The sequence below is a fragment of the Pseudoalteromonas luteoviolacea H33-S genome, from assembly GCF_001625695.1.
GTDB classification, from domain to species: Bacteria; Pseudomonadota; Gammaproteobacteria; order Enterobacterales; family Alteromonadaceae; genus Pseudoalteromonas; species Pseudoalteromonas luteoviolacea_B.
This window is the reverse complement of record NZ_AUXY01000078.1, coordinates 1-104478: the sequence shown is the minus strand read 5'-3', so window position 1 is coordinate 104478 and position 104478 is coordinate 1. Positions and strand designations below refer to the sequence as shown.

The following is a 104478-nucleotide window of genomic DNA, read 5'->3' as shown; positions in this document are numbered from 1 at the left end:
CAGGCTAGGTATGCCTGAATATCAGTAAAAATGACAGGGCCGTTAAGAGAGGGCTATTTGATCAACAAGGCCGCACAAAACCAAAAGCACAACCTTAATTAATATAAAACCCACCAAGGAAGCTAAATACGGCTTCCTTTTTCTGTTTTTAAACGCACCCACTGCAATCTCCTCCCCCGACAAACTCCCTTAGTACACAAGATGCAGTTTAAAAATAACTCAGGCCACAATCACACTTTAATTAAATACGCACATGACTGAACTGATGAACCCAATCTGACTTACGTTCAGGTGTTACCCAAATGAGGAGATCATGATTGAAGCGACTGCTATTCTTTAACGTGTGCCTTATATCGATGAACGTTTTTAGCACAAGGCAAGCTGCAACCCATCACTCGACCAAGGCTGGCATCAATACGATGATCAATAAACATCGACAAAAAATAAAAACATTAGCATTAATAAACATAGGCTTATACGTAATCAGATTAAATAGTTCCAATGAAATGAGCACAATAAAATAAAGGTAAACCAACTTCCAACAGCTTGATGACAAAATTAAAGCGTCACGCTGAAAAGTTCGCTCACAGATATCGAATTACTTTTGTCCCAAATGGCCTCCGACCGAAATAGATTCTTGTAAGCCATTCATTGGTATAACCCTGAATTTAATTAAAAGTGACAGTGCAATGTACATTGAACGCTAACAAATGATTTGTCGGCATTTCATCGAGAGTAAACAAACACCTTAAGAAATTCGTGTAAGCCATTCATTGGTACAACTCTGAATTTAATTAAAAGTGACAGTGCAATGTACACTGAACGATAAAAACTGGTTTGTCTACATTTCATCGAGAGTAAATAAACCCCTTTTATAACTTACTAATAAATATACGAATAAAAAGAACGAACGGGCCTATTAGGACGAACTGAGCACAATTTACGACAACAATAGACCCATCTTAAAAACGCACTGTCGACATGCACACTTAAATAAAGCATGTCGGTAAGCAAACAAATAAAAGGGTTTTATTTATGTCTACTTTACTTGCTACACGCATTGCCGGATTACTTATCCTGATCTCAACCAGCTCATTTATGTATGCCGACTCCATCATTTATGAGCTACTCACTAAGCCAGACTTTTTAGAGCAAGCGGCGCTTAACAGATCATCTCTGGCGTTTGCGGCACTATTAGAGTTTATTAACTGTGCTGCGGTGATTGGCATGTCCATTCTGATTTACCCGACTATCAGACAATACAGTGAACGCATTGCCATCGGGTATGTAAGTGGTCGTTTAATTGAAGGCGCAACCTTGATCACCGGTGCAGTAACGCTGATGACATTGATTGCCATGGGTAAACAGGTTATTGAAAACCCTGATGTATCGAGTGAATACCTTTATATGATGGGCAGTGCACTCAAATCTGAGCGTTGGTTTGGCTTTTTAATGGGCATGTTTTCTCTTGGCTTATGTGGCTTTTTACTGAACATCACTTTATACCAATACCGTCTAATTCCAAGAGCCATCTCAGTACTTGGCATGATTGGTTACGCAGTACTCCTACTAAAAGTCGCTTTTGATTACTTCGGTCTAGATTTCTCAGGTGCTTGGATGTATATCCCAGGTGGCTTATACGAATTAATCTTCCCATTATGGATGATTTTCAAAGGCTTTGATTTAAGCGAAAAACCAAAAGTGAACATTTAATAAATATATTAGTGGCAATAATATTACCCACAACACCACCAGCAGTAAAAACACCTTAAAAAAACAATTGAACAAATTAAAAAAACATGCTTTTATAATCAAGTTAAAATAAACTAAAGGAATAATAAAAATGATTAAACTTAATAAAAAAACCGTGTTAAAGGTTATTGGAGGCTCTAAATCTAGTGGCCCTCATACAACAGCTCAAACAGAAGTTGTATTTGGAAGCGCTTCTCAGTGCCGCACCTGTCACGAGCCACCTGAAACAAAATAAAAACGCATAAAATCATACAAATAGAAGGGGTTTAAATCAAACCAAGATCGCCTTTTAAAACCTTAGGCTCAGATCAATTTTAACCCCTTTAAAATCAATCATAAAAACAACAACCGACCAATAAAAATCACTTTACAATAATATAAAATAAAAACAACTATATTATTAAATTTATAAAAATCACACTTTACTAGTCCATCAAGACTAATTACTAAAGCCATCAACTATTATTTAGAATCCAAAAAGCAATAAACAGCTAATAGATAAGGTTATAATAGCACCTAAACTGCCCAAAAATGGTTCCACTTACTCTGCAAAAAATAAAAAATTAGGTATGACTTTTTGCTTACCATAATACAAAATTAATTATACGTTTTATGCCCTTCATAGAACGCCATTAAAGTGAACCACCTTTTGAAAACACTATTTCGAAACAAGCCCCCTTTTTGTCATGTGGGCAATATCGAATGCTGCCTCGCAAAACATACGTGACCAGGTTAAAAACCATGTATAGCCCCAACCCTACCTTACCCTGATGTCGTGCCGTGGTATAAAACGGTTCAAACATATGCGCTATCGCTTGCTGCTCAACCCCTCTTCCATTATCAGTAAAGCGTAAGAACACTTGCTCTTGCTCAGCTGTGACATCTATTGATATGTGTCCCGCTTTTCCTTCAAACCCATGTAGCAGTGAATTGAGATACAAGTCCTCAAAAATTTTACCGAGCGCTTGAGAGTCACACTGCACCATGCAGTTATCTGGACAATCTATCTCAACAATGACATCACTGTCCTTACCATGAAACCCAATAACCCCTTCAATGCAGGCTTTAAGATCAATCTGACTTTCACTACTAACATATTCGTGGGCTGATGCTTGCTTAAAGCGCTTAATGAGTTGAGCAGCTCGCTCAGTATTGCTGTCTATCAACTCAATACTCGATAAAGATACATCAATAAACGATTTTGTATCACTGAGCGTTAACTTACTGGCTTCTAGTTTAGACTTAAACTCATACAACTCTTTAAGCAATATCGAGCTAGCGGTAACCGTCGTGCCAAGCGGTGTATTTAACTCATGAGAGACCCCTGCAACTAAACGCCCTAAAGACGCCATTTTTTGTGCTTCAACTAAGTTGGCTTGTGTTGATGTCAGCTCTTCGAGTATCTCTGCCAATTCATCTCTTGATTGCTTTAAGCTTAAAGTCCGCTCTTCAACTCGTTTCTCAAGCGTTGCGTTTAATTCAGCCAATGCCAGCTCCGATGCTTTAATTTCAGAAATGTCTTTAATCGTGCCACTGACTCTGAGCACAGTGCCATCTTTTGCTCGGGAAGTGACCTTCCCCCTGTCTGAAACCCACAGCCATCGTCCACTTTTTGTCATTACGCGATAATTCACTTCGTAAAAGTCACTGTCGCCTTCAAGGTGGCGGTTAAATTTACTGTGCAAACGTTCATAATCATCGGGATGAACACTGGATTTTATGGCTTTTAAATCGGCGCCAATTTGCTCACATGGCAAACAGAGCTTATTCATCTGGTTATCTCTGGTTATTACACCTGTTTGTAAATCCCAATCCCACAACTCATCACCACTCCCCCAAAGGGCATGGCTTAACCTTTCTTTTACTTCACTAACTTGCTTTAGTGCCGCTTGTTCGACTCTGAGCTGTTTATTTTTGGTGCGCCAAAAATAACTAAAAGACAAAAAGCAAAACACAAATAGCATACCGATTAAAAAAACCACTTGTTGTACAGCTTGCTTTTCAATTTCAAGGTCTTTGATGCGATTTTGTTGGACTAAACTGGCTATTTCTCGCTCTTTTTCTCTGACACCAAACTCAATCGCCAACGCACTGATCCGGTATTGATTATTCTTCTCTTCCCATATATTTTTTAACGTTAAATAGTCTTTGGTGTACGCCAAGGCTTGCATGTGCATGCCTTGTTGTTCAAATATAGCGGCGACTTCAAGCTGGCACTCCATGAGTAAAGCCTCTCTTTGATGTTCTTGAGCAATCTCTATCGCCCGCATATAAGCATCAATGGCACTTCGTGGCTGTTGTCTAACCAAGTGCAGTTTCGCCAGCGCCTGATGGATCTCTGCAATTCTATCTTCCCAAGGAGAGCCTTGATAGAGCGAAATACTCTGTATCAAATAACGCTCAGCTAATTCCAGTTGCCCTGTTTCAATGTATAGACGCCCTAAGTCTAGGTAAGTGGAAATATTTGGATCAGGTCTATTTATTTCTTTTTTCAAAGCAACCGCTTCTTTGAGCATTTGCTCTGACTTTTTAAAATCACCCGCTTCTCGATACACGCTACCAAGCCGATTATAGGTGTGGATCATGCCAAGCTTATACCCAAGCTCTTCTTTCAGCGCTAAAGACTTCAGGTGCATCTCTATTGCTTTTTCAAACTTACCCACTTCATCAAAATAAGTGCCCATGTTGCTGTAAAAAATGGCTTGTTGATTCGGGTTATCGAGTGTCAACGAGATTTGGATCGCTCTTTTTTGATGAAATAAGACCTTTTCGTATAAGTTCATTTTCCTGTAAAGAGACGCCAAACTTTGATGAATAGATGCAGACATAACAGAGTCGTTAAGCTTGCGATATAAGCTCAAGCTTTGTAAATAACTGCCAAGAGCTGCTTCATAATCTCGCGTTTTACTGTCTAAATGCCCAGAAATACGATGCGCATTTGCTAAGTGAACCTTAAACTCTCCCTGCTTCGCCTGCTCTATCACATCAATTAATCGCGCTCTGGCTAAGTCATATTTGCGCTGGCGAATGGCAATATCTGCAAGCACAATTTGCACACGCAGCTCGTTTGCCATGACAGTGCTCTTTTGAGCAAACTGCTGTGCTTGTAAAGCGACTGTATTCGCCTTGTTTAAATCACCATAAGAAATATAGGCACGAGACAGGTGATTAAGTAATCTTGCAGACTGATCATGGCTTGGGTGTAGTTCTAAAAGTTGAAGCCCTTCATCGGCATATTCAAGCGCTTGTGATGTGTTGTAGTGAAAGTTTGTTTGTACATAATCGATTATCGCTTCGATTTTTGCGGTGCCTTGGCTATTTTCAATGTTTTTAACAAGTTGCTCATTGGACAAGGTGGCAAACGCAAAGCTATTGAAAAATAGCACGATAATACAAAATACAGCAGCATGTTTGTTCAAGGCTAATTCAGACATCGTTACAACCTGTGTTTTGTGCTCAAGCAACTAAAAACAAATCTTATCTGCTGAGCGACTCCATGGGGTTAAGTTTAGCTGGTTGTGAAAATTCTGTTTAAATGCCGCCGATTTGTACCCAATTTATTGAAATAAGATAAAAAACCCTCATATAAATTCCACAGCAAAAATAAAATTAAATGGAGTACAGCCCAACTGGGCTGGTATTTAATAATGATGAGTAACACGGACTCAACCTTGTCTTTTAAATCGTTAATGTCGGCAACACACAATGAACTTGAAAGACTCACACAAGGCGTCATTGATACCTATGACACCAAATCATTGCAAGGTTTTGACATAAACGCTGCGATAGCAGCAGAAAGCAAAGATCTCATAGCTAGATGTGATGACTATAAAAATGGCTTTGCCGAAGTAAGAGCCCGCCGAAAAATTGCAGACACTGTTCCAGACAAACATTTACACGACCAGGTAATTAAATTGCCCTGTGGCACACTTTGGTTAGTTGGAATTTATCGCAACAACCTAGATCAAACATTAATAGAAGTCATTGGCGAAAAAGCGGTTAAATTTGCAGATCTCAAGCTTTACCTGCCTGAGATTTTAGCGTTTTTTAGTTGGTGTAAGCCTGAAATGGTTTCTATATGGTCAAAGCCAAACAGCGCTCACTTTAACGCCCTTAAACAGGTAAAGGGTGCCGAATTAGAAGACTGTTTTTGGGGCGCTAAGATTGAACATATTAGCAAACTAAACTCAAATGAAATCGCCCTTAAACCATTTGATATGGCGAATGACTGGTCTTGGTATAAAGATGAATACCACACTTTTCATAAAGACGTTCCGCAGTTAAAAGATCGCCTAGAAATCGAAGATAAAGAATCTGTTGCTGAGTCAATAGAAAACAACTTGTGTTATGTCGCTTACAAAGCACACCAACCAACACAAAAAATAGGTGCATTAATACTAGAACCTTGTACTGAACTAGGCTATAAGGGCGTTCTTATCTGTGATTTTATCATTGCAAAACAGCACAGAGGGCAAGGCTTTGGCCCTAAGCTCCAAGCTGAGCTACTCCGCCAAATTAGTGCACGTTTTGAGTTTATATGCGGCTATATTTACGCTGGCAATCAAGCTTCAATGAATAACGCCAAACACACTAGAACACTGCTTAGAACTGAGATCACACTGCCAATTGAGCACTTCGTTGGCAATAATGACGCTGACTAAAAATAAAAAAGCCACTATGCAATTGCAATAGTGGCTTTTTAAAATCAACTTTGTGAGTAATTAGTTGCAGTCACGAACCCACTGCCACACTTCCCATTTAGATGAGTGCTCTGCAGGTGACGCGCCTTTGTTCCACCACTGCGCCTCATAAATGCTGCCATTTTGTGACGCTTGGTCGCCTTTTAAGTACACTTTACCCGCAGACCACGCATCAACCGAACAGCCACCACCTAGAGAAATAGATACCTGTTGAGTCTTGGTTGACTGTAACCCCTCAGCATCCTTTACAGTTAAAGACACGCTGTAAGTGCCCTCAGAACCATATGTATACACAGGGTTTCTCAATTGACTCGTAGTACCATCGCCAAATTGCCAGTTATAGCTAACCACGCCTTTGTCATCAAAGGAAGTATCAGTAAAAGTCACAGCCAAACCACTTTGTGTGAAAGAGAAGTTTGCAACTGGTGCAGTGTTATCAACAGGGCCATTATCTCCTCTCGGAATTACACCGCCAAAGTGTGTTGCTACTTCTGGCCAGATCAATTCAATGCGGGTACCGCGGTTCAGCTTTGTTGTACATTGCGTGCTATTACCATAATGGTGCAGTGCAATGACATTATTGTCATAAGCAGACACAACTGGCGAACCTGAAGAGCCGCCTATGGTGTCACATTTATAACCCATATCAGTATCTGATCCGCGACCTGCTGTCACTGTTTGGTCAATTTGACAGTAACCACCCGTATTTTGATCACTCTCAATCGCTAGCTCTTTTGGATTACCGCTACCATGCTGTGGAATGAAAATACGCTGGCCTTTTTGTTGGGATGATACATCTAAACCAAAATGACCGAACTGTCTGATTTTTTCAAAATCATTGACTGTAAACAACGTGTAGTCCAGTCTGTAATCTGTCGCAAGCAGCTGATCTGCCATAACTTTAACAGTGCCATTTGTACTACCTGTACCACATGCTGAACGTTGATAGTTAAACCATACCTCCACGTTTTTCGCATCTGCTGCCGAGTCAAAGCAGTGGTTATTGGTAAACATATGATTACCGGCACCGACACGCCAAGCGGTACACAAACTACGCCCACCAATTAGTAAGCGTGCAACTGGGCGACTTCGCTCATACTCAACTGGATGAGAAGTTTCCCAGCATGCGACATCTCTGCGTTCGTTAATACCACAAGTAGAATTAGGCTCAATCATGTCAAAACCTGACATAACTTCATTCGCTGCAATCTCAGTATCAGAGTACCCAGCAAAGAAGTCGGCAATTTCAATACCATGTCCTTGCTCCCAAAGACTTGTATCACTCACAACCAATTTCAGCTTGATCGTATCTGCTGAGACTGACATAGATGAAAAGACACCGCTGTCATTTTGGTCATAACGATATACTTCCGTACCTTTCAAGTCACTGACTTCAAGGTAAGCACCTTTTGGCAGAGAAAACTTAGCGAAATTCACTTTGATGAAGTGCGCGTTAGGGTAATTAATAACATGTTCAAACTCATTATTGGTAGAGTTAGCTATGCTATTAAGGCCTAAATTTAGTTGATAAGAAACCGCTTGGGCGATCTCAGTCTTTTGGGCAACGCCAGTATCTTGAACGCTTGCTTGCGTGCCACTAGCAAGTACTAGCGCGCACACAGGAAGTATTGATTTGATTACTTTACATGATGTCATAAGGTTAAAATCCTTTAATTGTAATTATTGTGCTTTTTTAATAAAAAGCTTATGAAATCTATGTTATTGCAAAGTTAAATTCAAGGTAAAACTTTAAATCACCATGTAAACAAATCATGACAGGAAACTTTAAACCTCGCGGTTCTTGTCACTATCTATCTCATGTTTAAACCTGTCAATCTACGATTAAACCATTAAAAATGCAGCATTGAAGAACGTCATTTTGCCAATCAAAAACTCGAATAATAATAGTTTTTAAACCAAATATCATAACCTTAAAAAATAAACCGGAAGATCTGCCAGCTTACTATCAAAAAAGTCAAATGCTAAGTTATGTAAGTACCTATATTCATACGTTTAACATCCAGTTGTTAACTGGCATTCGTCTCCAAACAATACTTAATAACATTAAAAGAGAAATCAAAATAATGAAAAAACAATTAGCAATGGGCTTACTTTTTGCCTTCGGCTCTATCAATGCTTTCGCACAAGAATGTAAAACTGAAGTCGAAACAAGCAAAATCAATTATTATCAAGGTTTCGCAAACTGTAGTGCTTTAGTAAACGGTTCATTTCAAAATATCAGCAGGTTTATCAATTTAACGACAAACCATACAGCATTCATCGGAGATTGGGTTTATAACCCTGCAACCAAACATCAAGTCTATGCCACTTGCTTGGCAAACGTGCCTTTTGCGTATTCCGAGACAAAAACAACAAATGTGAGATATTGCAAAGATAAAGTCCTTATCGAAGCGCGAGGTGGTTCACCTGAGCACGCTATGTCAATTCTGAGACAACGCGGTGCAACTGAAGTGGGCGGCTGCAGACCAGACTTTACCGATCAACCAATGCACTTTGTTTGTGTTGGCTATATCGTAGATTGGGTTAAACAATAATCTTCACTATTTGTTTAACAAATCCTTTTAAATGCGTACCTACAGATCGGGCACGCCACATCATTAAGGAAAACAGATGAAAATTAAACTAAACAAGAAAAAGATCAAAGCATTAAGTAATGACACACTCGCATTACCGGTAAAACTCACACCTAACATTGCAGGTGGTGGCCGCAGAACATATGGCCCAGATCACTGTAACAATCAGAGTATTGCACAACGCATGTGTACTGAAGAAATTTAATGTATGAAAGATGAGTCTCGTTGCTTTAAAAAGTAGAGACTCACTTATGATGAATTGCCTACATTCAATAATTACATATTCATAATCGTACTCAGTCTCTTTTTAATCACCGGATTGGATTGCGATTGATAAAGACCATCTAAGCGCTCTATATTCATAGCTGATAATTTATAGTTTGCTTGCTGATATACACGAGCGAAGGCATCAATCGAAGCCATTTCAGGAGATGCTAACAAGCTCGTTATCACCTGATCCTGATAATCTGCCATTTGCCCTAAAGATTTAATGGTATTCTTTCTAACTTGCACATCCGAGTGCTGAAGCAAGGCTGGGAGTTTTGCAATCAGCTTAGGGTTTTTACTATTGGCCACCGCTAACACTGCGGTTGAAAGGTGAACTGGACTGCGCATTTTATCAGCCAAATAATCGGCCACTTGGTTGGATTGCGCTGGAGAAAACTTACTCATTGTGCCCATGTTAAGTAGCGCCATATCGGAAATCGCCTCATTTGATCCTTGCTCTACCACATGCCTTAAGCTAGAGAAACCAATATCCGATGCATTTTCAAAGCGTCCTAACGCCATCACTAACTTTTGCTGTACCTGCACGCCTAACTCATCATCAGTCAAAAGATCTGAGATCATTTGCTCAGCCTGAAGAGTCTGTGCTTTTTGTAACGCGTAGATAAATGCAGAAGTTAAATTTTCATGCTGCACGAACAAGCCTTTTAAACCACTTTGGTCAAAATTATTAAGCATATATAGCCCAATCGCTTTTGCTAAGCTAGGATCTAAATTACCTTTTAGCGACTGTATATACTCCAAAAAGTTATCCCCTGTGACCTCGATACCTGTGCTCTGTGCGATATCATCAGGCAGAATATGTGTGTTGTGATTAGCTTGCCAATCAACGGGTTCAAAAGGCGTGTGTGTAATAGGCTTAACTGACACAGTTTGTACAACTTCATAGCGTTGTCCACTGCGCTGCCAAATTTGATTATTATTATATTCTAGAGTCAATGGTGTGCCTGGACGGGATAAATGCAAAGTGATCTGCCACTGTTCTTCTTCTGTGTTGTCTGCATGTTTTTGATGGGCTGTCACTACTCGTTCTATCACATTATCTTGTTGAACATACTGAAATGTTTTTACGCCCAACGCATCTTCAAAAGTAAGCGGTGAGTCCAATGAGTAACTCATTAAATCAAGTACTTTAGATAGCACAGATAATGGATGCTGCTCACTTAACCCAAGCATATCAAGCTCTGAAAATTGTCGAGACTGATACTTCACCAAAAAAGGAATTTGCGTGGGCATTGTTTGTAACTTATTGTCTGCCATAAACACAATATCACTCAGCATGGCGGCTGACTTGATCGATGCAGACGCATGGGGTTGGAAATTCATTTTCCAACTCAACTCAGAAAATGTCATCGCGCTACCACTTTCACTCAACACAGCAGAATGAATATCGACTTGATAGGCAAAAAAATACGATTTTTCAGCCAGTGTTTTTGACTGCCCTTGTTTAACTGCTTCAGGCTCAATTAATGTTTTATCATTATTGCTCAAAGAGTTGAGTATCGCCAAGCCAACTACCACTGCTACAGCGGCGCATATATAAATTGTTTTTTTCATGGACTCATCTCAAAAGTGGTGGCTAGGCCACCACGTTTTACAGTTTATAGATTTTCCCAGACAGGGCTAGCGTATTCGTATAGCACTGTCTCACGCGTATATAGTGGATCCCACTTCATGACGTCCACATTAAATTGCAGTAGGCCCCATAGCTTTTTGCAGTAAGCTTGTATTTTGCCATCACCGCCTGTCAGCTTGGTGCTGATTTTGAGCTCTAAGAAACCTTGCTCAACAACTTGCGTATCTTGAACCACACGGCGGATCCCTGCTTCTACATACCCCTTACCTTTGACTTTAAGTAAATTTAATTTACCTTTTACGCCCGCCTCAGAAATACCGTGACCAAAGGAGCCGTAGGCAGAGCTAGATACCAGACCGCCAACATAAGGTTCAACAGATGCATACACATAGTCTGGACGCCTTATGCCGTCAACTTCATATGGCTCCTCGTTCCCATGACCACCAATTACACCGCCAACCGTAAATTCTGCACCGGCTTCAACACCTGCACCAAATTTAACACCTACTTTTAATAACCCTAATGGATCAAGAGGTAGCTCAACTTTAGGCTTGATAGGCTCAGGAATTAAATCAAAATAATATTCGATTGGATAAGTGATAGAAGCATTCAGTAAGTCATCACAATTTGGTTTAAAGCTTGCTACCGTGTCATCGCCAACAGTAAAGTTAAAGCTCATGCCTTGTGTACAATCCAGCTTGCTTGGATCAAAGGAAAACTCTAATTCTCCGATGGACATTTTAAAATTACGGTTATGTAGTTTTATCCAATTTCCAGCCTGATACGCCCCTTGCGTCGCGCCATTACTGACCTGATCGACATACATCCAGCCCTGCTGATCACGATATTGGTGCGACTGACCAATCACATTATTCTTTTGAATAGTTCTCACATTGCGTTCTACATAGCCTGGGTCTTTATAAAGGTAAGCGTTTGCAGCAGGTGACAATGTAATCGCAGAGACAACACCTAGCAATGCAGCGTATTTAAATTTCATGGTTATCCTCATATATCTTTTAAGTTTTTAAATGTATATATGTTGCGCAACAAGACCAAGATAACACACTTTTTTTACAATTAACTTTCATTTTTACCTTTTTCAGATAAATAAAAGCGGGAAAATTATCAGAAACCCTCACAAAAATACGTATTTTAAACTTCACTAATACATTATTTAGAATAATAAGGAATGGTATTATTGTTATAATTTAATTAAAAAGTTAGAGGGAGAAATAAAATAAAACCAAAAATCCTATTAAAATAAAGCTTGAGACAATAGATGATGCAAAATCCAACAATTCACAATATAGAAATAAAAGTATGCTACATGCATAAATTTCATTTGAATTAATAAAACAGACACAATACTGTTTAATTTTCAAACAGCAAAAGGAGCTTAGATATGTCATCTAAAATAAAATCGGCCTTAATCACAGCCATTGCGGCAACAACACTATTTGCATCGTTAACTTCCACAGCATCTGCAAGGTATATATATTACTCAAAACACTACACATATGTGACTCAAGATGAAGCCACTGCTAAATTCAGAGCTGAATTTAAAGCAAAATACCCGGGTATTCAGATCACCTATGCATATTGCTATTACCCAGGTGGTGGCATGCCTGTTTTTATGTGTAATGGAAAGGGAATAAGATAAATCAGGGACTAGAACCGAAATTTAAGCGGTATTTCGGTTTGTTGCATTTAAGAATAAAGCTGAAACCTTTTAGGATATAGAATTTCACACTTGGATGCGTAACCTCATTGATGTACTGCAGCCATATGCACAGGATAAGATTAATCGTTACGGGCAATAATCGACTGTAAGTACAGCATCATAAGGTTACCTAAGTAGAAACCCCACACCACTACCATTATACATATATCATCTATTTTACGGTCTGTTAGACCTTTTAAACTAATGAAACAGACGTAACGACTTACAACTTTAAATTAATAAAAGGAGCTTAGAGATGTTATCTAAAATAAAATCAGTATTAATTACAGCCATTATGGCGACAACATTATTTGCATCGTTAACTTCCACAGCATCAGAGAGAGAGGTTTTCTATAGAACACACTATACTTATGTCCCTTTGAGTGAAGCTATGGTTAAGTTTAGGAATGACTTTGAAGCTAAATACCCGGGGGTTCAGATCATCTATACAAGCTGCTATTACCCACCAGGAGCCATCTATAGTTTATTTATTTGCGAAGGAAAGGGAAGAATATAAAACCAGAAACTAAAACCGAGAATGCAGTGGTATTTCGGTTTGTTGAAGTAGATAATAAGCCTGTAACTAGTGAAAAAATTTCACACTTGAGCGTATTCACATTGATATACTTAAGCCTATACAACAGATAACATCAATCTTTATGACCAATAATTGACTGTAAACTCAGCGTCACAAAGCCACCTAAGTAAAGACATCACACCATTTTAATTATACATGCATCATTCATTTCACGATCTATTCCCCCTCCAGCAGCGGCTTATAAGCAAGATATTGAACTGATAATAATGATAGCTAAATTATTCAACAAGTTCACAGCTAACTTTTACTTTTGACAGTTAAATTAAAAGCACTTTTCTTAAGAAATATGGAAACTAAGGAAATGGCAAGGTACCCTTAAATACTCTCATTTTTAGTCAAAAACAATGTCAAAACCACCTTGAGAAGTCAAAGTGGCTTAATTTGTAAGTACCCAAGTGACACTTGTAATTAAATTACTCTACCTTTTCAAGTAACTCGTTAATCTGCCTGCGAACTGGTGATACTGCATCTGATTGATTCGCTAAAATTACTACTACATATCCCGTATCTAAATGAATATCAAGACGTGCATCAACTCCTAAATAAGCGCCACCATGACCAACAATACGATTACTAGGCTGGCCACCAATCGAAAACCCGTAGCCATACCATTTTGCCGAATTGTAGGCAGACTTCTCACTGTAAGCTTGCTCGGTTAGTTCTTCATTGAGTAATTTATAATTTGTCAGTGCAAGTGCAAAGCGATGTAAATCTTTACTTGTCGAAAATCCGCCACCAGCTGGGCTGCCTTTTACAGCGCGTGTATAAGTACTTTTCACCCAATTATCACTGTGCATACGCTTCAAATAACCCGTTGCTAATTTCGGTGTAGTTGAATCTAACTCAAAGCTGCCAGAGTCAGCCATATTGGCCTGGTCGTAAATGTATTTTTGAACAAAGTCGTAGTATGACAAGTCGCTGGCTTTTTCAATCACAAGGCCAAGCATCAACATCCCTGAGTTACTATAGCGGTTACGTGAACCTGGAGAAAAGTGCAGTGGTGTTCCCGCAATGAGTGGTTTATAGCTCTCTAAGTCTCGGTATAACTCTTTGTTACTGTCATTAAATTCATCATTGAAAAAGTTACCCAGCCCTGAAGTATGCGTCATTAAGTGACGCACAGTAATCTTTTCTACTTCCCCTTCAGGCAACCAACTGCGGTCGACATAATCAACAAGTTTGTCGTCCAACTTTAATTTACCTTGCTCAACTAATTTTAAAGCAGCCAATGCCGTAAACATTTTATTGATTGAACCAAGCGCAAACCGAGTATCTAATGTGTTTTTAACTCGCCACTCTCTGTTTGCAAAACCAACAGCTTGGTTAAAAATGACCTTTTCTCCTTTTGCAACCAATACCACGCCAGAAAAAGCATCATTATTACCCAAGCGCTCCATCAAGATGGCAAGCTCACTCGCAACTTTTTGGTTCGATAGTCCCGCTTTAGTCTTCTCTTTGTCTGGCATATCACGTAAATAGAAATAGTTCATGCCGTGAGGCTTTTGTGCTTCTCGATTAATCATCAACGTATAAGTAAGCTGATGATTTTCTGACTTTACTAACAGGCGTTCGTTGTTATTTTCCTCTGAGAGCTCCTTAATTAACGTCAACTTACCATGCGTATTTTGTATATTTAAAAATGCACCAACGTGCGCTTCAATCCCATAGGTTTGAATACGACTTTGTGACATGTTTTTTGACAGATAGTCCTTTGCGTCATGCCTGTCACCTTTATTAAATAACTGTAAGAACGAATTAGACAGCGCTTCCTTGGCCAACAATTGACCAGAGAAAACCAAAAGAAGTAGAAGTATGAAACTTTTCAAAGTAAATCCTTTATTATTATTGATGAATATTCCCTGCCTTTATGAAGGCCAGCAAGCAATTAATCTACATCAATATTCAAATAAAAAACATGACTTTGCATATAAAATTTCAAACAGAAAATTAAACAAAAAAATATAACCCTTTTTTCAGACATTGGGATCTGCAGCCTAAAAAAATACAACCTTAATTTACTGCGATACGTTTGAAAAAGATAAAGTGATGCTTGATGAACTTTGAAGAGTGAAAAAAGGGGTTATATTAACTTTGGTAACAACCTAAGAAATATAACTCCCTATTTATTAAATTTCCTATATTGAAAGACAGAGGACTTTGGGCAACTTAAAGCCCTAGTCAAAACCTAAACATGGCTCCATAAAAGCCTCTCACCAATAGGTTATTGATTAAATCTAATGCACCTTCAATCAACCATATTTACTTTATATCAATGGATGAAAGCCCATATAAGTTGACTTTCTCCGTTTCCATAAGAGTATCTAAAAGCTGACGTTTAATAGTACTATCACTTAGATAAATATTTAAAAATCTATCTATGTTTTCTAGCCCTTGAAGGTCGCTCAACGTATTACTTTCTAAAATTAGGTACCTTAAATTATTATTAGCAGGAATGGTTAGCTCTGTCATTGGTATTGCTCGAGCCGTTAAACCACTCAAGGTGGCTGGTATATCTATAGATGCAATATTTGTTAAGCTAATATCTAGACTTGTTATCGCACCAAATGGCGTTAAATCTAACTCTGATAACGACGTATTTGAAACGTCCAAACTAGAACCTAATTTGCCAGAACCAGAGAGCCTGTTCAGCGCATTTTTCGATAAGTTCAAGTTATGGAATTGAGCACCCTCAGGTATTGAAAATGATGTTAGCTGGTTATCCGATAGATCTAGGTTTACGATCTCCCCTGAAATATCAACCTGCGTTAGCTGATTTCCTGAAAGGGACAAAGAAGTCACCTTTGAATCATAATGTATCGACACAGTCTCCAATAAGTTGTTTTCTGCATAGACACTACTCGGCGTACCCAAAACAATCAGTTCAGTCAGCAGGTTATTATTTACATCTATCCTTGTATTATTAGAGTTAGCTGGAATCACCAATCGTTCAATTTTATTTGCTTGCAGTGAAAAATTGCCATCAAATGCATCTTCATTGTCTGGTAACAGAACACTCTTGAGTGTGCCTTGCCATGCTGACACGCTTTGCAAGTCCTGATGTTGAGACAAATCCAAATACGTTAGGGAATTTTTTACTAGGTCCAAAAACTGTAATTTTGGCATCATCTCAGCACTGAGCTCTGTCAATGGCGTCTCTGATAGATTTGCGAACGTAACACCTGAAACATTGGCAAAATTCATTGTATGTAACTGAGATCTATCTGCTTTAAAGCTTTTTAACCTCGGCGCTTTTGATATATCTATTTCTTTTAACCTCGAAACAGCCAACTCTAACCTAGTTAGGTTATCAAACCCAGTTAAATCCAAGGTTTCAAAATGTGTTCTATCTAAATAAGCAGAATCAAGGATATGCTCCGCTGTGACACCCGTAATATTTTGCAGCGAAGAGCTACTCCCATTTAAACTATACAACGCTTTATTATTTGATAAATCCAGCGAGCTAATTTTTGAATAACTCACATCTAAATATCTTAATCCCGTTAACCCAGATACATCGACTTCTGCTAGCCCTGTAAGCGACAAGGACAACTTTCGCAAGGTTGGTGTATTTGGCAAAGTTATGCTGGCCAAAGGCATATACTTAGTCTCTAAGGTTACTAGATTCGTGAGTTGTGATAAATCCAACTCGAGGTCGCCAAATGTGTTATCTGAGGAGTTCGTATCCCAACTGATAGACTGTAAATTCGTTAAACCTGCTAACCTTCGAGCACCTTCTTTACTAATTGTGACCCCTCTAAAATTAAGCTGAGTTAGATATGTCAGCTTTTCTATCCCTTCCAAGTTGGTCATATCACCAAGATCTAACCCACCGCGCTGGCAAAACAGTGCATTTTGATACTCGACATACTCGTTGAACGATTTATTTATACAGTGACTTATCACCTTATCCTTGATACCTAACCTTTGCGAATTTGAGTCAGGAATTGGTGCCGCGGTCATCTGTAATGAACATGACTCTGTTAACGTATCCGATAAAAAAGACACATAACCACTACTTATCTCTTCAGGTCGTGTAATACCACATCCAGAAAATGAATCCGCGTAATGGCCTTGCATTGGCCGTGCAATCTTCACCTCTAATTGCGTACCGTATTTCAGTTGACCAGAAACTAAGTTATGTTTGGGTTCAAGTATTTCAGGTATATCCAATGAGACAGCGACATGTGGTACTTGGAAAAACAGCCTAGTTTGCATATCTTGCTCACAGGCTCCCTGACTCAGCTGGCAGAGTGTAAGACCTTCTAATGAAACCTCAATCAAACGATAAGATAACGCCTCATCATCTATCGTGATTTCCAAATTACCTTGTGACAGCTCAACAGCTGACGCGGGGTATACACCATCAAAAGTAACTGAAAGTTCCCCGCGCCAATTTCTGAGGAAATTCCAAGTGCGGACTTTGCCTGCTCTTTTCTCATAATAGGTTGTATTTGAGACATGGTGAGTCTCAATTCCCTGAGAAACATTGTCACTGCTATCAATATTGATGGCTTTGAAAACATGCTGATCATTTATTTCGTCAACAAAACGAATATAAGCAGTTTGCCCATTCAACGCGATAATGTGGTATTCCCCAATAACACGCTCCGTACATTCATAGCGCGTTGTATCACATAAATGCTCAAACTTTCCTCTGTTCGAATTGTAGCCTGCAGAAACCCTGAGCGTATTATCATCAAGTACCGCAGATGCAGCACCATTAAGCAGACCATTTCGGACTTCGCCATCAGCAAAAAGATAAAAAGCACTCAGCTCATGGTTGCTAACAGGCCACATCCCCGTTATGTCTGATAAGCCAATTGCTTGCTCTTGTTGTTTGATAAACGACCATGTACCACTTCTTAGCCAGCTAGGATTTTGACCATCATTGCTTTCAACCAACTCATTTGCCAAAAACGTATAAACTGTATCCGTTTTTTTGATCAGTTGTAGCGAAGAGAATGCCCCCGTTTCATCCGTGATTTCAAGCTTATCATCAGCGCTGATAGCCCAATTGATATAAAGTTGTTCTTCTCCACCAACATGGTTTAATGTTGTGAGTGTCCCCGTACTGTCGGCATTTAAAATGAGTTGATACCAATTAAGGGAGGTATCAAAATTAAAATACCACTGACCCACAAGCTCACTGCTTTCAATTTCAGCCACTGGCTGCTGCGATGCTAACTCAACTGCGGTACAAACCATGCTCTCAAATTGGAAGATGGCATCTACTGAACCATCCGATTTGGCACCGTACCAGCACGCTGTTGTGCCGTTAACATCGTACTCAAGTGAAAATTTAGCTGCAAAAAAGTCGTCACCATTGACGCGAGTTCGAATGTAATCATCAAATATAAATTGGTAATTAGATAGCCCTAAACTTTCAATATTGAAGCCAACTTGCTTATCTAGTCCGTAATATGTGCCTGCATTGTCTGAGTCAATTGTATAGAACCAACTATCCATCAATTCAGACCGTGTCGCATCTACTAAAACAGCGCTTTGCGTATGCATAGCTTTAGGAACAAACTCAGCCTTAATCTCACAAGCTGTGGTAGGATTTGTGATTTCATATATGACGTGTTCACCAACGGTTTTTAGCTCCCCGGCACACCCTGAAATCGAGTCAAGAATATACCCATCGACTTCTTCGATAAAAACAGCAAAGTGCTCTCTAAAGTAGAACTTATCTGTCGAAGTAATCAGTCGCCCTTGACCTGTTTGTGTGACAACGACGTCAAGCTCTGGCTTTATAAACGTGAAATCAAGTCTTGTACCGTTTGTACAAATGCTTTCGTGGGCATAGAGACACATTGAAATCGCATTGTCAGACTCATTTATGATCTCCATATATGAAATTTCACCGCTCGGATACGCTTCAAGCTTCAGCTTCTGATTTTCTATCGAAGATTTATAAACAGTGCCATTCAATGCAATTGAGTCGAAACAGCCTTCATTTGATGAGCAAAAATACTGGCTACTCAACTGCGAGATCTCATTGCCTCTTACAGAATATAAATTGGTTTGGGCAGAAAAAAGTTGCTCAACTTTATTGGTACTAAACAAGGCTTGAGTAAACTCACCATGCTGCCACTTATGATCAGATAACGTATAAAACTGTATCTCTGTCGGTTTATCTGACACAGCGAGCTTGTCTCTATGATATGAAACAGCAATGGTATTACCCACCTGAGCCAAGAGTTTAAAGTGATGCGTTGTTGAAATCTCACACCCAATAAACTCAACATTGCAATATTCAGTTTTAAGGTCATTTAATGCATATTCAAATCGCTTTAAAACGCCCTCATCATTACTACCTTGAATATGACGGTGCCATTTAAAGTTAAAATTATCATGCTCATCCACATAAAAGGCAGACTGTGACTTGTTACTGTGTGTTTTTCGCCATGTTTTTTGATAGTCAATATCAGTAAAGTTAACAGTTTGATGCTTAACAAAAGTGCCTTGCTGATATACCGCACCGTGATATACAACACTTTGATAGCCCAAGTTAAACGCTCTTATCAAGCTGATTTTAAAACTCTGCAACCCATCATCAATTTCAATATTGCCTTGGCTTAAACGCCACTCAACTTGACGAGTCCCAAAACCTTCGCTTATCTCGACAATGCCATTTTCACTGAATGTCAGGTCGACAATAAAATGCTCATTCGTAGTCGCAAAGTCTAAGCTCCACGTACCTATAAGCATCTCCTCAGTTACTGCTTGTAGATCATCTTTTGCAAATAACTCAGCGACTGTCGAATACTGCCCTGACGGTAGCTCATCTAATGGTTGAGATAAATCAAATTCAACTTGTACTGCTAAAGACTGTTGATTTCGTTCATAATGTTTAATCGAGAATGATGAAGTGTAAAAGCCAATGTGTTGTTCTAATCCTGCATTTTTTACCAATAACTCTTCATTGAGATCGACGCGCGTATTGATGCCATTTTGTTGCCAATTGAAAAAGATGCGTTTGCCTGACAGGGTTAAAAAGCCGGTATTATTTTCATTAAAATCTAAATGAACATTCAGGCCATCGAAAAACTGTGTTTCGGCCAAAATATATTCGCCTTCTGGCAAAAACGCAGTGCTCTCAACCAAGGTCTCATCATTGAGTATATCGCTCTCAATTTGAGTAAATAACTCAGGATAATTTGCTTGCAAGCGTGTTATTAACTGCTCGGTCAATTCAAAGTTTTGGACAAGTTCAAGTGTTGTAGCACTTTCTTCAGGCAATTGAATTTCGTGATCAATGATTGCTTTAAGCATCACCGCAATCGTTAATTTTTGTTGTGACGAAATTCGTGATTTTGCCTCATTTAGCTCATCATCATTGCTATAGCCATTTAGATCTTGACCTAAAAGTGAATATTCTGCTGTCGTTACATTCGTAATATTGACATCAAACAGCTCCAGCGCGGTGACAATTTTATCAGCACCAGCTTGCTCAGCAATAAAGCCGACAGAGTTCAACTGAGAAACCAATACCACATTACTCTGATCATCAACCCCTGTTGCCTTTAATGTCGCTAACTCCGAGGTATACGCCTCATCGACATCGATTTCTAAAGCATAATCACCATTTTCATCTGCAATCGCTGTCCATAGCCCAGTACCGACCTCAAAATCAACTTTAGCATGTGCAATTGGCGCATCAGTGACCTTACCTGCAAGCGTAAAAGTTACTGTCAAAGGCTCCATTGAGATCAGCTTAGAGACACTGGTGCTATCACCTTGATTATCAGTCACTGTATAGGTAAATAAGACTTCATGTGATGATTGAATATCGGGGCTTGTCACCGTTAAAGTGCTACTATTTTCACCCGCAAGAACTAAGGCCAGCGCTGAATTATGAGTCCAAAGATGCTCTACAACTTCGCCATCAACGTCATCTGCCACGCCAATTAACTCAAACGCTTGGCGCTCAACGGGGGTTTCATCAATTTGAATAGAGGCCTCTGGTGGGACGTTATCACGCGCATTGATAAAAACAACATGTTCATCAGTCGCAGAAGTGCCATCTTGAAGCAATAACTCAACTAAAAAAGTTACTTTTTGACTTTCTATTATATCGGGAGATATCACCGTTAATGTCGATGAATCATCACCTGAGATGTTTAGCTCAATATCGGCGTCATATGACCAAGTGATACGTACATCAGCACCGACATTAGCATTAAAAGTGAGTTTAAACTCTTCCTGCTCATCAATATGCGTAACACCATAAATATCAACTTGGGGTGCTGGGTTTACTGCTTCAGGCCCACTATTCCCTTCTTGAGGATCGGCTGAACCTTCCTCCTCTCCTGCTCCCCCGCATGCAGCTATGCTTAATAAAAAAACAATTGAAATAAATGCTCTAAAAAAAGCGTTAGATCGCCTAAAAGAAATCAACAGACATCACTCCCTAATTTAAAAATCGACTAAATAAGATCAACTACTTGTCGGTCTGCAAAATAAAACCCGGGCAATGCTATATTAAAAAGGAAAAAACAAAAACATATAAATCATAAACTTACAAAAATAAAACCTATAAAAAAGATAAAATTAACAAAACCTTGAGGTTAATTTTTATTGCGAATATATATTCACCAACTTCATCATTTTAAATTCATTTAATACGCTTGAAATTTGATATAAACATGGCTAAAAGGACATATTAAATTAACAACTGAAGCGTTGACTTAGCGACTTTGATAATCTGACCTATACGGCAAAACCAGAAACCCTTAGCTGGTTAGGGTTTCTAAAAATCGAATAGTACTTGCTCGCTTGATTGACTCCTTGCATTCCTTACAGCCGCTATTTAAGTAAAACGCTGTTGTATTTACACATCAGACTTATAAAGAGAATAAACATCAGTTAACCGCATACCTATTCACAAACTAGGTAAAATATTCTAAAGTACGCTCACTTTCGTCACTGAGAATCGTATGCTTAAGCACTTATCACACATCTTTGTTATTGCTGCTGTGTTAGTCGCCTTTGTTGGCCAGTCGCTCGCATATAATTTCGTGATGTCTTATGAACAAGACTCAGTACTTGTTTCTGATGTGCATACCCCTGCTTCAATTTCTTTAGACACTGCCAAACAAAACGCGCAAAGTGAGGATGATTGTTGTGAGGTTGACTGCTGTGAAGATGAATGTATTTGCCCTGCAAATGCCTGTATGACTTTCGCCTATGTGAAACCAGACAATCAATCAGTATCGTTATCTAAATACCATCATTTGGCACATACTATTGCCCATCAGCACCCGATTGACATGAAGGATTTACTCTTTCGTCCCCCTATTTTTACCTCTTAAGGATCAGTGCGCCTGTAATTCGCACATTTTTTAAAATTCATTTTATTTATACGCATTGTGCGTATCGCTTTTGCATATTTAGAGGTTAAAATGCTTAACACCTATTCTACTATCGCCATCTCTGCGATGCTCCTGCCGTTTGTATCATATGCAGGTGAGCATCATCATGAAGACAGCCATGGCGATCATCACCACGACCATAACAATAATCAGGTTGAAAAAATCCAAGTTACTGCATCTAGACTTGGCCGTATCGTTACAGAATCAGCCACACGCACCGAAGTCATCAATGCAGAAGAGGTGCAAGAAAAAGCCCTGATGAGACCGGGCAACATTTCAATGCTCGTCGCCGAAACAGGAGGAGTCAGAGTACAAAATACATCACCGGCGCTCGGCAGTGCCAATATTAGATTACAAGGGTTATACGGCCGTTATACCCAGCTATTAAGCGACGGCTTACCTTTATATGGCGGCCAAAGTGCGTCAATCGGGTTACTTCAGATCCCACCAACTGATCTGGCCAACGTCGAAATCATCAAAGGGTCGGCATCGTCGCTCTATGGTGGCTCGGCACTGGGTGGCGTGATCAACTTAATATCGCGCACCCCTTCAGACCAATTTGAAGGGGAAGTTTTATTTAATGCGACCTCTAAAGATGGTCAAGACATCACAGCTTATGTCGCTTCGCCAGTAACAGAAACACTCAGTACATCTATCACTGCAGGGGCGCACCATCAAGCAGCAAAAGACCTTGATAATGACGGCTGGGTAGATATGGCTGCTTACAACCGGGCGACTATGCGGCCTCGACTTTATTGGTCTAGTGACAGTGGTGCAAACTTATATGCCACATTTGGTGCCATGACTGAGCAGCGTACAGCGGGAACTCTTGAAGGTGCACTCATGCCTGATGGACAACCCTATGTTCAGGCACAAGATACCACTAGGCTCGACAGCGGTTTTATCTTTGAGCAACCACTAGACGACGTGCTCAACCTCAATGTCCGAGGTTCTGTCATGCATCAAGATCACGACCATCAATATGGCCAAATACTAGAAAACGACACGCATGAAAGCTACCTGCTTGAAACGAGTTTATCTGGCTATACGGACGATGCAGCTTGGCTTGTGGGCATTGCGCATCAAAGCGATGCGTTTTCATCAGAAAGTTACCCTGACTTTAACTACCAATTTGAAGTTCCGGGCCTATTTTCACAATTAGATTACGACATCACCCAAGATGTCGCGATGTCACTTAGTGCCCGAGCGGACTGGCACAGTGAATATGGCACGCAATTCAGTCCACGCATTTCTGTACTCTACAACCCAAGTGATTGGACGGTACGTGGCTCATACGGCAAAGGATTCTATGCCCCCACGCCCTTTATCGAAGACATTGATGATACGGGCCTTTCACGACTTGCGCCGATGACAGATTTAGAAGCTGAGCGCGCAACGACCGCATCCATTGATCTTGGCTATACGTTCAATGGCATCGAAGCCAGCATGACCTTATTTGCTTCTGATGTGGATAACGTCACAGAGCTTGAAATGCTAGATAGTGCTAGTACGCTTTCGGGTAAAACGGTGCGTATTGTGAACGCGCTTGGGCAAAGTGAAATTCGCGGTACTGAATTACTACTGCGTTATCGTTGGCATGACATTAAATTGACCGCCAGCTACTTATATACAGATGCCAGTAAAGCAACATCGACAGGTTTTGGTCGCGAACCTCTTGCTTTGACACCAAGACACTCTGCTGGTGCGGTGATCATGTGGGAAGAACATGGTAGTCATTTAGTTGGATTTGAAGCCTATTATACTGGCACGCAAAAGCTAGAAAACAATCCCTATCTGGACAACAGCAACCCATATTGGCACCTTGGACTGCTGGGCCAAATCACGCTGGGCAATGTCAGTTGGTTTTTAAATGCTGAAAACTTACTGAATATCCGTCAAACCAAAGATTACTCACTCTTGCTGCCGCAACAGGCAAAAAGTGGACGCTGGACAACCGATATTTGGTCTCGCAATGACGGATTTACTGTCAATGCAGGAGTGAGAGTCACGTTTGGTTAAGGCGCTTTAGTAATAAATAAGGGAAATAGACTTAACTCTATTTCCCCTTTTCACCTACTTAGAGGGTGGCGAGCGTAGTAGATTGTGAATTACTGTACGCGGGTAAATTCCATCTTCCAGTTCACTTCCCATGTTTCGCCATCATCTTTAGAAAATGCTTGCTGCCAAGTTGGCATATCAGGGTTTGTTGAGTCCCATACAAATCTGACCTTAACAGCCACACCATTGTAGGTTTCATCAGCATAAAAACGCCCTACGCCATCCGTGAACTGTCCTACAACAGGGGTATCCATTGCGCCGGGGTTTCTCCCATCAAGCCACCAAATAGACCACTCATTGGTCTCACTGTTGTAAGAGCGAACTGCTTTTGCTCTTATTGACTCACTTGGCATGTGCAAATGATTATCTTCGACATTACCAAACCCACCCAGTGTTTTCACTGTGGATGATTGGCCATCAAATTCAATCCATTCTTGCGAGCCATTTAAAATATCTTTTAAACGACGGTGTTTTACTTGCCATTCGCCAATAATAAAATCGAAATCCTTTGGTTCATTGTGCTCACGTGTTTGAAGCATGGGTCTTCCTGTTGATTGTTTTTAGTTTCGAAACACGACACCACAAATACTGTGTATTTAAACAGTGTTAAATGTAAAGTATTTAAGAAAGTGATTGATTTAAAAATGTTTGGGGAAGTAAGCACACAGAGCCGCATGCTTACTTGGTAGCACGTTTTATCGGACAGTTGATCGCAGTAATGCGGCTTCCATCACCTGAAATACGCTGGTGTTGTCAACGTAGTTACCATTCCAATTATAATGCTCGCCCCAAAGCTGCCCAGCTTTTGGATCTGTGCGAGAAAATTCCTTAAATCTGTCAGCACCTTTACCCAGCACCCAAAGAGGGACTAACTCATTGGTATGGTTACGCGAAGCCCATTGATACCCAGGGATATTACCTTTACCTCTGTTTTGAACCGCTAAGAAAGCGTTAAATTGATCTTCTGCTGGGTTAAAACGTGCCGTTTCTAAAGACGCTTTACTTCTATCCATTGCAACTGCACCACCTTGGCCATTTGTCCAAGTGCCCTCTCCCCAGATCCCACCGCATTCGTGATCTGAGGTGATAATCAGCAAGGTTTCGTCCCAACTAGAATTAGTTTCAACCCACTTGATTACTGCGTCCACAGCTTGGTTGAAGTCAACTTGCTCTTCGATGAACCTCGGCATATTGTTGGCGTGCCCCATCCAATCCACTGCACCACCTTCAATCATGGCAAAAAAACCGTCTTGGTCTTGGTTCAATACATTTAATGCCCCCAAGCTCATGGTTGCTAGGCTTGGCACGCCCTCGTTAAATGCCATACCTGAGGGCGTATTTGCACTATTTAAACCAGATCGACTCGCTTGCAATGTCGAACCTGAACGGACAATCCCGACGACGCGCTTAGGAAGAGACTCTCCTTGCGCCAACGCTTCAAATTCAGGTTTAGACTCGATATACGCAGCAGCACTTCCTTTCTCGTTAGCACGTAACGCGTTATATGTTTGCTCACCGCCCACGTATTTGTATGTTTGCTTGTCTTGTGGTTTTAACTGTCCGCTGGCGTCATAAATTGGGTGTCCTGCGCCCATGATCACAGACAGGCCAGAGTCATGCATTTCGTTGAAAATCTCAGCGTAATTATTGCGAGATACATTGTGTGCCACCGCAGCAGCAGGCGTCGCGTGAGAAACCATCACAGATGTCACAGTACCCGCAGATAGTCCCTGTTTCATTGCAATTTGCGCAATCGTATCGAATTGCTCACTATTGCTCCAATCCATATTCACCCGACCAACAGCTGTTTTACGGCCACTCATTAACGCCGTACCCGCTGCGGCACTATCGGTATAAGAGGTATAACTTCCTGATTCGGTGTAATCATTTAACATCGCATTTTCAAAGCGCTGCCAACGGGTTTGCGGATCATAGCCTTGCTCTACAGCACCTGCTGCTGTTGATAAATCTGCACCTCTGGCTAACGTATTGCCATCTTCATCCACTAAATTTAATGCGCTATGTGCCAATCCAAAAACTAGAGGTTGTGTCCCATCAGGACGTGTCACCTGGTAAGTTTGTTGACCCGCAAGGCCTTGATAATAATCGGCTGCTAACCACCCATTAAAGCCAATGCCATCTGACACCATTAAAATAATATTTTTAGGGCCACTTGACTCTGTTATTTCTTGTTTTTTATTAGGTTGTATTGCACATGAGGTTGATAACATCACTGTGGCAATTAGCGATAATTTAAATAATTTTTGCATCTTAATTCAGTCACTCAGTTAGTTAACAGCTGAAAAATATACCAATGCGCTGCTACCTTTTTGAGACACATGCGACAGAGCGTATAACAAAACAGCTGAAATACGTTATGTTATAAGATAACATTATCACCGACTAAGTTGATAAAAATATTTCATCGCTAAATTTAGGAAAATAACTAAATCAACATATTTAGTGCGTTTAACATCCATTTTCGATATTAAGCGCCGAAAATGAGAGGAAGTTACGTATAAAACACAGTTCATCAAACGCCGTTGAACAACAGAAAAAACCGCCACCATTAAGCATGATTTGTACCTTTTACGTGGATTTTCGGTTCAACTGTAAGTTTTATGCGATAAATGCCAACAATGCAGTATTGTTATTATGTATCATCTAAGCACAACTAAAAATATTAAATTTCACTACCTTTACCTAGGGGATATACAGTGTTAAGAAAAACGCATTTGGCGCTAGCAATTTCAGCAGCCATGTTTCTGAACGGTTGTTCAGACGCACCAGAACAGCAACAAGCAACGCAAGTAGAAGCAACTGAATCAGCATCAGCAAACGCGGCCGCTGGCAACATTGCTCAAAACCCATTTTTCCAAGAGTGGAACACACCATTTGGTGCTCCACCACTTGGCGACATCAAAACAGCACACTTTTTACCAGCTTTCAAACAAGCTATTGTTGAGCACAAAAAAGAAATTGACGCGATCACAGAAAATGAACGCCCTGCTGATTTTGACAACACCATTGCAGCAATGGAGTTGGCAGGTTCAACACTAAACCGTGTTTCACTTGTATTTGGTAACCTTGCAAATACTGAATCAAACGATGAAATGCAGTCGTTACAGCGTGAAATTTCACCTATGCTAACACGTCATCGCAGTGACATTCGTATGAATGAAGCACTATTCAAGCGTGTAGCTGCGGTATACGACAACCGTAAATCAGCACTATTAAATGCTGAGCAAACACGTCTACTTGAGCGTGTTTACAATAGCTTTGTTCGCTCAGGTGCAAAACTGACTGGCGAAGAACGTGCTGAATTTGCAAAAATTAATGAGCGCCTTTCTGCACTAACAACTGAGTTTGGTCAAAACTCACTGAATGACTCTCGTGCGTTCACTTTGGTATTAGAAGAGTCGGACTTAGCAGGCTTACCTCAAGCACAACGTGATGCAGCAGCAGCGGCAGCAGCGGCAAGAGACCTACCTGGTAAATACGTTATTACACTGAACCGTTCTAGCGTCCAGCCTTTCTTACAATTCTCTGACAGACGTGACCTACGTGAAAAAGCCTTTAAAGGCTGGGCTAATCGCGGCGACAACGACAATGAGTTTGATAACAAAGCCATCATTGCAGAAATCGTTGAACTTCGTGCAAAGCGTGCGCAACTACTAGGTTACAAACATCACTCAGAGTATGTACTAACTAACTCAATGGCAAGTAAGCCTGAGACAGCGATGGACCTACTATTAAAAGTGTGGGAACCAGCTGTTGAAAAAGCAGAGCAAGAGCGCGAATGGATCAAAGAGCTAATGGCTGCAGAAGGCGTGACTCATGAGCTAGAAGCGTGGGATTGGCGCTACTACGCAGAGAAAGTGCGTAAAGCTAAATTCGACCTAGACCAAGGTCAAATCGCTGAATACTTCGAACTAAACAACATGATCGAAGCACAGTTCTACACAGCTGAGCGTTTATTCGGTCTGAAATTTGTTGAGCGTACTGATATTCCAGTATACAACCCAGTTGTCCGTGTTTGGGAAGTACAAGACAAAGCAGGTAAAGCAATTGGCTTGTTCTATGGTGACTACTACGCACGTTCAACGAAGCGTTCTGGTGCTTGGATGAGTTCATTCCGTTCTCAGCAGAAACTAGCTGGTGACGTGAAGCCACTTATCCTGAACAACATGAACTTAAATAAGCCAGCTGAAGGCGAGCCAACGCTAATGAGTTACTCAGATGCAGTAACTTTATTCCATGAGTTTGGTCACGCACTACACGGTTTATTGTCAAACGTAACTTACCCAACACTTGCAGGTACTAGCGTACCCCGTGACTGGGTTGAGTTCCCGGCACAGTTATTTGAGCACTTCATAGCACAGCCTGAAATGCTTAAAAAGTTCGCGCTACATTACAAAACAAATGAGCCAATGCCAAAAGAGCTACTTGATAAGATCAAACAAGCTGGCACGTTCAACCAAGGTTTTGCAACTGTAGAATTTACAGCGTCTGCGCTAGTAGATATGGCTTACCACCAGCTAACAGATGTGAAAGATTTAGATGTTCGCGCATTTGAAAACAAGATCTTAACTGGATATGGCAAACCTGAAGAAATCATCATGCGTCACCGTAGTACACACTTCGGTCATATTTTCGCAGGTGGCTACTCGTCAGCTTACTACGCATACATGTGGTCAGAAATCTTAGATGCTGACGGTTTTGACGCTTTCCTTGAGAAGAAAGACATCTTCGATAAAGAAACTGCTGAGCGTTTATACCAGTTTATCTATAGCCGTGGTGACACATTAGACTACTTTGAAGCTTATGAAGGCTTCAGAGGCAGAAAGCCAACAACTGATGCACTACTACGTAACAGAGGCTTAGATTAATCTAGCCTGTTAATACAAGCCGAAGTCATGTACTTCGGCTTTTTTACTTATAATCTTCTTTATCCTATCGACCCGCTTTTTATTATCTACCAAGTATTTAACCAAACCAACCAAGCGCTTTACCACCGACGCATTAGGTTATGTTATATTGTACCAAAACAAACCCATTATTCTGTTACTGCTTAGCTTCAAAACCAGAAACATCGAAGCATATTAGGAAAATTTAATGTCTATTCCAGTTACCATTTTGCACGGCTTTTTAGGTTCAGGTAAAACCACTTTACTGCGTAGTATACTTTCTCAGTCTGTTGAGCATGACTGTGTACCAGGCGTGGTTGTAAACGACATGAGTGAATTGGATGTCGACGGCGTTTTGATTAAAAACACCGAGGTCTTTGATGATGATAGTAATGACTTTTTTACCATCAGTGGCCACAGTATTAGCAGTGCAAAAGGCCTTAAAGAACTTAAAGTGGCATTAAAAACGCTGAAAAAAAATGCGCAGCCACCTTGGATCATTATCGAAACTTCTGGCAGCAGCCACCCTTTGCCTTTGATTGAGTTCTTCAAAAATAATCGCGACTATGCGTTAAAAGGCGTTGTCACACTCGTTGACTCAACCTGGTTAAAAGACGATTACCAATTTGCACAATCGCTTGTACCTAAATGGCAAGAAAACCTGAGCAATCAAATCAGAGGCATTGAAAACTTACTGGTTGAGCAAATCTTATTTTCTAATCAAATCTTTTTGACCAAAACGGATAAAATAACCGCAAAAGCGGTAGAGACCATAGCGCAAGCACTGCACCCAATTAACCCTTATGCGGCTATCTCTGGGACTGCTTGGGGCAATATGGATGTGACGCAATTTCACCAATTTGAAGACTATAACTTCTTTTTAGTTGAACAGTTGATCACTGAGCTGCGCAGCACCGTCAATGCTCCTTTAACGCTATCAGGAAAACAAAATCAAAAAATTGTATCTAAAGTCATTAGAGATGATCGACCGTTTCATCCGACACGTTTATGGGAAGTGTGTCATAACCATCTAACCCATGGTGTTTTTCGCAGTAAAGGGTTCTTTTGGCTACCGACCAGAGATGAGATGTCTTTATTATGGAGCCAAGCTAATGGCAGCGTTGGGCTAGAATTTGTTGGTTTCTGGCGCGCGCCCATTTTAAAAGACGAAAGCCATAATTTTACCCAAGAGCACTATGATATTTTAAAGAAGAAAGTCGATAAAATAGAGAGTCGATTTGGTGATAGGCGCTGCCGACTGACAGTCATTGGTCAAAAAGATGAGGCGTCGAGTTTCGTAAAAGCACTTGAAGCATGTTTTTTAACGGATGAAGAACTTAATTTTTGGCGAAATGGCGGCACTTTTGAAGATCCGTGGCCAACCAATGTCGCAAAGATCTAATCTCTTTAACATGGCAGGAAGGCTAAGATACTTTCCTGCCCTTACCTACTGTGAGTTACCTGTCATCGTTACATCACGTTAAGCTTTGGCCAATGTACTAACCAACCTTTTGAACGCACTCTTGTATCAAAAACTGCCCTTTTCCTTTTTGGGTTATAGGTTAACTGCCCCCGAAAAAGCGACTCAAAGCCAAAAGCCGCAATGCATTCATATTGATGCTTTGTGACTTGAGTAATCGCGACTGCCGTTTCTTTTTCAGGCCAATAGCTCATCGCATGCAAGGTGCTGGTGTATGGCTCATCTTGATTTTTAATATGCATTCGAGCCTGATTACGCACTTGCCAGTTAAGCTCAGGCATGCAATTAGACAGCTGTTTTTCATATTCTAAATACCGATTTGAATCGACCTCATCAGCATCAAAATAAACCACGTCCACATCATTCAAAGGCGTAAACTCACTAAAATCATGGAGTGAGTCCCAAATTAAATTACGCACAAACCCTGCGGCTATATAACATTGTGGCAACGCTAACTGGGCAACCACATCAAGTGCTTTTAGCCTTATAGGATCTCGTTTAACCAGCTCGATAACTTTATCCATCTTGGCTCATAAAATGTTTTAAAGCATCATAGTAAAGATAATCGAGGTTTTTGCCTATTAACTCTTTTAAATTGGGAGCCATCGCTCCCATGAATTAACAGCTGACTTCAGGTCTATTACTGATACAGCCTAAGTAACTCATGCAATACCACGCTGGCTGAGTATGAGGGCAGTTAAAAGGACTTCTTGACTGAGCACCACCCGCAATTTGATTTGTACGCTCAACTAAAATTGTTTGCCCTTGCAACTTTTTGATCGCTTTCTTTTTTAAATGTAATTTCATACAAACTCTCCTTATTATTGACTGAAAGTCCAATATACTCGTTACACTAGAAAACACTCAATTGACTAAAATTCAACCACCCAATTAACTCTGCGCACTTAACGATAATCTATTGCCCTCAAAGCCAAGGTGATAAAGCTGTGGCTCAGAGGGCATGTTTAAACACTTTCTATTGTTTGCTATCAACTAGCCTTACTTTTTGCATCATACCTTGATCTTCATGATCAAGAATATGACAATGCAATACAAAATCACCTGTATACTGCTGTTTTACATTACCTTTAAATCCCGGTAAGGAGTTAGGGTAACGATATTTACTGTAAATCACGATATGCGGCGCTTTCCCCTTTTTTTCAGAGACATACTTCTCAATATCATGATAATCTTTTATATATACTTGCTTGCCAATATCATGAAATGGCACACCGGAATACTCATCTTTCTCTATGGCTAAGGTGTCTCTCCACACCCATTGCGGGTTACCATCAGGGCCTTTCCTCTGCGCATAAAACGGATTGACATGAATATGAAATGGGTGCATCGGAGCAAGGCCTCTCGTACATAAGTGCCATCGCTGCCATTGGCCAAGCTCTAACTCTCGTGTTTCAATTTGCCCATAAGGCTTGCCATCAACTGAAAAAATCACATCACCACCTTTGCTCCCAGGTGGCGCATTACCATCATTCAAATCAGCATTGCTGACATCTTGGCAACTTATATTATCTCGCCCTTTAATTGATGCGCGCTCCCCCAAATAAAACATCATATTTTCAATATAGGTATCATGTGTCATTTGTCTAATTTCTTGCTCGGTAGGCGCTTTGTGTGCTTGATATTGCAATAGACTATTGCTTGTTGGCAGTTTGGCTTGTGCAGTGCCTACTGGGCTGCCTTCAACAACAATTTGTAACAGCTCAGCGGTATCCTCTGGCACCCCTTGTAAAGACTTATGAGACGCAGAGTCCAAATCCACTAACCAATAAACTCCCGCTTTACTGGGCGCTTGATACAAATAGTCTGCACGATAACCTGGCTGCAACGGCTCAATCGAATAATCTTTATTGGCTAAATCCCATCTATCCAATCGACCCGTATTTAAACCATCCACTGAGATTTGGTTAAGAAAGCCAAGCGGTTTTGGATTCAGGCTTTTATTCCAATGAGATTCAACAACTGACAGCTTTACTGTTTCTCGTACTCCAGCATGAATAAATCGCCAACGCTGAATTTCATTGGGTTTCATCTTAATTTGAGGAACAACCAATCCATTAATCAGTGTTCTGCGCTGCATTTTTTGCCAACTGCCCGGCCCAAATATGCTGAGCTTTTCAAATTTCCCCGGCTGACCAGGAATTTCTTTGGTACACACTGACACATCGGCAGGTGTATCACCTACTTCATAGTATTCGATTATCCCATTACAATCATATGCCACTTGCTGTAGCACAAAAATGTTGTCCGCTTTTCCTTTAATCTGAGGCTGCGTCGCAATGTTTTTTTCCGATGTATCACTTTCAATGATGATGGCGCCTGCCATCCCACTTGATACTTGTAGCGCTGTAGAGCCGTGAACATGCGCGTGATACCAAAACGTCCCTTGTGGGTGATCTTCCGGTATTCTGATTTCATATTCAAACCCTTTCCCGGGTTGGATCTCTAACAACACATTATCACTGCGCTTACTCGGTGAAACCCACAAACCATGGGTATGAAAGTTAGTGACATTAAAATTATGCGGTGTATTCATTTTTTTTGTTTGCGCATCACTCAATAGTTCGTCCGAATGATGTGAACCATGCCCACTGCCCGCGCATAAATAATCAGGTGCCTTATCACAGCCAGGTAACCGGTTTTCTAACCTAAACCGTAAAATTTCGCCAGGCGCAAGCCTTAATGTTGGACCCACCAAAGCACTTTTAAATTTATCATTCGGATTTTGTTTATATGCATAATTTCGTAACCATGTATTACATTTTGCGATTTCCCTTTGCTGATACTGAACCGCCATTGTAAAACTGAGTTCACCCTTTATAGAACTAAGTACCTCTGGGTTCTCAAACGGCGCCAGCTCAGGAGGAATATATTCATATTCACAGTCTTTCGATGACGGCATCGATGATGGTAGATATGCTGTGGGGTTATAATCTTTAACATCAAAATAGGTTGGCTGCCACTGAGACTGTTTATGATGTGTGTGAACAGGCTCTAAAGAGGAGCACGAGGCAGATAAAATCGCACTTAAAGCAATGAACACCGACTTTTTCATACGCATAGAGTAATCCTTTGGTGATTGTATGTCTTTGCATATTGTCAAATCTGTATATTGAGAAAGCCATTACACTGCATTACACATTTGGATTATACATGTCCCGCTACTTCGGCCTGTTAATGTATAAATTAATTACGCTATGAATTTATATAAGTGTAAAAAAGAAAGGAAACCTTGTTACCTATTACACAAAACTAAGCACCAAAAGAGAGGAAATAAGGGAGAAATACTCCCTTAAAAATCATAAGAAATACTAAACCTTGCGTTTAAAAGCTCTCGCAAGAATTATAATACGGTGTGCCACTTTTATTTTTACATACATCATAACCAGCACCACCATAATAAAAATCACCAGCAGTACCGCCTTCTAAATAATCATCTCCATTACCACCGTAAAGTCGGTCAGATGCGGTGTCTCCATACAACTTATCATTCCCGTTACCACCATAAAGAATGTCACTACCGGTTTTGCCATAAAGACGGTCGTTACCATCATAACCATAAATGATATCAGTACCTGTGCTACCAACGATAATATCATCACCACCAGTACCATAGTGAGTGCCACGCGCTTCAGCAGAACTTGCAAAAGAAGCCGCAGCTATCGTACCCACTACCATAAGTAAATTTACTAGTTTCATCATTTTTTCCTTAATTATAGTTGATTGTTTGGAAAATTAATCCCAAATCCTGTCTATTCTGCTACCGACTACAAAGCAGCATTTTTAACTGTGATATCAATTTGAATCATCACGTATATCGCTATGCATCAAACGTAATTTTGTTATTTCAGTGTCGTTTAAGGCGTATCTGGAAAGTGATTTAAGTGCATACAGTCGAATGGGAGGTGGCTCATTTTCATCATCCACAACTTGCCAAAGCACACTGCGATTTTCATCTGATTTAAAAGGGCTGTCTCCCAAAGACATGACCGCGCGCGCACGTGTATTAACATCGGGATCGGTCAAAGCCAGATTTCTCACGCCTTTTAAATCCTCGTTGCTGGTCGCCCATTGAGCCATTTGATAAACCCCGTGGCGACGCACATTTTTATCTTCTGCAAGTACTACTTTTGACAAGGTTTGGTGTACGCGGTGATAGTCTTCTGCTGAACTTGGGGCTGGTTTTAATGCCATCAATGCAAACTGCTGTAGATCGGAACTGAGGTCATTCCCAGCATCAATATGTGCCAAAACGCGATCTCGTGTCTCACCTGTGACTTCGTCCATTTTCGCTACGAGCAAAAGACCAGCTGATCTTACTTGTTCATCATTCGATAGATCCAGCGCCATATCGAGCGCTGCGACTTGCGCCATCGGATGCCCAGACTCAGATAGCACCGCACTGAGCTCCCTGCCAAGCAAGCTATTTGGGTCATTGATAAATGTATCAATCAATTCAGTAACTAAATGAGGATCTTGCTCAAGCAACATCAAAAGCTGTGTACGCATCGCGATATGCTTATTACTCGGACCCATAATGGCATGCTTAAGAGGTTCGGGGTTTTGTGTGATGCTGGCTTTAAGCTGCTCCAACGTATTATCAAGCTTGTCACTGGCTGTGATATTTAAATCGTTTTTTAACGTGATATCTTTTGTTTTACTGTCGGCATATGAAACTAACCTCTGATCTTGTACTTGATTATTTTCGCTGCTGTCAGATAAAAAATCAGTTTGAACGATTTTTTTTTGCGCCGACTTTTGTGGTTCTGATTGATTTGATTTTGATGAAAAACCCAGTTGTGAAAAATAAATACCTGCTAACAAAATAAAAATGACTATCGCAACTAGGTATCTATTCAAAAAATGCTTTTTATGCAGCACCCTAACACTCTTTTATTGTTTTATTTTTAAGCTAAATTAAATGACTTGCGTGACGGTTATGTTGCATAAAAGAGAATATTTTTTGACCAGAAAAGCCTTTGAATTAAGAAAAGAAGTTTAGTGAAAGTACAGCTTTTACGTAGCAATATAAGAACAGAAATGTGAAAAGACTGACCTTAAAAAGTCAGTCTTTATAAATAAACACGGTGAAAATTAAAACTGACAGAGCCGTTACCCTTACTCCCCTGCACCTTGTAAGCGAACAACCACAGTGCCTGCAATCTTGTCATGAAAGCCTTGTTTTTTAGCATCCCAAGCAACCCAGAAAAATCCAAGGCCAAAAGGAAGCATTGAAATATAATAGGCAACATACCTAATAATAGACTGCTTTTTAGATAAGTTTTCTCCTGTTTTTTCATCAACAATTTTCGCTTTAATCACCATTTTTCCGGGTGTTGCTGATTTATAAAGCCAGAACAAAATAATAACAATCAGCGGGAGCATATAACTTATTAAGAAGTCCGCTGTTCCATGCATGATATCCGTGGATTGCCAATATGCTTTACCATAAATCATATAAATTAAAGGCACTGTAAGCAACATAAGAAAAACAGTATCAATTAGGCTTGCACCAAAGCGAGCCCAAAATCCAACATAGCTTGGATGCTCATTCTCAATTTTATTCATAAACTAAACCACTTCAAAAGAGTAGGGTTTATCATAGCTACCCATAAAAAGAACTACTAGTACTAAATCCCACTATGATGCTACATATACCATAAAAAAGCCGCGAAAAGTCGCGGCTGTATTGGTGACAGTGCTTTCAAACCAGTATCTATCATTCACGTCTTAAGGGTCAACATTATTTGAACTACCTGTTAATTCACAATGTTAATTAAACTTCAAACTCCCCAACCATCTCGCTTAATTGCTGAGACATCTCACTCAATTGACGGCTAGATGAATTCGTATGTTTTGCGCCTGCTTCAGTTTGTTGAGATACCGCCACAATGCCATTGATATTATCAACAATGCTATTCATTGCATCAGACTGTACTTTCGCAGAGTTTGCAACGCCCTGACCAAAGCTTTGAATTTGCTTCACTGCACTGTCTATTTCCACCAAAGTTTGATCACATTGCTTGCTTGTTATCAAACCCTTCTCTGTTGATTCCTTACACTTTTCCATTTCGCCTACCGTTTCTGACACGCCAGCATGTAGCTGCTCAATAATAGATTGAATATCCTCTGTAGATTCATGGGTACGAATGGCTAAAGTTCTGACTTCATCAGCGACAACAGCAAACCCTCTGCCCTGCTCTCCCGCACGTGCTGCCTCTATCGCCGCATTTAATGCCAACAAATTAGTTTGCTCAGCAACTTTTTGTATCACATCCAACACTTCACCAATTTGTGCTGAACTCTCTTCAAGCTTCTTTACTGACATAGAGGTCGATTCAACTCGCTGTGCGACCTGCTCAATCTGATGGGCATTATCAGCAATGTGCTGTTTACCTTGCTCAGTGAGCCCGCTTGCGTTATCAATTAACACCAAAGCATTTTGGCTCTGATCAAACACGCTGTTCGCAGACTCTTTCAAATCAAGCACCTTGTCTTGAACTGATTCTGTCTCTCTATTTTGTTGAGCAAGACCCAATTGAATTTGTTGAGTGACTGCTGACAATTCTTCAGCATGTGAAGCCAAAGACAGTGTATTCACATTGATGTTGTCGATTACTTGCCTAAACTGCGCATTACTTGCGTTGAACGCAACTGCCATTTCAGACAACTCATCCTCACCGCGATGTTTCAGCTCAATGGTTAAGTCTTTTTGGCTTGCAACCAATGACATGGTGCGTGTCAGCTTGTTTAAAGGCTTAGAAATATTTTTCGCGACCACCCCTGACACAATCATTAATAAAATAATATACAGTAGCAGTTCAAAAGCGATGAATATCAGCTCATCTTTATACGCGTCTTCAATATCGGTTAAGTAAATACCAGTGCCAATAACCCAACCCCAGTCAGACTGGCGCTTGATATAAGACACCTTACTGGTGACCTCTCGAGAGTTGGGCTTAGGCCAAGTATATTCAACAAAGCCCGCCCCCTGCTTTTCCACCTTGTCAACGAATGCGCGAAATGCAAAAGAAATAAACGCCTCTTTATGATTTGTCATAGACAAGCCATTTAGCTGTGGCTTAATCGCGTGGGCTACCATGTCCCCATTTGTATCGAATAAAAAATAATAACCAGAATCAGCATAGCGAGCGCTATTAACCAGCTGCTTAGCTTGAGCTTGGCGCTCTTGTTCACTCAAATTTGGTAAACTTGCGATTGCACTCACCTGTGAGCTAAGTGTTTCAACGAGATTTATCGCTTGATCTTTACGCTCAGAGATCATGTTTTCTCTCAGCTTATTAGCCGCTGAAAACTGAATACCTATGATAATTGTAATGGCCACTAAGGTGCCTAGTCGTAATTTATTTGCAACCTTTATGTTGCTTAGTAGTCGGTTGATGTTCAAAAGTACTGCCCTCAAATCTAACGAAAATCTACCTGTGTTCTGTGTAGAATATTTGTTCGAATCATACACAAAACGCAATACAAGAAAAACAATTTTCAGCATCGTTCCAAAATGATTTTGATGAAAAAGCATACTCATCTGATTTGTATGGAAAAGAAATTGAGGCCCCATTTCGAGAACAACCACCAGTAAAATCAAAAACCAGCACTTAAGTATTTATTTTTAGGTTTATATTAAAGGTACAGATAAAATAACCACGATAAATCTAATGATTTATTATGTAAATAAGAAATGTAAAACTCGTGTTTAAACGTTATAACTTTGCGCTATTTTTCCTCATGGGAGCCAAATTCAGGTGGAAGTGGAGCATTCTTTATCACTAGTGTAAGGGGAATTCTCACACTGATATTTATTCCAAATTAATCAATAATTATGGAGAACGAAAAACTCTATAGACTGCCACCTAATATTGATAGTAAACGAGGAAAATTGTATAGAGGCTTACGAGAGGCATATCAAAAACACTACAACATTTCTACTAAAATGCTAATGGCAGATACAACAAGCTTAGGATCATCCAGTGGTATATTATGACTGACTGAACTCGACACAAGATGCATCGAATTTGGATTCTCAACAATAAGTGATGCGTGCAAAGTCCGCCACACAGTTTTCCCTGCGGTGCTGTGCCCTATCCACCAATCGCTTTCCCCTTCCATACTAGATGAAACAATGACTGTAGGGACCATTGATATCTTGCCTTTATCCAACATGGTGCTTTTAGTATATTGATGCTGTAAGACCTGCCATTCAGCACTTTGGTGCATCATTTTATTTAACTTTTGATTGTCCCTTTGTGACCAATCGAAATTAAGTCGATTTAATTCTGATAAAAACGCTTCATGGCTTGGATCAAGCAATACCAAACCCTTGACCTGCTCAGAATATGCAGCCGCATATTGCCTTGCATGTAACCCGCCATAAGAGTGGCCTAACAAAATAATATTATCTTGTATATTAAGTGCACCCAGTAAAGCCTTTAGGCGCTTATTGGAACTGCGCAATGATACGTTCGACCTGTTTGCCGATTCACCAATACCTGCACGTGAATATATAATTACGCGTTGATTCAGCTTTTTCAGCTCTGGCAATACAGGTAACCAATATTGCGTACCCATGCCAATTCCTGATTCCACTACAATGGTGAATTCACCACTGCCAAAATCAATATATTCAAAATAACCGCCTTCAAGCTCCTGTAACTGGGGCTTTACATCAGCATGACAGAAAGAGCTAAAACAAAAATAAATAAAGCCTAAAAAAGTAGGAAATTTAAAACCCATTAAAAAGCACTACCTTAAATCAGTGTAAACCTGCTCTAAATCAGAGTTATTATAAACAAAAAATACCTAACATAAATACAACCCATAAACCCAATAACGGTGGCATTTTTCATTTTACGGCTGAACCCGTAGTTAACACCATGTATGACACTAAATTGTTGCGCATTTTATAACTGTTAAAGCAATAAGCAGCTATATTACTACCATTTTTTATGTAGATATCAAGCTAAACTAGCTGATTATTAACTCTTAATATAGCGCGTTTATTACATCATTCATTGAATATGCTACAACGGGTATATGTGCTTTATCATATTCATATCTATCAAGCTCTAACTGAGAGAATCCAGCAGCAGCTAATAACTGCTCAAACCAGCTCACATATCTGGCATTATTAGGATAGGCTGTCGCCGCAACCAAAATTACCCTGCTGCTGAGAGTTTGATCCAATGAAAGCCTATCGTTAACTAATTGCGGTGTTACATCCCTATGTGCCCAAAAGCTACCATCAAATGATACATGACGATGAAAATAAGGTTGCTGAGGGCTGTCTATCAACAGCGCTATTCCTACAAATAATCCAGTTAGAGAATGCCCCATCACAGTACGGTTCGTCTCGTCAATTGAGTAGTCCTTCTCAATGGAGGGCAATAACTCGATTGTTAAAAAGTCAAAATAGTCTTTGGCAAGTGGCCACTGCGAGTACATTTCTCTATGCTTATAATCATCATCTACATAGTTTTCAATGCCTACAAGGATCACTTCTAATTGATTTTTATCTACACTATCCGCCACGGTCTCAAAACGCCACTCGGCATCAAGAATATAAATTACCGGAAACTTTCTATTGGGAGCGTGGTTGTGTGGTAGAAAGAGTTTTAAGGGGTAAGACACACCTGTATAGTGAGAGTCTATAGGCTCTAGTTGTAACCTTTGACCTGGAGTAAACTGACTTACTATCTCTTGATCAAAAGTTTCTTGTGAATTTGAGCCCCCTCCACAAGCAGCTAATAAAAGTAAAGTGATAGATAGCAAACATGTTGCTAAGTAGCGGGGATTAGAATATGCCAAAGATCATGCCTTGTTTAAAATAAATGATGATTAAAACGTAATATAATAATTACAATATTTCAAAAAACATACACGTCTAGATGACAGCTCGCCATTTTTCTAGGCATTAATGTATTTTCTTAATTATAGATAAATAAAAAATAACGCTTTTAAGTTAATTTCTCAGTATGCATAAACCGTACGTCCAATCAACATAGATACACCTATACGCTGTTTAAAGAAACACGACAAAATAGAGCGATTAACTTGTTCTTTTTTACTTTCCTTGTAACTATAGAAACTATCACACTTTCATGAATAGGTTGAAAAAACATTTAAACATACAATCTACAGGTAAATATGCCAATATGTTTAGATGCACTTATTAATCATCAAAGGAAAGCGACTTGATACACTTTGAAGTCAACAAAGACTAAGGAATTAAAAATATGGACATTCAATTTACAACTACAACTCAACATATTGATTGGCAACAAGTGTGCGCATTGTTTGAAGCTGTTGGTTGGCCAACCCGCTGTCCCATTCAACTAGAAAATGCATTTAATCACAGTACGTTTAAGTACTTCGCTTATCACAAAGATGAATTAGTCGGCGTAGGGCGAACAGTCGATGATGGATGCTATTATGCTTGGGTCGTCGATCTCGCGGTCCATCCTAGCTACCAAGGGAGTGGCTTAGGTGCGACGATACTAAATAAACTAGAAAAATGCTTAAGTTCATATATTACAACCATGCTCACTGCGGCACCGGGGAAAAGTGGTTTTTATGAAAAACAAGGCTGGCATAAACAGCGCTCAGCATATATTTTCCCTAGAACAGACGAGCAAATAACAGAGTTTGTATCACCTGAGCAAGAGAATAGTGCCTACTAATTTTTACCTTACAGTGAAATTAGTAACACTATAAAGTAGTTTAAAAATGGGAGCTGCACTTAATAACACCGAAAAGCCTCTACTAGATAACCCTTAATTAGATGTAAATAGTATAATTTTGGAGGCGAGCTTGTAGTCAGCCGCCCCCAAGTATAAGATCTAAAAACCAATATGGCTTAATCAAGTAAAACCTTATTGGATAGACTAACTGCACTCAAATTAATAGCCAGTTTCATAAGTCGCATAAGCTGTATTTGTTCTCTCCCAAGTACCGTCTTTATATAGAATTAATGCAGATGCCGAAGCGCCAGCGTATGCACGAACAGTCACACCACAGCTAGTGCCACCACTACAGCGAGCAGAGCCACTCCACTGAACTTCTTTAATAGGTTTAGTTACATTTTTTAAGTAAAAACGTCCTGATGTAGAATTACCGAAAGAAAAGTCAAAACCATCACAGTGTGACGTGCCATTTCCCCATGAATGATTAGTCGTATTACCTTTTGGATATACATCACACACAAGTTCAGCAGACAAAGCAGAGCCAGCAAAGAAAGTACCAGCAAGAAGTGTTAAAGCTTTTATAGTTGTTTTCATTTTTAAATACCTTTTTATTATATTGTTTAACGCAAATGCGTATTTACAAGGTAGTAAATGAACAGGCGTTCAGTCAACACTGCAATAAACACCTAAAAAATCAAACAAAAATAAAAAAAATAAAAAAATTTAATTTAAAACATTGTTTTATATAGATATAAAAACAAACCAGCCCCACCCCAAACTTTTTATAACAAATAATTTAGAAAATGATAAAACCGATAAAATTCGCTATCTGACATTAATTTATTACATATTTATTTCTAACCAAAAAACTAACCCACTGAAAAATATAGTTATAAGCCAGATACAAAACTAATCCTTGAACTTTTACAACGTTGTTTACAAAAACTCGCTCATTAAAAGGAGCTTATCGTTACTTAATTGTTGCTTCTTTGTTCCTAAATAAAATTTAAACTACAATGACAAACATAATGTTACAAATGCAATAAAGACTGAAGAAGCAGTTTAATTATTGAGCTAACTTAAATAGCAAGTTTACTTTGTTTCTCACAATTTTGTACAAATTTAAAACAGTTAAATTTGGTAAAGGTTTTCATTAAGGCTAATATACTTTTACAAATAAATTGCCGTATTAAAACATCATAACCGAAGAAGCTTTCTTAGCGCAGTGTAGCCATTTCATAAATTAAGAAGCAAAAGCGCAAGAATGAATGTGAAAAGAGAAATGATCACACAAACCCAAATGATAGAGCCTGGGCTCAGGAACCATACACCATTTAGACTCTACTCAACTTACACTCGAGAGTAGATTCTGAAATGCGTCAAGCCTGCATAAAAGACACAATAGTTTAACTTGAAAAAAACAACTAAGAAACATAGTATCCCACTTCCCAGATAAAGGAACGTTACGCGATTTATAAAACATTCCATAACTTAACGATTAAAGCTTCAATCACTTTAAGGACAAAAAATGAAAACCAGAAAAACGCTAACGAGTTTAACGCTAGCCAGCTTAGCTTTTAGCCTAAGCGCATATGCAAAACAAGATATTACATTCAAATTGGCCGCTACAACTGATGGTGTAACCCACTCAGTACCTATGCCAATCATGGGGCAAAATGGATTCACATTCGACATACTACTCGACTATCAATACCAAACTAACGGCGGTCGATGCATTATCTTGTATCATCAAGACTCTTGTACAATCGAAAACATGAACGGCGCAGTGACGCTCTCAAACATTCACTGGGGCAGAGCGTCTATTAACGGGTCTATTCAACAGATCTCTAGCTGGATGTATGTTAATCCACAAGAGACAAGTTCAACCGTTTTAATTCCATCGAGTAACGTACACTTTTACTACATAAATAATGAGAAGCCGTCTTCAACACTGAATGTATATGGTCGTTCGTCTTTGCAAGTCAGCAATTACGGTAGAGCAAGTATGCAAACAACCAAAAATGCGAATAATGCGGGGTTTGAAATTGCACGCGTGCCAGCGAGCACCTATCAAACCGGTGTTAAGTTTCCTATGATGGCAGGCTGTATGAATTTAGCGGTACTCAATACAACCTCATCTAGCATTGCTCGTGTTAATTTTACGCAAGCAAATCAAACAACAGGCCCCATTACAACAACACTTTGCGTACCAGGGAATGATACAACTACCTTTGTTGGTATAGATGCAAAAGCAGAGCGTATCGCCAATATAACCTCTAAAGTACCAACAGAGCTTAAACATTTATATTAAAAAGCCTTTTTAGGCATATTGCCAGCCTTCATCCATTGAATGTCATGTTGTCTAAATTATCGTTAAGCCAACATGACAACCCAAAAAGCCATAAAGATTTATAAGTTATTCTTAAAGCACTCAGTCCCGCGTAATGTCTATGTAATGTAATTACTTTTGTCGTTCTTTTAAGCTATCAAAACACCATAGATAATCAAACGGAATAAATATGTGTACTGACCTCGTACTTAGCTCATCATTGGCATCACAAGATAATCTATCAAAAAGCTTAATTTCACTCCCTATCGTTTCTTGTAGAACACCAGACTACAGCAATGTCTGTTCAAGTAATATCGTAATTGCCGTATTCAATATATTCCTCGAAGGCAAGAATTCAATAACGTACTTAATTCACCAGAGTTAAAGCCGACGATAAAAATAATAGTCAGGCTAATCGAAAATCTAATATTTAAACACTCCCAACACAACAAGGAAATATTATGTCTTCAAATATTGAAATCACTTATATCAATAAATCTATGAACAAAGATCTACCTAAAATTTTTGTTTTCACTAAAAATGAAACTCCTACTTTTGATGCTTTGAAAGAAGGTGTTGCTTGGCGTGTTATACCTGATATTGGCCGTGCGTCATCTAGCACATTTGTATTCCCAGTAGACACCAGCGTAGGTGCAACTTGGCAAAGTGGTCAAAACAAAACGCAAAAGCTAGAGTCTATTATTGGTAAGCGATATACAGTAAGCAAGGACGATACAGGTGTCGTGCTTGCAGCCAATGGCAGTGCATCAGATACTAAATCCATTGACGTAAACAACGATGTCAATGTACCTAACGGTATCAGTGCTCAACTATATAAAGATGGCAAGCTGATGATGGAAAAGAAAATCGTAGGCTTTGGCCAAAAAGCAACCTTTGTTCTTAAGCCTAAGCTCTATTGGGGTGTTGCTTCTGAAATCGAAGAAAGCCAATTACTTAGTTCTGCAGTGTTAAATACTGACAGCTTTTTTGAGCAAGATTTAGAAGGTGTGAGTAGAGCAACAGTTTCACTTAACGGTAATGCCGAAGAAGGGTATAGCTTTAAAATTGAACACCAAGAATAATATAACGCATTTACCCATAGTAATTTTACCAAGCAAAGCAGACATAATGACTAGAAACTAAGAATATTTAGCCAAGCAGTTTATCGTAATTGAATGTAAATGTGCTGCGACATTAGGTCGCTATTATGCTTTAAGAGCCTAGTTTTATCTATCATGTCTCCTTAATTACAGCTAAGGCTCAATTGTGAGCTTTAGCAACTTGACTCTGTTTAATAGCAATTGCTTTCAGTCTAATTTAAAGCATATAAAACTATAACCTTACCCAAAAGCCAATCAATATTTCCTTCCACACTGGGGTTATAGGCTTTTAGATTTATAACTGAACCTAGTACTTTTTAAAACATAACGCTTACCACACATTAGGCGCTCGCCGAGGCCTTTAAAAAACGTAGCCAGACCTAATTTACTATCAATTCTATCGCTCAAGTCTCTAAAGTTGTATTCGCATTTAACTCTAAAATACTCATATGGAATTAATTTTATTGGCGAAAACATCACATAGTTAACCTATAAAGAGTACATCTCAGTAAAACTGATGAAAATGTTACTTAAGCTTAGACCTAACATCGAAAAAATCATGCATGCTCGATGCCCAACCACTGGAATACCACCGTCCCTTTTATGAATAATTTATTCGACCATAGTCCAACTTGGCAAATGTTAAAGTATAAAATATTCTCAAAAAGCTGATATTCAAAAGCTTTAATGTCAGCATTTTGAATACGCAACAATTCAGCATAAGCGCTTTAACAACGCTTTTGCTCGACAAACATGTAAAGGGATACTTATGAAAGTATATAAATTTAATAGCGCAGGGTTACTTGGCCTGATATTAATGTCTGTAACTCATTTTTCTTATGCACAAGATCAGTATCAAGAATTTACTGGCACCCACCAGCCGTTTAAGCAAACAAGCAACAAGGTGGTTGGTACCTACATAGCTAACTGGTCAGATCCAAGCTCCATTGATAACGTGCCAGGAGATAATTTAACCCATATTTTATACGCGTTTTTAAGGGCGTGTGGGCCAGGACAGCTCCCAAATGACGCCTCGGTATGTGCCAATAAACCCGACTATGTCCTCGCAGAGGACGAGACCACTGTGGATAAGCAATTTGCAGCCAAGTTTTTACAGTTAAAGCAAAAATACCCTCATCTCAAAATTCTACCTTCAGTCGGTGGCTGGGGCGGCTCGGATACATTCCCCCCTATGGCGAAAGATCCACAAGCGAGACAAATCTTTGTTCAGTCTGTCGTCGATTATCTGCGTGCACATCGTGCTTTTGATGGCATTGATATCGATTGGGAATGGCCAAATACACCAGCAGAAGGCGGTCACTATGCCGATTTAATGCAAGACTTAAGAGCAGCCTTCGATGCCTTAGAAGTAGAACTTGGCAGAAAGTACTCGATCACCAGTGCTATAGGTACTCATGCAAATAATGTCCGGAACATAGATTACGAACGTGCAGCTCCTTATCTTGACTACATCTTTTTAATGACATACGACTTTTTTGGCGGCTGGTCTAAAAGTAACATTGGCCACCATACCTCTTTAGATGCACACAGTGAAAACATCGCCGCTCATGGGGTCATGCAAGGGGTGCAAAATCTGCTCAATAAAAGCGTCCCTGCCAATAAACTGGTTGTTGGTGTAGCCAAATATGCACGAGGGTTTGATGGTGTCAGTTTAAGTGCCTCAGGTACGCATATCGGCGGGCAAGCAACAGGGCTATTTCCTAAAGCGGTTCAGCCATGGGATGAAGAAGGTGTAGGCACTTACACCCGCATAGTCAATGAAGTCATCGGCCAAAATGGTCAAGGGATCAATGGCTTTATTATCCGCTACGATACAGACTGTGATTGTCACTATGCTTGGAGAGAAAGCGATGCCGCCTTCGTCGGCTTTGACCACCCTGCCAGTGTGATTAAAAAAGCCCAATACGCAGTAACCAGTAATTTAGGAGGCATATTTGCTTGGGAATATGCACAAGACAATGGCGATATTCTTAGCGCGATGAATTACGGTATCGGAAATAAATGGTTAGGAAACTCCAATCCAGGGGATGGTGTGTGCAAAGGGATTGCAAATTGGCGCGCCGAAGATGTCTATCTTAGAGGCGATCGAGTACAAGTGGACAATCGTTTATACGAGGCCAAGTGGTATTCAAGTAATCAACACCCTGCACAATATTCAGGCCGCTGGCAGGTGTGGCAATTTATCAGTGCGTGCCAGTAACCTCTACTAGAAAACTTTAACTGCTCATATTTGTATAAAAAAGGCGAGTACGAGAATGTTTACAGCACCTCTACTCGCCATACAAATTAGACTAATAAAACCGCGCTTTACTCCACCTCACAACCACACACAGAGCCCGCCGATGTATTAATATTTGTCCAATTCCCATTCCACTTGAGGTAGCTTCTGGCATTTTTACACGTGCCCTTACGTTTTGCCTTGTCTTTTTGCGATGGATCGCCACCACAAATGAGTGCCGCAAAATCATTTGACGTAATTTGGCTAATTGCATTCACATCTGCCGCTTTTCCTTGGCCTGTTACAATGTCGATAAAGCTATGGCTCAGTTTTTGGCTGGTAATGTTATTACTCATCTTTTGCCCTGTCCCTGAATACTCATGACAGCCAAAGCAGTTACTGGAAAACTCATTGTTCAAATTAACATGTTGAAAATCAGTTTCAGCGACACTATTTGCCAATCGTAAAGATCCGCGTTCATTCGGGACACCTATGCCACCAGAACTTTTCGCAGTATCACTCACCCAGATAGCACCCACATTGAAGTAATTGTTTAACCTCTGCACATCAGGAGAAGCGTTTGTCGTTGAAAGTGCCTCATACAAATGCGCATTCTGTGACACGATATTAGCTAAATTTTCTCCCGCTTTGTGGTCACCTGAAGCCGTTCCATATGGATAAACCACACAAATATTCGTAGGTGCTCCTGTCGCAGGCCCATTCTTTAACTCTGGTTGGTTGAATTTACACGTATCAGGATCACTGTTTAAACTGTCTGGTAAACCTGCTGTACAAGTATTTTCGGCGAATAGCCATGGCATAGCCTGCTCACCTTGCGCATCACATGTCGGAGAGTTTGCTTTGTACTCATAAGTTGCCCAAACGAATTCAGGATGGTCCTCTGTTGCGACAGCAATATGCATCCCAAGCAAACCCAGCGTTTGTGGCTGACCATCAATCATTTGTTGTTGGGTAACAAAGCTATTAGAGCTTTTTTCACGCTCACTCAATACTTTCCAAGCAAACTTGAGTTCTGTAGTACCGGATGGAAAATTGATAATCCCCTTTTTTCCCAGCTCCACAGCACTGGCAGACAAATCACACAGTGATTTATTAAATCTCACGTCGTAATACACAACATTGCCATCTTGTGCGTAAATTGAAGCACCGCCTCCCGCTTGGCCAGTAGAAATCGATGACTTTTGTAGCGACGTTCTTAAGCTTTTCGGGCTTTTTATACTGTCACAAGAGTTGGCTGGCGTGTTGAGGGTGTCATCGTTAAATTCAAGCAACGGATAGTTAGCATCAACCTGAAAATTTCTCAGCGCTGGATTTTCAGAAGATGGCGACATCAAGTACAAATAGGCTTGCGTCGAAAACTGATAAAAGTCACAAAAGTTTGATGAACCATCAGGTCCACTCTTTTTAACTTCCTGTGGAAACGAGGGACTCGTGATCCAATTCGGGTCTACTTGGCAGTCATAAGTGTTTGCAGGCACACCCTGAACATAAGCATTTGCTGAAGCAGTCGCGTCTGTTCTCGTGTTTGCCGAATTATAACAGGCTGTAAGCTGCACAATTGATAGCGCGATAGCGCTTGTGAACATTAATTTTTTAGACGGTGTTTTCATTTCAATATCCCAATTTCTAGTGGCTTGGCCAACTATGAACATTCCATAATGATGTGTATCTGACGGTTTGTAGCACTTATAAGGTTTGCACCGATGGTGTGAAAAAGGTATTACACGCAATTACATTAAATTACGATTTTGATTTGATTGGTGAAAAAGACAATATTGCAGAAAGTGAAGCTACCCTAGGCATATTAGTAAGGTAGCTATTTACGACAGTGTACTTGCACGCACATCATCTTGAACCTATAGAAATGGGAGCACCATGGCGAGCCATTTTTTCCTTCAATTCAGCATAGAGCGCATCTTTATCATCATTAGATATCGTATTTGTGACATGACAGTTGTCATGAGCATTTTTCACAAATAGCCTGCCTATATTTTTCAAAAAAACGTCTCTAAAATGGGGATGTGGATTTGTCTTTACTTGCCCAATAATGAAACGCCGTGAAAAATCACATGATTTCTATCGATGCAAACTTCGACCTCTCTGGCAAGCAGCCTATAAATCAATTTGATTTCCTGAACAAATAGATAGGTTACACATATCCCCACTCAAACATCGATTAACTGCAATATAAAATTGTCCGTTAGCAATGGGGCCCTAGCTCAATTGACAAGCTCATTTTATTTACACTAAATAACACTTAGTAAACAACATACAGAAGGAGTCTGTACTATGAAATCATATCTTGCTGGATTATCCGGTGTATTTTTATCTTGCTCTGTTGCTGCTGAAGGCCAGCGTGAATACGAACCATTTATTTACTTCGACTCACAAGGCTATACTATGCAGCTGGATGTAAAACTAGCACATAATAATACACGCAAGCTTAATGGCATTACATTTGGTACACAGTGTGAGCTAGCGTATTGCAAGAGTGAATCTTTTCGGGTCAATGTACTAAGGGACTTTGTCAAAGCCGTTCAGAATCGAAAGTTGTATCAGATATACTGGGTTGAGGATGAACCCTGTTTAACCTCTGGGGACGAATGCACACCTATGAACGTACCAGTTGACCAGCAGGCTGACACATCATCGTTTGTGCCTATGTCTTCCAACCGACGAAATCATCGAGAACCTGCAGCTGGAACCAAACCTGATGCGAGCGCAAACTTTATCAATAGTGCAGCAGCGGCTGCTGGTTCAGCTTTGGTGAATAAAATCGCCGATGAAATACTCTCTAAAACAGAAGAATCGTCTTCACCCAAACTTCATTTTTATTATGTCAAAAAAGGCTATTTAAGCAGAATGGTGCCGACTTCTGTGTGTGTAAAAACACAATATAACTGCGAAGAAATGACCGATGTGTTATTTGACTACGATGATGATAGACAAGTGATTGCTAAATACCCTTATGATACCTCCAGCAGTGAGTCTAGGCTGAGAAGTGACTCAATCAGGGAGTATGTATCGAATCTATCTTACAACTGTATACAGAATTTTTATGGCACTATGCCCTACTATACAGTCACGATGACTTGTCGATATGCCGAGCATTGAGTTATGACTTGACCGAAAAGGCTGCATTGTTATTTGAATCAATATCGATAGCAGTTTCAAGGCCAGTCATGTGATCTGACTGGCCTATTTTAATCGAGGTGATAGAGGCCTTTTCAGCCTCCTTAGAGTGTTTATATCAGCTCACGCATTTCTCTAAGTTAGAGTGTCGTAACCTATTCAACACCCATCAGTCACCTACTGATACTTATAATTAAGACTGTTATCTGGACTATAATTAAGTGCCTCACGTAAAGGCTATAACTGAGCGCAGTGGCTCTCATTATTTACCAGCGCTTGTTGCATTATCATGGCCGTGTCAACAAACTTATAAACGAATAGAAGGCGGATACCTCTAACGTCACCTAAAGCACAGTCACCATGCTAAAAGTGACAGCCGACTCCTTGGCTATTTTTATAAATACGAATTAATGACAATAATTATCTACAAACGTTAAATCATTAATATGCTCTGGTGCATCCATAACATAAGTAGCCGCTGCTGTTTGAGGATCAACACTATAAATTTTTGCGTTTTCACCTGAAACTCTTCCCGACACATACAATGTACCGTCATCTGAAATAGCTAAACCAGATGCCCAGTTAATACCATGGTCGCCAATCCAAGTTAACGCCATAGAAGCATCATCGATTGTATACAGGGATTTACCCGTTAATACGTACAGAGTGTTGTTATCAGCAGAGTAAGCAATGTCACCATGAGAAAAAGAGTCGCCTGAGTAACGCATCTTACCCAACACGGTTTTTTCACCCGTTTGTAAGTTGTAGTCATACATGTAGGTTTTGCTCGTAGCACGCAAGGACTGGCCACTTTCGGTGACAGCAGAACGATAAATTGGCCAAGATTTGGCATCTGCCTCAGCAACCTGCACACCAGTTTCTAAATCTAGTGACCAAAGCTTTGACGCTTTTGTGCCTGAGTCTAGCTGCTCCATAAAATACAACTTGCCATTGTGGCTAGCAATATTGGACGCCGTATTTTGGGCACCCGCGACGACACTATACGTGTTTGTCTCTAAATCAAACTTGTAGACATACCCCGTTTGGGCAGAACCATAGTTATTAATGCCAAAAATACCCGTGTGGCAAGCTTGCTTTTCAGTTACGGCGACGTCGTCAATAAAGCCACCTAAACTATCGTTAGTACCTGTGCCCGTGAAACGGATCTCTGAACTGCTTGAAGTCGCTTCTACAGACAAGGTGAAAGATTGCCAACCTCTTTGCGTTGCGTTTAAATTTAATACTGTTGTGCCATTCCACTTAACATCCACCTTGTTTGTCTGATTATTACCAGACACACGTGGTGAGTAATAAAATGACACTTCATATGCTTTTCCGGCTTCGGTCGCAAGCGATTGAAATACACTATGATTAGACGTCGAGTCGAGCTCGATGTACTGCTTACCATCTTGTGCGCTAATGATCCCAAGGCGAGATGTTTGAATTTCAAATTTCGCCCCTTCACTTTGCCACCCAGTTACTGAATCGAGTATTTTCCACTTCGATTTTATAACATCCTGTTCAAACGACCCGTTTGTTACTAAATTTCCTGCATTTGCAATTTGCGAAGCAAAAAGCGTAGACATTGCAAAAAGAGATAATTTCATAAAGTAATTCTCCAAGATTAAGTTATATTTAAAACACAATCAAAAGAACATTTATTCATTAAATTCATATCGTTAAGTTAACAAATAATATTCAGTTTAAGCTAAGTTAATATTTTCACTTGTGATCCAGTTGCACAAATGATGCCTAAACTGAAAGAGGTGTTTATCAATCTGGAGATTGACACAAAAGATCAAGATATTATCGGCCGCGATTAATACGATGTATCACTTGCAAAGAAGTGCACAGACCAAGCGAATATTGACGGTTTTGATATTTAAAAGCTAAATGATTATTTGGGAGGCTAAAAATAGGTCAACGACTTTAAAGTGGCTGACCTACCTAGAAAACCGAGCAGATAAAAGCGTCAGTTCTCGTAGCTTGATTTTGCATACCCTTGAAAATTACTTCCTGTTTAGGTTCTGCCTTACAAAAATAATTGTAATAACATGCGTATGCCTGTGATAAGCAACACAACAGAAAACACTTTCTTGAGTTTTACTGCGTCTAGTTTAGCAGCGAGTGATGCACCAACTGGCGCAAACAACACAGTTAAAGGCACAATACATAAGAACGCAACGAGGTTAACAAGCCCAAACGTGCCGATAGGTGCATCAGCAGGTGATTGGCCTAAAATGAGCATGGTCGCAGCGCCTGGCAAAGAGATAATTAACCCGATTGCAGCGGCTGTCCCCACAGCTTTATGAGCTGGATAGTTATATAGCGTGAGTAGTGGAACAGAAATAGTCCCCCCACCAATGCCTACCATTGAACTGAATAATCCAATTGAGGTACCCATTGTCGCTTGTCCTGCTTTACCGGGCAGGGATTGAAATAAAGCTGATTTTCCCGTTCGAAACATCATATTCAGAGCTGACAAGGTCGCGATAATACCAAATAATCCAGTCAACCAAGTACCATTGACGCGTGTTACCAACCAACTTCCTACCAAAACACCGATAAAGATAAACACAGCCCAGCGCTTTAACAGATCAAAATCGACATTGCCTTTTTGATTGTGCGAGCGAATTGAGCTGATAGAAGTTGGAATAATTGTCGCTAACGAGGTTGCGGTTGCAATGACCATGGCTGACTCAGGCGACACGCCAAAGCCTTGGAAAACAAAAAATAGCACCGGCACAATAACGATACCACCGCCCACCCCTAGCAAGCCTGCCAAAACCCCCGCAAATGCACCTGTTGCAACCAGCGCGATGAGTGTTGAAATATTATTGCTTAAAAACTCTATCATAGTGTAAATCAACAACGTTTAATTAAAATAAATAAAACCAACAAACGGAGAGTCCGTTTGTTGGTTATGTGAAAGATAATCGAAGAAGTTATGCAGAGAGCTCTTGTCTTACTATTTCTGCTCCAGCGGCTAAAGCCTGTAGTTTGCCTCTCGCCACTTCTCGCGATAGCGGTGCCATGCCGCAGTTCGTGCAAGGGTAGAGTTTGTCGGCATCGACATATTTAAGTGCTTCACGAATGGTATCAGCGACTTCTTCAGGCGTTTCGATATCATTAGTAGCCACATCAATAGCGCCAACCATCACCTTTTTGCCTTTCAGTAATGACAGTACTTCAAGCGGCACTCGACCGTTATGACATTCTAAAGAAATAATATCGATACTAGATTGCTGAATGGCTGGGAATGTTCTTTCATAGTGGCGCCACTCATTGCCTAGCGTTTTCTTCCAATCGGTATTTGCTTTGATGCCGTAGCCATAGCAAATGTGTACGGCGGTTTCGCACTTAAGCCCTTGGGTTGCAATTTCAAGTGCTTCGATACCCCATTCATTCACTTCATCAAGGAACACATTGAACGCAGGTTCATCAAACTGAATGATATTAACGCCAGCAGCTTCTAGCTCTTTTGCTTCTTCATTCAATGCTTTAGCAAATTCGAACGCCAGGGTTTTACGATCTTGATAATAGTCATCATAAAGCGTATCTACCATGGTCATCGGCCCTGGTAGCGCCCATTTTATTGGCTGATCTGTTTGCGAGCGCAAAAACTTCGCATCGTCAACAAATACCGGTTTTTGGCGACTTACTGGGCCAATAATACCTGGTACACTGGCGTCGTAGCGGTCACGAATTCTGACTGTCTTTTTATTTTCAAAATCAACACCGCTCAAGTTTTCGATGAATGTGGTGACAAAGTGCTGGCGAGTTTGTTCGCCGTCACTCACAATTTCAATACCTGCATTGTCTTGTTCTTGCAGCGTTACTCTCAGTGCGTCTTTTTTACCAGCAATCAGTTCATCGCCTTCTAGTTTCCAAGGTGACCAAAGCTGTTCAGGTTGTGCCAACCATGATGGTTTTGGCAGGCTGCCAGCAGTAGAAGTTGGGAATAATTTTTTCATAATTAATGCATCTATACCTTAAAATCAGAATGACGGCTGAACAAAGTTAGCAGCCCATTTTTCCAGTGTTGACTGGTGTCGCTGAATGAAGTTATCTTCACACCACTTACCTTGTTCAATCGCAAGGCGGGCACGCTCTTCTCGGTCATAAACCACTTGCGTTAGAGAGCAATCTAAGTTTTTCAGGCTTGGCTTATAAGTTTCACCAGCTTTCGAGTTAGCATTATAAATTTCTGGACGATAAATCTTCTGGAAAGTCTCCATGGTGCTCAGCGTACTAATAAGCTCCAGTGTGCTGTAATCATTTAACAAGTCACCGAAGAAAAAGAATGCATACGGAGCAACACTGTTTTCAGGCATAAAGTAACGTACTTCCATGCCCATTGTTTTGAAATACTGCTCTGTCAGTGATGATTCATTTGGCGTGTATTCAACACCTAAAATTGGGTGCTCGTTACTTGTACGATAATAAGTTTTGTTGTCTGATACAGATAAACAAATTACTGGCGGCTTGCTAAAGCTTTCTTTATAAGCACTTGAACTAATGAAGTCTTGGAACATTTTACCGTGCAATTCACCATAATTTTCTGGCACAGAAAAATGATCTTTACCTTCATTGTGTTTACGCAGTAGCACGCTGAAATCGTAGTCACGGACATACGATGAGAAGTTATTACCTACAATACCTTCGATACGCTTATTCGTATGGTGATCAACAATGTATGTTTTTAGTACTTCGATAGTTGGGAAAGTTTCACCATTACCCTCAACATCAATGTCAACGTGCACAATATCAATTTCAACTGAGTAACGGTCTTTGTTTGGGTTATCCCAATTTGCGAGACTGTTAAAGCAGTTATTGATCATGTTAATTGCTTTACGAAGGTTTTCCTGACGTACTTCACCACGCGCCAAATTAGCAAAGTTTGTAGTAAGGCGCGTATCGTTTGAAGGTGAATAATGCTCATCAAATCGAATAGTCTTAATTGAATAGGTGAAATCGCTGCTCATAATATTGTGGGTCCTTAGCTTAAAATTAAATATGACCTGAATGTCTTGCAGCCATTCTATGATGAATGACTCATGATTAATATTGATTTAATTTTATGATTCTATGAGTTTTGCTCATAGTGCTATGTTAACGATTCGGATACAAGCATGCTTAAGAATTGTTAATTACTGTGCGCGATAAACTAAGATGGTAATTAATTCCATGTTTATAGATGCTATTTAATAAGCAAATAACGTTGATCAATTGATGTATTTATAGCGCAGTATTTCGACGTGGCGTGTTGTCGCTGAAAACAGTTTTACCGAGTGATGAGCCGCAACCTAAGCGCACAGAAAAACACCGCGTTCAGGGCATTTATCTAATACAAGTAAAATGAATGCTTTAACCTTTTTGTGCATTTTATTTTTGTAGACTGATACAACAAACAACTTTAGCCATTAGGAAGTACTAATGGCTGTTGATTTACTTCGGGCTAATTGCCACCGGATGTTTGTAACACTGCGCCATTTTGATAAAGGCGCTGAGGTAATCAATATTACTATCCCCTTCTCGAGTACCTAAATAAATCTGCTTCGCGATACCATTTTTTCCTAAACGCACAACCGATAATGGTAGTTTTGTGCTGTACTCTTCTGCCAGCCAGCGTGGTAATGCAGCAACACCTCTGCCACATGCAACCATTTGCAACATGATGTCAGTGGTTTCGACCGTTTTGTGTTGCTTAGGGATCACTTGGTCTGGGTTGAGGAACTGCGTGTAAATATCAAGGCGATCTTTTGATACTGGGTAGGTAAACAACACTTGGTCCCTGAGGTCTTCAGCCTGAGCAAATTTTTTAGCCGTAAGTTTATGATCTTTAGGAACGACGAGCACTTGCTCATAATCAAATACTGGCTCAAAGACTAAGCCACTTTTAAAATAGGGATCAGGTGTTACCAGCAAATCTATTTCATAATCTAGCAAAGCCCCTACTCCGCCAAATTGGAATTTTTGTTTAACATCGACGTCAACACCCGGCCAAGTCTCTAAAAAAGGCGATACCACTTTTAACAGCCATTGATAGCAAGGGTGGCATTCCATACCTATCCGCAATGTCCCGCGCTCGCCCATAGCGATTTGTTTAAGCCTTTCTTCAGCACCATTTAATAGCGGAAGCGCACGGTTTGCAATATTAAGTAGGTAATGGCCTGCTTGTGTTAGCCTTAAGCTTCTTCCGTCCCGTACCCAAACGGCAGTACCTAGGTTGTCTTCCAGTTTACGCATTGTATGGCTTAATGCCGATTGTGTTACACAGAGCTCTTTTGCCGCAGCAGTGAGAGATCCTTGCTGATGAACAGCATGAATGATACGAAGGTGGATGCGTTCTAACATTTTTAATCATGAGTAAAATTAATAGATTGTTTATAATATATCATTTTCTCTCATCGATAAACTCACCTAAACTAGCATCAATTAAATAATCCATACGATTAAGTATAAGTTTATAAAATGAAAAATGAAGTTAAAACGTGCCCTGCCGCACATTATGACGTGTGTGTAACCAAGATCGAATCACTCAATAAACATACCTTTGAAATTGAGTTATTAGCCCCAGAGGGAACAGTATTGCACTATAAGTCTGGGCAATATTTGAAGCTCGAACTGGATGTTAATAATGATGACCAACCGTTGTGGCTTTCATATACGATTTCTAGCAGTTTAGATGCTGATAAGCCCAATAAAGTGTGCCTAATTATCCAAGTTACGAGTGACTTTTCAGGCAAAGTGGTTGACTGCTTGTTTGCTGCTAAAGCCAGTAACCAGCCAGTCAAGATCATGCTCGCAATGGGCAACGCATATTTACAAACGAACATTAACCAGCCTCATTTGTTTGTCGCCGCAGGCTCTGGCATATCCAAGATTAAGTGTATAACGGAAGAGATTTTACATCGAAACCCTGATGCGAGTCTCAATATTTACTGGTCTAATCGTCATAGCGATGACTTTTTTCTTTTAGAACAGTTTCATAATTGGGCGTCTGCGCATAAAAACGTGAATTTCCATACGATTTTAGAGTCGGCTCAGTCTGGTTGGACAGGTAGAACCGGCTTTCTCTACGAAGTCATACAACAAGACCATACCAACCTTAAAGAAACACAGGCTTATTTATGTGGCTCACCAAAAATGGTTTATGGCACGATTGACCAGCTCAACGATTTAGGTTTAGAAGAGCGAAATTGCTATTCAGATGTTTTTGAGTTTTCACCTAGAGCCGAAAAGCTAGAAGCGTAAAGTCATTCAGATAATTTAAAGATAAATGCCCTTTCAAGTCACCGCCAAATATGCTTTTTGCCGGTGACTTGAAAGAACTAATTTATTGTTGGCTAACAGACCTTGAAAAACGGAAAAGAGCCAATGGTTATGGCTCCGACTTTAACGCCTTTTTATATTCAATTAAATAGTCAAAAACCTTATTTGAAATCGCTTCTAACTTTGGTTGAGTATTTTCCTCTGCCACATTGGTTACAACGAAAATACCAATTTTTTTCTTCGGATAAATGACCAGCCAACTAGATGTGCCCATTGAGCCGCCACTTTGATAGAGCATGAGCTCATTTGAGTCATCTTTAGCTGTATACCAATAAAATGCTTTGCCATGACCCGTCCAGCTCTCGTCCAGAAGTTGATGAGAAATTGCCACCTCAGGCTCTGAAGACAATTGATGTCGAATATAGCGCGTAACAGACTCAACATTTGAAGTTAATCCTCCACCAGCAAACCAATATTGACTCGCCAAGGGCATTTGATTGCCATTTCCGTCTGATCCGACCGTAACTTCGCTTACCTCCAAGTTTGTGCGTCTGAATTTCGTGTCGCGCTCTCCAGACTTGCTTGTAATCAATTCAGAAACCAGTAATTCAAAAGGTTTTTGGTAAACTGACTCCAGAATGTATCCGGCTAAATTAGTACCAACACTAGAATATAGATAATCTTCGCCAGGGATGGAATTAAGCTTTACGTTTTTAAGATCATCAAAATAGTCATCTCTAGGATATTTTGATATTTTTTCAAAATATCTACCTTGTTCAATATCTTCGCGACTGGCAGCAAAATTGCTAGGCAGACCACTGGTATGCGTCAAAAGGTGTCGTAAAGTGATATATTGATTGGACGCCTCTAGGTTTTTATATTCGTTATTTTTAAGGTAATGGCGGATATCTTTATCAAGCTCAACTTTTCCGTCGTGAATAGCCTTAGCAACCGCTAAACCTGTGTAAGTTTTGGTTAAAGAGCCAATTTCGTATATTGTTAGGTTGTTAGGCTTATCGCCATTCCTTAACGTCCCCAAATGATATTGGTAAGTCTTATCTGAGTCTACAACCGAAATTGAAACGACTTGCCCAGCATCTCCATCAATAAATTCAATGAGTTCATTTTTCGTATTAGATTCAAAATTGATTGCATCATAACTTTTGCAAGAAGCCAAAACTGTCAGTAATGAAATAGCCAATACCGATGATATTTTTTGAGTTATTAATCGGCTCATTGTTTTCCTTTTAAAATCACTAAAGTTATTATTTTGACGACGTAACTGATTAAAAGGTTTAAAGGCCGAATAAATTTAGGTGCTTATTGTTATAAATAAACGGCTAAAAATCGTTACCAATAATTTGTAATAGACGAATAAAGCCAAATTTTAATAGTGGTGTTTTTTTATACGCATTGACGATGGTTACGACTATTAACATGACATATAAGAAAAATTTTTCCCTTTTGCAGACTAAAGTATTAAAACATTATTTAATGTGTTACCTATATAATCTGCATAGTCTGGACCAATGTCAGTCAATTCAATGCAACTAGATTAGCCAAGTTTAACCCAACCCCAATCAAACAAATCAAGACCTGAAGCATCAGAGCCCCGCAATATTTTGACACTAATCCTAGGCTCAAAGCTCTTATTTAAAGATCGAGTGTAAAACTTGCTTAACCTTAGACGAAAAGGGAAACGCCGTGGACCAAAGCGCGCACCGAGCAAACATCATAACTTCTGGTCGATGGACTCTATGAGCGATGCGCTCAACTACGGAGACCGTTTTAGATCACTGAATGAACTGGGCGGCTACAATCGCCAAGCATTAGCGATTGTAGCCGATACAAGCCACAAAGCTGAAAGAGTTATTAGCGTGTTGGAACCGGTCATTTCGTGGTGCGCAAAACCACAACAAACTCGAGTGGATAATGATCCTGAATTTACATCAGGTGCCCTGTAAAGTTGGGCTAGTGAAAAATGCATAAAACTTGAGTTTATTAAACCAAGTAGCCCATATCATAACGGTTTTGTTAAGCGATTTAATCGCAGCTATCGAGAAGATATATTGGATTTATATCTGTTTGAGTCACTTCAGCGGTTCATGACATTAAAGGTGAGTGATGAGATATTTATAATTATGAATGGCCTCACGATGCGCTAGGAAATCAAACCCCAATACGCTATCTGAGACAGCATAACTCTACTAATCAGCTGTACTAAAGCTCGGGGAGTTACATTGGCTCAATTAAAAAAGTTGATATAACAACTTGCCATCAGGCAGACCGCAAGTTGTTAAGAAGATCAACGTCTAAAGAACTTTTGTTACTTTATTGAGGTAATCGATGGTAGGCACTGCCCTTGCGTCTTCAACAGGTGCTAACGCCAATTCCTCACAAATAAAGCGATATAAAATATCCTGATACATGTCCTGATACCAATTGTTTTCTAAATCCTCAGGAATATGGCACTCAGCTTTTAGGCTCCCTTCGTCGAACAGACGTATTACTGGGTGAATAAACGCACTTTCTTTACCGTTTTCAGGCGTACGATGTATGTTAAATGGATCAGGATGCTTCGCATCACCGTACTCCATAGTCACCGTTAAATAACGACCTGAACTAAGGTGTTCTCTTTGTTTTATTATATCTAAGCTCAAGTCTTCGATATACTCAAACCCTTTATCACTATTAACTCTGATGTAATCACAAATAAAACCAGGCTGTTGGAACAATGAAGAGTTTTCATGTATTCTTTTTATCAGCGCATCATGTAAAGAAAAGCTTGAGTAATCAACCTTATAACTCGGGAATGGTTTTTCGTGATTCTTTTCATTTAATACTGAATTCAATAACTTCGCATTATATCTAAAGCCATGAATAAACCCAGAGAAAGACTTTTTATAATCTCTAGAGTGTGTAATTGTGCCCGCAAAGTACATATTTGACACACTAGTCGATTCCCAGTCACTCGTCATGCTCGGATATTTGTCCATACTGCACATCTCAGGCATACAGGTCTCATCAAAAATCTTATTTGAAAATTTAAAACCAGCACAAATTATGATTTCGTCAACAGGCACTTGGATCCGCTGACCTTCAGCATGCGTATACTTAACGTCTACCAATAAGCTGTCACCAGCTTTTGTTATTTTTTCCACCTCACCATCCAAAATGGTATTTTGAGACTTCAACTGGTAGGTATCAAGCACATTGTTGTTGACCGCCCTGAGGTTACCCACATAGTGTGTGGACCAAGCCAGTTTTACCGGGTTAGGGCTAAGTAAGTGAATACTTGCTGTCACATCATTCAAGTGATCGGCAGTTTCGAACGCTGAATTGCCTTTGCCAAGGATCATAACGCGCTTATTTTTGTACTTATCCAGTTCCAACGAATGCTCACCATATGTCACCGCATGCTCAATCCCGCTCACATTTGGCACTCGCTCTTCTGATAGACCCGTAGCAACCACTAGATTTTTAGTTTTTATCTGATCGCCATCAGCCAGTGTGATATAAAAAATCCCCTCTTTTTTACTTACCTTTACCACATCAGAGTTGTAACGAATATTTAGTTCATTGACTTTGGCATAGTCGTTAAGATAATCAACCATTCTGTCCGCTTTTGGAAAATACTCTTCTGAGTACTCTTTGAAACTAAGCTCTTTTTCAGATAAAAGAGAATTCCAGTCCCAACGCAGATTAATATTAAAACAGTCGAAGCCTGTATATACTTTATTTATAGAAATCAATTTTCTGTGTACAGGGTACTTATCAAAATACGCGCCTGCTTTATCCGCTTTTTCAAGTATTAAATAATTTTTTAAATCCCTAGAAAAAAAGTACCCTAGCTGTAATCCTGCTGGACCACCGCCGATTATTACATAATCATGTTCAACTACCATAAAGCCTCACTCATTTATTTTTTGTAATTTATAAAATCAACTTAAAGTGAATTTACTCACTTTATTTGCTACATCTTTTGAATAAATCCTCTCCCCCTGAACCAAGCAAAACTCTGCCAAGTAGCGCCTTAATTCATCCATAGGCTCACTTCCAGTGACCAGCATGCGTTTATTCTCCCTAACCGCCGGTGTGGAAAGTAGTCGAGCCATTTCGTCGAGCTTCACTTGCAAATCTTCACTGCGTACAGATTGATCAAACACGCCTTGACTGTCAGACTCTCCAGCCCATAATTTTCTGCCGAGCAAGATAACTTCCTTCGCAATGCGAAAATTACACTTTCTCGCCAATCGCATATTTGCAAGGCCAGGTATAATGCCCTCATTTCCAGCAGGTAAACTTGCATAGCTGCCTTCTTCAGCAATCACATAGTCACTCGCCAGCAGCAGCTGCATCCCCCCCCCAATGGCAAAGGTATCTACTACTGAAATCCAGGGTTTAACTATTTTTTCACCACTTTCGCTGACCACCCCGTGGATCATTTTGTTGACGTATCCCAGCTCTCTACCAATCATAAAATCAACAAAACTAATATCTGATTTGTGTAGCTGCTTTAGGTTGACGCCAGCGCTGAATATCCTTTTTCCTTGATACTTCGCGTGCTGCGTCACACCACCTCTAAGTACACCTACCTCAATGTCTTCACTGAGATACACTAAATCCACAGCAATATTCAGATCGGCCACCAGCTGATTATCTTCTGCATTCAAGCATTGTGGGTTGTTAAATGTGATGTGCCCCATCTTGCCATGTTTTTCCACGGTCACTTTGGGCAAGTTTAAAACACCAGTTTGTGCAAACTCCCTGAGATAAGCCACTGAACTGGCCTGACACCTTAGATAGCTCCGGATCAAGTGTTCACCGCACGCTTCGTCGGTGAAAAAGAAGCTCAGTAACAACCCTATTGATTGGTCCTGCAAGCCACGCTGCCATTTTTCAGTTAACTCGGAACGCTGGCAGGCATAAAAACATACAAATTGAGGCGCGAATGTTGCAATTTGAGCCAGCAACGACTGTCCTGTTAGAGCATGTTTACCCTCTGCCGTTGCCCGCAAATAAAGGTCACGACTATGCAGTCTTAAAAACGCACGGCGCAGGTTAAACCACGACGTGAGGTCTGATATTGCGACCTTTTCTTGCCCGCTAATGAAGTCATGTTCATATTTTAACTGTTGATTCAGCAGTGCTAAATCAGCATCCAACTCACCGCTAAACTGAATGTGCTCAGCCGACTGGATCTTGTCCTGCAAAGATTCCATATTTCACCTGTTTTTTTTTATCGCCGGGTTACAGCTCCCTCAATGAGCCTATTGCCGCTTAGATTATGCTAAACGTTTTATGAGCCTTTCTGCTTTGAACAATCAGACCAAAGCCGACAACCCTAGCTTACTAAAGAAATGTAAATTTACTCAGCTCATCAAGCGCTGCAAAAAATGCCTTGATATCGTCTTCGGTTGTATAAATATATCCGGATATTCGCAGTACTGGCTGATCGCTATATTGACTAACAAAAGGCTGAGCACAAAGGTGCCCCGTTCGACAAATAAAGCCATAAGAGTCACTCAAGGTCCTGGCAAAATCGTCCAAGCTATTTACCTTGGGAATACTAAAGCTCAGTACCGCGCCACGATCTAAACTACGATCTGGCTGAATGACATTTAAGTAATCACGAGCAAGCGCTTCCTCAAGCATAAGTTTTCCAAGCTCGATGTCATGTTGCTGTACACGCTCCCATCCAAATTTATTTAAATACTCTATGGCTGCGGAAAAACCCAATACACCTGCTATATGTGGTGTGCCCGGTTCAAACCTGTGCGGGATCTTGCGAACCCGGTAGTGCTCTTCATCAACCCAATCCACCATACCTCCGCCCAACTGAGTCACCTCAAGCTGTTCAAGAGCCGCTTTACGCCCATATAAAATGCCAAGCCCGGTCGGACCCAGCATCTTATGTGCCGAAAAAGTCATAAAATCAATATCCAGCTCATGCACATTAATCTTTCGATGCGCAATAGCCTGAGCAGCATCTACAACCACTATAGAACCTGCTTCCTTGGCCATTTTGCAGTAAAGCGGCAGATCCAAATATACGCCCGAGACATTTGAACAGGCGGTGATCGCAACGACTTTAGGCTTACGATCCAGCAACGCGATATATGAGAGTAAATCTATATCACCTTGTTTATTCAGCTCTACACTCTCTACCTGCGCTTTTGCCATCCAAGGCAATAGGTTGGAATGGTGCCCACTGGGCAACGTTACCACCAAATCATTGCTTTGTAACTGACAGCCATTGGCAACTAAATTAATCCCTTCTGTGGTATTTTTAACAAAAACGACCTCATTTCCCGAACAAGAGATAAGCTCAGCAACCTTATAACGTGCTTCCTCGTAGCGGTTTGACACACTCTCAAGGCTTTGGCTTTTCCCCCGATGAACATTAGTCGATACACCGAGGTAATACTGGCTTACCGCATCAGCAACAAGCTGAGGTTTTAAACTGGATGCAGCACTATCTAAGTATGTGATATTAACCCCATCAAGCTGTGCACCCAGAGCTGGGAAGTCAGCCCTTAAGGCTGCTTGTTCTGACAGCTGACTCATAACGAAACTCCTTTAACAAAATTAAACTTTCCGGAGCGCTCCGCCGGAATGTAATCACAAATAGTTACCTCAATCGAACAATCGAAGTTAAACAGTGCATGCAAATTATCAAGTACACTGTCGTGCATACCTGGCTGATAGTGCCCATTCGCCATCAATTTTAGTTGAAACATATCATCACTGAGCTGCTCTAGCTGAAACTGATCCAGCCAGTTAGGACTGCCGACTGCCCAGTCAATTTCCTTCGGTGAATACAATGGCGTGCCTTTTTGATAGATAAAACTACTTAACCGACCATGCATAACAATGCCCCGGTGCTCACTACCACAGGAGCACGGCGTATCGATCAGAGTAACTACATCGCCCGTTTTATAACGGATATGTGGGCATACACCATTATCTATACTGCTAATCACAAGTTCAGAAAACCCCTGATCCTCCCGCGGTATCTCCGTCATAGGCACCAGTTCCATAAAGAACGCCTCTTCATTAAGATGTAAAGTACCATGAGGACACTCGCTGGCTACCCAACCAAACTCTGTAGAAGACAACAATTCTGAATACTGGGATGACATGTCATAAAATTCAGCGATCTGCCTCTTGGCCACACTGGTTGCCGCCGTATAGGATGACAATACCGGAATTTGCGGCGGCTTCAGCCCCCGTTTTTTGTATTCTCTAAGTAAAAACGCAAAATATGTTGGATCGACATAAAATAAGTCTGGTGAAATTTGTGCTATTTCGGCGATAGTTCTGTCAATCATGTTCTCCGAAGTAGTCAAAAAATCATGATAGACAGGCAGAACAACCGTTCCCTCAGCCAAAGTCCGATCCTCAATTGTACTATTAGGGTTTGCACACTCAACATCTGAACAGTTCGGTGCTGCATATCTAGCAATGGTACGATCATCATTGAGAAACTTTTCAAAAATTGCCGGATGATGCATAGAACTTTGTAGCGCTCTTTCAAATAACAACAAACCAATTTCCAGTGTGATCAATCGTTCCCCTGAACTGCCTGAGCTGCGATGGCTACAAATAAGTGGAGAGTCCATAGCGGCATCTCTGGCAATCACACCCTTTGGAAAATTAACTCTGTAATCTTTCTTTTCTGTAAAGGGAATTTTTTGAAACTGCGCGTAACTTTCTTCTGTGCTCAAATCTATATCATGAGCATCTAACAATGCTTTGTAAAATGGCACTTGTTCATACGCATACTTAAGCTCAGCAAAAACTGCTTGCAGATTTTTCATTACAACTTTCCTATCAATTCACTCTGTCATACCAATTGTCTTAATTAAGAACGCTAATTTGAGACAAGAAAATATCGTTGATAACCAAGCAAAAACTTTTTATTTAGAACGACTAAATACACAGTGTTTAACGAAGTTAGACGTGTTATTTGCTCCCACAAAAAAGCATACATTTAAAACCAATTGGTATTACCGTCTTTAGTTCCCTCTGAACGCACGGTCACTGGCAGCCAAAAAGACGCCTAGAGAATCCTCGTAGCTTTCACTTCGTGGGTCTTTGAGCAACCTGCGGCGAATATGAATATCACTAAGTGCGCTGGGGTTAAGTCCTGACATAAATGCTCTTACATGACTCAAGGGATCCGTAACGACTGCATCAAGCAACCCCTGTTCAAGCGCCTGTTGAGATCCCACCGCGTTTGCGAACAAGACTAAGTTATTTGCATCTTTGTTCTTCAGAGCATGTGCCAGACGGTAAATCGTCATATCATAAATAGGCGTGGGGCCATTAAATATATCAAATACCAGATCAGGTTGAGCAACTTTATAGTCACATGCCAGCAGCAAGTTCATCATGACACCGCCGACTCTGCCTTCTGCAATAAACAAAGTCAGTGCCTGACAACGCTCGACTCGACGCACTACTTTTTCCCAGCGACTGGTCATATCTGTCGAGGCCAGCTGAGCCTGTTCTCTTTGTTCCGCCGTACCATCTGTTAATTTAATCAATAAGCAAGTGTTACAAGTTGCGTCTTCCACCTTGTTAAGTGCTTGATTAAATTGATCCAGCAATGGCGCAGCAACTAATGCACTACTTTCAACTTCAATTGTTATAAAATCTAATTCGCTATTCATAAGTTTATTCTTCTGTAAATGACTACCATCGCACTAACGCGCTTTCAATTGACATACCTGGGCCCATTGTCATGAAAACCCCTATATCTCCGGGTGCTGCGCACCCTTCTTCTGCCAGTCGCTGCAATGAAAATAAAAATGAACCGCTCGACACATTGCCATAGTCCCGCAGCACACTCTTAGTATGTCTGATCGCATGTTTCGGTAGGTTAAGGTTCAGGCAAATGGCATCCAATACCTTTTTTCCACCAGAGTGGATCACCCAATGATCAATATCACTAAAACGTAATCCATTGGAAAATATCAAATCACTCAGTGCATTTTTTACTTCATGGCCAATTGCGTAAGGCACTTCTTTTGACAAGTAAAAGCTGTATTTACTGCGTTCGTCCTGCCAAGAAAAATTCATCGCTTCCATCTGCGTTGTCAGTACATAGCTATTCATCTGCGTAATATAAGGATATCTAGGCAGCGCTTGCTCATCCGTACTACTGGTTTTAACAGCAATGGCACTTGCACCATCACCGAACAAACTATTGACAACAGCTGTACCAATTTTATTGTCACTGACATAGGCTGCTGAGCATACTTCCGCGCACACCACCAATCCAAGCTTACCCGGATGTCTGGCTGACCAATTGTAAGCCGACTGTAACCCATTCAAGCCAGCGCTGCAGCCCATCCCTACGATATCGGCCCTGTGGCAGTGCTTCACCAAACCAAGTTGCTGCGATAGTAATATACTCAATGAAGGTACTAAAAACCCCGTCGAGGTAACACAACATAAATAGGCAATATCTTCAACTCGAGCGCCAGCCTCAGCAACACAATTTAAGATCGCCTGCGAGCCAATTTTAACAGCTTCTCGCCGATGTCGTTCCAGCAGCTCTCCCTGACTTTCCTCGCCCACCGCTAGATTATTTGCCGCCGCCATCTCAACTGATAAGTGGCGTGTTTCAATGCCGCCCTGCAAATAAATTGCTCGAAGCTTCTCATCTTCTATCCCCTGTAGGGCCAGTATTTCGGTTTGAGTATAGCGATTTGGTGATGTGGCAGTTCCGACTCCCACAATATGCGTTCTACCCGCATGACTCTGCTTGTTATTATTCATATTATCTCGTTCTCAGTCATAACACATCAATACTCATAGAGCGAAGACAAAGGAAAAACGCCCACTGGAAGCGACTGCTTGAAGATATGTTGTGTTGTTTTGATCGGAAACTTATTGGCCGATTTCGCTGCTGCAATCACAGTGTGATAGCTGAGGCTGTCACCACTGCTGCGGCAGCTAATTTGGATCTCGTCTCTTTCGTAACACATCACAACACATGGCAGCTTTGCCAAACGTAACCTTTTCGCTACTTCAAACCTATGATGTCCATCCATCAATACCTGTGTGTTTTTGTCTACAACAACTGGCGTTGTCCAAATCTTGTCAAGCAGGATCTTCTGTTCCAGCATATTGACATGGGTCATATCGACTTCTTCATGAGGCAGTATCTTCGCAACCTCTATTAATTTTACTTCCATCGTACCATCCTGCGTAGCAAGCCTATCAGGCTGCTATTACCATCGCTTTAATGACGGGAAGAAACCGTCTATGACTTGCGCCTGACCATTTTCTTTGGCCGTTGTATAAATAAAGTTAGCCAGAGTAATGTCCAGCACGCCCAACCCAAAAGGCGAGAATATCGTTGGCTTTTCCTTATCCAGCGTACCGCCTTCAGCCAACAATTGAGGTAAGGTAGTATCTATAAAGTCACGATGACCACACTGTTGCTCTGCCAGATGAGGAGATGTATTCGCTTTTAGGCAATGGTCAACATCGTCCAGCACATTGTTAGCAGCCATAACTACTTCAGGGCTTAAATCACGCAATGAAATATTGAGAATGATCTGGCCGGGATGAAACGCTGCCGGGTCGGTTAAATAAGGGGTTGCTGTATTGGTTGCCAACACCACTATATCAGCATTATCTATCGCGGCGCTTAACTGAGAAACACTACGCGATGTATAACCATATTCGGAAGTAGCCAACTGCGCAAAGTACGTCGCATCCTGCTGATTCAGATCATAGCTACACACTTCATCAATGCGCCATTGCTCAGCATGAAAATAACTCAAAATGGTTTTCGCGATATAGCCATTACCAATAAAGGCGACTTTTTTTGCCTGATTGTTGCTGCCTTTGAGCGTACTGGCAGCCAGTACTGCGGAGGCCGACGTTCTGGCTGCGCTGATCTGTGCGCCTTCTAGGCAAGCTAGCGGATAACCGGTCTCGTAATCGTTGAGAACCACTACCGCCGACGCGCGTTGTATATTCTTCTCTATGTTTTTAGGGTAACTGGATATCCACTTAATCCCTGAGCGCGCCTGAACATTGTCATTAATGGCTGCAGGCAAAGCAATAATTCTGGCTTCTGGTTTATCAGAAAAACGCAGAAAATAGCTATCCGGGTTATTGGTTAATTGCTTATGATGACTGATGTAAGTTTGCTTAACTTGTTCAACTACTTGCCTCTGTTGTGCTGATAAAACATTTGCGATTACTTCACCGGAAATGGTACAAAACTCCATACTATCTCACTCCATACTGTTTAATTGATATTTACTGTTGACCCAGGCATCGTCATAGATGGTATTTAAGTAACGTTCACCATAATCTGGGCTGATCGCCACAACGCTTGCCCCCGCCGGTATTTCACTTGCGTACTTCCTGACCCCAGCAAGTACAGTTCCCGTCGATCCCCCACACAGTAACCCTTTGCTACTGGCCAGCTCTCTGCACATCCCAATGGTCTCCATCTCCGGAATTTGAACGAACGCATCAATGCCTTCTCGACTAAATAAAGGTGGCGACACAGAAGAGCCAAGCCCCGGAATGTGACGCTCACCGGGCTTAGTGCCAAAGATAGCAGAGCCGACCGAATCAACGGCGATAATTTTAGTGTGCGCAGTATGTGACTTAAATGCTTCAACGCACCCCATTAAGGTCCCCGTTGTTCCTGCTCCAACAAATAAATAGTCAAGGCTGGGAAATTGCTTAATAATACTTGCTGCTGTTAAACCTTGATGTATTTCTTTATTCGCCGTGTTGTGATACTGGTTTAGCCACACCAACCGTTGGTCGTTCGCAATCCGCCTGTGGACATATTCGAGCCGACTTTGCAGATAACCGCCACCGGGATCCTTCTTATCGATAATAACAACATTGGTTCCCAATTTCTCCATCAGATTAATGGAGGCTGGCAAGGTGTTTTTATCCACCACACAGGTAAATTCATAGCCCTTAGATGCACAGACGATACTTAATGCCAGCCCGAGATTTCCAGAGCTGGACTCGATTAAACGACCTATTTGACGTAAGTTTTTATTGCGCTCAGCGTCTGAGATAAGGGATACCGCAGTTTTCATCTTTATCGAACCGCCAGCATTAAAATTTTCCATTTTCAAAAACACATTGCACTGTGGCAGGAAGTCTGCCAACGACAGGAAGACTTCATCATGTATTATTTGTTCGACACTGTCATAAATCATAGTATTTTCACTTTCAATCACTGAATTATTGCGCGCCTAATTGGCGCGCAATAGAACCGCTGCACTCTTTGAAAACGCCCCTCTGGCAGACAGGAACGATGAGCTAACGGCCATAAACAAAGTACCAGCTACAACCACAGATGCCACCAACATCAAATTGTCCGCTGGCGCGTCTGTGCTACTAAAGAGTCTGGTTCCCAGCAGGCTAGTTAAACCGATTGCTATACCAACTCCCACCAACAATGGTGGTAGCACCTCTTTTGCAAAACTGCGATAAAGCAATCGAGGCTTTGCGCCAAGAGCCTTATAAATCGCATATTTATGCCGTTGCAGACTTACGTAGTAATTGGCAATACCATAGATCCCGATACAAGCCAGTGATGTTGTAAATATCAGAATAAAAGCACTGATCCACAGCGAAATGTCTCTTATATAAGTGAAATTATCATAGTCCTTCTCAAACGATGACAACACCCACATAGTGATCCTTGGATACACCCCACGGAAAGTTCTGAGCGCCTCCTCTTTACTGATCGAGGTTCCTTCTTGCAACTTCAGTACCAAAGGAAAGCCTGCTGGTGGTAATGGTGTCCAAGCGAACTTACCACCATTTTGCTTATAAAACTTAGGGTGATTAAAGTCAGTGCTGACCCCCACAACTTCTACTTCCTGCCCTCTAATGGTATATACTTTGCCCACAACACTACCGTCTTTGTCCAGACTCATCGCCATGCTACGAGACACTATGACCTCCCGGGCCTGACGCGTGTAAGCTTCGTAGCTGAAATCTCGTCCCTCTAGGATCCTAACCCCAGTCAGATTCAGATAATTCTCACCAATGTAAGCAATGGAGACCGGCTCACTGTTTAAGCCATTGCTGTCAGTCAGTACTATTTTGGCCTCATATGGTGTCATTGGCGACCATCCATATGCCACATCTTCAACCTGAGGTAAGTCTAAGAATGCCTGTTTCACACGCTGAAACTTATCATACTTCTCTGTTAGCGGCGCTCTATCTCCGGGGATCATGCCAGGTACCGAGACTATGTTATCGACTTCCATACCGACATCCGTATTAACAGAGTCAAGAGCATCACTCAGCACGGTTGCAGACAAGATCACGATACAGGTTACCATACACATCTGGAATCCCAACAACAACTTGATGGTCAAATTTGACACCTGAGTTACACTGCCTTTACCACTAGACTGAATAGCCGCAGCAATATTACTAAAATCAATTGAGCGTGTAGTAACAACCGCAAAAATATAAGCTAACAACAAGCAGATCAAAAGTGCAAACAACACCACATAATGATCTATTGCCAATGATTCTGTCAGTGGAATATAACCTTGTGCAAACTGCCTGACGGCTTCCATACCCAACAACGCTAGACTAAGTGATAGCAACAATGAGATCCCCATCACCACCAGAGGCTCTGCGAAAATCATGGCAAAAATCGTACTTTTCTTCGCACCCAGTGCAACTTGTAAATTCGCCACACGGCTTTTACTGACAGAGCGAGATACAAACATATTTGCAATGTTAACCGTCGCCACAAACAGTAGTAATGACACTAAGCTTACCACCAGCAGCAGGTGTTGTTGATGTTCACCGAGTTCCGCTTCACGGTATGACACTATGTAAGGCTGAATATCCTGAGCGTCAGGCAAAGTATTCTTCCACTCAGGTGTCATTTCAGTGGCCACCTGATGAAGTGCCGTATAAGCTGCATTTTCTGCGCTCTGTGCGCCCAAAACACCCACTAATAAAAGGTTACTAGAAGTATCTGACCAATCAGTTGATTCATAATCAGGGAGCGCACTAAAAGGCAGCCAGATATCAGCACGACCTTGATCAAAAATCAGCGGCGGCGCATAAGACTGCGCAACAACCCCAATAATACGAAAGCTTTTTTCCAGTGTACCAATCGTCTTACCTATCACCTGAGGATCGCGATCAAACTCAGATTCCCACAACGCCTCAGAAATGACTACTTCGCCACTGTCATGCTCCACTAGGGACACATTGGGGTCAAAACTCGCGCCTAAGATCACCGGGACCTGCATTATATCGAAATAAGCCTGAGTGACATAGCTGGCTGTCACTTTTGGTTCCTCGGGTTGACTGGTTAAGATAAATGCACCGCTGGCATAGAGAAACAGGCTGTCAAAACTGTTGTTTTGTTTGTACCAATATTTATAAAGCGGATAACTTTGCTGACCTACGGACTCCCCGCTTTCGGTAATGGTTTTTTGTTTTACCACTCGGAGTTGGCTTTCATGCTTTACATTCATTGGCTTGATAAAGTAACTACTCACCACACCAAGTGTTACAAACAAAATAGTTAACGACAGTGTCAGAGACAGCACCGTCGTTGTCAGAAAACTTGGCGATTTCAACAAAGAGCGTGCAGCAAGTTTCAGATAATAAGGGCTGATCTTAATTCCCATCATACTTGTACTGCCTCTGGTGCGTCTACCTGGCGGGTATTTTCCAGACTATGCACCGAGCTTATTCGGCCATCCAGAATATTGACAATACGTGTTCCATACTGAGCATATTGCGGCTCATGGGTCACCATACAAATTGTCATTCCCTGACGATTCAATTCACATAGTAAATTCATCACGTTCTCAGAGTTTTCTGAATCCAGGTTTCCTGTAGGCTCATCGAGCAGCATGACAGAAGGCTTGCAAGCGATCGCTCTGGCAATAGCCACTCGCTGTTGTTGCCCACCAGATATCTGATTCGGCTTCTGATCCATCTTTTCCTTGAGCCCCACCTGCGTCAACGCTTCTTCCACTCTACTGGCAATCTCCTGCGTTGTCATTTTAGGGTTTTCCCTGAAAGTCAGAGGAAGCGCAACATTTTCTCGCAAAGACAACTCATCTATCAGGTTAAATGACTGAAACACGAAACCCAGATGTAGGTTGCGCAGCTCAGCCAGTTGCTCACTATTTAGTCCTGCGGTATCTACCTGCTCAATAAGGTAAGTCCCACTGGTTGGCATATCCAGCAGCCCAAGTAGCGAGAGCAAGGTTGATTTTCCCCCGCCCGAAGGCCCAGTTATCGAAATAAAGTCGCCCTTGTTTATCTCTAATTCTATCGACTTCAATGCGGTGACTTGTTCTTCTTTTTCACCATAAGTCTTACATATGTTTTTTAGCTGAATAATACAATCTGCCATAATCCGTCTCTCATCGTATTAGTACCCCAAAGCGCCTATTTTCGGCTACTTTGGGAGTTTTTATAATTCTAAGTTCTGCCCCAGATTAACGTTTTACCGTGAACCTTTTACAGACAACTTTTTTCCAGATAGCCTTAGTCCAGAAAAATAGTCGCCACATTCTAATTCAGAACGCTTTGTCTGATAATGTCACAGATCCGCTCAATGCCCTCACCACTGAGTATCGACTCGTGGTCACCTGGGACAGTATGCATTGTCACAGAGTTACCAAATACAGCGCTAAGTTGCGCTGACACGGCCCCCAGCTGAAACGGCGAAGACTGTGCATAGCATAATGCAACCCGTTCAGGCACCAATGGCGCAGGTACATAATCTTGCAAAAAGCGCTGCTGCGCTGCAATCACATTACTAATCGAGGGATGAAGTAATTCAGCTGGCGTATCCGACATCGAATTCACGAAATCTTCTTGCCCTGCTTTGCACTGCCCTGTCTCTTTTAGCGCTAATTGTCCTTGCTGCCAGTAGCTATCAATGATTATTAAGCTAACTGATTTTCCAAAGTTGCGCAACTCCCTTGCTACTTCCATCGCCAAAATACCACCATAAGAGTGCCCAATCAGATGATAGTGGGACTGTTCTGCTGCCCGTTCTATCGCTTGTGCAAAATACCTCGCATTTTCATAGATATTTTGAAACATTTGAGTTTCTTCCAACAACTCCGGATGGTTTAATCCAATCACATTGAACTGGCCATGAGCTGCCAGTGCCAAGCCTTGAAACTGCTTCGACACTGCAGCAATACCTGGTATGGCAAACAGCGTTTGCTCGGCGCCCTGACTTAAAGTATCAAATAAAAGCGGGCTGTGTTGCAATTCAACACTTTGCGCCTGGCAAGTGCTGGCAGTATCCAAATAACTTGCCAGCTCCGACAGCGAATTCTTGAACATCACATGTTGTAATACATTATCAATATTAAAATGCGCTTCAATACGATAAGCAAGTTTGACCGCTAGGATCGAATTTCCACCCAATGTGAAAAAGTTCGCTTGTTGGCCAATTTGCTCGGGAGAGATCGCTAATAACTGCGCCCATATTTTTGCCAAATCACGTTCCGTTTGAGTTTCCAGCGGGTGTTGTACCGTCGTATCCAAATGCGAACTCAATGACGCAAGCTTGCTCTTGTCTACCTTGCCATTAACATTCATTGGCCACTCACTCACGATAATTAGCCGCTGTGGCAACATATAGGCAGGTAAAACCTGAGCCAGTTGCTGCGTACAGAGTGTCGCCATACTTGCCTTTTGGCTATTTGTCTCACACGTGAGATGCGGCTTAATGTAGGCTAAAATCTGTTTATCGTGACCGGTTGAAGATACTAACACAAGTGATGAGTCAATGCCAGGCAATTGATTTAATTGACTTTCTATCTCACCAAGCTCAATTCTGAAGCCACGAATTTTAACCTGTGCATCCACCCGCCCAATAAACTCCAGTGTTCCATCTGGTAAATAACGAACTAAGTCTCCGCTGCGATACACTTTGTCTGGGCTACATCCAACTGTACCATCAAAGAAAGGGTTGGAAATGAACTTTTCCTTGCTAAGCTCAGGCTGGTTTAAGTATCCGCGGGCAAGCCCAGTACCGCCAATCCACAACTCTCCGATACACCCCTCTGGCAACAGTGCCCCCTGTTCACTCACCACGTATAACTGCATGTTGGCGAGTGCCCGACCAATATGTAGTGTTTTTTCCGGTTCAATCCGTCCCATAGTGGCGCAAACACTTGCTTCGGTCGGTCCATAGGCGTTATACATGGCATAAGTTCGGGCCCATTGTGCTGCCACGCTAGCAGAGCATGCTTCACCACCTACCAGCAAAGCTTCAAAACAATAATCCTCGTGAAAACGCAATACCTCCAATAACACAGGTGGTATGGTTAGGTGGGTTATCTGCTGCGACAACAACCAGTCACTGAGCGCTGGTGCCGCTTGTTTAATAGGTTCCGGACAGATATGCAACTGCGCCCCTGATAACAGTGCCATCATCCACTCTGCAACGCTGGCATCAAAGCCAATAGAGGCAAACTGCATCACACGGCTTTGCGGTGTCAGCTGGCAATACTGCTGTTGAGCTAGGCTCATGTTAATGACACCACTATGCTCAATCATAACACCTTTAGGCTGACCAGTGGACCCTGAAGTATAAAACACATAAGCGAGACTAGAGGAAGTCAGTGACCGAGTTTTTTTGTAAATATTCTTAGTACAACCACTCTTCACTGATAGTTCATCCATGATTAGAGTCTCTCCGGAAAAACTACTTAACAATGGACAATGTGCACTGTCGGCAAGAATGAGCCTCAGCCCAGCATCATTGATTATGCCCTCTATCCTCGCTGGTGGCGATAGCGGGTCGAGCGGCACATAGGCACCGCCAGCTTTAAGAATTGCCAGGATTGACACCATCATGTTGATTGACCGAGTGACACACAAACCAATCAGCTGCTCTGCCTTAATCTGATGATGATCTATCAGGTGGTGTGCCAATTGATTTGCCCGCTCATTCAATACCCGGTAGCTTATGGAATGCTGATTGTCGACTATCGCTATTGCTTCTGGCGTTTGCACTGCCTGGGCTTCGAACAGTTCATGAATACATTGAGAATCAGGGTAGTCCACAGCCGTAGTATTTAAAGTCTGACTTAAATAACGATACTCCGCATCAGACAAAATCGGCAGACTGTGTGGCGCAATCTCCATGGAGGTCACTTCACTCAGTGCGGTTAATAAACGTGACAAATGATCATTTAATCTAATCACACTGCTCTGGGTAAATAGGCTAGTATCATAGATCCAGCGTAGGCTGAGACCTCGCTCAGTCAATTGCAAGTCAATATCCAGATCAAATTTCGCCTGAGCCAGGTCAGCTCCATATGGCTGCAGCTCGACCCCAGGAAGCTCATAGATTTCCTCACTTTCTTGTTCAGCCACGCCGTATTGGCTGTCTGTGGTCATCACTATCTGGAACAAGGGGTTATGTGCCGCACTGCGGGGGATATCCAAACATTCCACAAGCTGTTCGAACGGCACATCCTGATTTGACTGGGCACCCAGATGCACTTCTCTGACATGCGACAAATAAGCCGCCAGACTGGCATGCTGAGTATTGACACGTAACACCAGCGTATTAGCAAAAAAGCCAATCAAGGGCTCCAGTTCGGCGCGCATCCTGTTTGCAACGGGTGTCCCAATCACAATATCATTACTATTTGCATGCTGTGATAGCAATAGTGACAGGGCACCATGCAGCAACATAAATGGCGAGAGCTGATGGGCTCTGGCCATCGCCAACAAACGCTGGGCAACGCTGGCCGGTAATTCACCCTGCACACTCCCTCCTTGATACTGTTTCAACTTTGGCCGGCTGAAATCTAAAGGTAGTGAGTGCATTGTCGGCGCGTCGGCTAACTGATTTTGCCAGTACGTCAATTGCTTTTCCAACGCAGGCCCATCCAAATTGCGCCTTTGCCACTGTGCATAATCGCCGTACTGAATAGTCAGTACGGGCAAAGGATCTGGCCTGTTAAGGTAATAAGCCTGATACAAGGTAAAAAATTCTCTGATCAATACCTCAACTGACCAGCCATCAGAGGCGATATGGTGCATATTAAACAACAGTATGCCTTGTGCCTGTGACTGCCTGATATAACTCACCCGGACCATCAGATCGCAAGTCAAATCAAATGCTCTAGTGAAATCCGATCGCACCAAGTCAGTCACTCTAAGTGTCTGTAACTCTGGTGCCAAGGCAGTCAAATCTTTCACTTCCACCCGTAAGTCAATATCAGACATATTCTGAATATGCTGCGTAACTTTATCACCTTCTCCCAGATAGATACTGCGTAGTATATGATGGCGTTCGATTATACTTATTAACACCCGTTGCACGAGTTGAAGATCAAGCGGGCCAGAAACGTTAAACGCCATCGGCATGTTGTATTCCGCCGAACTCCCCTGAAGCTTATCAAGAAACCACAGGCGCTGCTGAGTGAATGACAATGGATAGCTGGTTAAATCCAACTGGCTGATCTGCTCCCCCTCTTCGATCCCACCATCGGTAAAAGACTGTACATAAGTCAGATATTCGACCAGCGCCTGTTTGTTGGTACTGATGGCCGTAGTAAGCTCAGGTGTTAAGGCTCCTTTTGGTGCCTTAACTTTAATCTTCTCACCGGATTCCAGTGTGATATCTATATTATGAGTTGCCAGCATCGCAACTATTTCTTGTGCAATCATATTAAAACTCTGCCTCTTCGAATTCTTGCTCTTTCAATGATTCAGAGACAGTTTGTCGCGCACGCAGTACATCGCAAAGCTGCGCCAACTCACGGAGCCCCCGGATCCGATACAGCCCCTGTACATCAATGGAGACTGAGAGCTGCTCAAGGATCATACTTCTGAGCCTTATCAACAACAAAGAGTGGCCGCCCAGTTCAAAGAAGTTTGCTGTGACACTAATCTTCTCCTGTGCGATACCTAACAGCTCAGCGTACATGGCCAACAGCACTGCTTCCGTTTCTGTCTGGGCACTGATAATAGCCTGCTCGTCGCCAAGCTGAACTTCAGGCAACCGTGATTTATCCAGTTTGCCATTCACTGTCATAGGCCAGCTATCAACCAGCACAAAATGGCTGGGGAGCATATACTGCGGCAGGCGTTCACTCAAACGCGCCTGATGAATACTGATAAAGGCCTGCAATTCATCTTCGGCCTGTACCTGGGCATGAATGTAAGCGATGATCCCTGGTTCACCATTGGGCAACTCGCGTAATAACACGCGACAAGACAACACCCCTTCTAACTGGGACAACTGCGATTCGACTTCACCCAGCTCAATACGCATTCCTCTAATTTTAATTTGATCATCACTGCGCCCGATATAGGCGAACTGCCCATCAGGGAGACGCCTGACCAGATCGCCAGTTTTATACATCCGTACTGGTTCAGAGTCCGCGTGGGAATAGTTGATAAAGCGCTGCGTCGTAAGTTCTGGCTGATGTAAATAACCCGTTGCTAGACCCAAACCGGAGATTAACAGCTCGCCGATTGCAAACTCAGGCACCGGATTGCCATTGCCATCTACCACCAAATGGCGGACGTTGTCCAACTGCGTCCCCAGTAACACCGTATCACTGAGATTTTCCTCGGTAATTTCGTTAAGTAACGAATAAACGGTTGCTTCTGTAGGACCATAGCCGTTCCATAATCGGTCGCAGCTGCTCAATAATTGTCGGGCCAACTCCACATTGAGGGCTTCTCCACCACTGAGCACGCACAGATCAGTCTTGCCCTGCCAGCCATTATCCACCAGCAATTGCCAAGTTGCAGGAGTGGCCTGCATAAAGTTGATATGGTGCGCCTTGAGTAACTGCGCCAGTCTATCGGGGTCAATCACATCCTGACGATCGGCCAGTACTACCTGACCACCACAGGACAATGGCCCCCAAAGGTCAAACCCAGCGATGTCAAAACCAATAGAAGACACTGACAGCAAGCGCGTTTTTTTCGATAGCGCGCCATCTAGACCACTCTCCATCGCTTTCAGGAAGTTCACCATAGCGCCATGACTAACTACACACCCCTTTGGCCTCCCAGTTGAGCCTGAGGTATACAGCACATAGGCTGGGTCTTCCAAGTGTCCAGACAGGGCAGCTGCGCTATTCGGCATCGCCGCAATCTTCTCTTGGGTCTCTGGTAGGTCGAGCTGAGTGACCTCAGTTACTGCGGATAAACCACCATCGCTTTGAGTGTGGCTAATAATATGAACCAGCTGAGCTTCGTTGATAATTCGTTGCATGCGCTCAGCGGCCTGACGGTGCTCAGCCGCCAAAGGCACATACCCAGCACCTGCTTTAAGAATGGCGAGCAGCGTGATCACCAACTCAAAAGAAGTATTTAACGCCACCCCGACTAAATCTTTGGGCTTAATACCGGCGTGCAGGATCAGATAATGTGACAACTGCGTCGCCCGCCTATCTAGTTCAGCATAACTCATTGTCTGACCATTGTGATGTAAAGCAACACTGTCAGGCGATACCGCTGCAATTGCCTCAAACTGACTGTGCAGGCGCTGTTCATGAGTGAACTCCGCAAGCGGTTCGGACAACTCTTGCATTAACTCGCTCTGCTGCTGTTGAGAAACAAAACTAAGTTCTTTCAATTCAGGAAGAGAATGAGGTTGCTCACTAACCTCTGCAAGTTGGACGAACAAATGGCGCAATTGTGCATCCAGACCTTCAATATATGAGCACTCAAACAACTCTGTGTCGTAAGTCCAGCTAAGCTCCACCCCTTGATCGGAAATATATAAACCAACCTGCAGATCAAACAGCACTGTGGTTTGTGACATCATTCGCATCGTCATCTCGAAATCGCTCAGCGTGTCCTGATCTTCCTCGGCCAAGCTCGTTTCCCCTAGACCATAATCACTGATAGTGGTGAGGGCAATTTGAAACAGCGGTGAATACGAAGCACTACGGGTCAGACGCAGGCGTTCTATGATCAAATCTAATGGCACATCCTGATTGTCCTGAGCGGACAAGTGTACTTCTTTAACATGCGCCAGATAATCACTTAACTGAGTGAAATCCGTGGTAACCCGCAACGCCAGTGTATTGACAAAAAAGCCCACTAGGTCGCTCAGTGCCACGTCGGTTCTCCCTACCACCGGAGTGCCAACCACCACATCATTTGACTGGCTATTTTTGGCCAACACCAATGCCAGAGCACCATGTAATAACATAAACGGCGTCATTTCATGAGTCTTGGCCAATTTATGTAAACTCTGCCCAATAGCCACCGGCAGCTGACTGGTAAACCTGTGGCCCTGATTACCTTTGATCGGCGGTCGCACAGACTTAGTATAGAGGGAATGAACATCTGGTGCGCCTTGCAGTTGCTCCAACCAATAATCTGTTTGCTGTTGGAAATCTGCACTATCAAAGCGAGATTTTTGCCAGTAAGCATAGTCGGCATATTGCAAGGTTAACGGCGCTAGTTGATGAGACGTGTCATCACAGTAAGCGCGGTAAACCCGGCTAAACTCACGCATTAAAATATCCAGTGACCAGCCATCTATCGCAATATGATGAATATTAAACCACATCACACCGCGGGTCTCGAACTCTCCAGCATCACCGCCAAGCCAGATATATCCCATTCTTGCAGGTACATCCTGCGAAAGATCATAGGCCTGGCCGTATTTCTCCCTCAAAATAGCGTTCGCCTGTTGCGTTTGCTCAGCACCGCTCAGATGACGTAGATCGTCACGCTCCAGAGCAAACTGAACATCGTGCTCAGGTATCACCACCTGATGGGTGCCTTGCTCATCATCTACATAAACCGTTCTCAGTATCTCGTGCCGTTTAATCAGCGCAAGCATGGTTTTTTCAATCTTATCAAGCTGCAATTTTCCAGCGATATCAAATGCAACACAGATATTGTACTCAGGCGTCCCCCCCTGTAATTGATCGATAAACCACAATCTTTGTTGGGAATACGACAAAGGAATACGGATGTCACTATCCTTGACCGGCGTAATACTCATAGCGCCCGTTGCAATGTCAGTACTGTCTAACAGCGCGGCCATATCGCGCAGTGTACTGTGTTCAAATACAGCCCTTGGCGACAACTCTTTGCCAAATTGGTTTTTGATCTCAGACGTCAAGCGAATGGCGAGCACCGAATGCCCCCCGAGGTCAAAAAAGTTCGCTGTGGCGCTGATTTTATCCGTCGAAATACTCAGCAATTCAGACCATATTGCCACCAGAGCGTGCTCTTGTTCACCTTCTGGTGCGATGTACCTGCCCGCCATAAGGCTAGCATCGGGCTCCGGCAGCGCGCGCTTGTCAATCTTACCATTGCTGCTTAATGGCCACTGAGTAACCGCCATTAATACACTGGGATTCATGTAGTTGGGTAATTTTTCAGCAACAAAGGATTTGAGTTCGCTAAGTAAAGCGGCACGCGTTTCTGCATTTTCTGCTAGTGCTGAACGTACATAGCCAACCAATTGTTTACCCGCCGGAGTGTCGCAGGTAACCACCACGGCCGCCTCAACATCGCCATAAGCCGCCAGTACATTTTCTACTTCCCCCAGTTCAACCCGAAAGCCGCGGATCTTGACCTGCTCATCTGCCCTGCCAACAAACTCCAGATTGCCGTCACTCAAATAGCGAACCAAATCTCCGGTACGGTACAAGCGCTGAGCGCCTAGCTCGGTGGCATATGGGTTGGTGATAAACTGCCGCTCACTCAACTTAGGCCTGTTTAGATATCCCCGAGCAACTCCGTCACCGCCGATATACAACTCACCGACTGCCCCTTTGGGCACCAGTGCCCGGTTTTCATCCAGCACCAATAGCTGGCAATTGGGGTTAGCATAACCTATCGTAACCGGTTCGCCGCCGCGTAAAGCAACCCCGCTGGCGGTAATGGTTGCCTCGGTTGGTCCATAAGTGTTGTGAAGTTCGACCTCTCGGTGAGCTTCAAAGAATGTCCTGACCGCAGCTTCAGGCAGTGCTTCCCCACCTACTATGATGCAGCGCAAAGTGCTACTTTGAGCGGCCGCAAAGCTTTCATTTACCTGAGCCCAAAACGCCGTTGGCAAGCTGATCACGGAAATCTGATGTTGCTGACAAAAAGACCAGAATGCAGTTGCACTCACTACGCTGTCCTCATCACGCAAAACGAGGCTGGCACCATGGCACAATGCCCCAAACAGCTCTTCGGCAAAAATATCAAAGCTGAGGCTAGAGAATTGCAAAACGCGATCCTGCTCACAGATGCGATAACGCTGCGCTACATTGAGCTGGTAATTCACTAAATTATTGTGTGTCACCATGACCCCTTTGGGCTGCCCGGTCGAGCCTGAGGTGTAGATAACATAAGCGAGGTGACTGGCATTTAATGCCCGCTCGGACCGCGGTCGGTTTGCTCCACTAAATTCTTGATAGCAAGTTGAATCATCGACCCGAACAATTTTATCCTCATGCTCCGCCAGTGCCACTTTACCTACTTCATCCGCAATAATCACTGTTAACTCAGCATCTGACACCATATAGCTCAAACGGGCCGCAGGATAATTGGGATCCAGCGGTACATAAGCAGCGCCAGCTTTGAGTATTGCAAGAATACTGATCACCATCTCTGGCGAGCGCGAAGCACATAGCCCGATCAAACTATCCGGTGTGATCATCACTGTATTCGTCAGATGTTCAGCCAACTGATTGGCGCGTTCATTGAGCTGCTGGTAGCTGAACTGCTCGGTACCGGCCACCAATGCGATGTGATCAGGCCGCATACTAACCTGCTGCTCGAACAAATCATGAATACAACAATTGTTTTGATACGCTACCTGAGTATCATTCAGCTCGAACAATAATTCGTGCTCTTGCGCTGTCGACAGCATACGGATATCTCTCAGCAGTACTTGCTCAGAATCCACTTCACTCAACGAGGTCAGTAACTGACAAAAGTGTGTATTTAACTGTTCAATATAGGCTTCACTGAACAGGCTGACATCATAAATCCAGCGGATCCCAACGCCTTGTTCATCGATACTTAGATTGATGTCCAGATCGAATTTAGCCTGCACATGATTGGTCTGCTGCGCAACCAAGTCAATACCCGGCAACTTAAATCCCTCAAGCGCCTGCTGGTCATTGACACCATAGTCGCTGTCGATACTTACCATGATCTGAAAGAGTGGGTTATACCCGTTGCTTCCTGAGACCTTTAAGCGCTCGACCAACTGCTCGAATGGAACATCCTGATTTGCCTGAGCAGCTAAATGAGTCTCTTTTAAATGGGTAAAATAGTCTCCGATGGTCGACTGTGCAGTATTCACTCTAAGCACAAGTGTGTTAACAAAAAAGCCAATCAGAGGCTCGCATTCCGCCATTAAGCGATTGGCAACCGGTGTACCCACCACGATATCCTGACTATTACTATGGCGTGCTAACAACATCGCCAGCGCGCCGTGCAGTAGCATAAACGGTGAAAGTTGATACTCCTGAGCCAGTGACAGTAAGCGCTCAGCTATAGGGCTAGGTAGCTGAGCTGATACTGCTGAGCCAAGGTACTGTTTGGTACTGGGTCTGTCACCGGACAATGGTAAGCTATGGACTGCGGGGCAAAGATCGAGCTGATGCTGCCAATAGGCCAGTTGTTTTTCCAGCGCTTCACCTTCAAAATGGGTGCGCTGCCAGTGTGCATAATCGCCGTATTGGCAATCAAGCGGGGGGAGAGGGCTGTTTTGTCCCCGGCTATAGGCCTGATACAACGTAAAGAACTCTTTCATGAGCAGTTGCATCGACCAGCCGTCGGAGGCTATGTGATGCATATTAAACAACAACACCCCGACACCCGGCCCCTGTTTCAGATACCTGACCCGCAGCATCAGATCCTGTTGCAGATCAAAGCTGTGGCCAATATCTGCTTGCACTTGTTTCTCAATTTCAGTTGCCTGCGCCGCACCTTTTAGTCCACTCAAGTCGTCAACATGGACTGTAAATGTAACCTCATTCGCCGCTCTGATCCGCTGTACTATTTGATTACCCTGAGTGTCATACACACTACGCAGAACTTCATGACGCTCTATGATAGTCGTGAACACCCGATTAAGCATCGAGATATCCAGCTCTCCGGACACATCCAACACCAGTGGCATGTTATATTCCGCCGACCCTCCCTGAAGTTTGTCAATGGACCACAGCCTTTGCTGTGAAAAAGACACTGGTAGTGCCTCCCCCGTGCGGGTGAGCGCCGTAATTGCAGGCTTAGCGTGTTGAACTCCACCACGCTCCACCGCCATTGCTAGCTCGGCCAGATTAGCTGCACTAAAGATATCTGCCACCGATAGTGAGACATTAAACCTCGTCCGGATCGCGGTCATGAGCCGCACACTCAACAGAGAATGTCCGCCCAGCGAGAAAAAGTTCGCTAAAATACTGATCTTGGCCTTGTCTATGCCTAGCAATTCAGCCCAAATATTTACCAGAATAATCTGAGTTTCGGTGGTCGGTGCCGCATATTCTTCATCTTGGAGATCTTCACTATCAACTGCGAGTAAAGCGTTATGATTAACCTTACCATTGCTGGTCAAAGGGATTTTTTCCACCGTCACAAATGCGCTGGGTAACATATGTTGTGGTAATACCTGCGCCAGTTGCGCTCTGAGCTCCGTTCTAGAATAACACTGCGCATTATCTTGCCAGCTCAAGTAAGCGACAAGCCGCTTATCTAGCCCTTTGCTCTGCACCAAAACCGCAGCTTCGCGAACCCCATTGCAATCTAGCAATGCGGTTTCAATCTCACCAGGCTCAATACGAAACCCACGGATCTTCACCTGCTTATCAACACGGCCAACAAATTCTATACTACCGTCTTTGAGGCGACGTCCCAAATCACCGGACTTGTACATTTTGGCTGCACTATCAGGCTGAAACGGATCCGCCAAAAAGCGCTCTGCGGTCAATTCAGGTTGATTTAAATATCCTTTGGCAACACCTTCGCCAGCAATGTAGATCTCCCCAACCGAACCTTGCGGCAGCGCCTGCAAATTGCGATCAAGAATATATATGCGGGTATTGTTCAGAGGCTTACCCAGCGGCACAGAAGTACTCTCAGGCACCAACGTATGAAGCTCACCAGCGATGGCTATCACGGTGCATTCGGTTGGCCCGTAAGCGTTAAATACGCGCTTTGGCCGTTGCGGCGCTTGAAGTTGCTTACGCATGCGACTAGGGTCCAGCGCATCTCCGCCGATGTATAAATTATCCAGCCCACCGAGCTGATCCATTAAGATATCCTGGTACTGGTTGTACAAGCCCACGGAGAGAACCAGATCTGTCACCTGCTGTGTTTGTAGCAACTGACCAAAGGCTGTGGGGGATAACAAAACCTGCTGAGGCACGATCAGTACGCTTGCACCAGTCAGTAATGCGCCCCAAAGCTCAAAAACAGCAACGTCAAATGATACTGAATTACAGTGTGCTAGGCACTTACCTGGTCCACCAATAAAGTAAGACTGTGCGAGGATCAGATGATTGACATTATTGTGGCTCACCATTACCCCTTTGGGGTTGCCAGTAGAACCGGATGTATAAATCACGTAGGCCAGGTTGTATAAATTTAGGTCCGTCGATAAAACATCAGGGTTGTCACAACGATAATGACTATAGAGACTGGTTTGTTCAATGGCGATCAACTCGCAGGCAAAGCTACTCAATGCCTGAGGTGCATTACCTTGTGTCAGCACGATGCTCAGTTGCGCATCTCTTGCCATATAAACTAACCGATCGCTGGGATAATTGGGATCTAACGGTACATAGGCACCACCAGCTTTGAGGATCGCTAGCATACCAATAACCATTTCGACCGACCGTTCGGCACAAATACCCACTAAGGTATCGGGCTGTAGCTCGTATGTACTGCTCAGATAATGCGCCAGTTGATTGGCTCTAGCATTTAACTGTTCATAGGTCAGCAGTTCATCTCCACACCTCAAAGCAACACTATCCGGCTGTAAAGCCGCTTGTTGTTCAAATCGCTGATGCAGGCACAAGGTATTGTCAAAGGACTGAGTAGTCTCATTCTGCGCATAGATCTGGTGCGCCAGCTCGGCATCCGACAACAGCGGTAAACACTGTGGATCGCTGTTTAGATCGGTGAGCTGGCTTAAACCGCTCAACATCCTGCAGAAATTCGCCTGTAACTGCTCGATATGACTATGTTCAAACAAGCTCTCATCATACAACCAGCGCATGCTCATACCGTGTTCACTGATCCGCAGGTCAATATTCAGGTCAAATTTAGCGTGTAACAGACTAGACTCATGAGTTTCCAGTACCACATTCGGCAAGCTAAATGAGGCAGACTCCTCGCTGTCATTGACGCCAAAGTCTGAATCTGAAGTCATTACAATCTGAAACAATGGGTTGTGCGCAGAGTTTCGGGGCACGTTCAGACGCTCTACCAAATGTTCAAATGGCACATCCTGATTGGCTTGTGCATCCAAGTGCACAGTACGGATATGCTTAAAGTAGTCACTCAAAGTTTCGTGCCGAGTGTTTGCCCTGAGCACTAGAGTATTAGCGAAAAAGCCTATTAACGGCTCTAAGTCACTCATTTGACGATTGGCAACTGGTGTGCCAATTACAATGTCGTCACTGTTGCTATGCCGAGACAGCAGCAGTGACAATACACCGTGCAACAGCATGAAAGGAGACAACTGCTGAGCTTTAGCCAGTTGTAATAATGGCTGAGTCACACTGCTTGGTAATTCACCAGTTACCGCGCTACCGCGATGCTGTTTCACTTTTGGTCGTACTTTATCCAACATTAAACTATGGCTCGCAGGCACATCGGCAAGTTGCTCTGTCCAGTAGGCCATCTGTTTATCAAGTAGCTCCCCTGCCAAGTGCTCCTGCTGCCAGCGCGCATAATCAGCATACTGAATGCTCAGCGCAGGAAGCGGATCACTCTGGCCCTGTTCACGTGCGTGATACAGGGCAAAAAACTCTTTGAGTAATACCTGCATCGACCAACCATCGGATGCAATATGGTGCATGTTAAACAGCAATACGCCGCTGTGGGATGAGCGCTTGATATAACTCACCCTCAGCATTAGATCATTTGCCAGATCAAACGCCGTCGTCAGATCAGCTTCAACCAGTCGTTGCACTTCAGCCGTTTGAGCCTCCCCTTGTAAATGGCTGAGATCCACACAATTGATCGCAAACTCCACTTCTGTCATCGGGCGAATATACTGACGAATATTTTGCTCATTCCCTACATAGACAGAACGCAATACCATATGCCGATCTATAATGGTATTGAATACACTCGTCACCAAGGGTAAGTTTAGCTGACCTGTCACGTTCAGAGCCAGTGGCATGTTATATTCCGGGGTGCCCCCTTGTAACTGATCGATAAACCACAAACGAAATTGCGAAAAAGAAACATCTAACAAGTCGCCTTCTTTCGCACTGTGCGTGATCTCCGCCTCGCGTGCCATGCCACTACTTAAAAAAGCGATCAGTTCTGGCTTCACTGCGAGGATCTGTTCCTTTAACTGTGTCGGGAACTCAGCAACTGACAGTTCATAATTAAGCTGCCCCTGCTCAGCAGACAAATAAACGCCTTGTTCGGCTGCGCTCTGCACTAACTTTAATAAACTCATAGTGTTCCTTTTTCAGTAATTTCCACAGCTGATTGCTGTTCTTGCAGTGCCTTGAGCTGTAACTCAGTGTCAATTAACTCGGCAACACGCTTAATGTTGTTAACTTTGAAGAAATTTCGCACAGGTAGATTTAATCCCCATGTTTTCTTAATTTCCATCACCAACTTAAATGCCGATAGAGAATGTCCGCCCAGATCAAAGAAACAACTGGTAACGGCAATCTGATCTGTGTCTAACTGAAGAATGTGTTGCCACATCCGTGCAACCACTTTTTCCGTTTCGGTTGTGGGCATCAAACCACCCGCATCGCCCGACTCAGTATTTGCCAAAGCCTTAATTGCATTGAAATCAACCTTACCGCTGGCACTCAGTGGCAGCGCCTGCAACGCTATAAACTGTGCTGGCAACATAAACTCAGGTAACTGGGCAGCCACTTGTTGCTTAAGCGTTTCTGCGCTGCACTCACCATTAGCAACAAATGCTGCTAAGATCCGAGCTTCACTGTCCGTTGTGGTGTCTAGGAAAACCTCTGCCTTGCCAACCTGAGGGAAGGCCTGCATAGTAGCCTGGATCTCATCGAGCTCAATGCGATACCCGCGCACTTTCACTTGCCTATCACATCGGCCAATGAACTGGATAGTGCCATCAGGGTTATATCTGGCTAGGTCACCACTGCGGTAAAGTCGCAAGTTGTTGTCCCAAGGAGCCGAGATAAACGCAGCAGCGGTTTTTTGAGGATCATTTAAATACCCCAGTGTAAGTCCTTTACCGGCCAAGCATAACTCGCCTACTGCACCTGCTGGCAAACGTCTTTGCTGGCGATCAAGAATAAATGCTGTGGTGTGCAGTTGTGGCTTTCCAATATGTGGTAAAGCCTGTGTGTCAACCACGCCAAAACAAGCATTAACTGTAGCTTCCGTCGGCCCGTATGCATTAATCACCACTCGCTGGTGCTGACACTGATAGCTTTGCAATTGGGCCCACAACGGCTCGCCAACCTGATCACCACTAACAATTAAATGCGGATAGTATTGCTGGCTTTGCAACTGTGGTAAAACTAGCTCCATGAGTGCCGGAGCAAAATTGAGCAAGGCTAAGTTTTCACGCTTTGCTAGGGCAACCAGTGCTTCAGGATCCTTACTTTGTTCTGAGCTTGAAATCGCTAACTTATTACCCATCAGTAACAGTAAGATACTCTTGATTGACGCATCAAATGCCAGTGAGGAGTTCCAAAGGCTGCCCTGGTTCAGCTCCCCAAATAGGGATATTTGTGCGCGAAATGCCGAGTAAAATGACAGTAGATTTTGCTCGCTCACCATCACACCTTTTGGCGTACCGGTAGATCCGGACGTGTAGATAACATAGGCGACCGGCTCAACTACCACGTCACTGCGTCGAACTGTAGGCAAGGTATCCAGCTGTGATGCACATAATGACTGCGTGCCCGTGCTATCCAGTACTAAGTGATTGAACGCTTCGAGTTTCAGCGTATTGGCGACAGTTTGATGACACAATACCAGATCTACCGCCGCATCGTTGAGGATCCGGTGAATACGCTGTTGCGGATAATCCGCATCGAGCGGTAGGAAGGTCACACCCGCTTTTAAACAAGCCAATACCGCGACTGCCATGTCGTAATTGCGTTCCAGGATCACTCCCACACGAGGTTGGGTGTCACTCGGACAGCCATCCAATTGTGCCAATAAGCAATGTGCCAGCTGATTGCTATCACGTTCAAGTTGTGCGAAGCACCTACTATCGTGTTCGTCAACAACAGCAATAGCCTTGCCATCCTGAGAAGCCAACTCATTGAATAGCTGCGTCATCTGGATGTCGCTCAGCGGTGAACTCACCTTGTCTGACTGCGTTACCAGATCCTGAGGGAGATCACTCGGAGCCAGTAGCTGAGCCAATGTTGGATCCTGCTGTTCGCACAATACCAGCAACATTTCCTGCAAACGATTGCTGAAGGCAGTCACTGTCTCAACACTAAATAATGATTTGGCATAGCCCCAACTCAATAAGAACCCAGACGTACCCGCTTCCACGACGAGTTGCAAGTCAAATTTAACAGGCAGATCGAATGGTTGGTAAGATCGAATATCTAGCCCAGTAATATTAGTCTCGTCCTCCATCGTGGTATTAAAATTAAGTACCACCTGAAACAGCGGTGAATAGGATGAGTTTCGTTCTATTTGCAACTCTGACACTAAAGTTTCGAACGGTATATCCTGATGTTTGTGCGCCTCAACATTAACCTGCTTAACATGCGCTAAGTAGTCAGCCAAATTGACATGTTCGGTTGAAACACGTAGCGGTAACGTATTCAAGAACATCCCAATCACACCTTCGAGCTCTTTAAGATTCCGGTTGACAACTGGCGTACCCACTACAATGTCATGGCTGTGACTAAACTGAGATAGAGTCAGTGAATACAATGCATGGAATAGCATAAACAAGGTCATCCCTTGCTGCTGTGCGTATTGCTCCAGATGTTTAACCTGCGCCGGTGTTAGCCGCTGTTCAACCCACCCCCCGTCATGTTGCTGTTCAGCAGGCCTTGAGAAGTCCAGTGGTAAGCTATGGACCACAGGAGGATCCTGGAGTTGCTGCTGCCAGTATTCAAGTTGTGATGTCAGGCCCTTCTGACCCAGAGACTGGTGTAACCAGGACGCATAGTCGGCATATTGAACCGGCAGTGGCGCTAATGCTCCTACAGATCCTGCCTGACAGGCCTCATAGAAGTGAATAAATTCATTTTTAAGTATCGACAGAGACCAGCCATCCGCGGCAATGTGGTGCAGGTTAAACAACATGATCCCGCGCTGTGGTGCTAGTTTCAAGTAACGCGCCCGCAACATGATATCTGAACTTAAATCAAATGGCTTAAGTGCCTCTTCTTCAATCAGTCGTTCGACCAAGCTGTCGACCAACGCTTGACTCTGCTGTGACAAATCAACTTCTTCAATAGTAAAGTCAGGGGCGTCATTCACTCGCTGTACTACCTGACCATCATGTTCCAGATAAGTAGTACGTAAAACTTCGTGACGCTGGATGATCTGACTCAGCGCACGCTGTGCCATCGGCAGCGATATTTCACCACTCAGTTCAAACACAGCCATAGTATTGTAGGCCGTTTTATTGTTCAACACTTTGTCCAGCAACCAGATCCGCGACTGTGCAAATGACAAAGGCGCAGGCGTATTAAGATCTCGCGCTGGGATCACTGTGTGTGGTTGCGCCTGATAACCAAGTTGCTGAGCCATCATCTGAGTCTGTGGTGTGAGTTGCAGTGCTCTCGCCTGAGCCTGCCAATGTGCACCGACCTCTGCATCAATGTGCTTGTGAGTATGAAACTTAACATCGCCCAGCATTCGCGAACCGCTGTCTTTACCGCCAGTCATGCGCTTGCCCTGATCGTCATATACGTCCAGCATAGTCGGATCGTAGTTGATCCCAAGAAACTCACACAGACGCTGAACTTCAGCGCTGGGATCAGCCACCAGCTGCTCAAACAAGACCCGAGTATGACGACTGGCCGGAATAGTCGCTAAAAATTGCTCAATATTGCGATGGCTGGCACACCAAAGTAGCTCACTCAGCTCTCGAGCATTGTACTGGTGAGGTTTCAAATGCATGACCTGATCCAGCTTTGCTTCAACAAATGACGAGACCATACCTGCCGGGTGACGGACCAAGTGAATGTACTGAACCTCCGAAAAGCTTTGTTCAATATTGAGCAAGGTTTGTGTATCGTAAGCATAGCCCGGAGACTTGTCGACTAGGGTACGACCCGACCAGGTCTGTAATTGTGCAAATAAATCAACGCTGCTAGCTTGATCGGCCGACAGCCTCGCCATTATATCGTCAGCTTCGTTTGCCGAGCACCCGGTCAGCTCCATAATGGCTTGTAACACTCCTTCTTTGTATAAACTGAAACGCCCGCTAAAGGCAGCTTCGCGCTCTGCAACAGTAGCAAAGTTCAGTAGCTCCAATTCCGGTGGCGCAAATAACTCAGTATGGCCTGCTAAGATCACCCGTAACAAGGTCGAGCCGGAACGGTGCGGCGCCAGAATAAACACAGCTCGGGGTTTTTTCTCTTTGGTCGCAACCGGTTGAGCAACATGCGCTAACAGATCTGCGACGGCTGCGACAGGGTCATCAGGCATCGTAGTGCCAAGCCCAATATCCTGTACTGTCTCCTCCTCTGCTTCAATCAAACCAAGTCGAGCACAGGCGGAGCCATAGTTTTGTTGTAAAAATGCAGCCAACGCAGCCACGGTCGGCGCCTCATAGAGTGCCGTAAGGTGGATCACTTCACCCAACTGTTCTTGCAAACGATTGACCAGCGTCATGGCTATCAAGGACTGCCCGCCTAACTCAAAGAAGCTATCTTCCACGCTAAGTTGTGTCAGTCCCAGTAAAGGCAACCACAGTTGCGCAACAAATTCCTCCATAGGATTACGTGGCGCAATATGTTCCCGGAGCTGAACGGTGCCTTCTTCGTATTGTTTGAGTGCACGGCGATCTAGCTTTCCGCTATTTGTCAGTGGCAGCGCATCAAGCACCATAATCTTGCTAGGCACCAGGGCAGCAGGTAAAGTTTTCCCCAACGCAGCTCGCAATGCTTGACACCAGTCATCATTGTTTTCAATCGGCTGTGCTGGTACGACATACGCGCACAGATAATCATAACCTGAAGAATGGCTGTTCACCTCGATTGCAGCATCACGTACAGTGGCCAATTGGTTGAGCTGATATTCAATTTCACCCGGTTCAATACGCTGACCATTAAGCTTAACCTGGCTGTCAATACGACCCAAAAAGTACAGTAGGCCATCTTCGTCATAACGAGCCAGATCACCTGTTCTGTAAAGCCGCTGCGACGTATCAAATGGATGCACAATGAAGCGCTCGGCAGTCAGTTCATTCTGATTAATATACCCTTTTGCCAGTCCCTCGCCCCCAATATACAACTCACCTGGAACGTTTTTTGGTACCAGATTGAGATGCTTATCTAAAACCAGCAACTGAGTATTTTGGATCGCTCGGCCAATAGGTACTGATCCCTGATCTGAGTAATGGCGACAGTCAAAATAACTGACGTCAATTGCAGCTTCGGTCGGACCATACAAATTATGTAATTCAGTTCCCGAGGCACGTGCCTGAAATGCGCTCAGTACCGCAGGCTCAAGTGCTTCACCACTACAGAACACGCGCTTTACATGACCTGAGAATGTATCTTTACAGGCTTCTAGATACAGCTTTAGCATCGAAGGTACAAAGTGCATAGTGGTCACTTTTTGTGCGCTTATCAGCTGCTGCAAATAATGGGCATCTGTGTGACCCTGTGGCTTAGCCAGCACTAGTGTAGCGCCTGCACTCAGTGGCCAGAAAAACTCCCATATCGAAACATCAAAGGTATACGGGGTTTTTTGCAGCACTTTGTCCTGTGCATCTAGCGGGTAAGTCCGTTGCATCCAGTCAATGCGATTGCTAAGCGCACGATGACCCGTGGCAACCCCTTTAGGTTGACCGGTTGATCCGGATGTATAGATCACATAGGCCAGTCCGTCGTCACACTGATAAGGCAAAGACGTACATTCATATTCAGCACACAGTGTCAGCACCTCGGGATCATCCACCACCAGACACTGATAGTGTTCTGAACTGGGTAACGAAGCGACGAGTTCAGACTGCGTGACAAGCCAGCGTGCCTCACTGCTGTCTAAAATGTATTGCTTACGCTCAGCAGGGTCCTGAGTATCAATAGGTACATATGCCGCGCCCGCCTTCTGAATGGCCAGCATAGCCACAACCAGTTCCAGCGAGCGCTCCATGCAGATTGCAACCGGCTGCTCTGCACTGACGCCTTGTGCGCATAAATAACGAGCCAATTGGTTTGCCTGTGCATCCAACTGCGCATAGCTCAAGGATTTATCCTCGAATACCACTGCGGTTGCCGCTGCGCGGTTAGCAGCTTGTTCTTCAAACTGACGAAATACTGGCAGATTTGATGCCAACGACTGCGTTGTTCCAAAGGACTGTGCCATGATCTGTGCTTCATCTTGCTCGGTCAGCATCGTCAGTTGACTCAACTGACAATCAGCCAGTTGCGCCTTACCTGCAAGACTTGTTAATAGCGTCATCCAACTTTGGTTAAGACGCTGCACAGACGCTTCCTTAAACAGCGAGTTATCGTAGATCCAGCTCAGTTTCATCTGCCCATTGACCGGATTGGCACGAATAGTAAGGTCAAATTTGTTGCTGTGTTGATCCGCTGATTCACTGCCAAATTGCAAACCACCAATGGAAAATTCACTGGCCTGCACCGTATTTACATTATCCATATTGAACATGATTTGGATCAGCGGCGTAATATTTTTGCTCGGTTTAATGGCGCAGCATCCCAGCACTTCTTCAAACGGTACATCACTGTTTTCATGGGCTCCAAGATGAACTTGCTTAACCTGTTCAAAGAACTCGCTCACCGGACAATCCGAGACATTTAAGCGCAGTGCAACGGTGTTTAAAAAGCACCCGACCATTTCATCTAACTGAGCCAATTCTCGTTTCGCCAATGGCGTGCCTATCACTATGTCTTCAGTATTACTGTGTCGTGCGATCACCACCGCGAGTATTGCCTGATACAACATAAATTCAGTAATACCGTAATGTTGTGCAATACTGGCCAGACGCTGTGTGGTTTCTCTCGATAGCTTCGCGTCAATTTCTTTACCGCTTGCTTGCTTTTGTTCTGGACGGGGATAATCAAGGGGTAACTGATGGCTATGCGCAACGTTATCGAGTTGCTTTTGCCAGTAGCGGCGCTGCGCCTCAAAAACGTCTTCCGATAAGTTGTGTCGCTGCCAAAAAGCATAATCTTTATATTGTCGCTGCGGTGGCGAAAGTTGCGCTACTTGCCCGCTCACACAGGCTTGATATGCTTCACTAAAATAACGATTGAGCAGTATGATCGACCAACCATCCGCAGCAATATGATGCACCGAGAACATCAAAATCCCTCGCTCTGGTGTCACTTTGATATAAGCTCCACGGATCATCAGATTGGTCGTTAAATCAAATTGCTGGCCAAAAAAGTCTAGCTTGAGCTCGGCAATATACGCCTGCTCGGATAGCTCGCCCCGCAGAGCCACATCATAGACTTCAAGCTCGAAGTGTGCATCGGGCAGCACTCTTTGTACCACACCTAACGCGGTTTGCTCGTAGACAGTTTTCAATATTGTGTGGTTGTCAATTACCAGTTGCATCGCCTGCTGAGCTGCATGGACGTCAAAGCTGCCCTGAGTGTTCATCACGACTGGCATATGGTAGGCAGTCTGCGTATCGTAAATTGCTGTGGCAAGCCAGATCCTTTGCTGAGAAAAAGACAGCGGCCAGCTTTCTCCCGTGGCGATGTCAAGCGAGGTTTGCTTGGAAGGAGCATCTACTGCAAAGCCCGCAGCGCGGTTAAGAAGTAAGATAATGCTGTCTTTATGTGCGGCGATTTGCTGTTTTAACTCATCGCTCATATGTCCTTTTGCGGCACTATACTTTAACTTATTATGCTCACAGTAAAGATAAACTCCTGCATCTTGGGCAGCTTTGATTATTGCTTCCGCGCTCATTAAAATTCCCCTTGTTCTAATTCTTGATTCGATTCATTAAGCTGTAAACTGGTCTGTATATTTCTTTGTCTGATAAGCAGTGCATCTAGATAGTTTGCCATGGCCCGGATCTGCGGGTTAGTAAACAGCTCCCGGATCCCGATTAACTCCTGCTCCAAACCACAGGCTTGTGCAAGATTGCGTGACAGCTGAGTCAATAACAGCGAGTTACCACCTAATTCAAAAAAGGATGTCTCGGCCCCCATCAACGCCTCAGGCAAACGTAATGTCTCACTCCATACTTTCGCAACCAACCTCTCTGTATCTGTTTCCAATGGAACCTGGCTACTTTGCAAATGCTCAGCAGTGGGCTCTGGTAAGGCACGACGGTCTACTTTGCCATTGGCCGTTAATGGCAACGCATCAACAAAGACAAAATAACGCGGGACCATATAGTTTGCTAACCGCAATTGTAACTCTGCCTTCAGCGCTTGAATGAGCGCACTCTGTTGCTGTTCATCCAGCGGTTCTGGAGGTTCGAGATACGCTACCAGAGTCTTCTCTGTGGCTAAGCCGGCGCGAGCCATAACAAAGCAGCTGCTGACCAGCTCGCTATGGTAAATCGCCTGTTCAATCTCATCCATTTCAATACGATAACCACTAATTTTTACCTGATCATCAATACGCCCCATAAACACTAGGTCGCCATCTGGCAAGTAGTAAACCAGATCGCCTGTTTTATAGAGCCGTTCGGTTCTGCCATCACAGAGCGTTAATTCGATAAACTTCTCTCGGGTTTGCTCCGGCAGATTTAAATAGCCAAAGCCGACCCCTTCACCACCAATACATAATTCCCCGACGGCCCCAAGCGGCACCGGCTGTTGATGCGAGTCCAACACATAAGCACGACTATTGGTCATGATCTTACCTATCGGAATGATGCCCTGATTAAGATGAGCAGGTCTAACTTCAGTCAAGGTTGTAAAGGCCACCGTTTCTGTCGGGCCATATGTATGTACTAACTTAACCGGAAGATCAGCATTCAGTATGTCAGACACCGCCTTAATATCCGCCTTATCTCCGCCAAACAATACATAGCGCAGGGTACGATAGAGAGGGTTCAAAGTGTCACCAAACTGATTAAACAATCCAGCTGTAAGTTGTAAAATCGTTGTTTTCTGGGCTGTCAGATAATCTGTCAGCCTATTTGCATCTATCAGTGTAGCATTGTCCACAATGGCCAAACTCGCACCGTTAAGCAATGCCGTATAAATTTCCCAAGTCGAAGCATCAAACGCCGGATTGGCACAATAAGCCATAACATCTTGAGTATCAATAGCAAAATATTGCTTGTCTGTCACCAATTTTAAGATATTGTGATGTCCAACCATCACTCCTTTAGGCTTACCACTCGACCCCGAGGTATACATCACATACGCCAGTCCGTCTTGCTCAGCCAGTTTTCGGTCAGGAGTCAGTCGCACAGAGTCGTTATCATCAGGGTGCAATAGTTGCTCGATGGTTCGCACCGCACAGCCGGCCAACTCAGTCATTGCACCACTATCGTTACAATCTATTAGTAGTGTGATCCCTGCGTCAGCAATCATTGTAGCGGTCTTGTGCGCTGGGTTGGCAGGATCTATCGGGACATAAGCTGCACCGCTTTTCAGCACTGCTAACATACTGATTACCAATGCCATATTTCGGTCACCATAAAGACCAATCAGCCCCCCCTGTGTTGCCCCTACACGGTTCAAAGCCTCGGCCAGCTGAGACACTCGCTCTGATAGGGTATGATAGCTAATCCGCTGCTCATTGTGGATCAGAGCAATGTGTTCTGGGTGAAGTTGACATCGCTGCTCAAAAAGCTGCTCGATCCGCTGCTCTCTAGGGTATTCCTGTTGGGTGCGATTAAAGTCCAGCATCAACCGCTGTAACTCAGCTTGAGGTACACAACTCACCGCTTTCAAGTCGCCAGTAGGATGTGCACAAACCTGTGCTAGTAGTGTGGCAAAATGTTGCTGCAAACACGCAATATAGCTCTCGTCGAACAGGCTGATATCATACAGCCAGTCAATATGAAGTTGCTCATCAGCCACTGCAACGTCTATCTCAAGATCAAATTTGACTGGCATATAGTCAGTATCGACACTTGAAGCCTGTACCTCCTGTAATGTCAGACTAGCGTCGTGACTCGTATCCATGCCGAATAGTACCTGAAAGAGTGGAGAATATTGTGTACTGCGTTCAATCGACAGCGCATCTAATAATTGCTCAAACGGCAGATCCTGATTATCCTGGGCTGCGATATTCACGCTTCTCACATGTGTAAAGTATTCATTCAGAGTATCAAATCGGGTACTCACTCTTAAAGCTAGGGTGTTTATGAATAAACCGATAAGGGGCTCAACCTGAGCATTGCGACGATTTGCAACCGCAGTGCCTAATACAATGTCTTCTCTGCCACTATGCCTAGCAAGCAATAGCGCCAGACAGGCATGCAGTAGCATAAACAGGGTCAGATCATGGCTTTTAGCGATTTGCTTGAGCTGACTGAGTAATCCGCTCGGCATAGTATAACTAATCCGTTTTCCCAGAGACTGTTTAGTAGCCGGGCGCGGATATTGAAGCGGTAAATTATGAACGACAGGCGCGTCGGCCAGTTGCTGCTGCCAGTATGCGCGTTGGTTATCATACAGCGCCTGTGTCGATGTCTCATGCTGCCAATATATATAATCGAGATACTGCCTGGTCAGTGCGGGTAAGTTTGCTTTTTGATTGGACTGCAGAGCAAGATAACAGTGCTGGAACTCCTCAACCAAAATACCCAACGACCAGCCATCTGAAACAATATGATGCATATTAAATAGCAAATGACCAGCGCTGTCAGGGTCTCCCCCGGTGACAAAGGTCACTCGTAATAGGAGCTCATTGGCGAGATCAAATTCATAACCGGCTTCTCGCTGAATCAGCTCTGTCAGCCCCACACCTTTATCACCACCCACCAAATCCAACTGCACATGGTTAATTGCAAATTCTACATGACTGCGGATAGTCTGACGTGGCCCAGTCTGAGTTTCAACAAAGGAAGCACGCAGTATGTCATGGCGGTCAATAATGATCCGTAACGCCTCCGTAGCACAAGACAAATCAAACGTGCCTTCTAGCCGAATGGCAGTGAACATATTATATTCAGCACTGTGTGCCTGCAAACGGGCAATTAACCACATTCTTAATTGCCCGTAGCTAAGCGGATGGGTGTCGGTGTCAGCTTGGTGTAGGGCAATATCCGTCTGCGAGCTGCGGTTTGTATTGCTTAACAAACTGGCTAGCTCACGAATGGTGGCATGAGCGAAAATCTGACCCGCATGAAGGCTTTTTTGATATTGCCTAGCTATACGACTCACAAACCTAAGCACCAACACGGAGTGTGCCCCCAGCTCAAACAGATTGCAGGTCACTCCCAGCTGCGCAGCATCCAAATTCAACAATCCCGCCCATATCTCTGTCAGTTCATTTTCCAGTTCAGTTTGAGCTGTTACAATCTCAGACTGAGGCTCACGCGTTGCCAATGGTAAAGCCTTTTTATCTACTTTACCGTTGTTCGTGAGCGGCCATTCATCCACGGTGACAAACTGATTTGGATGCATAAATGGAGGCAAATGACCTGCTAACTGCGTACGAATAGATTGATAATCCGTCGCGTTGTCATTCATCTCACACGTGAGATCAAATTTAATATAGGCAATTATTTCCTGACTAGGGCTCAGACACACCACACATTGTTCAACTTGCGAACTGCTTTCAATAACAGCTGCAATCTCACCCAATTCTATTCGGTAGCCTCGTATCTTAACCTGATCGTCCTGACGACCGATAAACGCCAACTGACCATCCTCGCGCAATCGCACCAAATCACCGGTTTTATATAACCTGATCGGGACAACCTCAGGATCCGGCTGCCAGCTAAAAAACCTTTCCTGAGTTAAGTCATCACGGCCGAGGTAACCAGATGCCAAACTACAACCCGCTATATACAATTCACCAATACCACCCGCTGGTACAGGTTGTAAAGCGTCATTCAACACTAAATGTTGGTAGCCTGCCAGTGAGTGTCCCAGCAGCACCTCTTTATCAGCCAGCATAGTACTGCTGACCTCCGTGAGCATTGACCAGATGGTGGCTTCAGTAGGACCGTAGCAATTGATCACACGCCCGGATGCGTCATGCAACTCTTGCGCTAATTTAAGCGGCAAAGCCTCCCCACCGCAGAGTACAGTCACATTTGGCCCACGCCACTGCGCCTCCATTAACAATTGCCACATCGCTGGCGTGGCCTGCATATAATTCACACCTTGTTGTTGCGCCAAGTCAACTAGCGCTTGCGGATCAGCTGCCTGTTCATCCATGGCGATAATACAACGTCCCCCGCACAATAAAGGCATCATCAGTTCCAGTAAAGCAATATCAAATGACAAAGTGGTAATTGCTAACCAGCACATCTCGCTGTGTTCATCCAGTCCCAAACGCTGCTTCGCACCAAGCAGAAAATTGACCACAGCACCGTGCTCTATCATCACTCCCTTCGGTCGCCCCGTTGAGCCCGAGGTGAAAATCACATACGCCAACTGTTGTGCCGTCACTTGTTCAAATTCAAACAACGCTAACGGGGCGTCAAAGTCGAGTTCATCGAGCGCCAAACAATTGATTTCAAACTGTGCCTGTTGCTGGTTTGCAATCAGCATCATTTGCACGCCTGCATCCTCCAGCATGGCTGAGATTCGCGCTTGCGGGTAATTCGGGTCCAGCGGAAGATAGGCGGCGCCAGCTTTCATCACCGCCAATATTGCAACTAGCATAGACCGAGATCTGGGCATGCAAATCGCGATAGGTGCATCAGTCACCCAGCCGCGTTGTTTTAGTATACTTGCCAGGTGGCTCGCGCGCTCGTCTAGCTGTTGATATGTAAAACTGCCAGTGCTGTCTGTGACAGCAGTATGGTGTTTGTACTTTTTTACCTGTTTAGCTAGCAATTGCACTAAGCTCATGTCTTGAGATAGTCCCGCCCCACCACTTAACTGTGTTCTGAGTTGCTCGGATTGCGCTGATGTAAATATACTTACCCCGTCCAGCGGGGCTGCTAGGCGATCCGGATGACTGCTAAGCTTGCTAAACTGGTCCAGCAAGCACGTTAGGTGCTCGGAAAAACGAACGATCTGCGCCTCACTAAACAAGCGAGTATCATACCCCCATGTCAGCTTAGCCCCCTGTTCATCAAGTTTAACATCCAGTTCAATATCAAACTTAACATGAATATCTCGGACAGTGCGTTCGGTTATAGAAACGCCAGGTAGTGCCGAGACATTAGCAGTCGAAAGGCCCTTCAAGTCAGTATTGGTCGTCAATAGTAATTGAAAAAGCGGGGTATGCGCGGTTGTGCGAGGTACCCTGAGTATTTCCACCAAATCTTCAAACGGCGTGTCCTGATGTTCATAGGCAAGTAAATTTTGTTCACGAACATGGGCCAAATACTCTTGTACGGTAGCCTGTTGCACGCGAGTTCTGAGCACCAAAGTATTGACAAAAAATCCAATCAGATTATCCAGCTCCCGATGCGGACGGCTCGTAATGGGGGTGCCAATCAGCACGTCTCGGTTTCCACTGAGCCGCGCGATCAATAAAGAAAATGCACTGTGTATTAGCATAAACGGTGTCATTTTAAGCTGCTGCCCTAGTGCCAATAAGCCATTTGCCGTGCTTGCCGGCAGTTGCCCAATAAACTGCTTGCCTCGGGTATTTTTAACCTGCGGGCGTGGCATTTGAGTCGGGAGTTGGTGCATCACAGGCGCATCAGTGAGTAACTGCTGCCAGTAATTGAGCTGCCGTTCACGCTCCGCGCCCTGTAGCCAAGTATGTTGCCAGTGGCTGAAGTCGCCGTACTGGAACGCAAGTTGTGGTAAGGCCTCCGGAGTTTTCAACGCATCACTACGATATAAGGTCATAAACTCCTGCATGAGGATACCCAAAGACCAGCCATCTGCTGCGATATGATGCACATTGATAAGTAAAATACCCTGCTCCTGACCATGCTCTCTGCGTTCTATGATGTAGGCTACTTTGAGCATCAAATCCCGATCGAGCGCAAAACTGTAATTACGAAAGGTCTGGATGAGGTTATCGCGATTCCTGCTATTTAACTGAGCTTCGTCCGAGGTTAGGTCATGAACGACCACTGAGAAATCGAATTCTTGCAGTATATGCTGAGTCGCTTCGCCCGCCTGTCCTCGATAAACCGTTCTGAGGATCTCATGGCGGTTGATAATTTTGCGAAATGCTCGACTTGCCACCTCAACATCAAATCGCCCGGAAACCGTAAACTCTGCCAGCATGTTGTATTCAATACTACCGCCCTGCAGCTGGTCGCTGAGCCAAATACGCTTCTGTGCAAATGACAGCGGCAGCGCTTGAATACCAGACGGTCGTTTACTCAGCTTGCGTGCATACTGGGATTGCAACCAGGCTACTAGCTCTGGCTTTGCGGATTTAATTTGTGCAACCAATTCAGGGGTCAGCGCGCCTTTGGGTGCATTAATTTTTAAGTTATGAGCCTCATCCAATGTTAAGCGGATCGATTTTTCAAGGCACTGTTCAATCACGTTCTTCATATCGTTCTTATTCTGCTTCCTGTCGCCCACCTTTTGCTTGTGGGTAATCTGTGCGCTACCTGACTATGTTGTGACGGTTCTGGGTTCTGCACACAGTGTATAGTGGCATAACCTGGACACGGCTGGGGAGCCGTTATTCACGACAAACTGAGAAATGCCCACCCTTGCGGTGAGCAATTAAACTGCCAGGGCTGTCGATCTTACAAATATATCTTCGAGTATATTCTTCGATAATTTGTCATTATTTTTCAGGGTTGTAAACTCTTGATTTCAATTGTTGCTATTAGCTAACTGGAGAATGCCAGACAACCACAGCAACCTGTAAATCCGTAAAACGGCCAAAAAGTATGTATTAAGGGCACAACTTAATTGTGCCCTTTTTTAGTAACCCTGCCACCTTAACGCAAGCCGAGCCCAACAGCAACCACTAAAAACTTCAGATGATAAGCTCATCTGTGTCAGTTTGTGATTCCGCAGTCAATTGTGCAAACTTTGCACTGTCTTGCTGCTGTGGGCGCAGCACATCAATTTCGGCAGCCAACTCACGCAAATCCGACAGAGTAAAAATGAAGCCCAACGGCACGGTAACTCCAAAGCGCTGTTGGATCTCAGACACTAGCCGGACAGAGAGAATAGAATGCCCGCCCAGTTCAAAGAAACTGTCAGCCAGACTTACTTGCTCGACTTCCAGCTGAAGTAGGGCCGCGACCATCCCAGCGACAACAACTTCGGTCTCAGTTTGAGCAGCAACATAAGTCTGCTGGGCCGTAAAGTCCGGCTCAGGTAAGGCAAATTTGTCTATCTTGTCGGCCGCATTAGTAGGCATCTTATCTAGCTGATTATAGCTCACCGGTATCATATGTTCAGGTAAGGTCTGGCCAAGCCTTAAACGGAACTCCTTGCGCGTCATAGTGACTCCAGGTTCACCCGTCCAATATGCACACAAAGTAGCCTCACCTATTCCATTGTCTTTGACCACAACCACAGCTTGCTGAACTTGCTCGATCGCTTCCAGTGCAGCTTCTATTTCACCCAACTCAACACGAAGTCCCCGGATCTTAATCTGCTCATCTTTTCTGCCCAACAATTCTATGTTGCCATTCTCATCGTAATAACCAAGATCACCGGTACGATACAAACGGTCGCTATACATAGGCATAAGTGGTTCGTGTTGATACGGATTAGGGATAAAGCTGGCTTGTGTTTTCGCTTCATTATTCCAGTATCCGGGTCCGACACCGATCCCCGTCACACACAACTCACCTGCGACACCATCTGGCATCAGATCCAGCTCCTCATCAAGGATAAGAATGGCTAGATTCGGCAAAGGCTTGCCAATTGAAACACGCGTGGTGCCAGCAGGCAAAGGCGCACGAGTGATTTCATAGGTGATATCATCCGATGCTTCCGTAGGTCCATAGCAGTTCATAATCGGCACTCGCGGGTACATGTTCAGCCACTTATTCACTAATGGCACAGGCGTTGGTTCCCCGGTCGTCATAATATACTTCAGTCCCGGCAACTGTCGCTGTAACTCAGGGAGACGCTCCAAATAGCTCACCAGCAATTGCAACACTACAGGCGCGACCTCCACGAGGTCAATTTGATATTGGCGGATCAGGCTGACCATAGTATGCACATCAGTGATCTCATCAAGGATCACCGTCTTCCCGCCACACATCAGCGGTGCTAAAAACTGCCACACAGAGACGTCACAAGAGGATGCAGCACATTGCAAGAAGTCAGCTTGTTTCAGCGAATTTGCCTCATCAATCAAGTCAAATTTGGCAAACTCAGCCTCAATATGATTGAGCGCACCGCTGTGGTGAACCATAGCGCCTTTCGGATTCCCCGTAGATCCTGACGTGTAAATCATATATGCCACATCGCTGCCCTGTACCGAGACCTGTGGATTATCAACAGGCATGTCACTTAGTACGCTAGCACTTTGGGTTATGTCGAATAGTTTCAACTGAGCAGTCATACCAATCCGCGCCCGACAGGCCGGATCCACTATCAGGTGGTCAATGCCAGAATCTTCGATCATATATGTCACACGTTCATCCGGATTGACTGGATCTAGACAAACAAAGGCACCTCCTGCTTTCATTATCGCCAACATAGCACATAGCACATCAATACTTCGATGAGCAAAGATCCCCACAAGCTGTCCCTGAGTCACCCCTTGCTCAATTAACCAGTGGGCAAGCTGATTAGCACGTTGGTTAAGCGCAGCATAATCTACAGAATGCGGACCATGACAAGCGGCGATGGCACTTCCATTGCGTCTGACCTGCTGCTCAAATCTGTGATGGAAGCACCGAGCGCCGGGGAAGTGGATCTGCTCGCCGACACTGCGAATAAATATTTCTTTGCGCGCCTGATGACTCAACATGCCACGCTTAATATCGCGCAGAGTATTATCCCCCGGACTGCTCAACAATTTTAATAATTGCTGAAGATGAGCCAGTAACTGTGAGGCTCCCGGCTCGCTCAGTACAGTATCTAGGTACTCGAACTTCAGTGCCAACGCCTTGTCTAATCTCGCAGTTAAGGTCATAGGGTAAGTGGTCAGGTCAATACTTTCCACTGACTCCACAGGTAGCGCTTCCCCGGTCTGCTCCTGAATCACATCCACGGGGTAGTTTTCAAATATCACCAAGGTATCGAACAAACCTGCACTCATCCCGCTCAGCTGTTGTAATGT

General features: G+C 43.0%; 59 protein-coding genes. 18 read left to right on the top strand and 41 right to left on the bottom strand.

The features are described 5' to 3' along the window. The first annotated feature begins 1035 nt into the window (after positions 1–1035). Complete coding sequence (locus tag N477_RS14425) at positions 1036–1713, top strand: DUF4386 domain-containing protein (protein ID WP_063362950.1); 678 nt, start codon at positions 1036–1038, stop codon at positions 1711–1713. A gap of 671 nt (positions 1714–2384) precedes the next feature. Here the strand turns inward: N477_RS14425 and N477_RS14420 are convergent. Continuing rightward, entirely contained in the window at positions 2385–5186 is a 2802-nt protein-coding gene (locus tag N477_RS14420; RefSeq protein WP_155731906.1) for a tetratricopeptide repeat protein, read from the bottom strand. A 213-nt stretch (positions 5187–5399) separates the two neighbouring features. Here N477_RS14420 and N477_RS14415 point away from each other — a divergent pair, with 213 nt between their 5' ends. Further along, on the top strand, positions 5400–6413 hold the full coding sequence (locus tag N477_RS14415; RefSeq protein WP_063362952.1) for a hypothetical protein: 1014 nt from the start codon (positions 5400–5402) through the stop codon (positions 6411–6413). A gap of 60 nt (positions 6414–6473) precedes the next feature. On the opposite strand, the gene N477_RS14410 is transcribed toward N477_RS14415, so the two are convergent. Continuing rightward, a complete protein-coding gene (locus tag N477_RS14410; protein ID WP_063362953.1) occupies positions 6474–8108 on the bottom strand; it encodes a PKD domain-containing protein in 1635 nt (544 codons plus the stop codon). 428 nt (positions 8109–8536) lie between these two features. Between N477_RS14410 and N477_RS14405 the strand changes: the two genes are divergently transcribed. Together N477_RS14405 and N477_RS26085 are read left to right on the top strand one after the other, a co-directional pair. Beyond that, the gene (locus N477_RS14405; protein ID WP_063362954.1) at positions 8537–9007 is read left to right on the top strand and encodes a hypothetical protein; all 471 of its coding nucleotides are present in this window, start codon (positions 8537–8539) and stop codon (positions 9005–9007) included. 76 nt (positions 9008–9083) lie between these two features. After that, positions 9084–9251 (top strand): hypothetical protein, encoded by a 168-nt coding sequence (locus N477_RS26085; RefSeq protein ID WP_155731905.1) that lies wholly within the window; start codon positions 9084–9086, stop codon positions 9249–9251. Between the two features lie 71 nt (positions 9252–9322). Here N477_RS26085 and N477_RS14400 read toward each other — a convergent pair whose 3' ends face one another. Then, positions 9323–10888 carry a HEAT repeat domain-containing protein gene (locus N477_RS14400; protein ID WP_063362955.1) on the bottom strand — a complete coding sequence of 522 codons (1566 nt, stop codon included), beginning with the start codon at positions 10886–10888 and terminating at the stop codon, positions 9323–9325. A gap of 44 nt (positions 10889–10932) precedes the next feature. Continuing rightward, entirely contained in the window at positions 10933–11904 is a 972-nt protein-coding gene (locus N477_RS14395) for a hypothetical protein (RefSeq protein WP_063362956.1), read from the bottom strand. Positions 11905–12309: 405 nt separating this feature from the next. Between N477_RS14395 and N477_RS14390 the strand changes: the two genes are divergently transcribed. Continuing rightward, on the top strand, positions 12310–12567 hold the full coding sequence (locus N477_RS14390) for a hypothetical protein (RefSeq protein ID WP_063362957.1): 258 nt from the start codon (positions 12310–12312) through the stop codon (positions 12565–12567). Between the two features lie 316 nt (positions 12568–12883). Next, positions 12884–13144, top strand: coding sequence for a hypothetical protein (locus tag N477_RS14385; RefSeq protein ID WP_063362958.1), 261 nt, complete (start codon positions 12884–12886; stop codon positions 13142–13144). 494 nt (positions 13145–13638) lie between these two features. Here the strand turns inward: N477_RS14385 and N477_RS14380 are convergent, their stop codons facing one another. After that, a complete protein-coding gene (locus N477_RS14380) occupies positions 13639–15051 on the bottom strand; it encodes a serine hydrolase domain-containing protein (protein ID WP_063362959.1) in 1413 nt (470 codons plus the stop codon). Between the two features lie 433 nt (positions 15052–15484). Further along, the gene (locus N477_RS14375; protein ID WP_063362960.1) at positions 15485–21625 is read right to left on the bottom strand and encodes a leucine-rich repeat domain-containing protein; all 6141 of its coding nucleotides are present in this window, start codon (positions 21623–21625) and stop codon (positions 15485–15487) included. A gap of 539 nt (positions 21626–22164) precedes the next feature. Between N477_RS14375 and N477_RS14370 the strand changes: the two genes are divergently transcribed. Together N477_RS14370 and N477_RS14365 are read left to right on the top strand one after the other, a co-directional pair. Then, entirely contained in the window at positions 22165–22539 is a 375-nt protein-coding gene (locus N477_RS14370) for a hypothetical protein (RefSeq protein ID WP_063362961.1), read from the top strand. A 90-nt stretch (positions 22540–22629) separates the two neighbouring features. Then, a complete protein-coding gene (locus N477_RS14365) occupies positions 22630–24618 on the top strand; it encodes a TonB-dependent receptor plug domain-containing protein (RefSeq protein WP_063362962.1) in 1989 nt (662 codons plus the stop codon). Between the two features lie 89 nt (positions 24619–24707). Here N477_RS14365 and N477_RS14360 read toward each other — a convergent pair whose 3' ends face one another. Both N477_RS14360 and N477_RS14355 read right to left on the bottom strand, forming a co-directional pair. Further along, complete coding sequence (locus N477_RS14360) at positions 24708–25196, bottom strand: hypothetical protein (protein WP_063362963.1); 489 nt, start codon at positions 25194–25196, stop codon at positions 24708–24710. Between the two features lie 156 nt (positions 25197–25352). Beyond that, on the bottom strand, positions 25353–26927 hold the full coding sequence (locus tag N477_RS14355; RefSeq protein WP_063362964.1) for an alkaline phosphatase: 1575 nt from the start codon (positions 26925–26927) through the stop codon (positions 25353–25355). A gap of 447 nt (positions 26928–27374) precedes the next feature. Between N477_RS14355 and N477_RS14350 the strand changes: the two genes are divergently transcribed. Together N477_RS14350 and N477_RS14345 are read left to right on the top strand one after the other, a co-directional pair. Further along, on the top strand, positions 27375–29546 hold the full coding sequence (locus tag N477_RS14350) for a M3 family metallopeptidase (RefSeq protein ID WP_155731904.1): 2172 nt from the start codon (positions 27375–27377) through the stop codon (positions 29544–29546). A gap of 226 nt (positions 29547–29772) precedes the next feature. Then, entirely contained in the window at positions 29773–30966 is a 1194-nt protein-coding gene (locus N477_RS14345; protein WP_063362965.1) for a CobW family GTP-binding protein, read from the top strand. 68 nt (positions 30967–31034) lie between these two features. Here the strand turns inward: N477_RS14345 and N477_RS14340 are convergent, their stop codons facing one another. From N477_RS14340 to N477_RS14300, 9 genes are all read right to left on the bottom strand, one after another. Further along, a complete protein-coding gene (locus N477_RS14340; RefSeq protein WP_063362966.1) occupies positions 31035–31568 on the bottom strand; it encodes a nucleotidyltransferase family protein in 534 nt (177 codons plus the stop codon). A gap of 94 nt (positions 31569–31662) precedes the next feature. Beyond that, positions 31663–31851 (bottom strand): hypothetical protein, encoded by a 189-nt coding sequence (locus N477_RS14335; protein ID WP_063362967.1) that lies wholly within the window; start codon positions 31849–31851, stop codon positions 31663–31665. A gap of 169 nt (positions 31852–32020) precedes the next feature. After that, the gene (locus N477_RS14330) at positions 32021–34123 is read right to left on the bottom strand and encodes a multicopper oxidase family protein (protein WP_063362968.1); all 2103 of its coding nucleotides are present in this window, start codon (positions 34121–34123) and stop codon (positions 32021–32023) included. Positions 34124–34386: 263 nt separating this feature from the next. Continuing rightward, positions 34387–34764, bottom strand: a complete 378-nt coding sequence (locus N477_RS14325) for a calcium-binding protein (RefSeq protein ID WP_081216529.1) — start codon at positions 34762–34764, stop codon at positions 34387–34389. Between the two features lie 93 nt (positions 34765–34857). After that, the gene (locus N477_RS14320) at positions 34858–35922 is read right to left on the bottom strand and encodes a hypothetical protein (protein WP_155731903.1); all 1065 of its coding nucleotides are present in this window, start codon (positions 35920–35922) and stop codon (positions 34858–34860) included. Positions 35923–36180: 258 nt separating this feature from the next. Then, complete coding sequence (locus N477_RS14315) at positions 36181–36630, bottom strand: RDD family protein (RefSeq protein WP_196760629.1); 450 nt, start codon at positions 36628–36630, stop codon at positions 36181–36183. Positions 36631–36838: 208 nt separating this feature from the next. Next, a complete protein-coding gene (locus tag N477_RS14310; protein ID WP_231098131.1) occupies positions 36839–38407 on the bottom strand; it encodes a methyl-accepting chemotaxis protein in 1569 nt (522 codons plus the stop codon). Positions 38408–38994: 587 nt separating this feature from the next. After that, entirely contained in the window at positions 38995–39813 is an 819-nt protein-coding gene (locus N477_RS14305) for an alpha/beta fold hydrolase (protein WP_063362971.1), read from the bottom strand. Between the two features lie 249 nt (positions 39814–40062). Continuing rightward, positions 40063–40884 carry an alpha/beta hydrolase gene (locus tag N477_RS14300; protein ID WP_063362972.1) on the bottom strand — a complete coding sequence of 274 codons (822 nt, stop codon included), beginning with the start codon at positions 40882–40884 and terminating at the stop codon, positions 40063–40065. Positions 40885–41312: 428 nt separating this feature from the next. Here N477_RS14300 and N477_RS14295 point away from each other — a divergent pair, with 428 nt between their 5' ends. Next, positions 41313–41756 (top strand): GNAT family N-acetyltransferase, encoded by a 444-nt coding sequence (locus tag N477_RS14295; RefSeq protein WP_063362973.1) that lies wholly within the window; start codon positions 41313–41315, stop codon positions 41754–41756. Positions 41757–41975: 219 nt separating this feature from the next. Here N477_RS14295 and N477_RS14290 read toward each other — a convergent pair whose 3' ends face one another. Then, a complete protein-coding gene (locus N477_RS14290; protein ID WP_063362974.1) occupies positions 41976–42353 on the bottom strand; it encodes a hypothetical protein in 378 nt (125 codons plus the stop codon). Between the two features lie 934 nt (positions 42354–43287). Between N477_RS14290 and N477_RS14285 the strand changes: the two genes are divergently transcribed. The 3 genes from N477_RS14285 (at position 43288) to N477_RS14275 (ending at position 47409) form a co-directional block, all read left to right on the top strand. Next, positions 43288–44070 carry a hypothetical protein gene (locus N477_RS14285; protein ID WP_063362975.1) on the top strand — a complete coding sequence of 261 codons (783 nt, stop codon included), beginning with the start codon at positions 43288–43290 and terminating at the stop codon, positions 44068–44070. Positions 44071–44549: 479 nt separating this feature from the next. Further along, on the top strand, positions 44550–45170 hold the full coding sequence (locus N477_RS14280; protein ID WP_063362976.1) for a hypothetical protein: 621 nt from the start codon (positions 44550–44552) through the stop codon (positions 45168–45170). Positions 45171–45957: 787 nt separating this feature from the next. Next, entirely contained in the window at positions 45958–47409 is a 1452-nt protein-coding gene (locus tag N477_RS14275; protein WP_063362977.1) for a glycosyl hydrolase family 18 protein, read from the top strand. Positions 47410–47516: 107 nt separating this feature from the next. On the opposite strand, the gene N477_RS14270 is transcribed toward N477_RS14275, so the two are convergent. After that, positions 47517–49058, bottom strand: coding sequence for a mannan-binding protein (locus tag N477_RS14270; RefSeq protein ID WP_231098132.1), 1542 nt, complete (start codon positions 49056–49058; stop codon positions 47517–47519). A gap of 679 nt (positions 49059–49737) precedes the next feature. On the opposite strand from N477_RS14270, the gene N477_RS14265 reads away from it, so the two are divergent. Continuing rightward, positions 49738–50562, top strand: coding sequence for a hypothetical protein (locus N477_RS14265; protein ID WP_063362978.1), 825 nt, complete (start codon positions 49738–49740; stop codon positions 50560–50562). A gap of 425 nt (positions 50563–50987) precedes the next feature. On the opposite strand, the gene N477_RS14260 is transcribed toward N477_RS14265, so the two are convergent. The 5 genes from N477_RS14260 to N477_RS14240 all read right to left on the bottom strand — a co-directional run bounded on the left by N477_RS14260 (position 50988) and on the right by N477_RS14240 (position 56937). Continuing rightward, on the bottom strand, positions 50988–52187 hold the full coding sequence (locus N477_RS14260) for a DUF642 domain-containing protein (protein ID WP_063362979.1): 1200 nt from the start codon (positions 52185–52187) through the stop codon (positions 50988–50990). A gap of 425 nt (positions 52188–52612) precedes the next feature. Beyond that, a complete protein-coding gene (locus N477_RS14255; RefSeq protein WP_063362980.1) occupies positions 52613–53437 on the bottom strand; it encodes a sulfite exporter TauE/SafE family protein in 825 nt (274 codons plus the stop codon). An 88-nt stretch (positions 53438–53525) separates the two neighbouring features. Further along, on the bottom strand, positions 53526–54554 hold the full coding sequence (locus N477_RS14250) for a methionine synthase (RefSeq protein WP_063362981.1): 1029 nt from the start codon (positions 54552–54554) through the stop codon (positions 53526–53528). Between the two features lie 24 nt (positions 54555–54578). Next, on the bottom strand, positions 54579–55565 hold the full coding sequence (locus N477_RS14245; RefSeq protein ID WP_063362982.1) for a DUF1852 domain-containing protein: 987 nt from the start codon (positions 55563–55565) through the stop codon (positions 54579–54581). 463 nt (positions 55566–56028) lie between these two features. Continuing rightward, complete coding sequence (locus N477_RS14240) at positions 56029–56937, bottom strand: LysR family transcriptional regulator (protein ID WP_063362983.1); 909 nt, start codon at positions 56935–56937, stop codon at positions 56029–56031. Positions 56938–57054: 117 nt separating this feature from the next. On the opposite strand from N477_RS14240, the gene N477_RS14235 reads away from it, so the two are divergent. Then, a complete protein-coding gene (locus tag N477_RS14235; RefSeq protein ID WP_063362984.1) occupies positions 57055–57837 on the top strand; it encodes a hypothetical protein in 783 nt (260 codons plus the stop codon). Positions 57838–57964: 127 nt separating this feature from the next. On the opposite strand, the gene N477_RS14230 is transcribed toward N477_RS14235, so the two are convergent. Beyond that, positions 57965–59092: a serine hydrolase domain-containing protein gene (locus N477_RS14230; protein ID WP_063362985.1), complete on the bottom strand. Its 1128-nt coding sequence runs from the start codon at positions 59090–59092 to the stop codon at positions 57965–57967. Between the two features lie 436 nt (positions 59093–59528). Here N477_RS14230 and N477_RS14225 point away from each other — a divergent pair, with 436 nt between their 5' ends. After that, positions 59529–59819, top strand: a complete 291-nt coding sequence (locus tag N477_RS14225; RefSeq protein WP_155731902.1) for a hypothetical protein — start codon at positions 59529–59531, stop codon at positions 59817–59819. A 21-nt stretch (positions 59820–59840) separates the two neighbouring features. Next, a complete protein-coding gene (locus N477_RS26685; RefSeq protein WP_081216530.1) occupies positions 59841–60020 on the top strand; it encodes an integrase core domain-containing protein in 180 nt (59 codons plus the stop codon). A gap of 147 nt (positions 60021–60167) precedes the next feature. Here N477_RS26685 and N477_RS14220 read toward each other — a convergent pair whose 3' ends face one another. From N477_RS14220 to N477_RS14145, 16 genes are all read right to left on the bottom strand, one after another. After that, positions 60168–61760, bottom strand: coding sequence for an NAD(P)-binding domain-containing protein (locus tag N477_RS14220; RefSeq protein WP_063362987.1), 1593 nt, complete (start codon positions 61758–61760; stop codon positions 60168–60170). Between the two features lie 36 nt (positions 61761–61796). Next, positions 61797–63077: an enoyl-CoA hydratase/isomerase family protein gene (locus N477_RS14215; RefSeq protein ID WP_063362988.1), complete on the bottom strand. Its 1281-nt coding sequence runs from the start codon at positions 63075–63077 to the stop codon at positions 61797–61799. A 130-nt stretch (positions 63078–63207) separates the two neighbouring features. After that, the gene (locus N477_RS14210) at positions 63208–64422 is read right to left on the bottom strand and encodes an aminotransferase class V-fold PLP-dependent enzyme (protein WP_063362989.1); all 1215 of its coding nucleotides are present in this window, start codon (positions 64420–64422) and stop codon (positions 63208–63210) included. Next, entirely contained in the window at positions 64419–65675 is a 1257-nt protein-coding gene (locus tag N477_RS14205) for a phenylacetate--CoA ligase family protein (protein WP_063362990.1), read from the bottom strand. The genes N477_RS14210 and N477_RS14205 overlap by 4 nt, the downstream gene beginning before the upstream one ends. A gap of 198 nt (positions 65676–65873) precedes the next feature. Then, a complete protein-coding gene (locus N477_RS14200; RefSeq protein ID WP_063362991.1) occupies positions 65874–66530 on the bottom strand; it encodes a hypothetical protein in 657 nt (218 codons plus the stop codon). A gap of 22 nt (positions 66531–66552) precedes the next feature. Further along, the gene (gene dpgA / locus N477_RS14195; RefSeq protein ID WP_063362992.1) at positions 66553–67641 is read right to left on the bottom strand and encodes a 3,5-dihydroxyphenylacetyl-CoA synthase DpgA; all 1089 of its coding nucleotides are present in this window, start codon (positions 67639–67641) and stop codon (positions 66553–66555) included. A gap of 26 nt (positions 67642–67667) precedes the next feature. Further along, a complete protein-coding gene (locus N477_RS14190; protein WP_063362993.1) occupies positions 67668–68060 on the bottom strand; it encodes a ParB N-terminal domain-containing protein in 393 nt (130 codons plus the stop codon). A 36-nt stretch (positions 68061–68096) separates the two neighbouring features. Beyond that, a complete protein-coding gene (sbnB, locus tag N477_RS14185) occupies positions 68097–69107 on the bottom strand; it encodes a 2,3-diaminopropionate biosynthesis protein SbnB (RefSeq protein WP_063362994.1) in 1011 nt (336 codons plus the stop codon). 6 nt (positions 69108–69113) lie between these two features. Further along, positions 69114–70088 (bottom strand): 2,3-diaminopropionate biosynthesis protein SbnA, encoded by a 975-nt coding sequence (gene sbnA, locus N477_RS14180; RefSeq protein ID WP_196760628.1) that lies wholly within the window; start codon positions 70086–70088, stop codon positions 69114–69116. Between the two features lie 15 nt (positions 70089–70103). Beyond that, positions 70104–72524 carry an ABC transporter permease gene (locus tag N477_RS14175; protein WP_063362996.1) on the bottom strand — a complete coding sequence of 807 codons (2421 nt, stop codon included), beginning with the start codon at positions 72522–72524 and terminating at the stop codon, positions 70104–70106. Then, positions 72521–73258, bottom strand: a complete 738-nt coding sequence (locus tag N477_RS14170; RefSeq protein WP_081216531.1) for an ABC transporter ATP-binding protein — start codon at positions 73256–73258, stop codon at positions 72521–72523. Before N477_RS14170 ends, N477_RS14175 begins: the two co-directional genes overlap by 4 nt. Before the next feature lie 161 nt (positions 73259–73419). After that, a complete protein-coding gene (locus N477_RS14165; RefSeq protein ID WP_063362997.1) occupies positions 73420–77553 on the bottom strand; it encodes a non-ribosomal peptide synthetase in 4134 nt (1377 codons plus the stop codon). Position 77554: 1 nt separating this feature from the next. Continuing rightward, positions 77555–87499 (bottom strand): non-ribosomal peptide synthetase, encoded by a 9945-nt coding sequence (locus N477_RS14160; RefSeq protein WP_063379449.1) that lies wholly within the window; start codon positions 87497–87499, stop codon positions 77555–77557. Continuing rightward, positions 87496–95127 (bottom strand): non-ribosomal peptide synthetase, encoded by a 7632-nt coding sequence (locus tag N477_RS14155; protein ID WP_063363503.1) that lies wholly within the window; start codon positions 95125–95127, stop codon positions 87496–87498. Before N477_RS14155 ends, N477_RS14160 begins: the two co-directional genes overlap by 4 nt. Continuing rightward, a complete protein-coding gene (locus tag N477_RS14150) occupies positions 95127–101771 on the bottom strand; it encodes a non-ribosomal peptide synthetase (RefSeq protein ID WP_063363502.1) in 6645 nt (2214 codons plus the stop codon). The genes N477_RS14155 and N477_RS14150 overlap by 1 nt, the downstream gene beginning before the upstream one ends. Positions 101772–102207: 436 nt before the next feature. Beyond that, positions 102208–104478: non-ribosomal peptide synthetase (locus tag N477_RS14145; RefSeq protein WP_155731901.1), on the bottom strand; the 2271-nt coding region annotated here is incomplete at its 5' end.

What these genes read in the sequence shown, in the direction of transcription:
- N477_RS14425 (WP_063362950.1), top strand. Translation starts at nt 1,036, where the DNA reads ATGTCTACTTTACTTGCTACACGCATTGCCGGATTACTTATCCTGATC.
- N477_RS14420 (WP_155731906.1), bottom strand. Translation starts at nt 5,186, where the DNA reads ATGTCTGAATTAGCCTTGAACAAACATGCTGCTGTATTTTGTATTATC.
- N477_RS14415 (WP_063362952.1), top strand. Translation starts at nt 5,400, where the DNA reads ATGATGAGTAACACGGACTCAACCTTGTCTTTTAAATCGTTAATGTCG.
- N477_RS14410 (WP_063362953.1), bottom strand. Translation starts at nt 8,108, where the DNA reads ATGACATCATGTAAAGTAATCAAATCAATACTTCCTGTGTGCGCGCTA.
- N477_RS14405 (WP_063362954.1), top strand. Translation starts at nt 8,537, where the DNA reads ATGAAAAAACAATTAGCAATGGGCTTACTTTTTGCCTTCGGCTCTATC.
- N477_RS26085 (WP_155731905.1), top strand. Translation starts at nt 9,084, where the DNA reads ATGAAAATTAAACTAAACAAGAAAAAGATCAAAGCATTAAGTAATGAC.
- N477_RS14400 (WP_063362955.1), bottom strand. Translation starts at nt 10,888, where the DNA reads ATGAAAAAAACAATTTATATATGCGCCGCTGTAGCAGTGGTAGTTGGC.
- N477_RS14395 (WP_063362956.1), bottom strand. Translation starts at nt 11,904, where the DNA reads ATGAAATTTAAATACGCTGCATTGCTAGGTGTTGTCTCTGCGATTACA.
- N477_RS14390 (WP_063362957.1), top strand. Translation starts at nt 12,310, where the DNA reads ATGTCATCTAAAATAAAATCGGCCTTAATCACAGCCATTGCGGCAACA.
- N477_RS14385 (WP_063362958.1), top strand. Translation starts at nt 12,884, where the DNA reads ATGTTATCTAAAATAAAATCAGTATTAATTACAGCCATTATGGCGACA.
- N477_RS14370 (WP_063362961.1), top strand. Translation starts at nt 22,165, where the DNA reads ATGCTTAAGCACTTATCACACATCTTTGTTATTGCTGCTGTGTTAGTC.
- N477_RS14365 (WP_063362962.1), top strand. Translation starts at nt 22,630, where the DNA reads ATGCTTAACACCTATTCTACTATCGCCATCTCTGCGATGCTCCTGCCG.
- N477_RS14360 (WP_063362963.1), bottom strand. Translation starts at nt 25,196, where the DNA reads ATGCTTCAAACACGTGAGCACAATGAACCAAAGGATTTCGATTTTATT.
- N477_RS14355 (WP_063362964.1), bottom strand. Translation starts at nt 26,927, where the DNA reads ATGCAAAAATTATTTAAATTATCGCTAATTGCCACAGTGATGTTATCA.
- N477_RS14345 (WP_063362965.1), top strand. Translation starts at nt 29,773, where the DNA reads ATGTCTATTCCAGTTACCATTTTGCACGGCTTTTTAGGTTCAGGTAAA.
- N477_RS14340 (WP_063362966.1), bottom strand. Translation starts at nt 31,568, where the DNA reads ATGGATAAAGTTATCGAGCTGGTTAAACGAGATCCTATAAGGCTAAAA.
- N477_RS14335 (WP_063362967.1), bottom strand. Translation starts at nt 31,851, where the DNA reads ATGAAATTACATTTAAAAAAGAAAGCGATCAAAAAGTTGCAAGGGCAA.
- N477_RS14330 (WP_063362968.1), bottom strand. Translation starts at nt 34,123, where the DNA reads ATGCGTATGAAAAAGTCGGTGTTCATTGCTTTAAGTGCGATTTTATCT.
- N477_RS14325 (WP_081216529.1), bottom strand. Translation starts at nt 34,764, where the DNA reads ATGATGAAACTAGTAAATTTACTTATGGTAGTGGGTACGATAGCTGCG.
- N477_RS14315 (WP_196760629.1), bottom strand. Translation starts at nt 36,630, where the DNA reads ATGAATAAAATTGAGAATGAGCATCCAAGCTATGTTGGATTTTGGGCT.
- N477_RS14305 (WP_063362971.1), bottom strand. Translation starts at nt 39,813, where the DNA reads ATGGGTTTTAAATTTCCTACTTTTTTAGGCTTTATTTATTTTTGTTTT.
- N477_RS14295 (WP_063362973.1), top strand. Translation starts at nt 41,313, where the DNA reads ATGGACATTCAATTTACAACTACAACTCAACATATTGATTGGCAACAA.
- N477_RS14290 (WP_063362974.1), bottom strand. Translation starts at nt 42,353, where the DNA reads ATGAAAACAACTATAAAAGCTTTAACACTTCTTGCTGGTACTTTCTTT.
- N477_RS14285 (WP_063362975.1), top strand. Translation starts at nt 43,288, where the DNA reads ATGAAAACCAGAAAAACGCTAACGAGTTTAACGCTAGCCAGCTTAGCT.
- N477_RS14280 (WP_063362976.1), top strand. Translation starts at nt 44,550, where the DNA reads ATGTCTTCAAATATTGAAATCACTTATATCAATAAATCTATGAACAAA.
- N477_RS14275 (WP_063362977.1), top strand. Translation starts at nt 45,958, where the DNA reads ATGAAAGTATATAAATTTAATAGCGCAGGGTTACTTGGCCTGATATTA.
- N477_RS14270 (WP_231098132.1), bottom strand. Translation starts at nt 49,058, where the DNA reads ATGAAAACACCGTCTAAAAAATTAATGTTCACAAGCGCTATCGCGCTA.
- N477_RS14265 (WP_063362978.1), top strand. Translation starts at nt 49,738, where the DNA reads ATGAAATCATATCTTGCTGGATTATCCGGTGTATTTTTATCTTGCTCT.
- N477_RS14260 (WP_063362979.1), bottom strand. Translation starts at nt 52,187, where the DNA reads ATGAAATTATCTCTTTTTGCAATGTCTACGCTTTTTGCTTCGCAAATT.
- N477_RS14255 (WP_063362980.1), bottom strand. Translation starts at nt 53,437, where the DNA reads ATGATAGAGTTTTTAAGCAATAATATTTCAACACTCATCGCGCTGGTT.
- N477_RS14250 (WP_063362981.1), bottom strand. Translation starts at nt 54,554, where the DNA reads ATGAAAAAATTATTCCCAACTTCTACTGCTGGCAGCCTGCCAAAACCA.
- N477_RS14245 (WP_063362982.1), bottom strand. Translation starts at nt 55,565, where the DNA reads ATGAGCAGCGATTTCACCTATTCAATTAAGACTATTCGATTTGATGAG.
- N477_RS14240 (WP_063362983.1), bottom strand. Translation starts at nt 56,937, where the DNA reads ATGTTAGAACGCATCCACCTTCGTATCATTCATGCTGTTCATCAGCAA.
- N477_RS14235 (WP_063362984.1), top strand. Translation starts at nt 57,055, where the DNA reads ATGAAAAATGAAGTTAAAACGTGCCCTGCCGCACATTATGACGTGTGT.
- N477_RS14230 (WP_063362985.1), bottom strand. Translation starts at nt 59,092, where the DNA reads ATGAGCCGATTAATAACTCAAAAAATATCATCGGTATTGGCTATTTCA.
- N477_RS14220 (WP_063362987.1), bottom strand. Translation starts at nt 61,760, where the DNA reads ATGGTAGTTGAACATGATTATGTAATAATCGGCGGTGGTCCAGCAGGA.
- N477_RS14215 (WP_063362988.1), bottom strand. Translation starts at nt 63,077, where the DNA reads ATGGAATCTTTGCAGGACAAGATCCAGTCGGCTGAGCACATTCAGTTT.
- N477_RS14210 (WP_063362989.1), bottom strand. Translation starts at nt 64,422, where the DNA reads ATGAGTCAGCTGTCAGAACAAGCAGCCTTAAGGGCTGACTTCCCAGCT.
- N477_RS14205 (WP_063362990.1), bottom strand. Translation starts at nt 65,675, where the DNA reads ATGAAAAATCTGCAAGCAGTTTTTGCTGAGCTTAAGTATGCGTATGAA.
- N477_RS14200 (WP_063362991.1), bottom strand. Translation starts at nt 66,530, where the DNA reads ATGAATAGCGAATTAGATTTTATAACAATTGAAGTTGAAAGTAGTGCA.
- dpgA (WP_063362992.1), bottom strand. Translation starts at nt 67,641, where the DNA reads ATGAATAATAACAAGCAGAGTCATGCGGGTAGAACGCATATTGTGGGA.
- N477_RS14190 (WP_063362993.1), bottom strand. Translation starts at nt 68,060, where the DNA reads ATGGAAGTAAAATTAATAGAGGTTGCGAAGATACTGCCTCATGAAGAA.
- sbnB (WP_063362994.1), bottom strand. Translation starts at nt 69,107, where the DNA reads ATGGAGTTTTGTACCATTTCCGGTGAAGTAATCGCAAATGTTTTATCA.
- N477_RS14175 (WP_063362996.1), bottom strand. Translation starts at nt 72,524, where the DNA reads ATGATGGGAATTAAGATCAGCCCTTATTATCTGAAACTTGCTGCACGC.
- N477_RS14170 (WP_081216531.1), bottom strand. Translation starts at nt 73,258, where the DNA reads ATGGCAGATTGTATTATTCAGCTAAAAAACATATGTAAGACTTATGGT.
- N477_RS14165 (WP_063362997.1), bottom strand. Translation starts at nt 77,553, where the DNA reads ATGATTGCACAAGAAATAGTTGCGATGCTGGCAACTCATAATATAGAT.
- N477_RS14160 (WP_063379449.1), bottom strand. Translation starts at nt 87,499, where the DNA reads ATGAGTTTATTAAAGTTAGTGCAGAGCGCAGCCGAACAAGGCGTTTAT.
- N477_RS14155 (WP_063363503.1), bottom strand. Translation starts at nt 95,127, where the DNA reads ATGAGCGCGGAAGCAATAATCAAAGCTGCCCAAGATGCAGGAGTTTAT.
- N477_RS14150 (WP_063363502.1), bottom strand. Translation starts at nt 101,771, where the DNA reads ATGAAGAACGTGATTGAACAGTGCCTTGAAAAATCGATCCGCTTAACA.